The organism is Pseudoalteromonas ruthenica, from assembly GCF_008808095.1.
GTDB lineage: Bacteria > Pseudomonadota > Gammaproteobacteria > Enterobacterales > Alteromonadaceae > Pseudoalteromonas > Pseudoalteromonas ruthenica.
In genome coordinates, this window is record NZ_CP023396.1 from 2,956,376 (window position 1) to 3,071,718 (window position 115,343).

At 46.9% G+C, this 115,343-nt stretch carries 113 protein-coding genes and 1 tRNA gene (2 of these 114 running past the window's edge); 29 read left to right on the forward strand and 85 right to left on the reverse strand.

The window, feature by feature from the left end; all coding sequences use genetic code 11:
- The 5 genes from PRUTH_RS13910 to PRUTH_RS13930 form a co-directional block, all read right to left on the reverse strand.
- On the reverse strand, window positions 1–1,051 hold the 5' portion of the coding sequence (locus PRUTH_RS13910; RefSeq protein WP_022945503.1) for a cysteine desulfurase-like protein. It extends 191 nt beyond the left edge of the window; only the first 1,051 of its 1,242 coding nucleotides appear in the window; it begins with the start codon at window positions 1,049–1,051; its stop codon lies beyond the left edge, outside the window.
- Between the two features lie 9 nt (window positions 1,052–1,060).
- A complete protein-coding gene (locus PRUTH_RS13915; protein WP_022945502.1) occupies window positions 1,061–1,693 on the reverse strand; it encodes a 2OG-Fe dioxygenase family protein in 633 nt (210 codons plus the stop codon).
- 229 nt (window positions 1,694–1,922) lie between these two features.
- Window positions 1,923–4,520 (reverse strand): bifunctional aconitate hydratase 2/2-methylisocitrate dehydratase, encoded by a 2,598-nt coding sequence (acnB, locus tag PRUTH_RS13920; protein ID WP_022945501.1) that lies wholly within the window; start codon window positions 4,518–4,520, stop codon window positions 1,923–1,925.
- A gap of 257 nt (window positions 4,521–4,777) precedes the next feature.
- Window positions 4,778–5,839: an OmpA family protein gene (locus PRUTH_RS13925; protein ID WP_045979110.1), complete on the reverse strand. Its 1,062-nt coding sequence runs from the start codon at window positions 5,837–5,839 to the stop codon at window positions 4,778–4,780.
- A gap of 371 nt (window positions 5,840–6,210) precedes the next feature.
- Window positions 6,211–7,362, reverse strand: a complete 1,152-nt coding sequence (locus PRUTH_RS13930; RefSeq protein ID WP_138548677.1) for a DUF5610 domain-containing protein — start codon at window positions 7,360–7,362, stop codon at window positions 6,211–6,213.
- A gap of 195 nt (window positions 7,363–7,557) precedes the next feature.
- Here PRUTH_RS13930 and trmA point away from each other — a divergent pair, with 195 nt between their 5' ends.
- Window positions 7,558–8,655 (forward strand): tRNA (uridine(54)-C5)-methyltransferase TrmA, encoded by a 1,098-nt coding sequence (trmA, locus tag PRUTH_RS13935; protein ID WP_151173532.1) that lies wholly within the window; start codon window positions 7,558–7,560, stop codon window positions 8,653–8,655.
- A 65-nt stretch (window positions 8,656–8,720) separates the two neighbouring features.
- Here trmA and PRUTH_RS13940 read toward each other — a convergent pair whose 3' ends face one another.
- Genes PRUTH_RS13940 through ccoG form a run of 4 tightly spaced genes read right to left on the reverse strand, consistent with a single transcriptional unit; the run spans window position 8,721 to window position 12,439 of the window.
- On the reverse strand, window positions 8,721–9,353 hold the full coding sequence (locus PRUTH_RS13940; RefSeq protein WP_022943751.1) for a thiol:disulfide interchange protein DsbA/DsbL: 633 nt from the start codon (window positions 9,351–9,353) through the stop codon (window positions 8,721–8,723).
- 12 nt (window positions 9,354–9,365) lie between these two features.
- Window positions 9,366–9,986: a thiol:disulfide interchange protein DsbA/DsbL gene (locus PRUTH_RS13945; RefSeq protein ID WP_026110942.1), complete on the reverse strand. Its 621-nt coding sequence runs from the start codon at window positions 9,984–9,986 to the stop codon at window positions 9,366–9,368.
- Window positions 9,987–10,026: 40 nt separating this feature from the next.
- Window positions 10,027–11,004, reverse strand: a complete 978-nt coding sequence (locus tag PRUTH_RS13950; protein ID WP_151173533.1) for a serine/threonine protein kinase — start codon at window positions 11,002–11,004, stop codon at window positions 10,027–10,029.
- 1 nt (window position 11,005) lies between these two features.
- On the reverse strand, window positions 11,006–12,439 hold the full coding sequence (gene ccoG, locus PRUTH_RS13955) for a cytochrome c oxidase accessory protein CcoG (protein ID WP_151173534.1): 1,434 nt from the start codon (window positions 12,437–12,439) through the stop codon (window positions 11,006–11,008).
- 187 nt (window positions 12,440–12,626) lie between these two features.
- On the opposite strand from ccoG, the gene PRUTH_RS13960 reads away from it, so the two are divergent.
- Window positions 12,627–12,968, forward strand: a complete 342-nt coding sequence (locus PRUTH_RS13960; RefSeq protein WP_022943747.1) for a hypothetical protein — start codon at window positions 12,627–12,629, stop codon at window positions 12,966–12,968.
- Between the two features lie 197 nt (window positions 12,969–13,165).
- Here PRUTH_RS13960 and PRUTH_RS13970 read toward each other — a convergent pair whose 3' ends face one another.
- The 13 genes from PRUTH_RS13970 to gspC are packed head-to-tail and all read right to left on the reverse strand — an operon-like array spanning window position 13,166 to window position 25,080.
- Entirely contained in the window at window positions 13,166–13,771 is a 606-nt protein-coding gene (locus PRUTH_RS13970) for a UPF0149 family protein (RefSeq protein WP_151173535.1), read from the reverse strand.
- Complete coding sequence (locus PRUTH_RS13975; protein ID WP_151173536.1) at window positions 13,771–14,535, reverse strand: type II secretion system protein N; 765 nt, start codon at window positions 14,533–14,535, stop codon at window positions 13,771–13,773. The genes PRUTH_RS13970 and PRUTH_RS13975 overlap by 1 nt, the downstream gene beginning before the upstream one ends.
- A 2-nt stretch (window positions 14,536–14,537) precedes the next feature.
- The gene (locus PRUTH_RS13980) at window positions 14,538–15,005 is read right to left on the reverse strand and encodes a type II secretion system protein M (protein WP_045979103.1); all 468 of its coding nucleotides are present in this window, start codon (window positions 15,003–15,005) and stop codon (window positions 14,538–14,540) included.
- Window positions 15,002–16,210 carry a type II secretion system protein GspL gene (gene gspL / locus PRUTH_RS13985; protein WP_045979102.1) on the reverse strand — a complete coding sequence of 403 codons (1,209 nt, stop codon included), beginning with the start codon at window positions 16,208–16,210 and terminating at the stop codon, window positions 15,002–15,004. Before gspL ends, PRUTH_RS13980 begins: the two co-directional genes overlap by 4 nt.
- Entirely contained in the window at window positions 16,207–17,205 is a 999-nt protein-coding gene (gspK, locus tag PRUTH_RS13990; RefSeq protein ID WP_022943741.1) for a type II secretion system minor pseudopilin GspK, read from the reverse strand. Before gspK ends, gspL begins: the two co-directional genes overlap by 4 nt.
- Window positions 17,192–17,848 carry a type II secretion system minor pseudopilin GspJ gene (gene gspJ, locus PRUTH_RS13995; protein ID WP_138508107.1) on the reverse strand — a complete coding sequence of 219 codons (657 nt, stop codon included), beginning with the start codon at window positions 17,846–17,848 and terminating at the stop codon, window positions 17,192–17,194. The genes gspK and gspJ overlap by 14 nt, the downstream gene beginning before the upstream one ends.
- Window positions 17,835–18,239: a type II secretion system minor pseudopilin GspI gene (gene gspI / locus PRUTH_RS14000; RefSeq protein WP_022943739.1), complete on the reverse strand. Its 405-nt coding sequence runs from the start codon at window positions 18,237–18,239 to the stop codon at window positions 17,835–17,837. The genes gspJ and gspI overlap by 14 nt, the downstream gene beginning before the upstream one ends.
- Window positions 18,236–18,814: a type II secretion system minor pseudopilin GspH gene (gene gspH, locus PRUTH_RS14005; protein ID WP_151173537.1), complete on the reverse strand. Its 579-nt coding sequence runs from the start codon at window positions 18,812–18,814 to the stop codon at window positions 18,236–18,238. Before gspH ends, gspI begins: the two co-directional genes overlap by 4 nt.
- A 5-nt stretch (window positions 18,815–18,819) precedes the next feature.
- Window positions 18,820–19,242, reverse strand: a complete 423-nt coding sequence (gene gspG, locus PRUTH_RS14010; protein WP_026110940.1) for a type II secretion system major pseudopilin GspG — start codon at window positions 19,240–19,242, stop codon at window positions 18,820–18,822.
- A 41-nt stretch (window positions 19,243–19,283) separates the two neighbouring features.
- Window positions 19,284–20,516 (reverse strand): type II secretion system inner membrane protein GspF, encoded by a 1,233-nt coding sequence (gspF, locus tag PRUTH_RS14015; protein WP_151173538.1) that lies wholly within the window; start codon window positions 20,514–20,516, stop codon window positions 19,284–19,286.
- Window positions 20,516–22,012 (reverse strand): type II secretion system ATPase GspE, encoded by a 1,497-nt coding sequence (gene gspE / locus PRUTH_RS14020; RefSeq protein ID WP_231658024.1) that lies wholly within the window; start codon window positions 22,010–22,012, stop codon window positions 20,516–20,518. The genes gspF and gspE overlap by 1 nt, the downstream gene beginning before the upstream one ends.
- A gap of 52 nt (window positions 22,013–22,064) precedes the next feature.
- Window positions 22,065–24,131, reverse strand: a complete 2,067-nt coding sequence (gene gspD, locus PRUTH_RS14025; protein WP_151173539.1) for a type II secretion system secretin GspD — start codon at window positions 24,129–24,131, stop codon at window positions 22,065–22,067.
- 22 nt (window positions 24,132–24,153) lie between these two features.
- The gene (gene gspC / locus PRUTH_RS14030) at window positions 24,154–25,080 is read right to left on the reverse strand and encodes a type II secretion system protein GspC (protein ID WP_151173540.1); all 927 of its coding nucleotides are present in this window, start codon (window positions 25,078–25,080) and stop codon (window positions 24,154–24,156) included.
- A 212-nt stretch (window positions 25,081–25,292) separates the two neighbouring features.
- Here gspC and hslR point away from each other — a divergent pair, with 212 nt between their 5' ends.
- The 3 genes from hslR (at window position 25,293) to PRUTH_RS14045 (ending at window position 28,353) form a co-directional block, all read left to right on the forward strand.
- Window positions 25,293–25,697: a ribosome-associated heat shock protein Hsp15 gene (gene hslR / locus PRUTH_RS14035; RefSeq protein ID WP_022943732.1), complete on the forward strand. Its 405-nt coding sequence runs from the start codon at window positions 25,293–25,295 to the stop codon at window positions 25,695–25,697.
- A gap of 8 nt (window positions 25,698–25,705) precedes the next feature.
- Entirely contained in the window at window positions 25,706–26,551 is an 846-nt protein-coding gene (gene hslO / locus PRUTH_RS14040; RefSeq protein ID WP_045979096.1) for an Hsp33 family molecular chaperone HslO, read from the forward strand.
- A gap of 263 nt (window positions 26,552–26,814) precedes the next feature.
- Window positions 26,815–28,353, forward strand: a complete 1,539-nt coding sequence (locus PRUTH_RS14045; protein WP_151173541.1) for a phosphoenolpyruvate carboxykinase — start codon at window positions 26,815–26,817, stop codon at window positions 28,351–28,353.
- 53 nt (window positions 28,354–28,406) lie between these two features.
- Here PRUTH_RS14045 and envZ read toward each other — a convergent pair whose 3' ends face one another.
- The 3 genes from envZ to greB form a co-directional block, all read right to left on the reverse strand.
- Window positions 28,407–29,714, reverse strand: coding sequence for a two-component system sensor histidine kinase EnvZ (gene envZ / locus PRUTH_RS14050; RefSeq protein WP_022943729.1), 1,308 nt, complete (start codon window positions 29,712–29,714; stop codon window positions 28,407–28,409).
- On the reverse strand, window positions 29,715–30,434 hold the full coding sequence (ompR, locus tag PRUTH_RS14055; protein WP_022943728.1) for an osmolarity response regulator transcription factor OmpR: 720 nt from the start codon (window positions 30,432–30,434) through the stop codon (window positions 29,715–29,717). It abuts the gene before it with no gap.
- Between the two features lie 98 nt (window positions 30,435–30,532).
- A complete protein-coding gene (gene greB / locus PRUTH_RS14060) occupies window positions 30,533–31,015 on the reverse strand; it encodes a transcription elongation factor GreB (RefSeq protein ID WP_022943727.1) in 483 nt (160 codons plus the stop codon).
- Window positions 31,016–31,090: 75 nt separating this feature from the next.
- On the opposite strand from greB, the gene PRUTH_RS14065 reads away from it, so the two are divergent.
- The 3 genes from PRUTH_RS14065 to PRUTH_RS14075 all read left to right on the forward strand — a co-directional run bounded on the left by PRUTH_RS14065 (window position 31,091) and on the right by PRUTH_RS14075 (window position 34,476).
- Window positions 31,091–31,405, forward strand: a complete 315-nt coding sequence (locus PRUTH_RS14065; RefSeq protein ID WP_151173542.1) for a hypothetical protein — start codon at window positions 31,091–31,093, stop codon at window positions 31,403–31,405.
- Between the two features lie 34 nt (window positions 31,406–31,439).
- Complete coding sequence (locus PRUTH_RS14070; protein WP_045979094.1) at window positions 31,440–32,018, forward strand: CBS domain-containing protein; 579 nt, start codon at window positions 31,440–31,442, stop codon at window positions 32,016–32,018.
- Window positions 32,019–32,151: 133 nt separating this feature from the next.
- On the forward strand, window positions 32,152–34,476 hold the full coding sequence (locus PRUTH_RS14075; RefSeq protein WP_151173543.1) for a Tex family protein: 2,325 nt from the start codon (window positions 32,152–32,154) through the stop codon (window positions 34,474–34,476).
- 161 nt (window positions 34,477–34,637) lie between these two features.
- Here PRUTH_RS14075 and PRUTH_RS14080 read toward each other — a convergent pair whose 3' ends face one another.
- The 3 genes from PRUTH_RS14080 to bioH form a co-directional block, all read right to left on the reverse strand.
- Window positions 34,638–35,441 carry a putative metalloprotease CJM1_0395 family protein gene (locus tag PRUTH_RS14080; protein WP_151173544.1) on the reverse strand — a complete coding sequence of 268 codons (804 nt, stop codon included), beginning with the start codon at window positions 35,439–35,441 and terminating at the stop codon, window positions 34,638–34,640.
- A gap of 2 nt (window positions 35,442–35,443) precedes the next feature.
- Window positions 35,444–35,752 (reverse strand): hypothetical protein, encoded by a 309-nt coding sequence (locus PRUTH_RS14085; protein ID WP_151173545.1) that lies wholly within the window; start codon window positions 35,750–35,752, stop codon window positions 35,444–35,446.
- Window positions 35,753–35,848: 96 nt separating this feature from the next.
- Window positions 35,849–36,583, reverse strand: a complete 735-nt coding sequence (gene bioH, locus PRUTH_RS14090; RefSeq protein ID WP_138587354.1) for a pimeloyl-ACP methyl ester esterase BioH — start codon at window positions 36,581–36,583, stop codon at window positions 35,849–35,851.
- Between the two features lie 95 nt (window positions 36,584–36,678).
- Here bioH and PRUTH_RS14095 point away from each other — a divergent pair, with 95 nt between their 5' ends.
- Window positions 36,679–37,356, forward strand: coding sequence for a ComF family protein (locus PRUTH_RS14095; RefSeq protein ID WP_151173546.1), 678 nt, complete (start codon window positions 36,679–36,681; stop codon window positions 37,354–37,356).
- A 29-nt stretch (window positions 37,357–37,385) separates the two neighbouring features.
- On the opposite strand, the gene PRUTH_RS14100 is transcribed toward PRUTH_RS14095, so the two are convergent.
- Complete coding sequence (locus PRUTH_RS14100) at window positions 37,386–39,935, reverse strand: M14 metallopeptidase family protein (protein WP_151173547.1); 2,550 nt, start codon at window positions 39,933–39,935, stop codon at window positions 37,386–37,388.
- Between the two features lie 150 nt (window positions 39,936–40,085).
- On the opposite strand from PRUTH_RS14100, the gene nfuA reads away from it, so the two are divergent.
- On the forward strand, window positions 40,086–40,661 hold the full coding sequence (gene nfuA / locus PRUTH_RS14105; RefSeq protein ID WP_022943718.1) for a Fe-S biogenesis protein NfuA: 576 nt from the start codon (window positions 40,086–40,088) through the stop codon (window positions 40,659–40,661).
- On the forward strand, window positions 40,639–40,935 hold the full coding sequence (locus PRUTH_RS19325; protein ID WP_045979089.1) for a hypothetical protein: 297 nt from the start codon (window positions 40,639–40,641) through the stop codon (window positions 40,933–40,935). Before nfuA ends, PRUTH_RS19325 begins: the two co-directional genes overlap by 23 nt.
- Here PRUTH_RS19325 and dinF read toward each other — a convergent pair.
- Window positions 40,880–42,151: an MATE family efflux transporter DinF gene (gene dinF / locus PRUTH_RS14115; protein ID WP_257220956.1), complete on the reverse strand. Its 1,272-nt coding sequence runs from the start codon at window positions 42,149–42,151 to the stop codon at window positions 40,880–40,882. The genes PRUTH_RS19325 and dinF overlap by 56 nt on opposite strands.
- A 39-nt stretch (window positions 42,152–42,190) precedes the next feature.
- Here dinF and PRUTH_RS14120 point away from each other — a divergent pair, with 39 nt between their 5' ends.
- On the forward strand, window positions 42,191–43,234 hold the full coding sequence (locus tag PRUTH_RS14120) for a polysaccharide deacetylase family protein (RefSeq protein WP_151173549.1): 1,044 nt from the start codon (window positions 42,191–42,193) through the stop codon (window positions 43,232–43,234).
- Here PRUTH_RS14120 and PRUTH_RS14125 read toward each other — a convergent pair.
- The 13 genes from PRUTH_RS14125 to PRUTH_RS14185 all read right to left on the reverse strand — a co-directional run bounded on the left by PRUTH_RS14125 (window position 43,212) and on the right by PRUTH_RS14185 (window position 55,577).
- Window positions 43,212–44,243, reverse strand: coding sequence for a protein-glutamate methylesterase/protein-glutamine glutaminase (locus PRUTH_RS14125; protein WP_045979087.1), 1,032 nt, complete (start codon window positions 44,241–44,243; stop codon window positions 43,212–43,214). The two genes, PRUTH_RS14120 and PRUTH_RS14125, sit on opposite strands and share 23 nt — an antisense overlap.
- 8 nt (window positions 44,244–44,251) lie before the next feature.
- A complete protein-coding gene (cheD, locus tag PRUTH_RS14130) occupies window positions 44,252–44,869 on the reverse strand; it encodes a chemoreceptor glutamine deamidase CheD (RefSeq protein ID WP_022943714.1) in 618 nt (205 codons plus the stop codon).
- Entirely contained in the window at window positions 44,866–45,687 is an 822-nt protein-coding gene (locus PRUTH_RS14135; RefSeq protein WP_151173550.1) for a CheR family methyltransferase, read from the reverse strand. Before PRUTH_RS14135 ends, cheD begins: the two co-directional genes overlap by 4 nt.
- Window positions 45,688–45,746: 59 nt before the next feature.
- The gene (locus PRUTH_RS14140) at window positions 45,747–48,455 is read right to left on the reverse strand and encodes a methyl-accepting chemotaxis protein (RefSeq protein ID WP_151173551.1); all 2,709 of its coding nucleotides are present in this window, start codon (window positions 48,453–48,455) and stop codon (window positions 45,747–45,749) included.
- Between the two features lie 31 nt (window positions 48,456–48,486).
- A complete protein-coding gene (locus PRUTH_RS14145; RefSeq protein ID WP_022943711.1) occupies window positions 48,487–48,969 on the reverse strand; it encodes a chemotaxis protein CheW in 483 nt (160 codons plus the stop codon).
- Entirely contained in the window at window positions 48,966–51,062 is a 2,097-nt protein-coding gene (locus tag PRUTH_RS14150) for a chemotaxis protein CheA (RefSeq protein WP_151173552.1), read from the reverse strand. Before PRUTH_RS14150 ends, PRUTH_RS14145 begins: the two co-directional genes overlap by 4 nt.
- Before the next feature lie 12 nt (window positions 51,063–51,074).
- Window positions 51,075–51,437, reverse strand: a complete 363-nt coding sequence (locus PRUTH_RS14155) for a response regulator (RefSeq protein WP_026110938.1) — start codon at window positions 51,435–51,437, stop codon at window positions 51,075–51,077.
- Window positions 51,438–51,450: 13 nt separating this feature from the next.
- Window positions 51,451–51,720 carry an STAS domain-containing protein gene (locus PRUTH_RS14160; protein WP_022943708.1) on the reverse strand — a complete coding sequence of 90 codons (270 nt, stop codon included), beginning with the start codon at window positions 51,718–51,720 and terminating at the stop codon, window positions 51,451–51,453.
- Window positions 51,721–51,879: 159 nt separating this feature from the next.
- Window positions 51,880–52,485, reverse strand: a complete 606-nt coding sequence (locus PRUTH_RS14165; RefSeq protein WP_045979083.1) for an SCO family protein — start codon at window positions 52,483–52,485, stop codon at window positions 51,880–51,882.
- Entirely contained in the window at window positions 52,475–53,383 is a 909-nt protein-coding gene (gene cyoE / locus PRUTH_RS14170) for a heme o synthase (protein ID WP_053909944.1), read from the reverse strand. The genes PRUTH_RS14165 and cyoE overlap by 11 nt, the downstream gene beginning before the upstream one ends.
- 14 nt (window positions 53,384–53,397) lie before the next feature.
- Window positions 53,398–54,387 (reverse strand): COX15/CtaA family protein, encoded by a 990-nt coding sequence (locus PRUTH_RS14175; protein WP_022943705.1) that lies wholly within the window; start codon window positions 54,385–54,387, stop codon window positions 53,398–53,400.
- Window positions 54,388–54,397: 10 nt separating this feature from the next.
- Window positions 54,398–54,901 carry a redox-active disulfide-containing membrane protein gene (locus PRUTH_RS14180; protein ID WP_151173553.1) on the reverse strand — a complete coding sequence of 168 codons (504 nt, stop codon included), beginning with the start codon at window positions 54,899–54,901 and terminating at the stop codon, window positions 54,398–54,400.
- Window positions 54,888–55,577, reverse strand: a complete 690-nt coding sequence (locus tag PRUTH_RS14185) for an SURF1 family protein (protein ID WP_162197071.1) — start codon at window positions 55,575–55,577, stop codon at window positions 54,888–54,890. The genes PRUTH_RS14180 and PRUTH_RS14185 overlap by 14 nt, the downstream gene beginning before the upstream one ends.
- A 74-nt stretch (window positions 55,578–55,651) precedes the next feature.
- Here PRUTH_RS14185 and PRUTH_RS14190 point away from each other — a divergent pair, with 74 nt between their 5' ends.
- The gene (locus tag PRUTH_RS14190) at window positions 55,652–55,954 is read left to right on the forward strand and encodes a DUF2909 domain-containing protein (protein ID WP_081604362.1); all 303 of its coding nucleotides are present in this window, start codon (window positions 55,652–55,654) and stop codon (window positions 55,952–55,954) included.
- On the opposite strand, the gene PRUTH_RS14195 is transcribed toward PRUTH_RS14190, so the two are convergent.
- The 5 genes from PRUTH_RS14195 to lexA form a co-directional block, all read right to left on the reverse strand.
- Entirely contained in the window at window positions 55,854–56,729 is an 876-nt protein-coding gene (locus PRUTH_RS14195; protein ID WP_045979080.1) for a cytochrome c oxidase subunit 3, read from the reverse strand. The two genes, PRUTH_RS14190 and PRUTH_RS14195, sit on opposite strands and share 101 nt — an antisense overlap.
- A gap of 19 nt (window positions 56,730–56,748) precedes the next feature.
- Entirely contained in the window at window positions 56,749–57,291 is a 543-nt protein-coding gene (locus tag PRUTH_RS14200; protein ID WP_022943701.1) for a cytochrome c oxidase assembly protein, read from the reverse strand.
- Complete coding sequence (gene ctaD, locus PRUTH_RS14205; RefSeq protein ID WP_022943700.1) at window positions 57,291–58,865, reverse strand: cytochrome c oxidase subunit I; 1,575 nt, start codon at window positions 58,863–58,865, stop codon at window positions 57,291–57,293. The genes PRUTH_RS14200 and ctaD overlap by 1 nt, the downstream gene beginning before the upstream one ends.
- Window positions 58,862–59,995, reverse strand: a complete 1,134-nt coding sequence (gene coxB / locus PRUTH_RS14210; RefSeq protein WP_022943699.1) for a cytochrome c oxidase subunit II — start codon at window positions 59,993–59,995, stop codon at window positions 58,862–58,864. Before coxB ends, ctaD begins: the two co-directional genes overlap by 4 nt.
- A gap of 318 nt (window positions 59,996–60,313) precedes the next feature.
- Window positions 60,314–60,931 carry a transcriptional repressor LexA gene (lexA, locus tag PRUTH_RS14215; RefSeq protein WP_022943698.1) on the reverse strand — a complete coding sequence of 206 codons (618 nt, stop codon included), beginning with the start codon at window positions 60,929–60,931 and terminating at the stop codon, window positions 60,314–60,316.
- 219 nt (window positions 60,932–61,150) lie between these two features.
- Here lexA and PRUTH_RS14220 point away from each other — a divergent pair, with 219 nt between their 5' ends.
- Both PRUTH_RS14220 and PRUTH_RS14225 read left to right on the forward strand, forming a co-directional pair.
- Window positions 61,151–61,900, forward strand: coding sequence for an HNH endonuclease family protein (locus PRUTH_RS14220; protein ID WP_151173554.1), 750 nt, complete (start codon window positions 61,151–61,153; stop codon window positions 61,898–61,900).
- A gap of 65 nt (window positions 61,901–61,965) precedes the next feature.
- Window positions 61,966–62,331: a SpoIIAA family protein gene (locus PRUTH_RS14225; RefSeq protein WP_045979078.1), complete on the forward strand. Its 366-nt coding sequence runs from the start codon at window positions 61,966–61,968 to the stop codon at window positions 62,329–62,331.
- On the opposite strand, the gene PRUTH_RS14230 is transcribed toward PRUTH_RS14225, so the two are convergent.
- Window positions 62,332–62,862, reverse strand: coding sequence for a DUF924 family protein (locus PRUTH_RS14230; protein WP_022943696.1), 531 nt, complete (start codon window positions 62,860–62,862; stop codon window positions 62,332–62,334).
- Window positions 62,863–62,960: 98 nt separating this feature from the next.
- Here PRUTH_RS14230 and grxB point away from each other — a divergent pair, with 98 nt between their 5' ends.
- The 3 genes from grxB (at window position 62,961) to PRUTH_RS14245 (ending at window position 64,796) form a co-directional block, all read left to right on the forward strand.
- Window positions 62,961–63,596 (forward strand): glutaredoxin 2, encoded by a 636-nt coding sequence (grxB, locus tag PRUTH_RS14235; RefSeq protein WP_053909956.1) that lies wholly within the window; start codon window positions 62,961–62,963, stop codon window positions 63,594–63,596.
- A gap of 9 nt (window positions 63,597–63,605) precedes the next feature.
- Window positions 63,606–64,064, forward strand: coding sequence for a PaaI family thioesterase (locus tag PRUTH_RS14240; RefSeq protein WP_151173555.1), 459 nt, complete (start codon window positions 63,606–63,608; stop codon window positions 64,062–64,064).
- Window positions 64,065–64,394: 330 nt separating this feature from the next.
- Complete coding sequence (locus PRUTH_RS14245; protein ID WP_151173556.1) at window positions 64,395–64,796, forward strand: lysozyme inhibitor LprI family protein; 402 nt, start codon at window positions 64,395–64,397, stop codon at window positions 64,794–64,796.
- Window positions 64,797–65,513: 717 nt separating this feature from the next.
- Here PRUTH_RS14245 and PRUTH_RS14250 read toward each other — a convergent pair.
- The gene (locus tag PRUTH_RS14250) at window positions 65,514–66,602 is read right to left on the reverse strand and encodes a TolB-like translocation protein (protein WP_151173557.1); all 1,089 of its coding nucleotides are present in this window, start codon (window positions 66,600–66,602) and stop codon (window positions 65,514–65,516) included.
- 578 nt (window positions 66,603–67,180) lie between these two features.
- On the opposite strand from PRUTH_RS14250, the gene lepB reads away from it, so the two are divergent.
- The gene (gene lepB, locus PRUTH_RS14255; RefSeq protein ID WP_170268960.1) at window positions 67,181–68,032 is read left to right on the forward strand and encodes a signal peptidase I; all 852 of its coding nucleotides are present in this window, start codon (window positions 67,181–67,183) and stop codon (window positions 68,030–68,032) included.
- A 567-nt stretch (window positions 68,033–68,599) separates the two neighbouring features.
- Here the strand turns inward: lepB and tuf are convergent.
- From tuf to deoC, 15 genes are all read right to left on the reverse strand, one after another.
- Entirely contained in the window at window positions 68,600–69,784 is a 1,185-nt protein-coding gene (gene tuf / locus PRUTH_RS14260; RefSeq protein WP_022946954.1) for an elongation factor Tu, read from the reverse strand.
- Window positions 69,785–69,841: 57 nt separating this feature from the next.
- A complete protein-coding gene (fusA, locus tag PRUTH_RS14265) occupies window positions 69,842–71,959 on the reverse strand; it encodes an elongation factor G (RefSeq protein ID WP_022944283.1) in 2,118 nt (705 codons plus the stop codon).
- Window positions 71,960–71,986: 27 nt separating this feature from the next.
- Window positions 71,987–72,457, reverse strand: a complete 471-nt coding sequence (gene rpsG / locus PRUTH_RS14270) for a 30S ribosomal protein S7 (protein WP_022944284.1) — start codon at window positions 72,455–72,457, stop codon at window positions 71,987–71,989.
- 98 nt (window positions 72,458–72,555) lie between these two features.
- A complete protein-coding gene (gene rpsL, locus PRUTH_RS14275; protein WP_022944285.1) occupies window positions 72,556–72,930 on the reverse strand; it encodes a 30S ribosomal protein S12 in 375 nt (124 codons plus the stop codon).
- Between the two features lie 191 nt (window positions 72,931–73,121).
- Window positions 73,122–77,300 (reverse strand): DNA-directed RNA polymerase subunit beta', encoded by a 4,179-nt coding sequence (gene rpoC / locus PRUTH_RS14280; protein WP_151173559.1) that lies wholly within the window; start codon window positions 77,298–77,300, stop codon window positions 73,122–73,124.
- A gap of 88 nt (window positions 77,301–77,388) precedes the next feature.
- Window positions 77,389–81,414 carry a DNA-directed RNA polymerase subunit beta gene (gene rpoB / locus PRUTH_RS14285; RefSeq protein ID WP_151173560.1) on the reverse strand — a complete coding sequence of 1,342 codons (4,026 nt, stop codon included), beginning with the start codon at window positions 81,412–81,414 and terminating at the stop codon, window positions 77,389–77,391.
- A gap of 274 nt (window positions 81,415–81,688) precedes the next feature.
- Window positions 81,689–82,051 carry a 50S ribosomal protein L7/L12 gene (gene rplL / locus PRUTH_RS14290; protein ID WP_022944288.1) on the reverse strand — a complete coding sequence of 121 codons (363 nt, stop codon included), beginning with the start codon at window positions 82,049–82,051 and terminating at the stop codon, window positions 81,689–81,691.
- Window positions 82,052–82,132: 81 nt separating this feature from the next.
- Complete coding sequence (gene rplJ / locus PRUTH_RS14295; protein ID WP_022944289.1) at window positions 82,133–82,627, reverse strand: 50S ribosomal protein L10; 495 nt, start codon at window positions 82,625–82,627, stop codon at window positions 82,133–82,135.
- A gap of 284 nt (window positions 82,628–82,911) precedes the next feature.
- A complete protein-coding gene (gene rplA, locus PRUTH_RS14300) occupies window positions 82,912–83,616 on the reverse strand; it encodes a 50S ribosomal protein L1 (RefSeq protein ID WP_022944290.1) in 705 nt (234 codons plus the stop codon).
- Between the two features lie 4 nt (window positions 83,617–83,620).
- Window positions 83,621–84,049, reverse strand: a complete 429-nt coding sequence (gene rplK / locus PRUTH_RS14305; RefSeq protein WP_022944291.1) for a 50S ribosomal protein L11 — start codon at window positions 84,047–84,049, stop codon at window positions 83,621–83,623.
- 179 nt (window positions 84,050–84,228) lie between these two features.
- Entirely contained in the window at window positions 84,229–84,786 is a 558-nt protein-coding gene (nusG, locus tag PRUTH_RS14310) for a transcription termination/antitermination protein NusG (RefSeq protein ID WP_022944292.1), read from the reverse strand.
- Between the two features lie 4 nt (window positions 84,787–84,790).
- A complete protein-coding gene (gene secE, locus PRUTH_RS14315; RefSeq protein ID WP_022944293.1) occupies window positions 84,791–85,168 on the reverse strand; it encodes a preprotein translocase subunit SecE in 378 nt (125 codons plus the stop codon).
- A gap of 122 nt (window positions 85,169–85,290) precedes the next feature.
- A tRNA-Trp gene (locus PRUTH_RS14320) sits at window positions 85,291–85,367 on the reverse strand.
- Window positions 85,368–85,459: 92 nt separating this feature from the next.
- Window positions 85,460–85,969, reverse strand: a complete 510-nt coding sequence (locus PRUTH_RS14325) for a hypothetical protein (RefSeq protein WP_022944294.1) — start codon at window positions 85,967–85,969, stop codon at window positions 85,460–85,462.
- Window positions 85,966–86,697 carry a deoxyribose-phosphate aldolase gene (gene deoC / locus PRUTH_RS14330; RefSeq protein WP_218939683.1) on the reverse strand — a complete coding sequence of 244 codons (732 nt, stop codon included), beginning with the start codon at window positions 86,695–86,697 and terminating at the stop codon, window positions 85,966–85,968. Before deoC ends, PRUTH_RS14325 begins: the two co-directional genes overlap by 4 nt.
- Window positions 86,698–86,952: 255 nt before the next feature.
- Here deoC and cysG point away from each other — a divergent pair, with 255 nt between their 5' ends.
- The 6 genes from cysG to cysQ are packed head-to-tail and all read left to right on the forward strand — an operon-like array spanning window position 86,953 to window position 93,849.
- Window positions 86,953–88,374, forward strand: a complete 1,422-nt coding sequence (gene cysG, locus PRUTH_RS14335) for a siroheme synthase CysG (RefSeq protein ID WP_045979802.1) — start codon at window positions 86,953–86,955, stop codon at window positions 88,372–88,374.
- A gap of 46 nt (window positions 88,375–88,420) precedes the next feature.
- The gene (cysD, locus tag PRUTH_RS14340) at window positions 88,421–89,320 is read left to right on the forward strand and encodes a sulfate adenylyltransferase subunit CysD (protein WP_045979801.1); all 900 of its coding nucleotides are present in this window, start codon (window positions 88,421–88,423) and stop codon (window positions 89,318–89,320) included.
- Complete coding sequence (cysN, locus tag PRUTH_RS14345; protein ID WP_151173562.1) at window positions 89,320–90,741, forward strand: sulfate adenylyltransferase subunit CysN; 1,422 nt, start codon at window positions 89,320–89,322, stop codon at window positions 90,739–90,741. Before cysD ends, cysN begins: the two co-directional genes overlap by 1 nt.
- A gap of 3 nt (window positions 90,742–90,744) precedes the next feature.
- Window positions 90,745–92,463, forward strand: a complete 1,719-nt coding sequence (locus PRUTH_RS14350; protein WP_151173563.1) for an SLC13 family permease — start codon at window positions 90,745–90,747, stop codon at window positions 92,461–92,463.
- A gap of 15 nt (window positions 92,464–92,478) precedes the next feature.
- On the forward strand, window positions 92,479–93,075 hold the full coding sequence (gene cysC, locus PRUTH_RS14355; protein WP_151173564.1) for an adenylyl-sulfate kinase: 597 nt from the start codon (window positions 92,479–92,481) through the stop codon (window positions 93,073–93,075).
- Between the two features lie 3 nt (window positions 93,076–93,078).
- Entirely contained in the window at window positions 93,079–93,849 is a 771-nt protein-coding gene (cysQ, locus tag PRUTH_RS14360) for a 3'(2'),5'-bisphosphate nucleotidase CysQ (RefSeq protein ID WP_151173565.1), read from the forward strand.
- Between the two features lie 8 nt (window positions 93,850–93,857).
- Here the strand turns inward: cysQ and PRUTH_RS14365 are convergent, their stop codons facing one another.
- Both PRUTH_RS14365 and PRUTH_RS14370 read right to left on the reverse strand, forming a co-directional pair.
- Window positions 93,858–94,505 (reverse strand): hypothetical protein, encoded by a 648-nt coding sequence (locus PRUTH_RS14365; protein WP_022944302.1) that lies wholly within the window; start codon window positions 94,503–94,505, stop codon window positions 93,858–93,860.
- 96 nt (window positions 94,506–94,601) lie between these two features.
- On the reverse strand, window positions 94,602–94,904 hold the full coding sequence (locus PRUTH_RS14370; protein ID WP_022944303.1) for a hypothetical protein: 303 nt from the start codon (window positions 94,902–94,904) through the stop codon (window positions 94,602–94,604).
- Between the two features lie 243 nt (window positions 94,905–95,147).
- Between PRUTH_RS14370 and PRUTH_RS14375 the strand changes: the two genes are divergently transcribed.
- Complete coding sequence (locus tag PRUTH_RS14375) at window positions 95,148–95,498, forward strand: RNA-binding S4 domain-containing protein (RefSeq protein WP_151173761.1); 351 nt, start codon at window positions 95,148–95,150, stop codon at window positions 95,496–95,498.
- A gap of 142 nt (window positions 95,499–95,640) precedes the next feature.
- Window positions 95,641–98,382, forward strand: a complete 2,742-nt coding sequence (gene acnA / locus PRUTH_RS14380; RefSeq protein WP_138548892.1) for an aconitate hydratase AcnA — start codon at window positions 95,641–95,643, stop codon at window positions 98,380–98,382.
- A gap of 62 nt (window positions 98,383–98,444) precedes the next feature.
- On the opposite strand, the gene PRUTH_RS14385 is transcribed toward acnA, so the two are convergent.
- The 18 genes from PRUTH_RS14385 to rpsJ all read right to left on the reverse strand — a co-directional run bounded on the left by PRUTH_RS14385 (window position 98,445) and on the right by rpsJ (window position 110,007).
- Complete coding sequence (locus tag PRUTH_RS14385; protein WP_138548891.1) at window positions 98,445–99,806, reverse strand: TrkH family potassium uptake protein; 1,362 nt, start codon at window positions 99,804–99,806, stop codon at window positions 98,445–98,447.
- Entirely contained in the window at window positions 99,803–100,462 is a 660-nt protein-coding gene (locus PRUTH_RS14390; protein WP_138548890.1) for a potassium channel family protein, read from the reverse strand. The genes PRUTH_RS14385 and PRUTH_RS14390 overlap by 4 nt, the downstream gene beginning before the upstream one ends.
- Before the next feature lie 42 nt (window positions 100,463–100,504).
- Complete coding sequence (locus tag PRUTH_RS14395; protein ID WP_138548889.1) at window positions 100,505–101,200, reverse strand: response regulator; 696 nt, start codon at window positions 101,198–101,200, stop codon at window positions 100,505–100,507.
- A 2-nt stretch (window positions 101,201–101,202) separates the two neighbouring features.
- Window positions 101,203–102,222: a sensor histidine kinase gene (locus tag PRUTH_RS14400; protein WP_151173566.1), complete on the reverse strand. Its 1,020-nt coding sequence runs from the start codon at window positions 102,220–102,222 to the stop codon at window positions 101,203–101,205.
- 167 nt (window positions 102,223–102,389) lie between these two features.
- Window positions 102,390–103,259, reverse strand: coding sequence for an arylamine N-acetyltransferase family protein (locus tag PRUTH_RS14405; protein ID WP_151173567.1), 870 nt, complete (start codon window positions 103,257–103,259; stop codon window positions 102,390–102,392).
- 69 nt (window positions 103,260–103,328) lie between these two features.
- Window positions 103,329–104,210 carry a hypothetical protein gene (locus PRUTH_RS14410; protein WP_151173568.1) on the reverse strand — a complete coding sequence of 294 codons (882 nt, stop codon included), beginning with the start codon at window positions 104,208–104,210 and terminating at the stop codon, window positions 103,329–103,331.
- 101 nt (window positions 104,211–104,311) lie between these two features.
- Window positions 104,312–104,905, reverse strand: coding sequence for a glycosyltransferase family 29 protein (locus PRUTH_RS14415; protein WP_151173569.1), 594 nt, complete (start codon window positions 104,903–104,905; stop codon window positions 104,312–104,314).
- Window positions 104,906–105,042: 137 nt separating this feature from the next.
- Window positions 105,043–105,300 (reverse strand): 30S ribosomal protein S17, encoded by a 258-nt coding sequence (gene rpsQ / locus PRUTH_RS14420; protein WP_151173570.1) that lies wholly within the window; start codon window positions 105,298–105,300, stop codon window positions 105,043–105,045.
- Window positions 105,300–105,491, reverse strand: a complete 192-nt coding sequence (rpmC, locus tag PRUTH_RS14425; protein ID WP_022944310.1) for a 50S ribosomal protein L29 — start codon at window positions 105,489–105,491, stop codon at window positions 105,300–105,302. Before rpmC ends, rpsQ begins: the two co-directional genes overlap by 1 nt.
- On the reverse strand, window positions 105,491–105,904 hold the full coding sequence (gene rplP / locus PRUTH_RS14430; protein WP_022944311.1) for a 50S ribosomal protein L16: 414 nt from the start codon (window positions 105,902–105,904) through the stop codon (window positions 105,491–105,493). The genes rpmC and rplP overlap by 1 nt, the downstream gene beginning before the upstream one ends.
- Before the next feature lie 12 nt (window positions 105,905–105,916).
- Window positions 105,917–106,618, reverse strand: a complete 702-nt coding sequence (rpsC, locus tag PRUTH_RS14435; protein WP_022944312.1) for a 30S ribosomal protein S3 — start codon at window positions 106,616–106,618, stop codon at window positions 105,917–105,919.
- 12 nt (window positions 106,619–106,630) lie between these two features.
- On the reverse strand, window positions 106,631–106,963 hold the full coding sequence (rplV, locus tag PRUTH_RS14440; protein WP_022944313.1) for a 50S ribosomal protein L22: 333 nt from the start codon (window positions 106,961–106,963) through the stop codon (window positions 106,631–106,633).
- A 10-nt stretch (window positions 106,964–106,973) separates the two neighbouring features.
- The gene (rpsS, locus tag PRUTH_RS14445) at window positions 106,974–107,252 is read right to left on the reverse strand and encodes a 30S ribosomal protein S19 (protein WP_010367084.1); all 279 of its coding nucleotides are present in this window, start codon (window positions 107,250–107,252) and stop codon (window positions 106,974–106,976) included.
- A 16-nt stretch (window positions 107,253–107,268) separates the two neighbouring features.
- Window positions 107,269–108,093 (reverse strand): 50S ribosomal protein L2, encoded by an 825-nt coding sequence (gene rplB, locus PRUTH_RS14450; protein ID WP_022944314.1) that lies wholly within the window; start codon window positions 108,091–108,093, stop codon window positions 107,269–107,271.
- 17 nt (window positions 108,094–108,110) lie between these two features.
- Entirely contained in the window at window positions 108,111–108,413 is a 303-nt protein-coding gene (gene rplW / locus PRUTH_RS14455; RefSeq protein ID WP_022944315.1) for a 50S ribosomal protein L23, read from the reverse strand.
- Entirely contained in the window at window positions 108,410–109,015 is a 606-nt protein-coding gene (rplD, locus tag PRUTH_RS14460) for a 50S ribosomal protein L4 (protein ID WP_022944316.1), read from the reverse strand. Before rplD ends, rplW begins: the two co-directional genes overlap by 4 nt.
- 17 nt (window positions 109,016–109,032) lie before the next feature.
- A complete protein-coding gene (gene rplC, locus PRUTH_RS14465) occupies window positions 109,033–109,668 on the reverse strand; it encodes a 50S ribosomal protein L3 (RefSeq protein WP_022944317.1) in 636 nt (211 codons plus the stop codon).
- A gap of 27 nt (window positions 109,669–109,695) precedes the next feature.
- Complete coding sequence (rpsJ, locus tag PRUTH_RS14470; protein ID WP_010376390.1) at window positions 109,696–110,007, reverse strand: 30S ribosomal protein S10; 312 nt, start codon at window positions 110,005–110,007, stop codon at window positions 109,696–109,698.
- A 633-nt stretch (window positions 110,008–110,640) separates the two neighbouring features.
- Here rpsJ and plsB point away from each other — a divergent pair.
- Together plsB and PRUTH_RS14480 are read left to right on the forward strand one after the other, a co-directional pair.
- Complete coding sequence (gene plsB / locus PRUTH_RS14475; protein ID WP_022944319.1) at window positions 110,641–113,079, forward strand: glycerol-3-phosphate 1-O-acyltransferase PlsB; 2,439 nt, start codon at window positions 110,641–110,643, stop codon at window positions 113,077–113,079.
- Between the two features lie 895 nt (window positions 113,080–113,974).
- A protein-coding gene (locus PRUTH_RS14480) for a S41 family peptidase (RefSeq protein WP_151173571.1) crosses the window boundary here: on the forward strand, window positions 113,975–115,343 show its 5' portion. Its footprint extends 41 nt past the window's final position; 1,369 of the gene's 1,410 nt are visible here — the first part of the coding sequence; the start codon lies at window positions 113,975–113,977; its stop codon lies beyond the right edge, outside the window.

Below are 115,343 nucleotides of genomic sequence, written 5' to 3' on the forward strand. Positions count from 1 at the left end.
GGCGCGGTTCGAAGCCGGCAATGGTCAGTGCAAAGGTGGGTGTACGCTGTTGCACTCGTTCAACATCGCTAATGCCATACAGAGTGATCTGTGGAAACTCCGCCAAACGCGTTAAGAAGTGGCGACTGAGCGCCATTTCATGCTCTTTACTATTGGCAAAGGCGACTTGCAAACGCTGACGACGTGGCGTGCTGGCATCAAGCCCACTTAAACTGGCGATATATTCTATTGCGGCGGTGACACCGGCCAACCCCTCGAAGCTTTGTGTGCCCGTTTCCCAACGTCCCGGAACCACATCTTTCGCCGGCGCGACCTTGTAAGGAGTAAAGTGCTCTAAATGAGCGCGCTTACCGTAAACGATGCCCACGTGCGGACCAAAGAACTTATAAGCTGAGCAAGCAAGGAAGTCACAGTCTAAGGCTTGTACATCGATAAGCTCATGTGGTGCGTAGTGCACGGCATCCACATAGACTAACGCACCGTGCTGGTGAGCAAGCTCAATAATGCGCTTAATATCATTGATAGAGCCTGTGGTATTGGAAGCATAGGTCACTGCCACCAGCTTAGTATTGTCATTAAGAAGCTGCTCGAAATGAGCCATATCCAAGGTGCAATCCTGCTCGTTGACGCGTAGCGCATGCACTCGCGCCCCCTTGTCTTCAGCAGCCTGAACCCATGATGATACATTTGAATAATGGTCAGCATTGGTGACAATGATCTCATCGCTCGCTTGCCAGTCTCTAGCCAAAGCGCGGCTGAAACTGAATGTCAGGCTGGTCATGTTAGCGCCAAAGACAATTTGCTCAGGGCTTGGGCTATTAAGTAAATCAGCCACTGCTTGACGCGCTGCGCTCATCACCGCCACGGTTTTGTCACTGGAGAAAAACGCGCCGCCCAAATTAGCATTGTAGTGGCCAAGGTAGCTGCTCATCGCGTCTAAAACAGACTGCGGAACCTGCGCTCCACCTGGACCATCAAAAAAGATCGGAGATTGACCATCCACCTGCTGCATTAGCGCCGGAAACTGCTGGCGTAATTCGGTTAAGTTCATGGCTGTCCCTTAAGCTGTCAGCACGAAGCAGTCCAAGTAACCTGGCTTGCTATCATCAATTTTATTCATCGGCGTGGCGTTGTGCCAAACTTGGCGATCGTCAATCAGCGCAAACATGCCGTCTTTGATCTCCATTTTAAAGCACGGTTTCGCTTCTTTATGCTCATACACCAGCAGCTCTCCGCCTTCTAGGTTTTCGTGCGATACGCCACATACACAGACATGGTCAAAGCCGTCTTGATGCACGCCTTCAGGTGCCGGCGGCGTGTCACTTTCAATTGCCAACATGCGGAACTGATGAATTTCAATATCACGGTCATCACTGATGCCGGTCATGGTGCGAAACTCTTCCACAATGCGCTTCATGCCTGCACTGGCCAACAGCGACTGTTCTAGATTCTCGTAGGTACGCTCAATATTGCCTTGGAAGTTATTGATGGAGTCATCCTGAACAAAGGCTTTAGTCGGCTGTAGCGTAAGCTCGCCTTGCTGCATTTTAACCACTGAGTAGCGACGCTTACGAAATGCACCATCGGCATACGGGTTGTCGGGAAGATTATCAAACGAAGGCTTTACTGCGTCGATATGAGCTTGGTCGATAAAACGAAGCTGGAGAAGGTTCTGATTATTTAACGTTGTCATAAAGATCCTGCCTTTTATGCAAATTTGCGGGGATCTTAAGCTATTTTCGGTGGTGGTTTGATTTTATTTACCCAGTTAGTTTATGTGTTTTTGCATCAAAAATGCACACATAAAAATATAACAGTTAAATAATCTAACATTTTTATAAAGTGAAAAAATAAACACCTAATCAACTTTGTTTTGAGCATAAAAAAGCCCACTTGCGTGGGCTTTTTTATTTAACGCTGCATTACACCGCTTGCTGGATGATGACCTCATCCGCTTTTTTGGTGTACTGAGGCATTTTATGGAAGTTCAAGTAGCGATACGTATCAGCCGCCGTCGCATTGATCTTCTCGGCATACTCTTGGTATTCCTGAGGCGTAGGTAGCTTACCCAAAATCGCCGCTACCGCTGCAAGCTCAGCAGAAGCCAAGAATACATTAGCACCAGTACCTAAACGGTTCGGGAAGTTACGCGTTGAGGTAGACACCACAGTCGCTTTATCAGCAACACGTGCTTGGTTACCCATACACAATGAACACCCTGGTGTTTCAATACGAGCGCCGACACGGCCAAAGATACCGTAGTAACCTTCGTCTGTTAGCTGGTCACGGTCCATTTTCGTTGGTGGCGCAACCCAAAGTTGAGTTGGCAAACGACCGCCGTAGTTATCAAGAAGCTTACCAGCGGCACGGAAGTGACCGATGTTAGTCATACATGAGCCGATGAATACTTCGTCGATTTTCTCACCGGTTACGTCAGAGAGTAAACGCGCATCATCTGGATCGTTTGGCGCACACAGGATTGGCTCTTTGATCTCTGCAAGATCAATTTCAATCACGTGCTTATAGTCTGCATCTTTGTCCGCTTCCATTAGCTCTGGGTTGGCAAGCCACTCTTCCATCGCTTTAATACGACGCTCGATAGTACGTACATCGCCGTAACCTTCAGAGATCATCCACTTCAACATGACAATGTTTGACTCTAGGTATTCAGCGATTGATTCACGGCTAAGCTTCACGGTACAACCAGCGGCACTGCGCTCCGCTGATGCATCAGAGAGCTCGAATGCTTGCTCAACAGTAAGGTGCTCAACACCTTCAATTTCAAGAATGCGGCCAGAGAATTCGTTGATCTTACCTTTCTTCTCAACGGTAAGCAGACCCTCTTTGATGCCGTAATAAGGAATAGCATGGACGAGGTCACGTAGCGTGATACCTGGCTGCATTTCACCTTTAAAGCGCACCAATACAGACTCAGGCATATCCAGTGGCATAACCCCAGTCGCCGCTGCAAACGCAACCGCACCAGAACCCGCTGGGAATGAAATACCCAGAGGGAAACGGGTGTGTGAGTCACCACCCGTACCGACTGTATCTGGAAGTAGCATACGGTTTAGCCAAGAGTGAATAACACCATCGCCTGGGCGCAGTGATACACCGCCACGGTTCATGATGAAATCAGGCAGCGTGTGGTGCGTTTTCACATCGATTGGTTTCGGGTAGGCTGAAGTGTGGCAGAAAGACTGCATGGTTAAATCAGCAGAGAAACCAAGGCAAGCTAAGTCTTTAAGCTCATCACGCGTCATAGGACCGGTGGTGTCTTGTGAACCCACGGTAGTCATCTTCGGCTCGCAGTATTGGCCTGGGCGAACACCTGGCATGTTACAAGCGCGACCAACCATCTTCTGCGCTAGGGTAAAGCCCTTACCTGAGTCGGTGATGATCTTCGGCTTACGGAAAATATCTTCCGGTTCCATACCCAATGAGGCACGCGCTTTATCGGTAAGGCCACGACCAACAATCAGTGGAATACGACCGCCAGCACGCACTTCGTCAAGAATCACGTCTGATTTAAGTTCAAAAGTGCTGATCACGTCATCGGTGCCGTGACGCTTCACTACACCTTCATATGGGTAAATATCGATTTGATCGCCCATATTCATGTCATCAACATTTAACTCGATTGGTAGCGCGCCCGAATCTTCCATGGTGTTGAAGAAAATAGGGGCAATTTTACCGCCAAGACAAACACCACCAACACGCTTATTCGGTACGTGAGGAATGTCTTCACCCATAAACCAAAGTACTGAGTTAGTCGCTGATTTACGTGAAGAACCAGTACCTACAACATCACCTACATAGGCAAGTGGTAAGCCTTTTGTTTTTAGCTCTTCTAGCTGTGAAATAGGACCTACTTCACCGTTTTTATCAGGGTTAATGCCATCACGCTCATTTTTCAGCATTGCCAAAGCATGCAATGGAATATCAGGACGTGACCACGCATCAGGAGCTGGAGAAAGGTCATCGGTGTTAGTCTCACCGGTTACCTTGAACACGGTAACAGAGATTTTCTCTGGTACTGCTGGCTTTTTCTCAAACCACTCAGCATTTGCCCATGACTCGATAACTTGCTGCGCGTACTTATTACCTGCTTTAGCTTTTTCTTCCACGTCATAAAACGCGTCGAACATAAGTAAAGTGTGTGACAAGCCCTTTACGGCAATCGGTGCTAAAGCGTCGTCATCAAGAAGGTCTACCATTGGCGCAATATTGTAACCGCCAAGCATAGTACCTAGTAGCTCTGCTGCTTTTTCTTTATCAATAAGTGGCGTTTGCGTTTCGCCTTTAGCAACTGCAGCAAGGAAACCTGCTTTTACGTAAGCCGCGTCATCCACACCAGGTGGTACACGGTTTACAAGTAAGTCTAAAATGAATTCTTCTTCACCGGCTGGTGGGTTCTTAATAAGTTCGATTAAGTCAGCTGTTTGCTGAGCATCTAGTGGTGCAGGCACAATACCTTGGGCTGCACGCTCTTCAACATGTTTACGATATTCTTGAAGCACAATTTTGCCCTCTTGGTGACGTGAAAACAGCGCGTATCGCCAAAGCGCTTACGTGCTATTTATAAAATTTTGACACGAATACAATTATAAAGGCTTTAAAGATAGAAGAAAATTGCTGCCATTGCCCAGTAAGGAAATAGTCACTATAAATTTGATGAATATCAATTAAGAGAAGATATAAAGTGGTGAATGTTGAGTAATAATTATTTGCAACAAAAAAGCCCAGCATCGCGCTGGGCTTTTTCATCAGATGATACTTAGTTGCGATTTACTTTTACGCGTTCAGTTACAGAGATATGTGCTTCAACGCGACGGTTTTGCGCATGTGCTTGTGCAGTATTTGCATCGTTTAACAAGCGCTCCTCACCGAAGCCCACCGTATTGATGCGCGACTCGGCAATGCCGTCGTCGATAAGCTGGTTCGCTACGTGATCGGCACGCTTTTTAGAGAGCGTTTTGTTGTAAGCGGCATCACCCACTGCAGAGGCGTGACCTTCCAATAGCACTGTGGTTTTTGGATACTCTTTCATAAAGTCAGCCACTTCTTGAATATCATCAAAGTAACGCTGGTTTACGTCTGAGTTATCATGCGGGAAGCGCACTAACAAGCTCACTTTATCGCCTTTTTCCATGTAACGAGTACAGCCGTTCTCATCCACCGCATCGGTCATAGGTGTATTTGCGCAATTATCTCGCGCATCAATAACACCATCTTTATCGCTGTCTTTCGGCTCTTCTTTCACTACTGGAGCAACAACAGGCTCTGGCGCCGGCTCTACTTTTTTCGGCTGCGGCTTATCACCAAAGTGATAGCTAAGACCAAGTTTAAGGCCGAAATCTGAGTGGTTTTGGTTCAAGCCTTCGTAGTAATTTGCTTCACCATAGGCAGCCCAGTTATAAGTTAGGTGATGGCGAAAACCCACACCTAAATTTGCCGCATTGAAGTCGTTATAAACATCAAACTTCTTAGCACCCAACACACCATAAACGGTATCGTTAAAGTGGTATAGTACGTCCGCACCATAACGCTCGCCGGTTTTGTGATTGTCGGTATTTTCAATATCAAGCTCGAGTGCAGCGAACTCTAAGCGTGCAGTCCAATATTCGTTAAAGCGATAACCCACTTCAACACCTGAGCCAAAAGATTCGCCAATTTCAGTGCCTACAGGCGCACCATCGATGCGGTCCCAATCGGCCCAGAAATAATCCCCAAAAACACCAATATGGAGGCCTTCTTGCGGGTTTGTTTGTTCGTCAGCCATAACGCCTTGAGTTGCGAAAGCCAGTACAATAGCTGCAGAGAGTGATTTGATTTTCATTGTATCCATCCCATGTTAACGATTATCGAGCACGCGCTTAGCATTTGAGCGCCACACACCAGATTGAAAAAGCGGTTAATACTGCTTCATAAATCTGAGCTCGTTCGATTGTTATTGACTTTATTAGCTGGCATTTCTTGCTCTTATCGTAGCCACATGAATCAATGTGGTTTACGTCGTGGTCCAAGCCAACAGTTCATTTCCACACCCAAAGTGTAGACCGCAGTGAAGCAAAAACAAAAGCTTAGCCCCACTTTGTACTTTAAATTTAAACACAGGTTTGCTGAATAGCTGCTGAGCATCATATTAAAGTACTATGAACTGAATGTAACCAAGGCATTAAAAAAGCACCAAATGGTGCTTTTTGTTTATTACTCGCTGTCATCGCTGGGGGTCGATGGTGAGTCTTTTAACAGCTGCTCCAGCTGCGAGAACATCGCTTTGCTGTAATCAATAAACTCCTGCACTTTCTCTTGCTCTTTATCTTGATTGAGCCAAAGCATCAACCCCGATAACTCATTTTGCAGCCCTAAGTCACCCGCTTGCTTGTATGCCTCTTTCAGCGACTCATTGAAAGGTTGCAGCTCTTTGGCAACTTCCTTACCTGGAGCCGTGCGCTCATACTCTCTTATTGCAGCGCGAGTTTTAGTTTGTGTCAGATCCATAGAGAAGGCGACTAGCTCTGGGTTATCTAGCTGCAACTCACTGGCTTTATTGAACGCCTCATCATATTGGCCGCTAAAGAAGTCTTCACTTACGCCTTGCAGTTGTGCCATGAAATCATTTACAGCTTGCTGCTCATCTTCATTTAATTCGCCATTAACCGATAACGTGAAGTTTAATTCCTGCTTCTCAAACTGTTCAGATGCATAGCCAGCCCCTTGCTTTTCGCCGGGGGCAAATAAACTGGCTGCCGCACCAGCTTGGTAGTTTTGCGCTAAACTAACGACCACTTCATCGCCTTCAGCGGTAGTAAAACGATACTCGGCATTATTTTGTAGCTGCATATACTGAGCTTGGCTTACCGCTACGCCATTACCAATACTTTGCTCACCAAAAAGCGATTGCTCAAACTCATTGAGCCCTTCCTCAATACCTTTTTGTGACTGCTCAATGCCGGTTTTAATTTCGTCGTTGAGTAGCCCAGCATCTTCAAGCTCACCGTAGGCATCATCAATACCTGTTTGCACGCCTTCGCGCGCTTGCGCCAGCATTTCTTGTAACTTGTCGTCATTGGCGCCATCGGCTTTCGCTTTTTTCACCGCACCAGTGACAAACTGCAGCACATTTTTCACTACCTCTTCGAAGTCAAATAACGGCTTGCTTTGCTGTTTTGGTTGTTCGAGACCTAACGCTTGCGCCAATTTGTCATTCAATACCTTGGCACCCACTTGGCCATAACCCGATGAGTAACTATCAAACCTCGGAGAGTTAATCGCGGGCTGTGCCGGCGCATCGCCTTTATTTTTTAAACCAGAACGGTTGCTTTGGTTAAAGATATGATTTAAATCGCTAATTTTCATGAGCTAAGGCCCTCCTCTGCAGTGGTTGCCAAGCCTTGGCAGCACACATTCATGAGTCAATTAATATACTACTACCGCTGTTATCGGCAGCACGCACAGAAACTGTAGAAATTTTGTGCACTTTATAATGGCCGATACTGGACAAACCGTGGCAACTGCCTACAATAGCGGCGCACTTAATAACGAGAGGTTTGCATGCCAGTAATTGATATCGATACCAGCACCTATGACGCGCAGCTAACAGAAAAACAACAACGAATCACGACACAGTTTTCGCGCTTTGGTGTGCAACAGCTTGAAGTGTTTGCTTCGCCGCCGAAGCATTACCGTCAACGTGCTGAGTTTAGAGTATGGCATGATCAGGACGAGCTCTACCACATTATGTTTGACCCTGTGAGCAAAGAGAAGATCCGCGTTGATCACTTTGACCCGGGTGCGCCGTTAATCAATGACCTTATGAGCGCGCTTATCAACGAGCTCAAAGATGATGAGTTGATGCGCCGTAAACTGTTTCAAATCGATTACCTCACGACGCTGAGCGGTGAGGCGTTGGTGAGCCTGCTTTACCACAAGCCACTCAACGAGCAATGGCTAGCTGGTGCCAAGGAATTACAAGCAAGATTACAACAACGCTTTAATGTTGAACTCATTGGCCGTGCTCGCAAACAAAAAGAAGTGTTAGGAAATGACTATGTTATCGAGCGCTTGCAGGTAAATGGCCAGCAGTACGTTTATCAGCAAGTAGAAAACAGCTTTACCCAACCCAATGCCAAGGTGAACGAGCTAATGCTGGGCTGGGCTCAAGATGTGTGCGCCCCTTTGAATAATGATTTGCTCGAGCTTTATTGCGGTAATGGTAACTTCTCAGTCGCCTTAGCAGGATCTTTCAATCGTGTATTGGCCACAGAAATTTCGAAGTCATCGGTTAAATCGGCACAATACAATATCGCTGCTAATAAGGTGACTAACCTCGATATTATTCGTATGAGTAGCGAGGAGTTTACCCAAGCTATGCGTCAAGAACGTAGCTTTAGCCGCTTAAAAGACATCGACTTACAAGAGTATAACTGCCAGACCATCTTGGTTGATCCGCCGCGTGCAGGTATGGATGAGTTAACCTGTAAGTTGGTGAGTGAGTATGACAATATTGTCTACATCTCCTGTAACCCAGACACATTAGAGCGCGACTTAGATAGGCTAGCAAGTACTCATAAGGTAACGCGATTCGCGATTTTTGATCAGTTCCCTTACACCCATCATATTGAATCCGGTGTATTTCTCACTCGCAAGTAGCTGACATTATTTGCAGAATAAAAAAACCGCATCATTAAATGCGGTTTTTTTGTGTCTTTCTTAACTTATTTTTTCGCAAGAAAGTTAATCAGTGCGGCAATATCTTCGGGGTCGGTAACACCTGACTCACGACCTAGTAGTAGGCGATATTTACCATTAACAATAAAGGTAGGAACACCGCGTAGGGCCCCTTTTTCTTTAAAGTATTCTTGATCGCGCTGCATCTTCGAGGCTTTGGTGCGAATAGCAAAGCCTTTGAATAGCTTGTCAAACTTGTCGCCATCTACGCCGTTGGCAACAAAAATATCTTTCACATCAGCGACTTCGTTAAACTTAGCGCGCTTAGTGTGGATATGACTGAACATGGCTGCAATCAACTTGTCTTTTTGCGGCAGCACTTCAGCAGTCGCGAGTGCTTGTGACAGCATATCTTGATTCTCGGTGCTGCGGCCGCCCATGAAGTTAACGTGGCTTTTCTTAAAATCAACATCTTTGCTGAGCTTAGGTTTTACATCCATAAGCAAGCCTTCATAGGCGTTACATGCGGGGCAATAGAAAGAGAAAAACTCTTTCACTTCCGGCTTACGACTAGCTCTGTCCGAAACCACTTCATAGTGCGTGCCTTCTTCAAACTGTGCCGCAATCGCACTGATGGGCAGCGCCAATGCCATCATGGCTAAAGCAATGAACTTCTTCATCGAGTACTCCGATTATTTTTCTAATAAATAGTTTACGAGCTCGTTTAGCTCTTGTTGCGATGCCACTTTATGCACATGCACTTTGTACTTATCGTTAACGATGAGTGTTGGCACACCGGTCAAAGCACCTAGCTTTGAGTAAGTTGTTTGGTCATCCACGGCTTCTTTCTCGCCATTTACAACAGGCTCGCTCGCAGCAAGCATAGCGAAACGTTGGGCATCAATGCCTTGCTCTGCGAGCAATGCTTCCACAGACTCTTGCGTTTGTAATGGCTCGCGTTGACGGTGAATGCTATCGAAAATCGCCTGCGCTACTTCGGCATCTTTACCTTCTTCTTTGGCAACGAGGTAAGCCCGAGTTAGGCGGTTTTGCGCATCTTTATCAATACGTAAGAAGTTTACATGGCTCTTAACTAAAGGCACGCCTTCAGGCAGTGACTCTTCAAGCGCCCCAACAATGGGCTCAAGCTTGAAGCAATGAGGGCAGTAGAAAGAGAAAAATTCGGTTACTTTATCAGCTTCAGACGCTTCAGCTTCAAGTACTTGATAGTGCTCGCCCGCTTTAAAGTCAGCTGCCCAAGCGGCAACAGGTAGGCAAAGTAGTAGTAGTGAATATTTTAAAGTTTTTATCATAGTCATCTCAATGTATACATTAAACATCAAAAGCAGGTGCTTAAGGTAAAAGTTTTAATGGTGGCTCATCTAACGCCGCCAACTGCTCTTTTAAAGCCAGAGTTTGCTGTTCCCAGTATTTGTCTTCAGCAAACCAAGAAAAGTTCCGTTCAAACGCCGGATCTGACCAACGTTTTGCTATCCAGCCCATATAATGCACCATGCGCATGGCTCGCAATGGCTCAATCAATCGCAACTGAGAATGGTCGAAGTCGGCAAACTCTTCATATGCCAGAACCAAGGTATCAAGCTGCAATAACTGATTTTGCCTGTCACCACTGAGCATCATCCATAAATCTTGAATCGCAGGGACTTGTCGGCTGTCATCAAGGTCAACGAATGTCAGGGTGTTGTCCGCAGACCATAGAATGTTGCCAGCGTGACAGTCACCATGCAAGCGAATACTCTGCGAACAATCATAAAGTTGTACCGTTTTATCAATAACCTGTTGCAGTACAGTATAAAATGGCAGCGACATGGCTTTGCTCACCAAGTTACTTTGCTGCAAATGAACCTTAGCTTGATGCAAATACTCGTCGCACCCAAGCGTTGGTCGCTGCTCAAAAGCAGACGCTTTAGCTGTTTGATGCATCCGCCCGATTAAACGCCCGAGTTGCTCCAACTGATCCAGATTGTCCATTTCAAACTGCCGCCCCCCCACACTTGGGAACAGAGTAAAACGATAACCTTGATGCTTAAACAGGGTTTTGCCGTTGATTGTCAAAGGTGCCACTACTGGCACCTCAGCATCCATTAATTCTTGGGTGAAGCGGTGCTCTTCCAAAATTTGTGCATCGCTCCAACGCTCTGGGCGATAGAACTTTACAACATAGCGGCGCTTGTCCTCCGCCAAAAATTGATACACCCGATTCTCATAGCTGTTGAGTGCTAATAACCCCGACTCGGCATACAACTCAACCGAATCAAGAGCATCTAAAATGGTGTCAGGTGTCAAAGATGCAAAACTAAACTCGCTCACATTAGCGCCCTTTAAAGAAGTTGCTGGATTGCTTAAGCTGAGTGTCAGGGCTATCCACTGGGTAAAGCACAAACTCAAATTCGGTCATTGGCTTACGTAAGTCATAAGGGTCAATGATCACCGACAACGGTACATTATGGGAGCGCCCAGGCTGCACGGTGAACTCCTGCTCACCAATTACTTGATAATGCTCCAGCCCCTGCACTTCGACTCTAAAACGCTGTTCCTGCTGGGCTTTATTAAGAATTTTTAAGGTATAGGTATTCTCTACCAAGCCTTCCATATTGACTCGATACAGCTGATTACGATCGCGGATAATGTCTAAGTCCATCGGCACGCGCATCATAATATTGGCCGCCAGCGCACCAATAAGAATAAATAGAATGACTGAATAGCCAATCAGCTTGCCACGAACGGGTTTAGTTTTCTCTGCCGACGCTTCAAGATTGCGCTCGGTGGTGTAGGAGATGAGCCCGCGTGGATAATTCATTTTATCCATCACGCCATCGCAGGCATCAATACAGGCGCCACAGTTTATACACTCATACTGTAGGCCGTTACGAATATCGATGCCGGTCGGGCACACTTGCACACACAAGTTACAGTCGATGCAATCGCCCAAACCCAGTTCCTTTGGATCTTGTTTGCGCCCACGTGGACCACGTTTCTCACCGCGCTTAGCATCGTAACTGACTGTGAAGGTATCTTTATCAAACATGGCTGATTGGAAACGTGAGTAAGGACAAATATGCAAACACATGATTTCGCGCATCCACCCAGCATTACCGTAGGTGCATAGCGTAAAGACAGCAATACTTAATACCGCATAACCACCGGCTGAAAAGGTAAAAAAGTCGGGCAACAACTCACGAATAGGAGTGAAGTAGCCAACGAAGGTAATAGCGGTATAGAGAGAGAAAAGCAGCCAGCTACCATGCTTGGCTGTTTTACGCCAAAACTTATCAAAGTCCATGGGGCGCTGATCCAACTTTTTACGCTGGTTTGCAGTGCCCTCTATCTTCTCTTCGAACCAAATAAAAATAAACGTCCACACGGTTTGCGGGCAGGTATAACCACACCATACTCGGCCGTAAAAGGTAGTCACCAAAAACAGCGCAAAGGCAGCAATCATAAAAATAAACGCGAGAATGGTGAGGTCTTGCGGTAAAAACGTCAGTCCAAAAATGGTGAAGTGCTGGTTCATTAAATCGAATAACACTGCTTGCTGGCCATTGTAATTAATCCAAGGAAGTAACATAAAGGCCAACATTCCTACCAGACCAATACGTTGACGTAACAATTGATGGAGGCCTGTTACAGCGCGAACGTAAATGCGGTTACGGGGATTAAATCGATCGCTTTGCGCCGCACTGGGCTTTTCGATCTTCACGTCAGTAGGGATATTTTTTACCTTGATCCGCTGCTCTTTATCCATTGTCTTTCCTCAACGCCACGTTTTTAGGAAGGGGACAGTTAGTTTAACTGCTTAGAGTGCAAGTATATCAATTTAGCGACAAAAATGATGCCTTTGCAGGCATATATGATGGCTTTTGCTTGCTTTTAAAACACAGAGTTTACTAAACTAAGGCTGCGCTCGCAGTTACCTAGATCAAGGTTTAGTTATGAAGAAGTTATTGGTTATTATTTTTTTGGTGTTGGCTTTTTTCACCATAGACCACCCGATAGTAAAAGGCCCCCGCGACAAGCTGTTTAATCAGACCATGTCCGATTTGAGCGCGGCCAGTAAAGTGAATAAAGAAGTCAAAGCCAAACGAGCCCTAGAGCAAATTCGCCAACAGGTACGCTTGACAGACAAACAGGATCAACACCTAGCCTCTGCTTTGAATACCGTCAATGGCATGTACGCATGGGAGCGTAAATACTGTTTAAATCGCGAGCTTAATGAATATCTGTTTGGTGATGCTTTGCGCCAAAGCTGCTCGGTCATCGCCAGCACCCACTAAGTTATGGATTTCTCATCACTGACCAAAAAGCAAACCCAGTCGTTTGTGCAGCAAAAAAAATTGCTACAACGACTGTCTAAAGGTCAAGAGGTGCGCTGCGAGCACTGCCATGGAAAAGTTACCCTAGCTCTGGGTGAGCCGGGCTATGCGAGCGCACGGTGCGAAAAGGGCTGTACCGACGTGCTATTACAGCTATCCTAGCCGTCCCATTCTTGCTCATCATCAAATAAGCCACTTTGCACCGCAACAAGCTCAATCAGCTCAGCAAAGCCGAGGCTAAAGTCGGCCATCATATCGAACAAGACTTCGGCAAACTGTTGCTCGCTCTGCCCACTTTGTGCCGCTTGTGCGCAAAATGCTTGTTGCTCACTGAACAAACTCAGTACGGTCACCGCTTGTAGCAACATCTCGCGACTGTCATCATCCACCGCCTGCGCCGTTAGCAACGGCTCAATATAATAGCTAACACCAATCGCAAACCCTTGGCTCCACAGAAGTATAGGTGCATCATTGGCAAAGTTATGCTGCCAAGGCTGACGCAATTGCACAACCTTACGCAGGTTGAACCCCTCACTATAAACTTGATCGCTCACCTGTTGCTGCGCATTCATTAACGCAAATAATACGCTCTCATCGCTCTTCGCGGCTTGCTCGCCCAACACATCGACTAACCATTGCTCTGGCTCGATAGGCTGAGGGGCGCACACAAGGGCAAACAAGTAGCCTTGCAGCTGTACAAAGTCCATTGCGTGGTCATGTTCATCCAAGTATTTTTGCAGTTGTTGCTGCACATTGTCGGTCATTAGAAGTTGATCCTATAACGCCCATCACTGGTTTGGTTGCCAAGGAACTGTACAGCATCATGCACATCCTTAGGTAGACTCGCATCCGGCTTTACAAAACCACTTGCTGTAAGTTGACTACGCTCGTTAAGGCCCGCATCAACTTGCAGCCCAAGGCGATTCTCTTTATCAACTTTCACGCTAATACCGCCGTTTTTACAGGCTAACTGTCCTTCTAATTCACCAATACTGAACCAGCCATTACGCCCTTTCACGGTGATATCTGGTGAGCTAATTTCGCCAGCGAGAACTTGGCAGTGCGGCTGACCCAATTGATATTGGGCAATATCAACAAAAATCCGCCCCTGCGCTTGGGTGGGAATAGGCAGTTGTACTTGTGCCAATGCCTGCTCTATACGAATACGGGCATTAGCGTCAGTAACCGTTAAATCCTTCTCAATCAGCCCATAATTAATCACCCCACCCGCAGAGAGCTCTTCAGGGTTACGTTTATTCCCTAAGGTGACATCCACTTGCGCTTTACCTGTTAGTAATGCCCAGGCATTCACTTGCCACTGCGCTTTGCTCAGGTATTGACCTTGATAGCGCACACCATTTATTTGTCCTTGCCAGATGGTACCGCTTGCTGGCCCTAGCTGTAATCCTGGCGGCAATTGCTTAGCCGCCAAATTAAGCGCGATAGAGGCGGGAAATAAAGCCACAGCAAAGATGATAAAAGATAGTAAAAATAAGCTTCCCAGAGCGAATGCTTTCTTCACAGACATAGTTACTCCAATACAATGCGGCTAACGCGCACATGCCCAGGCTTTTGGTCTTGCGACAGTTCAATATTGGCGATGCTAACGCCGTGATTGTTCACCAACTCGTCAAGCCAAGCTAACAACTGGTTGAACGGCACACTATCAATGTTTACCCGTAAGCCATCACCGCTTGGCTGCATACGGCTGATCGCAATTTGATATCGGCCCCGGGTGCGGTTGACGATTTGCGTCACATTTTTGCCACCGGTGTTGGCAACGGCGCCTTTTGCTTTGAGCTTGACCACACTTTGCTGCACAAATTGCAGCAGCTCTTGTTGTTTTAACTGGTCTTGCTTGGCGTCTTCAATGGCATTATTCAACGGCCGATACACCACCATGACAAAGAAGAACACCACAAATACCGCACCAGCAATTAAGAGTAAGCGCTGCTCTTGCGGCTTTAAGGACTGCCAATAATTAGTGAGTGCGCTCATTGTGCTCCCCTTATTCTTAACTCGCCGATGACACTTTCACCATCGTTATTGAGTGAGCCTTGCTCAACATCTAAACCGCGCTGCTCGAGTTTGGCTTTTACCTGCCCAAAACTTTGGAAATCTTGTCCTCGAGCCCCTACGCGCAGTTCATTGCGACGTTGGTCAAAGCGTAATGTTTGCGGCACAAACTGTTTGCTTTGTTGCACCACATCGGCAAAATCTTGTAGTAATAATAAAAATTGGGCGCTCGGCCCTTGGCCACTTTCTTTCAAAGCACCGTTAATCTGGCTCCGTAATAAATGAGGACGCACTTTAGTGCCTGGGAAAGCACGTTCATAAGTGCTGATCACCTGAGCCTTGGTTGCTTCAGCTTGGCTGCTATAGTGATAAAGCTGCGCGCCTTTAACCCCAAGCATAAAGACCAAGGTCACCGCTGCCGCCACCATCGCCGGGCGCCAAGTTTTTAACCAGCCATAGCTTTGCTTTTTATAAGCAAATTCGCCTTGGCGAAGATCGATTGGCGACGAGGCGGTGGCGAACATCGCCAAAGGTAACTCAAACTTCTCTTCATGTACTTCGGTGGCTATCTGCTCACTGTGATAACCAGGCAACGGGCTATACAAGTCTAAGGTTTGTACGCCAACGGCACTTAAAAAGGCTTCGGCCCACTGTGGCTCTAGCTGTGCACCATGCCACGCTCCATAGCGCACCAAAAAGCTATGCTCATTGACAGCCATCGCTGTAGCTCGCTGTGGCTGAGGCTCCGGTAATAACAGAGCATCACTGTGAATATGCTCGACAAGCAATTGCGCATCGCTCAATACTGATAGCCAATTTTGCAACCATTGACGGTTCACCAAAGCAACCTGAATGAAGTGCTGCTCGCCATCACTGTGCGCCTGGCCGTGAGCGATAAACAAGCTGTCGACATCAACGGCAACCTGCTCCTCAATCATATAAGGAAGCGCTTGCTCTAGCTTGCGGCTCCACTTAGTCGGCAATTGCACGCGGTGACATTGCACCTGAGCGCTGGGTAACACTAAGGTGCACTCACGGTTATGTGCTTTCGTTGCTAACTGCTCTAATTCATTGGCATCATGTAGTTGACCACTGCCAATAATTTCATTTTCACTGCGGTTATAGACCAGCCAATGTATGGGCTGATCGGGGCGCTCGCCCACGTGGATCAGTAAGGACTCTCTCACTGCACGCCTCCAAATTTTCGCGCCAAAATAGTTACGTTGTTTTTATCTGCTTGTAGTAATGACGTCATAGTAAACTCGAAATCAACGAAGGTAGCGGTGGTTTGTAATTGAAAGTACTCACTTTTCAACACAAAACGCTCATCATCTGCCTTCACATCCTGTCCGCCTTGCTTTTTTACTTCTGTGGTGAACTCATTGAGCTCATCGAATCCTTCGTCGGGACGAGCGGCAATCACCGCCTGCGCACCTGACTCACTGAGACCATTGACCATTGCTGCCAACAACAGCGCCTGATCTTCAGTAATGGTATTGACGTTAATAGAAAACAGCTCGTCATCAGGAATAACACACACATAGGGCGCTATTTTCTGCATGACTAAGGGGTTAAAGCCCTTCACTAAACGCAGCTCTGAAATATCGGCGAAGAAGTTATTGGCGGTTAAGTAAGGCACATCACGTGACAAATACTCATCTTCTTCCGCGCCTGAACGCATGGTAATACTGTCTTCATCAAGCCAATCAAAGACACTGTCAGCCATGGCCTCTTCCGACTCTTGCGCAGGCAACTCCTCAACTTCTTTGAGCAAGGCTAGCAGCGCCTTGTGCGCAGGATTTGATTTAACAAAGCCGCCTTCAGCAGCACTGGGCTCAGCGCGCAAGGCATTTAAGTTTAAGCACGTTTGTAAGTCCCTTATCGCACCACTAATGGTGCCGTTTTCCACCGGATAAGGGGTGTCAGCGGCGAGTGCCCAAGGTTGTTGTAAATGCATTTTATCGGGCTCTTTTTCAATACTTTCCCGCAACACTTTTTGTGCCAGCGCTTCCGCTGCATAGGCATACCATTTCGCCTGGCGGAAATCGTCTAAATTCGTAGACTTTTGCACTTGCACCATTAAATTGATGCTCATTTGCGCCGCTATAGTCGTCGCCAAGGCGACAATAAACAACACGATAACCAGCGCTGCACCACGAGCTGACTGTTTACTTTTCGCCACTTTTTGCCTCCTTGCCTTGCCCTGCAAGTAAAAACAAACGTTTAATTGGCTCCCGGTCTTTTAGCGTCAGCTCAATAGATACCGCTTTGGGTAATCCCTCTTGTTGCCACTGTGGCTGCCATGGCTGCTCTCCTTTACTGTCATAAAATTCAAAAGTGAGCTCTTGCACCCCCTCCAACAGCACTTGCACACGTGGCTCTGTACTATCTAACTGATCGACATAGAGTCGATATAGCCGCTCTAGCCGCTCCTCTTGTACCCGATATGCCACAGCTTGCAATTCACTGCGCGGTAATAGGTAGCCGGGGTTTGTCCAGCCGCTGCGTACAAAGCCGATACCATCAAACTCGCTATCGAATAAATAGCGTTCGTGCATCAGGAACTGCTCTTGCGTATCACCCGCCTCGTTGCGCACTTTGCGTTTAGTGATCTGGCTAAAGTCTTGCTCTAACATACGAAATACGTTTTGTAGCCGTGAGAGCTCATCCAAGGTTTGCTCTGACGCTTCCTTGGTGCGTGTGGTTACATCCAAAATCTGATGGGTTGCGCCGATAATAAACACCATCACAGCCAACGCGACCAACACCTCGACTAAGGTAAAACCGCCTTCGCTCGCATTGTGACAGCCATTAGCGCCGGCCATTGCTTTTGGCCTCTTTATCGATATAGGTGGACAGGGTGTAAGCAAACTGCTCGTATTGCTCATCGGTGTACACCTCGATATCCACTTTTACAAAGCTACTGTCCGCCGTGCGCGTGACTTTTTGCTGCCAATACCAGGTTTGTCCAGCCAACTCGACTTTGCCTTTATGGTTATTTTTAGCAGCCCACTTGTCACCTTGAGCACGAATTTCAACTAACTGGTTTTCTGCCACCCAAGACGCATAGGTTTGCTCTTCGATGGTACTTAAGTGATTAATATGCTCGCCGCTGATTTGCATCGCCGCGATGCCAGCCATGGCGCATATACTTAAGGCCACCATAACTTCCAACAACGTAAAGCCCTGATACCGCCAACCTCTGCCTCGATTCATGGCCACTGCTCTCTATCAAGTGCCACGGGAGCCATAAACTCACCGGTTATGGTGTATGGCATAAGCTCTTCTTCACGGCTATCCACGGCCAACGCCAGCTCAAACGGGCTGACCTCTCCAGAGGAAAGGATCATCACTTGCGGGATTTTCATTTTTTCCAGCTCAAGGAAGTCCTCTTCATCGACCCCTAAAAGCTGCTGCCAGTCGACGGCATTGAGCAGGCTATCTTGCGCCCATGGCAAATCTTCTTGATTCAGGGTCAACTCAAAAGGCGGTTCGAATTGCTTGCCTTTCAGTACCCCTTCGGCATCTTCCAATGGCCGCCATTCCTGCTCAGCATAGGTTAAAAACTCATAGCCATTATCAGCAATATACAACCCTAATTGACGCTGATTTAAAATGGCGTACTCAGAGGCATAATTAATACTGGTCTGCAGCGCGAGGGCGTGTTGCTCGAGCTCATCCTCATGTGAGTCATCGATGCTGTATACCACGAGGTTAGCGGTAAAAGCGATGATCGCTAAAACCACTAAAATCTCGATTAAACTAAAGCCACGATGACGAGCAACTGCCATACAAATTAACGCTCTTCTTCGTCCCAGTTACCGATGTCGTCTTCAGTACCTGCTTCACCGTCCGGACCCATTGAAAATACGTCAATCTTACCGACTTCTCCTGGGTAAATAAGCTGATACGGATTACCCCATGGATCTTCTGGTAAGTTCTCTATGAAACCACCATCAGGAAAACGTTTTGGCACCGGTTCAATACTTGTTTTGGTCACCAAAGCTTCAAGACCTTGCTCCGTGGTTGGGTAGGTTTTATTTTTTAATTTATACAGGCTCAATGCATCTTCAAGCTGTTGAATATCTAGCTTTGCTTTGTCTAATGCGGCCTCTTCCTGTTGCCCCATAATGTTGGGTGCCACAATTGACATGATCATGCCAATAATGACCAGAACTACCATCACTTCTAATAATGAAAAACCAGATTGCTTTCTCACTGTCATTACCTCTAATTGCTTAAATCCATCTGCGCCTTAGCTTATAAGCCAATGGCCTTGTTCATCGCCATAATCGGTTGCAATATGGCCATTACGATAAATAACACGATAATAGCCATGGTTGCTATCATCGCGGGTTCCAAAAGTTTAAGTGACACATTGACCATGGTCTCAAACTCACGATCTTGGTTATCGGCGGCGCGCTCTAACATTTGCTCTAACTCGCCTGACTTCTCACCACTGGCTATCATATGTAGCATCATGGGCGGGAAAAGCTTAGTTTGCTCAAGCGCCGCTCGAAGGCTAGCCCCTTCACTAACTCGAGTAGCCGCCTCGGCAACGGCCGCTTTAATCTTCTCGTTAGCAAGCACATGACCTGAAATTTTCATCCCCTCAAGCAGCGGCACAGCACTGGAAGAAAGAATGCTTAGGGTACGAGCAAAACGCGCAGTATTTAAACCCCGACTCACTTTGCCGATACCGGGTAAGGTCAGCAGCTTGCTGTCATACCAAAAGCGAATATTGGGCTTTTTCAGCGCTTGCTTAATACCGACTGTGAGCAACACAAATACTGCGATGCACACAAACCAATAGTTTTGCACGAAGTGGCTGGCAGCCATCACCCACTCGGTGGTCCAAGGTAATACTTGCTTTGACTTTTCAAAGGTTTTCAATATCTTGGGCACCACAGTTCCAAGAAGAATAGAAACAATGGCCACGGCAAAAATCACCAAAATGATAGGGTATACCATGGCCTGGGTAATCTGTGAGCGCATGTGTTGGCGTTGCTCGGTGTAATCAGCTAAGCGGTTTAAAACCTGGTCTAGATGCCCTGATTTTTCGCCTGCTGAGACCATCGCCCGATACAGATTATCAAACACGTGAGGAAACTCCGCGAGGCCATCGGCTAGGGTGTACCCCTCAACCACTTTCGAGCGTACCGCCATCAACATTTTCTTCAAGCGCGGCTTCTCGCATTGCTCGGCCACGGCCATGACCGCAGCTTCAACTGGCAAAGCGGATTGAATAAGGGTGGCAAGCTGACGGGTAATAAGGGCAAGATCTGACGTCGATATTTTCGCTTTAAATACGTTGCCTAATAAGCCTTTATTGGCAGCATTGGCCTTTTCTTGAGAAGCAGCTAATTCCACGGCAACAGGCATCAGTCCTTTGTCACGCAATTGCTGACGTATTTGCTTTGCCGTATCGGCCTCTAAAAGGCCTTTTTTTTCTTTGCCTCGCCCATCTAACGCGCGATATTCAAATGCTGCCACTATTGCTCCTCACGGGTAACCCGTAACACTTCTTCCAAAGTCGTTTTCCCAGCAAGAACTCTAGAGCAGCCATCTTGGCGAATACTTGGGCTGTGCTGACGCACATATTTCTCAACCATTTGCTCACCATGGCCGTTATGAATCAGCTCACGAATATGGTCGTCCACCACTAATAACTCATGAATACCGGTACGCCCTTTATAACCGTTATAGTTACATTCTTCACAGCCTTGGGCGCGATAGATAGTGGGTGGGTTTTCAGCGGGCACACCCAATAGCTGGCATTCACTTTCATCAGCTTCATGGGCCTGCTTGCAATTATTACACAAGGTGCGCACTAAACGTTGAGACAAGACTCCTAACAGCGACGAGGACAGTAAGAAAGGTTCTACCCCCATATCTTCCATACGGGTGATCGCCCCGGCTGCGGTGTTGGTGTGCAAAGTTGACAGTACTAAGTGACCGGTCAGTGACGCCTGAACACCAATTTGCGCGGTTTCTAAATCACGAATTTCACCTACCATCACCACATCTGGATCTTGACGCAAAATAGCTCGCAGACCACGCGCAAACGTCATATCCACTTTCGGATTGACCTGAGTTTGGCCGATACCGGGGATCTCGTACTCAACAGGGTCTTCAACGGTGAGGATATTGCGATCTCGGCTATTAATAGCCGTCATTCCCGCATACAGGGTGGTACTTTTACCCGAACCTGTTGGGCCGGTTACGAGAATAATGCCATGGGGTTTACGAATGAGCTCCGCAAACAGTTCTTGGTTGCGTCGCGTCATTCCCAGGTCTTGTAAATCAAGGCGGGCATTGTTTTTATCAAGTAGACGCAGCACCACCCGCTCACCAAAGCTTGATGGCATCGTTGACACCCGCACGTCAACCGCGCGCCCAGCAATGCGTAGGCTGATACGACCATCTTGAGGAACACGCTTTTCAGCAATATCCAGTTTAGCCATAACTTTAATACGCGATACGAGCAGCGAAGCTAGCTTGCGATTAGGCTTGAGCACCTCTTTGAGCACGCCATCGACGCGAAAACGAATCACAAGCTCTTGCTCGAAGGTTTCGATATGGATATCCGATGCACCCTCTTTGATAGCCTCGCCCAACATGGCGTTAATCAGCTTGATAATCGGCGCATCATCGTCAGCAGCGAGCAAGTCTTCGGTTTGCGGCAGCTCCTCGGCGAGAGAGAATAAATCGGCCTCATTGCCGATATCTTCCATTAGCTGCTGGGTTTCCGAACTATCGCGTTGATAGGCCGCCTCAAGGACGAGTTCGAATTTGTCTTCCGGCAACCGTTCTACGCTAAACCCTCGGCCTGCGAAGCGGCGCACCTCCAACATAACCTGAGGCTCTAAATCATGGCTATGGTAAAGCAGTAACGTCTCATCATGCTCTACCAATAGCACTTGAAAGCGGCGTGCAAAGGCAAATGGCAGTCGCAGTGGCGCTGTGGCAACGGTTTCTGATACCTCCATCAGCGCTTCGTCAGTGACGGGCACCTCGGCGCTGCTTTGGGCGGCGATTTGCTCAGTCATTGTCTCGCTCAGCCTTATTTTGCTCTTTCAGATACTCTTCATAGGTAGGTGGCAATACAAGCGCGTCATTCCACTCAGGGAGTAATGGCACTTGCTCGGTTGGCATCAAGTCGATACCGTCATCGCTTTGTTTGAGCTGCTCACCACGGATAAATTTATATTTACTGTGGCTCAAACGGTTCATGCTCTCAATATCGCGTAAAATTGTGGGGCGAATAAAGACGATAAGATTGCGTTTACGCTTTGACGTACTGGTGGATTTAAATAAGTGGCCGAGCACAGGAATATCACCAAGTAACGGTACTTTAGAGACACTTTCTTGGACATCTTCATCGATAAGACCGCCGAGCACAACCATACCACCATCGTCGGCTAGCACTGTGGTGGTAATGGCACGTTTGTTAATGGAAATATCCACCGCCGTTGAACCCGCGACATTCGATACTTCTTGTTCAATGGTTAGCTGCACTGCCGAGCCATCGTTTATTTGCGGTGTTACTTTAAGCTTCACACCCACTTCCTGACGATCAACAGTCTGGAATGGATTTTCATTGTTACTGCCGGTCGACGAGCCGGTAATAATGGGTACTTCTTGACCGACAATCATCGACGCTTCTTCATTATCCATCGTAGTAATCGAAGGGGTCGCCAAAATATTCGAATTCGTGTCATTAGAAACGGCTTGGACTATCGCGCCCCAGTCATTCTTAACGATACCCATAGCTAAGCCATTGATTCCACCTAGTAAACTAGCGAGAGGACCAAGGTCGCCTTCTTCGGTACGGCTAATCGGAGTTACCACACCACTTTCTGAGCCAACAACATTGTCGGTAATGGTTTTATCACGAGCTTGCTCTGCTGCCACTGCCAGTGAGCCAACGGGCACCGTGGTGCCGTTGTTAAACTGCAACATGCCACCTTGTTCGGAGATCCACTGCAAACCAAAGTTAACACCATCGCCTTCAGAAACCTCAACAATAATGGCTTCTACCAAGACTTGCGCACGGCGAATATCTAATCGCTCAATCACTTTTTCAAGTGAACGCATCATGTCGGGCTGGGCTGTAATCACCAATGAGTTCGACGCTTCGTGCGCTTCAATGCTGATGTCATCACTGCCGCGACGTGTGGCGCGCGCAGCATTACCATTGCCTTGCTGCTCTTCTTTTAAAGACTTACTAACCCCCTGTAATACCTTAACCAGCTCATCTGATTTAGCGTAATTAAGGTAGAATACTTTGGTATTTCCGGTTGTCTCTAGCTCGTTATCTAAGCGCTTGACTAATTCAATGGCGCGCGTGCGGGCCTGCCCTTCACCACTGACAATCACACTGTTGGTACGCTCATCTGCAACGACCCGAGGGATCAAAAAGTCGGGGACGCTGCCTTTGCCATTGTCTTTAAAAATATTATCGACAACAGACACCACATCAGAGGCCGTGGCGTGTTTCAGACGCACAATATCAACACGTTTATCACCGGCTTGGTCAACCAAGCGAATAATTTCCACTAGACGGTTTACCGACTCGGCATGACCGGTCAGCATCATGACGTTAGAAGGGTTAAAGTTGGTAACATGGCCGCCATCTTTTTGGTCACTAAACTGACGGATCAGTGGACCCAACTCTTGGACGGTTACATTTTTCACTCGCACAACCCGAGTTACCAGCATATCACCGCCCATGCCGTCATCTTCACCGATGACTGGCACATTAGACTTTTTCGCGTCTGAGCTTTTCTCTACTTTAATGATACCACTTGGCATTTCGACAGCAGCATAGCCGTGTACTTCGAGAACGTTGAGGAAGAATTGATAGTACAGCTGTTCATCCATGAGCTCGTAGCTACGCACATTAATTTTGCCACGTACATTGGGGTCAATGATCACCGTCTTGTTAAGGTTTTTACCAACGATATTGATAAACTCGTTGATATCTGTGCCCTTAAAGTTTGCCGCATATTCGACTGCGTATAGATTTAAACTTACCCCAGCGGCGAAAAGTAGCGCGCCATACTTGGCAAGCCCTTTTATTATTTTTGTGCGAAATTTCGCGCCCATTGTTCTTACTCCAAACGTGTGATTATTGCAGGCTAAATTGCACATCGAACAGTTGCCCGTTGCGGTTCACGGTAATAGATGCGTCGGTGCTATTGCGCAGCTCTTGCAATGCTGCCATGGCTTGTTTCATATCGGTTAGCTGATAACCATTTATAGCAATGGCGATGTCATTATTTTCAAGGCCCATTTGTTTAAATAGGGCCGGATCTTTTCCAGGGCTTAATTTATACCCTTGTAGACGACCTTGGTTACGTGCCGGAGTGATACGTAGATACTCCGATAACTTTCCAGGGTCGGCAAGAATTTGTTTGCGTGTTTGCTGTAGAGCTTGCTTGGCCTCGGCACTGGCTGTGGCATTGATGGTTTTCGCCTTACCGGCACTCGCTTTGGGAGCACTATCAGCTTGTGGCCGACTTGCTGGCACAGGCATAGATACGGTTTTAGTGAAGCTCAAGCCGTCAAGCATCAGTGTTTCAAAGCGCCCACCGACATCCAAAATAGCTCGGTCAGGAAGTACTTTTGCCAGTTTAGCGCGTGTTCCTTTGATGACATCATCAATACCGTAGGTCTCTTGGCGCCCTTGGGATTCAATAATGGCGAGCCCGGCGGTTTTGTCGTTGGTAGCTGCTACCACGCCGGTTAGGTTTATGCTTAGACGTGTTTCAGGGGCGTCGCTGATAACTTCCTGTTTAGGTTCAGCTTGCTCGACAGCGGCGGCATCACCGAACAAATTAACTGAACGAATGGCGGCAATATTTGCTCGCTCTGCACCTTTGTTTGCTTGGCTCACAGGTGGCATCACCGTGCTTGCTTGCGGTTGTGGCCATACCAGCCAAAGCAACCCAGCGGCTAGATAACCACAATACAACACCGCAACCAGCACGATAGTGGCCACGATTTTTTTCTGTGGGAGCTGCTTAAGCCATTGTTGTAGTTGGGCTGAATCCAAAACTCTATACTATTATTATTGTAGTCGTTAACGTCACATAGTACATCTATCACTGAGTGACAACAAGCACACCATGTAGCATTAATGTAAAAACATGTAGCCTAGTATAACCTCCGCGCAAGACAGCAATATGACAGCGTTCTGTGCTTTTTTTGGTCGTTGTGTTGTGCTAAATTTCGCCCTTAACTTAAAGAAAATAGTACCGAGGTAAAGTGAGCAAGTCAGCAGCGAACGAACACAGCGAATCTGTGCGCTTAGACAAATGGTTATGGGCCGTGCGCCTCTACAAAACTCGCGCCATAGCACGAGAAATGGTGCAAGGGGGCAAGGTCCACTATAACGGTCAACGTTGCAAGCCTAGTCGTCAGGTCGAAGTGGGAGCGAGTATTCGCCTTGCTCAAGGCTTCGATGAAAAACATATTAAAGTGCTTAAACTACTTGAAAAGCGTGTGGGTGCCCCCATTGCTCTGACCTGCTACGAAGAAACCGAGCAAAGTAAGTTAAAACGCGAAGAAAATGCCATTGCGCGTAAAAACAATGCCTTCTTTGCGCCACACCCTAATCAGAAACCGGACAAAAAGCAGCGCCGTGAACTGATTAAGATGAAAGCCAAATAGAGAAACTCATGCAAAACGATTTATTACACCGTTATATTTTTGAGCAACACGATGTTCGTGGTGAGCTCGTTCAAGTAAGCGATGCTTTCGCGCAAGTGATCAAAGACCGCGACTACCCTGACGCCGTAAAAAAGCTCTTGGGCGAGCTATTCGTAACCACTTCGTTGTTGACTGCGACACTCAAGTTTCAAGGCCATATTAATGTGCAAATCCAAGGTGATGGACCAGTAAAGTTTGCAGCCATCAACGGCGATCATGAGCAAAACCTACGCGGTGTCGCTCGCATGCAAGGTGAAGTAAAAGGAGATGGGTTACTGGCGCTGATGGGTAAAGGTCATATGATTATTACTATCACCCCAGTCAAAGGCGAACGCTATCAAGGGATTGTGCCGCTAGAGCATGACAGCTTAGCTAAATGCGTGGAACAATATTTTGCCCAATCTGAGCAACTAAAAACACGGATGTGGTTCGCCACGGATATAAGCCCTGGTCAAGAACGTGCAGCAGGCCTTTTCCTGCAAGTGCTTCCCGTCAACCAAGACAAAGCGACTGCTGATTTTAGTCATTTAGAGACGCTCAGCGATACAGTAACCGAAGACGAGTTATTAAATTTAGATGCACACACCGTATTGACTCGCTTGTACCATGAAGACAACCCTAAACTGTTCGAGCCACAGCCAGTGCAGTTTAAATGTACCTGTAGTCGCGAGAAAACCATTGATGCACTCGTTAATGTCGGCAAAGATGAATTACTTGCCGACGTACAGGCGAATGGCGAAATTGTTATTAACTGCCATTATTGCCTCAGTGAATACCGCTTTAACGAAGAGCAAATTAAAGCAATCTTCAATTAATTAAGCATTCATTCATATAAAAAGCTCGAGTACGAAAAACTCGAGCTTTTTTGTTTAAAATAATGACACCGGTATCATGAAATTTTGCTTTTTTATGACACCGGTATCACTGAAATTATTCATGTTTTTTCATATAAAACCGCCATTTTTAGGGCTTTCACCGCTCGTATACAAGCAAACCTTCTGTTACTATAAAATCCATAAAGCACTCTCACACAGCTTTAGATTAACCCGTTCAACCTCTCACAATTTTAGGTAAAAAAATGACTTCAAGCGCTACTCGTTTTGTTGATCTTACAACCGCAGAACTGATCGAGCAGGCAGTTCGTCGCGGCGAAGGTACTCTAGCCGCTAACGGTGCATTTGTTGCTAAAACAGGCCGTCGCACTGGTCGCTCTCCTCAAGATCGCTTTATCGTAAAAGAAGCAAGCACTGAAAATGATATTCAGTGGGGCAATGTTAACCGCCCATTCGATGCCGATAAATTTAATGCGTTGTGGGAACGTGTGGAAAACCACGTTGCTGAAAACGATCACTTTGTCTCTCACTTAGAAGTAGGCGCCGATCCAGAGCATTATTTACCTATTGTTGTTACTACAGAAACTGCATGGCACCACGTGTTCGCGAAAAATATGTTCATTGAGCCAAAGCAGTTCAATGCTGCGAATTTACCGCAATGGCAGATTTTGAATGTACCTTCATTCGTATGCGACCCAGAGCGCGATGGCACTAATAGTGATGGCACTGTGATCATTAACTTTGCCGAGCGAAAAGTGTTACTTGCTGGTATGCACTATGCTGGTGAAATGAAGAAGTCGATGTTCTCAGTACAGAACTTCTTACTGCCAGGGAAAGGTGTTTTACCTATGCACTGCTCTGCAAACGTGGGTGAGAATGGCGATACTGCCTTGTTCTTTGGCCTTTCAGGCACGGGTAAAACCACCCTGTCTGCCGACCCTAGTCGTTTCTTGATTGGCGATGATGAGCACGGTTGGGCTCCTGGTAGCGTCTTCAATATTGAAGGCGGTTGTTACGCCAAATGTATCGACTTATCGCAAAAGAACGAACCGGTTATTTGGGATGCTATTCGCTTTGGTACTATTTTAGAGAACGTGGTACTAGACGACACCCGTAAGCCTGATTACAGCGATGCTAGCTTGACGCAAAATACCCGTGCCGCCTACCCACTAGAGCACATTGCCAAGCGCAAAGAAGAAAATCGCGCCGGCGAACCAAAAGCCGTGGTGTTTTTAACTTGTGATGTGAGCGGTGTATTACCACCAGTATCAGTATTAAGTGAAGAAGCTGCAGCATACCACTTCTTAAGTGGCTACACCGCTAAAGTAGGCTCAACAGAAATTGGCTCAACGTCTGATATTGAATCTACTTTCTCAACCTGTTTCGGCGCGCCATTCTTCCCTCGCCCAGCGGGTGTTTATGCGGAACTATTAATGAAGCGCGTGCGTGAGTTCGGCGCTAAAGTATACTTGGTTAACACTGGTTGGACAGGCGGTCCTTACGGTATTGGTAAGCGTTTTGATATCCCAACCACGCGTGCTGTAGTTGATGCGATTGTGTCAGGCAACTTAGCCGATGTAGAGACCCAACATATCGATGTATTAAACCTAGACGTGCCGGTGGCGGTACCTGGTGTCGACACTGAGGTACTGAACCCTATCAACACCTGGGCTGATAAAGACAAATACAACGAATACGCGAAGAAACTCGCAGACGATTTTAATCAGAACTTCGCTAAATACGATGTTTCTGATGCGATTAAACAAGCCGGCCCGCAAAGCTAAGGGCTGCTGTTTATACTTAGCCATTGCGCTGAGAATTCAATCCCACGCCAGCATTACGCTGGCGTTTTTATTGGTAAGTATATAGTTGCACACAAGCCGCCCTGTTCACGGTTCTTGAGCTCAACCTTGCCATTGTGCATAGTAACGATGCGCTTAATAATCGCCAGCCCTAAACCGCTGCCTTCACTGCCTCGTGCCTGATCACCTTGGGTAAAAGGCGCGAACACCTTCTCCAGCTCAGATTCAGGGATGCCAGGCCCTTTGTCTAACACACTGACACAGACGTATTTCTTGCGCGCACAAAAGTGAGTATTTACCTCTATGCTGTCATCAGAATAGCGCAAGGCATTCTCTATCATATTGGTGAGTACACGCTTGATTGCCACACAACTTATCGGCACATTGGGAAGGCTGGGGTTCAAAGTGAGTGTGATATCTCGGCCATGCTGTTGCTCAGCATGGACCACCTCTTCAACCAAAGCGTTGAGATCTTCAGGTTGGTTATCCCCTTTGTCATGGTGGCGTAGATATTCAATGAACTGATCAATGATTGCGTTCATATCTTCTATATCGTGAATAATGCCTTCGCGCAGATAGTCCTCATCATCAGACATCATTTCAGTGGCTAGGCGAATACGGGTCAACGGCGTTCGCAAGTCATGTGATACCCCAGCCATTAACAAGCGCCGATCTTGCTCTAGCGCAGCAATGCTACGCGACATCTGATTGAAGGCTCGCGTTACCTCAACCATTTCAGTCGAGCCTTGCTCATCAACAACGGTGCTAAAGTCGCCTTTACTCACCTTCATCGCCGCTTCTTGGAGTGCTTTGAGTGGGCGGTTTAAGTGCCGCGCAAATAACCACCCTCCCAACACACTGAGAAAGCCTATACTGGTTAGGTAAAAGGTTAAAAACTCAATATTGGCTTCGGTGAAGCCAGATAGTGGCACCCGCACCCAGTATCCTGGAGCCTGAGGCGGTTCTATCCAATACACCAATGGATTAGTTTGGCTAATACGCACACGGGCCGAGCCATTAAGCTGTTCCGACATAATGTTGGAGAGCATTGAATATTCACGAGCTTGCCCTAGCCCGTTAATGTAAGCCTCGCGCTGGGTGAGTAACTCGATTCCTGTTTCTTCTAAGAAGCGTTTCGACACTTCATCACTGACTTCGACGCCATCATCGACACCAATGAATACCGTTTTCACCTGCTTTGCGAGCATGATATTCACTTGCTCGATGGTCGGCTTGACCACATAGAAGCTCACCGCAACATAGGACACCACTTGGTTTATAAGTAGCAAAGCACCAACTAAAAATACCGTTTGCCCAAATGCGCTTTTGGGAAATAAGCTCATTTACTTGTTGCCGTCGGGCACAAATACATAGCCCAGTCCCCATACTGTTTGAATATAACGAGGGTTCGCGGCATCGGCTTCAATCATCCGTCTTAGACGTGATACTTGCACATCGATACTGCGCTCCAAAGCGCTATAATCACGGCCCCTAGCCAAGTTCATAAGCTTATCGCGGCTCAGTGGTTCACGTGGGTGTGAAACGAGGGCTTTCAGCACCGCGAACTCACCACTGGTCAGTGAAATAACCTCATCCCCTTGAGTCATTTCTCGCGTTGCCAGATTTAGCGCAAAATCACCGAACTTAACTAAGTTTTCTTCTGATGAAGGCGCACCCGGCACTTCTTTAGCGCGACGACGCAAAATGGCCTTCACTCGAGCCAATAGTTCGCGTGGGTTAAACGGTTTAGGAATGTAATCGTCAGCACCTAACTCGAGGCCAATAATGCGGTCAACCTCGTCACCCTTAGCGGTCAACATCACGATAGGGATTTCATTTTCTTTTTGTCGCAAACGACGACAAATTGAAAGGCCATCTTCGCCGGGCAACATTAAGTCTAAAACCATCAAATGAAAGTTTTCTCGTTCTAATAGCTTATCCATTTGTTCGGCATTGGCGGCGCTGCGTACGATAAATCCTTGCTCAACTAGATAGCGCTCCAAAAGGCTGCGTAAGCGCATGTCATCATCGACAACGAGGATTTTTGTTGTTTCCTGTCCCATTATTTTTCTTTTCGTTGTTTTTCCTCCATTAACTATATTCGAAATAGCGGGCAGGGGAAATGTACAACACCAATTAGATTGTTACATTTGTTGTCGGCCTAACTATCGTCACTGCGATAGTGAATGTCATTGATGTACCAAAGTTTGCGCCCTGTAGGGGTAGATACCCAGGCCTCATCATCAACCTGCTTTTTTAACAACGCTCGCGCCATTGGTGCATCAATTGAGATGACAGTTTTGCTATCATAAATTTCATCTGGACCGACAATTTGAAAGCGTAACACTTCGCCTTGTTCATCTTCCACTTCGACATAGGCGCCAAAAAATACTTTTCCTTCTTGCTGAGGGCTGTAATCAACAACTTGAAGGTCTTCTAAGCGCTTACGCAAATAACGCACGCGCCTGTCTATTTCCCTCAGACGCTTTTTATTATACTGATAATCGGCATTTTCCGAGCGATCACCTAAGCTCGCCGCCCAAGCGACTTTCTTCGTTACTTCTGGGCGCTCGGTGCGCCATAAGTGGTCTAACTCTCGTTGCAACTGCTGGTATCCACGGCGTGTAATTAATTTCGTTTTCATTGCTTTTTGTTCAGTTTTAATTCACAGTCTGCATTACATAGTTAAATGTAGCGGTATTTTTAGGCGAGTATAGTGATGCACAAATACAGTGTAAAACACATAATATTATTGGTACTCAGCCTACTTGTGCTTAACAGCTGGGGAGTTGCCAATGCTCACACGCAATTTTGTAGCGTTACTGATCAGCCGAGTGTCGCCCTCGAGTTAGAAGCTACCTCAAGCCCAGCTCAAGATAAAGACAGCGAGAAAGATTTTGACTTTACCGCTGCTTCACTTTCAGCAAATACATACCAATCCTTAGCACTTAGAGCGGCTCACACCGAGCTAGGTAAGGGTGCACTATGTAACTTACGCCCACAACAACGAGCGCCTCCCATTTTCTTTAAATAAGCTGTTTTTTATTAACAATTATTTGGAGAAGATCATGACTGATTTTAAAACCTTACGTACTCATTATGTAACAAGTGCGAGCCAATTTACTGCTCCCCAAGTTGTACCAGAGGCGTTAAACACCAACAGTAATGCCATGACATTACTGCAAGATTTTACAGCCCAAGCGCCTGTTCGCATTTTGGCTAACACCCCTTTGAACGCTGCACGAAAACTTGCCAGCGCTACTCCCACAAACGCATTGTTAGTGGTCGATGAACAGAATAACGTGCTAGGCGTTACTTCTAGCGTCGAATTACAGAGCGCGCGAGTCACGACCCAAGCCGCACAAATGGGCATCAACCCTAGTGAGCTACTGGTTCATGACATGATGCGTTCGCTGCATACCCTGCCCTGTATCAGTATGCTTGCTGCACGTAATACCACCTTGGGTAATGTACTCAGCACTATGGAACACCGTGGCAGTTTCTATTTATTAGTGACTGACAAAGAGCAAGTAACTGGAGTTTTCTGCGCCCGTGCTATTGCCAGAAAGTTAGGTATCGCATTAGATATCACTCCTGTCGCACAATCTTTTCAAGAGGTTGTAGCCAGCGTCGAGCATCCGCATTAACAAAGTTTTGTAAAGTGAAACACCTCGCCAGGGACGGCGAAATTTGCCCTTCTGTTCACTGTTGGCTGTGATATTATCCAATGCAATTATGATTAATGTGCCCGTATTAGGGCGACAAGTGTAAAGGTTTTCAATGGGCAATCTCACAACTTTGCTTGCGCAAGAGTTGCAAGCGCAAGAGCAACAGGTGATCGCAGCAACCAAGTTGCTTGATGAAGGGGCAACAGTACCGTTTATCGCGCGTTACCGAAAAGAAGTTACTGGTGGATTAGACGATACTCAATTACGCACCCTAGAGCAGCGATTAGGTTACCTGCGTGAGCTCGAAGAGCGCCGTCAATTCATTACTAAAACCATTGCAGAGCAAGATAAGCTCACTAGCGAACTGCAAGCCGACATCGCCGCAGCAACGACTAAAACAGAGCTTGAAGACCTCTACCTTCCCTACAAGCCCAAGCGCCGCACAAAAGGGCAAATTGCTATCGAAGCGGGTCTGGCGCCCTTGGCCGATGCCTTATTCGAGAACCCTGATCTTGACCCACAAAGCCAAGCTTCAGAATATGTCGATGCCGATAAAGGAGTCGCAGATAATAAGGCAGCATTAGATGGTGCCCGCGCTATTCTGATGGAGCGCTTTGCCGAAGATGCCAAGCTGCTTGCCAAGTTGCGTGCACATATTAAGCAACATGGTCATATTGAAAGTAAGGTTATTGCTGGCCAAGAGCAGTCAGGAACTAAATACCAAGATTACTTTGAACACAGTGAAGGCGTGGCGAGTGTTCCCTCTCATCGCGCTTTAGCCATGCTTCGTGCGCGCAACGAGGGCGTACTGGCACTGAGTATTAACCCAGACGCCGAGAGCGCTGATGGCCATGCTTTATGTGTGTCGATGATAGCCGAGCACTTCAATTTGCCGCTGGAAGGCAAAGCAGCCAGTACCTGGCTCGCCCAAGTGGCGCAGTGGACATGGAAAGTGAAGCTATCACTGCATCTAGAGAATGAGTTTTTAGCGGCGATGCGTGAGCTTGCAGAAACCGGTGCCATAGATGTGTTTGCCAAGAACCTAAAAGATTTATTAATGGCTGCGCCAGCAGGCGCGAAAGTCACTTTAGGCCTTGATCCTGGCTTGCGTACCGGGTGTAAAATGGCCATTGTCGATAGCACCGGCAAAGTCTTAGCAACCGCCACCATCTTCCCACATGCTCCACAAAATCAATGGGATAAATCGCTACGCACGATTGAGCAACTGTGTCGTCAACATAAAGTCGAGTTAATTGCCATTGGTAATGGTACCGCCAGCCGCGAGAGCGATAAACTCATCGCCGAACTTATCAAGGCACAACCGGAGCTCAAACTGAATAAAGTGATGGTCAGTGAAGCGGGCGCTTCAGTGTATTCTGCGCCTGAGTTTGCAGCTCAAGAGTTTCCGGATTTAGATGTCTCATTACGTGGCGCGGTTTCTATTGCCCGCCGCTTGCAAGACCCGTTAGCAGAGCTGGTAAAAATTGAACCAAAATCCATCGGTGTTGGCCAATACCAACACGATGTATCACAAAGTCAGCTTGGGCAAACCCTGACTTCAGTTGTAGAAGACTGTGTAAATGCCGTGGGTGTTGACGTAAATACCGCATCTGCGCCCCTATTAACTAGAGTTTCCGGACTGAATAAAACCTTGGCGCAGAACATCGTTCAATACCGTGATCAGCATGGTGCCTTTGCGAGTCGCTCTGAGCTGAAAAAAGTAGAGCGCCTAGGTCCTAAAGCCTTCGAACAAAGTGCCGGATTCTTGCGTATTGTCGGTGGTAAAGATGCTCTGGACGCTTCAGCTGTGCACCCAGAAGCCTACCCAGTCGTAAAGGCCATTTGCGCAAAAACGGGTAAGCCCATTGATGCCCTGATAGCCAATGCAGAAGCATTGAAGGACGTCAATCCACAAGAATATATCGATGATAAGTTTGGCCTGCCTACGGTCACCGATATTATTGCAGAACTACACAAACCGGGCCGCGACCCACGCCCTGAGTTTAAGACTGCGGCCTTTAAAGCCGGTGTTGATACCATAGCCGATTTAAAGCCGGGCATGGTGCTTGAGGGAGTCGTTTCCAATGTCGCCAACTTTGGCGCCTTTGTTGATGTTGGCGTTCATCAAGATGGTTTAGTTCATATTTCTGCGTTAACCGACAAGTTTATTAGCGATCCACGCGAAGTGGTCAAAGCCGGTGATATTGTTAAAGTAAAAGTCATGGAAGTGGATGTGTCGCGTAAGCGCATCAGCTTCACCATGCGCTTAAACGATGAGCTACCGGCTGCTGGTGCGGCGAAAGCGGAGCGCAAACAAACGAGAAAGCCTCAAGGCGCTACAAACAAAGGTAAAGGCGCACCGCGCAAGCCTAAAGAAGCGAATAACGCCGCTATGGGCAATGCTTTCGCTGAGGCCTTTGCCAAACTTAAGAAGTAAGCTTTTTTAAGATAGAAAACGCAGCAACCGCTGCGTTTTTTTGGCCCTCACTAACGCATCAGCAGTCGCTATGATGGTGCCGTTGCTTTTAAATAAACCATTTCAGGCAGAAATAGGAAATGTGTTTAGTATAGGGGTGACGAGTAAAGGGAAAAGTAGCGCTAAACCTGCGCCATAAAAGCCGATTGCTTGCGCTCTTGCGGCGCACTGACTTGCTGATAAAAATCGGCAATACGCAGGGCTCTTGATTCAACCTCTTGGTCACGCTCAAAACGACGAGTAGGCTCATTGGTTGCGAATGCTGGCGGTGTTGGCGTTTCCTCCTCTTCAGAGGTGTTGAGCTGTTGCCCAGCCAACTCAGCCTGAGCCCGGGCCAGCTTTTGCGTTGCTTCATTCGCTATGGCTCGATCAGCACCGGAGGGCTCTGCTGGCGCCAACGCCGCTGAGCGTACCTGCTGCATCTTCTCGATGGTTGCTTGTGGGTCGCCCGGTACTTCACCCACATCTATTTGTACTTCTCCACCCACCGCGTAATTTTTGCCATCTGGACCACGTTGATAGTCGTAGCTCGGTGAGCCGGCATATTGACCCCCTACCGATGCATGGGCTTGCTCGTGGGTTCGAACTTCACGGTCACGTTCTGCAAGCTCTTGGATTTGTTGCTGTTCCTGCTCGCGCTGCTGTTGCTGCTGCTCGCTAGATTGCTCCTCAGACCCCTCACTATCGCGCTCGTTAATCGTTTTCTGCTGGGCAACTGTTTCTTTTTCGCTGCTTTGCGCGTCTTTACTCTGACCGGGGTTACGTGCCTTGTCTGCGTCTGATGCAGCTTTATTATCGGTTGCACTCTGTGCTGGCTGCTTAGGCTCGGGGATCACTTCGCGCAGCTGGTTGTCACGCCTTACACTCTCGGTGTAAACGTTTGCGGTATTAAAATTAATAGTTGGCGTTGGCGTGACTATGTTCATGTCTATGCACGAATATCGATAATTGTTCCTAACACTTCATCGGCAGTACGAATTGACTCAGTGTTAGCTCTAGCGTTGAATTCAGCTACTTTAAGATTCACCAGCTCCTCATCCACGCGCGGAGCCTGTGACACCGGAGCCGTTACCGCTTCATCAGCATTGGCACCTTGAAGTTGACGACCCTGTTGAGTTTGCTGTTGGTCTTGGCGCTCAATAGTGGCGCGATTAATGTTAGCGGTCGCTTGCTCAACATCTTGTTGAGCGCGATTAAAGCCTTCTACACCAGCATTAAAAATAGCTCCTACAGGCATAACTTTCCCACCTACATTACAATTACACTTATAGTTATTATTGCGCAAAAAGTAGACGAAATAAAGGTGTTTCGGCTATGTCTCGCTGGTTTTAGGTCAAAGCATTGATTTTAAAGTAGCTAAAAATTCATCTTTATGAGATATGAACGGCGCATGAGAGGCCTTATCAAGCACGGCGATATCTAAATCGCTACGCAACGCCTGCATTTGTGCAATAGCTTTGTAGGGAACCAAGGCATCCAAACGACCAAAAATAGCACCCACTGGTTGCTTAATATGGGCAAACTCGTGGCGTAAGTCATGGTGTTGTAAAATATCCAGGCCTTGGCGCAATGCCTCAGCCTGAGGCGGTGGTGCTTGCTTAAGTAACGCTTTTAATTGCTTTGTATCGGCACGGGCGGTATCACTACCCATTGCTTGAATAGCCAAAAAGCGTTCGATGGTTTTTGCGCTGTTGTTCAGCAGTTGCGAGCTAAAATCTTCTAGAACCTGTGCTTTTATACCCGGCCAGTCGGCTTGTTGGGCAAAAAATGGAGTGGATGCCACAAGGATAACTTTGCTGACCTTATGCGGGTAAAAATAGGCAAGGTAAAGCGCTACCAACCCACCTAAAGACCACCCCACGATAACGCTGTTGTCCTGCAGTTGATCTGCAAGCACCGCACTCATAGTCGGTAAATCATAAGTGTGTAACTGCTGACTCTCACCATATCCTGGCAAGTCCAACGCACGTACGTCGCCATCAAATAAAAAGTTGAGTTCTGGGCGAATAAGCTCCCATACCTTATTATTCATTCCCCAACCGTGCAGTAACACCAATTGTTTTTGCATTTTCTAACGACCACACCCACTATTAAAACGGATTGCCTGGGCTAAGAGCCCAAGCACGCAATGTAGCAATAATAACGGGATTTAAAGGTTATGCAATGGATGCTCTATCACACCTGCGCAGTTGGCTATTTCCGCAGTACTGCAAGCTTTGTTCACAGTCTCTGCCGATGGGAGCACAGTTATGTCAACACTGTTGCGCGGCATTTAGCACCTTCTCTGAGCCCGACTTATTAGTTCGTGCCGATATTCAACGACTGTTTCCATTGCGCTATGTTGATCACTTAGTGGCTTTGCAGTGGTATCGGCCACCCGTGAGTACTTGGCTAAAGCAATACAAGTACGCCCATCAGCTGCACTACCAGGTCGCCGTGTCACAGCTTTTACAGCAGCATTTATATACTCTTAGCCATGCTGATAATTGGCAATGGCCTGATAGTATCGTGCCTATCCCTTTAGCTCATCCCCGGCTTGTTTGGCGCGGCTTCAATCAATGTGTGCTGCTTTGGCAGCAGGCGGTGCCACAAGGTTTATTTGTCGCCAATGCTCTTGCCAGACCATTGAGCACAAAGCAACAAGCTAAGCTGGGAGCGCGTTCGCGACGCAAAAACTTAGCCAACGCCTTTACCGTTAGAATGCGTGTTCAGGATATGCACATTGCCATCGTTGATGATGTCATGACCACAGGCGCTACCGTAGACAGTGCTGCTCGTAAGTTAAAAGAGGCTGGGGCAAAAGAGGTATCGGCCTGGGTTGTGTGCCTAACCGCAAAGTAAAAAGAGCCGGCTAAAGCCAGCTCTTTGGATTATTCACCGCGAGCGTGAATATGCTCACCGAAGAATAAGGCATTACTAAAGATACGGCTAGTGCCATACCAGAAACCTCGGAAAACCGGATTGTCTGTCATCGCGACCACCGTACCTTGCCCATATGAGTGCGCAACAATGGCTCCTGCATTAGCGACTTGCGTTACGTTGTTATCATGGGTAAACCCAGCTAATAATGGCTTCTCGGTGTATTTCGCTACGTTAACAAATGGAGCACTGGATTGCTCAAGCAAAAAGGTGCTGTTTTTGAATACTGGCAGCTGCTTACGAGTCAACGAGTAGCTCAGCGGGTGCGTTAAATCGACTTCCGTATTAAAAATAGCCCCGGCGATACGCTGCTTACCGGCAAGCATATCTTGGTCACCATATTTGAGACCTTCGGTTGCGAATACTGCGGCCATATCTTTACGCGATACATAACTGGCTTTTAGTATTTGTTGGTCAACCAAGAACTTAGCTCCACCTTTTTGGCCCCAGATAACACCACCGCGTTTAACCCATTTTTGTAGTGCCACTTTTTGCGCTTTACTCATTGCCGAGTAGCGACCATTGGCGAGCACGATGTGGGTGTAATTATCTAGACTCACACCACTTAGGTTGTCCAACTCAATAATGCTTGGCGTGATACCCACATGGCGATCTAAGTAATACCACAGCTCGCCCACCTCGTACTGGCTGGTTTGCTTACCGCCCACCAGCAACACTTTTGGTAAGTGCACAGGAGCAAGCTGCCGCGAACCTAAATCAACGCCTTTACTGGTTAATCCTGAATCCAAGGCAACGATAGGTATAGCAAAGCGTTGTTGCGCCTCATTTAAAATTTCTAGCCAATGTTCGTGTTGTTGTATGCCTGCTGGAATAACAATAGATCCCGCCGCAAACTGTTTTGTCGCGTTACCACTTTTTGCACTCAGTGGTGCTAAGGCAACGCGAGCGTTGACTCCCTCACGAAGCAAGTAGCTTAATAATTTAGGTGCATCATAGTCGAACCACTCAAAGGCATACGCGTAGTGTCTTGTTAGTTCTTGCGCTGATGGCTGCGCACCCTGTTGCCATGGCTGCTCTGCAAGCTCCAGCCCCCAAGTACTGCTTAATGGCGCAAACTCAAGGTTAAAGGCATGGGCAAGTGTCCAAGCAGATACGTCATAAAAGGTATTGTCATTAAAACTTTGCTGCTCAGAGAAAATTGACTTAATCAGTCGGTATTGGCGTTGCGCCAGTGGCACAAAGTAGCTATTAGGCGCAGCAAAAGTGCGCTTATCAACAGTGGTTTGTTCTTCGAGTGCATAAGCCTTAATTTGATGCTGCGCGAGTAACTCTAAGAAATAATCTAAACGGGTAGCATCCTTAGGTGCGCTCACCACATAACCTTTCAACTTGTCTTTATCTGCGAGCTTACCTACTTGTTGGTAAAAGTCCTGCTGATAATCAAGTAGCTGCTGACGGTTTTCAAGCACCGCATCAAAAGTAGAGAAGCTAGTGAGAAGCTGGTTCTTTATGGTGAAAGCAAAGTCCATTTGACCATTAACAGTATCTTGAACATGGCCTCGGCTACTCGCCTGCTCAAAGAGAATACCGATGCTGCCATTCACATCTGGGTAAGTGGAACCTTTACCAACATAAAAATCATCAAATGCTTCTTCGGTAAAATATAAGCGCTCTTCACTATCAAGGATGCGAGCATGATGTTTCGCGATGGCTTTGGTTAGATCAACATTACCATTGGGTGTTAGCGGGTTTTTCCGTGATGGTATACCTGGCTGAAAGAAATAAGTGCTGCTTGGCCCCATCTCATGAAAGTCGGTCAGCACATTGGGCTGCCACTTATGGAACTGAGCAATACGTGCCCGAGACTCAGGGTGTTGCAGTAGTAACCAGTCGCGATTTAAGTCAAACCAATAATGGTTAGTGCGACTACTCGGCCAGTTTTCATCGTGTTCGCGTGTTTGAGGGTCGGCACTGGGTGTCATGGCTCGGTTTGAGTTTGCCCAGTTTGCAAAACGTGCCAAGCCATCTGGGTTCAGCGACGGGTCCAACAGCACCACAGTGTCATTGAGTAACTTCTCAACACGCTGATCTTGTGCTGCGGCCAAGTAATACGCTACTAATAATGCCGCATTACTGCCTGAAGATTCATTACCATGAACACTATAACCCATGTAAACCACAGCAGGGTCATCGTTCGTGCCCGGCTCACCCTCTAAGCGCGCTAAGTGTTGTGCGCGAACTTGCTCGATATCGGCTAAGCGTTGTGGTGCAGCAAACGTTAACATCAGCAATGGTCGCCGCTCATGGGTGTATCCAATGGTTTCAATATTGACACGTTCGCTGGCATCGGCCAAAGCACGCATATAGTAAACCAGTTGATCGTGGCGTACATGCCACTCACCGACTTCATACCCAAGCACCGACTGTGGTGTAGGGACATTAGGGTCGAACTGAATATCATTGTTAAAGTAGTAATCGAGTGGCTTAGCACTCAGTGAAGATGCAAATAAAAGCACCACTAGAAAAAGTATTCGACGCATGGAATTTATTGCTGTTAGAGGACCATAGTCCTCACGCTACCACCCGATTAAAATTAAGCCAACTTTTTACGGTCAACACTGGCGACAACGCGATGAGCAGAGTATGATACGCAGTAACCGAGTAAAATAGTCAAGTATAGCGTTGTTACTATGATCACAATTTCAGAATCTGCTCAAAGCCACTTTGCCAAATTGCTTAGTGAGCAAGCCGAAGGCACCAACATCCGTGTATTTGTTGTCAATCCTGGCACATCACAAGCTGAGTGCGGGGTGTCTTACTGCCCTGCCGATGCCGTTGAGGAAGGTGACATTCGTCTGAACTTCAATGGCTTCGATGCTGTTGTCGACAGTGAGAGTGCACCCTTTTTGGAAGATGCCGAAATCGACTTTGTTACCGACCAAATGGGCACACAACTCACTCTCAAAGCACCTAATGCTAAAGCACGTAAGTTGTCTGACGATGCCTCATTAGAGGAGCGTGTAGAGCACATGTTGCAAACTGATGTGAACCCACAGCTTGCGAATCACGGCGGTCAAGTACAGCTAGTAGAAATTACCGCTGATGGCATTGCCATTTTACAATTCGGCGGCGGCTGTAATGGTTGTTCAATGATTGATGTGACCCTCAAAGAGGGTATCGAGAAGGAAATGGTCGCTAAATTTAGCGAAATCTCTGGCGTGCGTGATATCACCGAGCATAGCCGTGGCGAACACTCATACTACTAAGTTTAAACGCCTAGTATATAGCTTGGGCAGCGAGCCCAAGCTAAGCCTCAGGCGATTTTTTATCGGTTTAGGCTTATTTGCCATCGCCATGGGCCTCATTGCGGCAGGCTACTTTTATGTACCACTGTTACAAGTCCCTGGCCTTATTCTACTCGCCGTAGCCCTATTTTTTGCCTTTTGGGGCTACCTGGGAATTTTTGCTAATCGCTTTTCGCAGGTTATATCAGCAACTGATGTGACTTGGCCAGACGATGATAACGCAGCGCCAAAGTAATCCCGCGCAAGCCCATAAAGGCCGTCATCGCCGCCCACAGCGCGTGATTACCTAAACCTTGAGTCAGGGCAAAAACACCAAAGAAGCCCACAGCTGCTGAGAAGATCATGGTATTGCGCATATCCTTGGCCCGCATTAGCCCCACAAAAACACCATCGAATAGAAAACAGCCCATAGCGATAAGTGGCATGGCGATAAGCCAAGGTAAATAAGTAATCGCCATGGCGTTAACTGCGGGCACATCGGTCAGCAGACGAATAATTTGCGCACCACCGAGTAGGAAGATAAGTGCATATAGCAACGCAAAAACTAAGCTCCATTGCATACTGATACGCACCCACATACGCACACGTTGCTCATCTTTGGCTCCTTTAGCCTGCCCCACTTTGGCCTCCGCTGCATAAGCAATACCATCCATAGCAAAACTGATTAGCAATAAGAAATTCATTAACACCGCGTTCGCCGCCAACACCACATCACCAAGACGCGCCCCGTAAAAAGTCATAAAGCTAAAGCACAGCTGCAGCATCAGCGAACGAAAGAAAATATCGCCATTGAGACGCAGCAAGGCGCCTAACTGCAGTAGTTTAGGGGATAAATACCAGTGCCATTGTAATTGATGGCGTTTAAATAAACGGCTCACTAACCACAGTGCAAACACGAGAGCGCAGTAATCAGCCATCACGGATGCTAAGGCCGCACCTTTGACTCCCATTTCGAGGCCCAATACGAAGTAAAGATCGAGTGCTATATTGACCACATTGGTTAATAACACCAGCAGGAAAGGGCCACGACCATACTGTACACCGAGCATCCAACCCAACAACACCAAGTTACTCAGTGCTGCGGGGGCACTGTAAATACGAATATAAAAGTAATGATTGGCTTGCTCAATTGTTTGCGCCGAGGCATCGGAGAGTTGTGCCATTAACCAGGCTAAAGGATGCTGGCAAACAATGAGTAGTAGCGCCACCAGCAGCGCTAACATGATACTTTTCTGTAGCGAGGCCACAAGCTGGCGCTTGTTCTGTTCGCCATAAGCCGTAGCAATAAGCCCGGTGGTACTCATGCGCAAAAAGCCCGCCAGCCAAAACAACATGGAAATAACCGTTGCACCTAGGGCTATACCTGCTAAATAATGGGCACTCCCGAGGTGACCTATGACCGCCGTATCAACCAAGCCTAGTAATGGCACGGTGATATTCGATAGAATCATAGGCCCAGCAAGCATCAATAAGCTTTTATGGTGGGTATTATGTTTAAAAAAGTGTCCCATGTAGTAATTTTCTCTTTCTTTGCACTGGCGTGCGCATCGGCTCAAGCTGCCGTTATTCTACAGTATCATCACGTAAGTAAAACCTTGCCTAAGGTCACCAGTGTTGATGCCAGTACATTTCGTGCTCATATGCAGTACCTTAAAAAAAATGATTTTGAAGTCATTGCGTTAGACACTCTGATTGAAGGACTCAAACAGGGCGAAAGCTATAATGATAAAACCGTGGCCATTACCTTTGATGATGGTTACGACAACAACATTGAGCAAGCAGCGCCTATTCTTAACGAGTTCGGCTACCCCTATACCATATTTGTTAACCCCAAACTTATTGATGAGCAGCGCAGCTATGTCATGACCTGGGAGCAGCTCAAGACACTCAGTCAGCAAGGTGCCCTTATCGCTAATCATAGCGCTCAGCATGACTATCTGCACCACCGCTTAGATGGCGAGAGTGACGCCCAATGGCAAGAACGTATCCGCGCGGATTTACAGTATTCAGAAAAACGTATAGAGGAAGAGTTGGGTTACAGCTTAAAGTATTTAGCCTACCCTTATGGCGAATTTGACCGAGCCTTACAAAAACTGGTGCAAGACATGGGTTATGTTGGCATAGGACAACATTCAGGGGCCGTAGGTCCAGACAACGACTTTACGCGTTTACCACGTTTTCCCGCATCTGGTTTTTATGCAGACTTGGATACCCTGTCTACTAAACTGGCATCCCTGCCGTTTCATATCGATACCTTAACCTATGACGATACGGTCACGACAAAACGCCAACCTGAACTGACGATCTCGTTCAAAGAAAAAGGCTTTCATCAAAATCAATTCGCTTGCTATGTGTCTGGTCAAGGTCGGGCCGAACTCAACTGGCTCTCTGCTAAGCAGGTTAAAATCACCGCTAAACAAGAGTTGGGAGACGGGCGTGCCCGTTACAACTGCACTGCGCCTTCACAACAAGCGAGCGGGCGCTACTTTTGGTTTTCACAACCTTGGGTGATCACTTCTTCGCCTGCTCAATAAGCCATTGCGGAGATTTAGCTAAACTTAAGGTTACCTGTGCGGCCCCAAGGTCAATGGCGGCCTTGGGCATGCCCCAAACCACTGAACTTGCCTGATCCTGGGCCGCTGTTACTGCTCCTGCCTGTTTTAACTGTAACAGCCCCTTGGCACCATCAGCCCCCATGCCCGTTAGCAATAGTGCACAGGTGTGCTTAGCTAGTTGTTGCTCAACAATGGACGAAAACATCACATCCACCGCTGGACGATGACGATTAACCGGTTCGCTTGATGACAACCGACACACCAGCTTACCGCCTTTACGCTGCACCATCAGGTGCTCGCCACCTGGCGCGATATAGATATTGCCTGCCTTAATGACTTGCTCATCACTTGCCTCGTGCACCTGCATCGCACAAACATTATTCATGCGTATGGCAAAAGACTGGCTGAATACCGGTGGTATGTGTTGGGTGATAACCACCGCAGGGAAGTTTTCAGGTAGGCGCGTAATCACTTCTTTAATAGCTTCGGTACCACCGGTAGATGCACCTATGGCTACGAGGTGGTTGAGTTTAAACTGTTGGTCTTTTTGAACGGTTACCGGCGCAAGTGTTTTGCTGGAGTGACGACGAATGTTGGCCTTAGCCGCAGTGCGCACTTTTTGCTGTACTGAACCTGCATAAGCTTGCATTTGGGCGCGAACATTATTGGTGGGCTTAGCAACAAAGTCTACAGCTCCCAACTCCAACGCTTCGAGTGTAATAGGTGCGCCCTGCTGGGTCAGTGTCGAAATCATCACCACCGGCATTGGTCGCAAGCGCATGAGGTTTTTTAAAAAGCTGATGCCATCCATTTTTGGCATTTCAATATCGAGAGTGAGCACATCAGGGTTGAGCTGTTTTATCATCTCCCTTGCCTGGTAGGGATCGCTGGCACAGCCCACCACCTCCATATCATGGGCGTCAGTAATAATTTCCTTTAATAGTGACTGGATTAGCGCTGAGTCATCGATAATTAATACACGGATCATGGTCACTCCTAAAACAGCTCAATATCGGTATTGCTGTCTGTCTGCTCAAGATCGCGCAGGTATTTCAGTTCTCGTTTCTGAATAGTGTCGTTGTGCATTGTGCGCAGCTTTTTCACCTTCACTGCACCTGATTCTGGGTGAAAGAGCACTTTTCTCGGCCAAGGGCCACCTACATCATGTGCAACCAAGTTGAGCCCTTCCTCCTTTAGATATGCATTGGCAAAGCGGATATTGCCCATACCGACATCGGTCATAGAGCGAATAATCTTACCGCCACCAAATAGTTTCACTTGTAGGTTCTTGCGCAATCCACCATTTTTAACAATTTCATTAATCAAAAATTCCATTGCCCAGTTCCCATAGCGGCAGTCGGTGCTATCGGGATCTATTTGCTCCAGCTGCAAAGAGCTGGGTAACATAAAATGATTCATACCACCGATTCCCATTACCGGGTCGTAGATACACGCGGCAATACATGATCCCAGTACCGTTGACACCAACTCATCTTGCTTGGTGACATAAAACTCACCGGGCAACACCTTAGCCATCACTTTATTACGGCCTGAGTCCCAAAACCGTTTTATTTGCTCAAACCCGCGTAAGGTTGGCTTGAATGCTGGGTTCATGAACCTACCTTAGAATACATAGTACGACCTAGGTTATTGAACTGAGTTTGCTCTTTACCCATGGTTTCGGAGTGGCCTAAAAATAAGTGTCCTCCGGGTTTGAGCCGCTGTGCAAATAAATTGTAGAGGTGCTCTTTGGTCACTTTGTCGAAGTAAATCACTACATTTCGGCAAAAAATAACGTCGAATTGGCCCTTCATAGGCCAAGGCTCAAGTAAGTTTAAGCGCTTAAAGGTTATGTACTTCTGTAGCGCCTGCTTCACTTTCATTTGTTCGCCACTGCGGCTTTTTAAAAACCATGTTTTCAACAGTGGCTCCGGGATCCCTGTGACCTGTCGCTGGTTGTACACTCCCTGTTGTGCGCTGTGCAACACATTGGAGTCTAAATCGGTCGCGAGAATCTTGATATCCCAGCCAACACGCGGACAAACTTTGGCAACCGACATCGCAATGGAGTATGGTTCCTCGCCTGTGGAACACCCTGCCGACCAGATACGAATTTTATGATCGCGAGTATTTTCTTTTAACGCTCGCGGAAGCAGCTCCTTTTCTAGGTAATCGAAGTGGTGCTTCTCACGGTAAAATGAGGTTAGATTGGTGGTCAATGCGTTAATAAAGTGGCTCAGCTCCTGCTCGGGATGCTGCTCCAAAAACACTAGGTATTGCTTGAATTTGGTAAACCCGTATTGGCGCAACCGTTTTGCCAGCCGCGAATACACCATTTCTCGTTTATGCGGTCCGAGCACGATGCCGCACGCTTGATAAACTTGCCCAGCAATACTTTTAAAGTCTTTATCTGTAAAAATAAACTCCGACATTGCTGGGCCTCCTCGCCAATACGTACTTTAGTTGGGCACATCATGTAGCCACTACGCTATTAAAATTCTTCCCACTCGTCTCCATCATCAACAAAGTTATTCCCTGAGGGGGCAGGTGATTTATTTGCTTGCGTTTTAGCTCCGTTCAACCGTTTCACTGCACTACTTGGGCTCGTACTCATATCCGGAAGAGCTGCTTGCATATTGATGGAGAAAAAACTCAGTAGCTGGCGCATACTATTGGCCTGCTCCGCCATCGATTCGCTAGCAGCAGAGGCTTGTTCAACCAAGGCTGCATTTTGTTGAGTCATCTCATCCATTTGCGCCACGGCTTTATTTACTTGTTCAATACCTGAACTTTGCTCAATTGAGGCTTCTGAAATATCAGAGATCATTTGCGTTACTTTTTGCACCGACTCAACAATGTCTTGCAACGTTGCACCTGATTCATTCACTAATACGGTGCCATCCTCAACCTTGCCGACACTGTCACGGATAAGCTCCTTAATTTCTTTGGCCGCACCCGCTGAGCGTTGTGCTAAGTTACGCACTTCACCGGCAACCACCGCAAAGCCGCGACCTTGCTCACCAGCTCGGGCCGCTTCCACGGCGGCATTAAGTGCAAGCAGGTTGGTTTGAAAAGCAATCTCATCAATAACACCAATAATATCGGCAATTTTCTTACTCGCTTCGTTAATCTCTGCCATGCCTGAGACAGCACGATTAACCACGTCGCCACCTTGCTTGGCCTTGTCGCATGTTTTCTCTGCAAGCTCACTGGCAACCTTGGCATTATCGGCATTTTGCTTCACCGTGCTGGTCATCTCTTCCATACTCGATGCCGTTTCTTCCAACGATGAAGCTTGTTCCTCGGTACGCTGGCTTAAGTCGGTGTTACCTTGCGAGATTTCCTCTGCTCCCGTTGCCACCAAGTTGGCTGAGCTGGTGATCTTCTCAATCATCTCGGTGAGCTTATCAGCGGTACTGTTGGCATCACGCTTGAGCTTTTCGAAGGCTCCCTGGAAGTCACTATCAATACGCTTAGTTAAATCACCATGAGCTAATGAATCCAGCATAGTGGCCGTTTCATCCACTGCTTCATCCACCACCTCTACCAGTTGGTTAAGGCCTTTAGATAAACGCAGGAAGAAGTCATCTTTGCCATCTAAACTCACGCGAGCATTCAGCTCCCCTCTGCGAGCAGCGCCTACTAAGTCATTGATTTCTTTCTCAATAGAGACCTCTGCAGTGCGATCGTCCCACTCGACTACGGTCCCCGCACGCTCACCTTCCTCGGTTAATATTGGATTGGCAACTAATCCGAAGGTCCGCCCACCGACGACAATCTCTGTACTGTAGGTGGTAGAGAGTTTCTCTAACATTGAGCGTTGATGCGCTGGGTTTTTATGAAATACATCAATGTTTTGACCAACCAAGTTGTTACTGTCGAAGTTGGGTAAGTCTTTGCGTAAGTCTCGCTCAGCATTGCGCATCATGTTGACCACCGCCTCGTTCAAATACACGATATTATGGTCATTGTCGGCAATCATGGTATTGGTCGAGACATTATCTAAGGCACGGCGTACACGTAGGTTCTCTCGTGCTGCCTGTTTTTGTTTCTCCTCTCGAGCAAGCTCTTCGGTCATATCCTGCCATTCAACAATGGTCCCTAGACGCTTGCCATCTTCGTCAACCCAAGGCGTTGCTATTAGGTTGAAAGTCAGCCCGGCAAGTTTAAGGTTAGTGTTGTAGGGTTCATCAAGTTTTGCCAGCATTGCCCGCTGGTGCGACGGTTTAGCATGGAAGTCATCCACGCACGTTCCTATCAAGTCATCCACTTTAAAGTTAGGCAATGCTGATTGAATTTGTTTCTCGCGATTGCGCAGCATGGCTTTGACTTGTTCGTTAACAAACACAATATTAAGGTCGTTGTCAGCCATCATGACATTGGCTTGGCAAACCTTTAATGCACTTGCTAGGCGCGCTGACTCCCGTGCTTGTCGTTCTTGTTGGCGCTGCTCGGTGATATCAATGGCATATTTCACTACCTTTACAGGGTCACCATTCATATCAAAAATAGGGTTGTAGGATGCTTGGATCCATATTTCTGCGCCATTCTTACCGATACGTTTGTATTGTCCTGAATTATACTCACCTTGGCTTAAGCGCTGCCAAAAAACGGTATACTCAGGGCTCGCCGCCTCCTCAGGGGTGACAAACATGCGGTGATGCTGGCCTTTAATTTCTTCCAAGCGGTAGCCCAAGGTTGATAAGAAGTTATCATTGGCAGTGATAATGGTGCCATCTAACTCAAACTCTATCACCGCCTGCGCCCGTGATATCGCTTTTGCTCGTCCTTCTAGCTCGGCTCGCTTGAGCTTAGATTCAGTAATATCGGTGGCAAACTTGACCACCTTAACGACCTCACCCTGCTGATTCATGACGGGGTTATACGATGCTTGGATCCAGATATCTTCTCCAGATTTGTCTACACGCCGAAACTCATCGCTAATATATTCGCCGGCGCTTAAACGCTGCCAAAAACGTTTATATTCGGGGCTTGAAGCCTCCTTGGCGTCGACAAATAATCGGTGATGTTGGCCTTGGATTTCTTCAAGGTTATAACCCATCACGCGCAGGAAGTTATCATTAGCGGTTAAGATATTCCCCGATGGGGTGAATTCGATCACTGCTTGAGACCTGTTTAATGCCTTTAATAGCATTGTGTCTTCATTTGAAGTGTTTGATTCCTTAGTAAACCAGCCCATGCTTTTCCACCCTGTTAGTACTTGTTCGCCATTAACAATCGAGTATTTTTGGCAAATCCAGAAGAATGACCATGGTTTCCCCTACATTAACGAGTCGCTCCACTAATTCGTTGTCGCTTGAATCGTTAAATTCCGGGATCCCTTTCGCATCCTGTTGATTAATTGCGTAAACATCGGACACAGCGTCAACCACCAAGCCCATTACCTTAGTTTTCTCTCTTACTTGCTCTTTAACCACGATGACGACCGTCAGTGGTCCGTAAGGCTGTGGCTCAATCCCAAAGCGCAAACGCAAGTCAATGATCGGTACGATAGTTCCCCTGAGGTTAATGACCCCTTTGATATAATCTGGGGCATTAGGAATCGCAGTTATTTCCTCCCAACCACGTATTTCTTGTACACTCAGGATATCCATGCCGTACTCTTCGTCAGCCATCATGAATGTCAGGTATTGCTGAATGTGACCCTGATTATTCTGCAAGATAATATGTTCGTTAATGCCTTCTACTTTCATACCTGCTCCTCATGCAGGGCTGCAGCATCAATGAGTGCCTCTTGTGCACCTGGCTTTTTCAAACCGGCCATTTTGGTTAACCCGGCAATATCAACGATCAGCGATACCCGCCCATCTCCGAGAATAGTTGCACCGGAAACACCATCAACCTTCTGATAGTTCGCCTCTAAACTTTTTATTACCACTTGCTGTTGCGCTAGTAAGTCATCCACCAGCAGACCCACTTTTTGGTTATCACACTCGACCACGACCAGAAGAGCTTTATCAAGTTCGGTAATGGCATCATGATGATTGAACAGTTGGTATAACCGTAAAATGGGAATGTATTCATCACGCAGCCGCAGTACCTCCAAGCTTTTGCCGACCCGGCTGACCTTATTCGTATCAATTTGTAATGACTCAACGATGGTAATGAGCGGCACAATATAGGTATGTTCGGCAATGCGGACCAGTTGACCATCTAAAATAGCGAGCGTTAGTGGCAAACGGATGGTAAAAGTTGACCCCGTTCCGGGTGTCGACACCACTTCGATAGAACCGCTTAAGGAGCTAATGTTCTGGCGCACCACATCCATCCCGACGCCGCGCCCGGAGATGTCACTCACTTCGTCGGCTGTGGAGAACCCTGGTTCGAAAATGAGCTCGTTAATGTCGTCGTCACTGAGCTCTTCATTGCCATCGATTAGGCCATTAGCGATGGCTTTTTCTCTGATTTTTTCGGTATTTAGGCCTCGGCCATCGTCCATTATTTCAATCACAATATTGCCGCCTTGGTGAAAGGCGTTGAGTGTCACCGTGCCAATTTCAGGTTTACCACTTTGTTTACGCTGTTCTGGCGTCTCTAGGCCGTGATCTAACGAATTGCGCACTAAATGCACCATGGGATCAGAGATCTTCTCCATCACTGTTTTATCAAGCTCGGTACCCTCGCCAAGAATTTTTAACTCCACCTGCTTACCGAGTTTTTGCGATATATCTCGCACTAAACGTGGGAATCGGCTGAATACAAAGCTAATTGGCAGCATGCGAATACGCATGACATTTTCTTGTAAATCGCGGGTATTATGCGCTAACTGTGCAAGCCCTTCCTGCAGCGCAGCCAGGGTATTTTCGGTCACTTCCTGCTCACCCAGTTGGCTGAGCATGGATTGCGTAATAACCAGTTCACCCACCATATTGATTAACGAGTCAATTTTATCTATGCCAACACGGATGGAAGTCGACTCATTAGATTTAGCTTTATTTGCTTTGCCTTTACTTGCCGGTGCTTGAGTCGCTTGGGCCACCGGTTCGTTTTCACTTGATTGCTGTGCAGCATCATCGTGCTCCAGTGGTTCAGTCGGCGCGGATGATTCCTGCTCTGAGAACAAACCTCCGCACAGACTAATATCGATATCAGCATCATCTTCTACCCACTCAAACACTTCCTTAATTTGCTCTTGTGTTGCTTCAGTTTGCAAAAATACTTTCCAAGACATGAAGCATTCATCACCCTGTAGATTCTGAATTTCAGGGATGGCGGATAAATCAGCTTCAACTTCAATGGATCCGAGATCCCCCAAGTCACTGAGCATAAACAGGGGTTCATTGCCTGTTTTGAATAAATGATGGTGCGGTTTAAATAAAATTTGATAGGTGTTAGTTTCTGCTTGCTGCGACGGTGAAGCGCTCGCTTCGTTTTCGTTGGCCGCCACTTCCCCTTCACTTAGACCGAGAATTTCCTCAAATTGTTGCTGTAGCTCCTTGGCAGTGTGTAATTCTGGCTCTTGTTCGCTTTGCAGTGCCTGCAACATCTCTCGCAAGCAGTCGACCGAACGCAATAGCAGGTTTACGTGCTGTGCTTCAAGTTGACGCTGACCTTGGCGTATTTGGTCCAGCAAGGTTTCTAAAACGTGGGTAAAATCGGACACTGAAGTGAACCCAAAAGTACCACTGCCGCCTTTGATTGAGTGGGCTGCGCGGAAGATGGTATTGAGCGTTTCGCTATCGGCTTCGCCTGGAGTAAGATTTAACAGCTCACTCTCCATGGCATCAAGGCCCTCGAAACTCTCCTCAAAGAAAACTTCGAAAAATTGGCTGAGATCGATACTCATAGCCGCGCAGCCTTAGCGAATTACTTTTTTCATTACTGCAAGTAGTTGGTCTGGATTAAAGGGTTTAACTATCCAGCCGGTGGCCCCCGCAGCCTTGCCCTCAGACTTTTTATCTAGCCCGGATTCGGTAGTAAGCATAAGCAAAGGGGTAAATTTGTAATCACCTAAGGTTCTTAGCTCTCGAATCAAGGTGATGCCATCCATAACCGGCATATTGACGTCTGAAATCACGGCGTCGAACTTATCCTTTTTGGCGATCGCTAACGCTTCACTGCCATCTTTCGCTTCAGTGACTTCATAACCTGCCTTTTTCAAGGTAAAGCTCACCATTTGACGCATTGAAGCTGAGTCATCCACGGCTAGAATCTTCGTCATACCCACCCCTAATTTAGTTTCCATTTAGCGCTAAATAATTGGCTACACCCAAGCTTTGACAAGCGTTTATGAGCGCTTCACTCGAGCCTTCCCATGTAATGCTGTGATCGCCAAGTTGTAATGCTTTTTGTAACGCACACAAAAGCTGAATACAGGCAGTATCGGCGCGAGTTACATCGCTCATATCCAAACAAAGATCACTGCCCTGCTGGAGCTGCTTCAGTAGCTCTGCCTGTAAATTTTCAACTTGTGAAATGGTTAATTCGTTAGGCAACCTAAACATAAATTATGCTTGAGCATTTAACATTTCTCATATCAAAAGCTTAGACCTAGTTAGTTAGATTGCCAGCGAATTTTGTAAAAAAATCTTTAAATAAATAGAGAGTTAGGTGAATTGGCTGCCTATGTATAGACAACCGAAGGGGGACACGCTGATACTTGCTCAGCCACCGTAGTAGCTGAGTATAGATTTAAGGTCCTTGATCATGGTGTCTGTATTAATGGTTGGTACACTGCCAGCTTTAAATTCAGGTTTGAAGATAGCCCGTATTTTCCCATGCGGATCGACCAGTGCCACTGAGGCACTGTGGTCCACTAAATAGTCTCCTGTTTGCTCTTCAGTCACTGCATAAATTAGCCCTAAATTCTGGACAAAGGGGTAAAGCGCCTTGTGCGGTCCCGACACGGCCTGATAATTAGGATTAAAGTAATTAATATACTGTAGACGCTTTTGTGCAGTATCGCGATTAGGATCTACTGATATAAACCAAACGTTTATATCTTCTATGGCAAGCTTTTTTTCTACCTGCCGGAGCTTTGCCAAGGTCATGGGACACACATCAGGGCAACTGGTGTAACCTAAAAACAGCAAATCCCACTGCGATTTTAAGTCATCAACGCCGACATCGTTGCCGTGTTGATTTTTCAGCTTAAATGGCTTCACGACTTTGGCTGGCTCATACACCAGCGCATCAACCTCTAATGTCGGCTTTGAACACCCTTGTAGCAGAACAGAAAATAGCGCGGCCGCGCCTAATTTACGCCACATAAAACATCCACTTATCTATGAACAATGCGACAAAGAGTACCATTAAATGCACAATTGAAAACTTAAAAACGGCCATTGCACTGCGATGGTCCTGTTCGCGCTTTAAACGCCAAGCGTAGGCAATAAACACACCATTAAGAATAACTGCTGATAACAAGTAAAATAGCCCTGACATACCAATTAAATAGGGCAAGATGCACACTAAGGCGAGAATCACGGTATACGCCAATACACATGTTTTACAAAAATCGATACCGTGCGTCACAGGTAGCATAGGCACATTCGCTCGACGATAATCTGCCTCTCTAGCAATAGCTAAAGCCCAAAAATGCGGAGGGGTCCAAGTAAAAATGATCATCACCAAGAGCCATGGTGCTGCAGCAAGTTGACCCGTTTCACTAACCCAACCAAGCAAAGGAGGCATCGCCCCTGCAAGCCCCCCGATAACAATATTTTGAGGCGTTGCCCGCTTTAGAAATAATGTATATACAACTGCGTAACCCACCAGTGCCATCAGCGTCAAAATGGCACACAGCCAGTTAGCAGCGCTAACCAAAGCAGCAAACCCAAGCCCACCAATCAGTGCTGCAAACATAAAGCCATTGCGCTCACTCACTCTGCCACGGGCCACCGGGCGATGGCGAGTGCGAGCCATTTTCATATCAATTTCTCGGTCCACAATATGGTTAATCACCGCTGCGGCTGCTGATAATAAGCCAATACCCAGTAAGCTCACAGCTTGTAATAGCCAACTGCGCCCCATGTCGGGAGCTAAAGCTACGCCAACCCAAGCGGTTAATACCAACATCAGCACAACCTTCGCTTTGCACATGGCTAAATAATCACGCCATGTGGTGTCTTTACTATCTCCGTACTGCCAATAAATCGCTTTGCTCATAGCCTGCTCCCTTATTAACTTTTTGATTTTTGTAGATAACACAACCGCACTAAGGTCAGTAATAGCAATAGCGCCATCAAGTTATGGGCAAGTGCCACATTTAACGGAATACTCATCTGTACTAACGCGATACCTAAACTTATTTGCGCCACTAAGGCCGCCACAACCCAGCCACACGCCTGTTTAATCATCTGTGATTGCGCACTGCGAAATACCTGCCACATGGCACTGAGCAACACCACGGCGGTAATGAGTGCGCCAAAGCGATGCAATAGATGAATAGACATACGCGATTCGAACGACAACACCCCAAACTCATAATTACTGTGCTCGGTAGGTAGCTGGAAAACACTACTGAGTGAGAACGCCTCACTGCCCGCACACATCGGGAAACCAATACAATGTGTGGCTGCATAATTTGCCGCGAGCCATCCCCCTAAGGCAATCTGTATCACCACCACAACTAACGCGGACAGGCTCCAACCTAGACTTGCTCTCGCTCCGGGGTCGCCACCAAATACGGGCTGAGAATGGGTTCGTAGGTAAAGTAACCACAGTAAGCTAGCAATGGAAAAGCCACCAAGAAGATGCCCCATCACCACCAAAGGTTGTAAATTCATGGTCACCGTCCACATGCCCAGTAAGGCTTGGAAAATAACCAGTAACAACAACACCATTGGTAGACGCAACGGGACATGGGGCAACTTTGCATGGCGTAATGCATACACTGCTAAAGCTAGGATCAATAAGCCTAGGCCGCCGGCAAAATAGCGATGCACCATCTCTTTGAGGGCTTTACCTTGATCTACCTGCGCACCAGGAAAGTGCTGCTGCACTTTTTGTATTTCATGGGCTTGATCGGGTACGGTGAGAAAGCCATAACAACCGGGCCAATCCGGGCACCCAAGCCCTGCATCACTTAAACGTGTATAAGCGCCCAAGCCCACCACCAACACTGCGAGAATGGCAGTGCATAACACCAGAGTTTTATAATTTTTTGTCATACTGGCCTCGTTAGCTGCTGCGAGAATAGTTAAGTAGTTTTTTAATGTCTTTTAGTAATCCTTTATGGATAAGTCGATTTTGCTGCTCCTGCTCAACGTAGTCATATTCCAATACCACCAAACCATGGCGATCTATCAAGTACAGATGACCTGCTTTTAATGCACTGGGCACTGAATCCACATGCAACACCTCGGGTACCTCGGCGCTGCGTGGCCTCTCCCCTAGTACTGCCATGCGCACCTTACTTTGGTTTTTCCCGAGCGCTACATAGAGCGACTGCATGTCTTGCCACTGAGCTTGGCAAGGGCCACAATCAGCTTGATTCACTAGCGCGATAGTCCAGGGCGACACGGGGTATTGGCCCCACTGTTCAAGTTCCACCTGCTCACTCATTAAAGTGCCGTTATTACTGGTACTTGCTGGTAGCCAGCCACTTTTAAGAACGGCAATAGCCGCAACAACGGGAATAATGAAACAAGCAATAAAAATCACTAATGGTTTACGATTTGTCATACCCTCTCCTTGCACGCCAAAAGGCGGTAAGCGCAATCAATAACGCCGCTAAGGCGATGAGAAACCACTGCCATGCATAGGCTATATGCTTTTCTGCAGGCATGGTCACAGGCTGGTAATGTGGCTCGGTAGCAACTAACGGCGAAGGCGTTTGCGCATACGCCATAAAATTATAAACGGGGACTCTCGCTTGATTCGCGATTTGTGTTATGTCGATTTGCTGTACACGCTTAGGCCAACCCATTGATGGTGAGCTTTGCGCCAAGGTAATTGACCCTAACGGGCCTTCTTTAATGAGCACATCATCAAGCGTTATCTGTGTCGGTAGCTGCAACTGAGGCAGTTGCTCACGTGTTGTTGGCGCAACAATGAAGCCAAGGTTGACCAGTAGCCACCGACTAGCTCCTTGAGGCATAACCAGCACCAATACGTCGTAGCCAACCCGGCCTTGATAAACCTGGTTATCAAGCAACCAGTAGTGCTGTAGCACACGACCAGACACTGCGGTTTGCATACCTGTGGCATCAACATCTGAATTGATCAGGCGCTGAGCTTGGGTAAAAGGAATGCGCCCTTTACTGGCCCATTGCTGCAATAGCTGCTCGCGCTCTTGCTTTTGCTCGGCACGATCTAACTGCCAGAAACCCAAGCCTACACAAGTACTTACTACTAACACGACAATGCTACTCCACAAAAATGCGCTAAGCTTATGAGTATTCACTCGCACACCAATTAGAGGAAAACTGCACTGTGCTTATAAAAATTATTATTGTTGCGCTGCTACTTTTTGTCATATACACCTTATTCCGTGCCATGTTGGCTATGCTGAAGTCTGACTCCAAGGTGCCGATGTCGCACTACTTAGGCAAACGTGTTGCCTTGTGCGCCATCGTCCTGATTATTATTCTGCTCGCACAGCAAGCTGGCTTGCTGCGCTTTAACCCTTCTCCTATCACAACACATACACAAATACGAATAGACACAACCACACCACATCAACAAAGTGCCAATACCAAGCCGCAGCCTGAAATGCGAAGTGCTTTTCACTGCTAAAGTGCCCTTTGATTACGCGAATGAGTACCACGGTAAGCATGATCGCCCCTAAGGTGACATGCATACCGTGGAAGCCTGTGAGCAAGAAGAAAGTATTGCCATAAATACCCGAGTCTAACTTAAGGCCTAGATCCTGATATGCGTGAATGTATTCTTCACCTTGAAGAAACAGAAATACCGCGCCGAGTATCACCGTCAGGGCAAGAAATACCGTAAGCTGTTTACGGTTGTCTTTCTCAATTGCAGTATGCGCAAACTGTAAAGTCACCGAAGAAACTAGCAAAATAATGGTATTAATTAGCGGCAAACCTTGCCATCCCATAGCCTGAGTTGTATCACCGCCTGGTGTTAACTCTAGCGGCCATGAGGCGCTAAATTCAGGCCATAACACCTCGTTGGTCATCAAGTTATTACCCTCACCACCAAGCCAAGGTACAGCCAACATACGGGCATAAAATAGTGCCCCAAAAAAAGCGCCAAAGAACATGACTTCTGAGAAAATGAACCAGCTCATCCCTTGTTTAAAAGAACGATCCATTTGCGCCGAATACAAGCCACTTTGTGATTCATTAATCACATTGCGAAACCATCCCACCAGCATGTACACCAGCACTGCAATACCAGCAATAAGCCAATAGGTACCAGAGCCACCGCCTTGCTCTAACTGCATAACGCTAAGACCCGCGCCCACAGCGATAAAAAACAACGCAACAGCCCCCACTATCGGCCAGGGGCTTTGCTCCGGAACATAATATTTTTCGTATTGATTACTCATTTCGTTAACCTCGCTCGGTTTATCGCGCTTGCGCTGCGAGTAAGTCTTGTCGCTTAGCGCTGATATCAAAGAGGGTGTAAGACAGCGTTAATTCCTCATACTCCTGCGGCAACGCAGGGTCGACATAAAAGCGCAATTGGTATTCAAGCCGTTCATTGGCTTGTAGCGGCTGCTGGTCAAAGCAAAAACACGCCAATTTGTGTAAATACTTGGCTGCGAGCCCTGGAGAAACAGATGGAATAGCCTGCATGACTCGCGGCTCACCACTGGTATTCGCTGCGGCGAATGTCACCACTGTCATCGCCCCGGGTTTCACCACCACTTCTTGCTTTTGCGCTAACACTTCAAAGGGGGCACCACTTTGCGCATGGGTTGTAAAGCTCACCGTCACTTCGCGAGAGTCATCCACATGCTCGCTTTGCTGCGCCTGTTCGAGTGAGGGCTTACCATTAAGCCCTGTTACTTCGCAGAACACGTCGTAAAGCGGCACCAAGGCAAAGGCGAACGCAAACATGCCGATGACGCTGATGACTAGTTTCTTTAATAACGGTGCGTGGTTCATTACTGTACCTTAGGTGGCGTTTCAAAGGTGTGGTAGGGTGCCGGAGATGCTACCTCCCACTCCAAGCCTTCTGCGCCATCCCACACTTTCGCTGGTGCTTGCTCTCCAGCCTTGATGCACTTGAACACCACGGCAACAAACAGCAGTTGAGAGAGTCCAAAGGCGAAACCACCAATACTGATAATGGCGTTAAAATCAGCAAACTGCAGCGCATAGTCTGGAATACGTCGTGGCATACCCGCCAAACCTACAAAATGCATGGGGAAGAACAGCACATTAACGCTGACTAACGACAGCCAGAAATGCCATTTCGCTAACGTGGTGCTATACATGTGCCCAGTCCATTTTGGCAGCCAGTAATAAGCAGCGGCCATAATCGAGAACACCGCCCCTGTCACTAAAACATAATGGAAGTGCGCCACCACGAAGTAGGTGTCATGGTACTGGAAATCCACTGGGGTAATTGCCAACATCAACCCTGAGAAGCCCCCGAGGGTAAACAACACAATAAAGGCGATAGCAAACATCATTGGTATTTCAAAACTGATGGCACCGCGCCACATAGTGGCTACCCAGTTAAATACTTTTACTCCCGTTGGCACCGATATCAACATGGTCGAGTACATAAAGAACAATTCCCCGGCCAGTGGCATACCGGTGGTAAACATATGATGGGCCCACACCACAAAAGACAGCAAGGCGATGGAGGCCGTGGCATATACCATGGACGAATAGCCGAACAGTTTTTTGCGTGAAAAGGTAGGAACTATGGTGGAGATAATGCCAAACGCTGGCAAAATCATAATGTACACTTCCGGGTGACCAAAGAACCAAAAGATATGCTGGAACATCACAGGGTCGCCACCACCGGCGGCATTGAAGAAATCAGTGCCAAAATACTTATCAGTGAGCACCATGGTCACCGCACCCGCCAACACCGGCATCACTGCAATTAATAAAAACGCAGTGATCAACCAGGTCCACACAAATAGCGGTAATTTCATCCACTTCATCCCTGGAGCACGCATATTAACGATGGTCACAATGACATTAATGGCCCCCATGATGGAGCTTATCCCCATAATGTGAATGGCAAATACAAACAGGGCAGTATTGTCGTTGCTGTAGGTAGTCGATAAGGGCGCATAGAAGGTCCACCCAAAGGCTGGACCGCCGCCTTCCATAAACAGCGACAGCAATAGGATGGCAAAAGCGAATGGCAGAATCCAAAAGCTCCAGTTATTCATTCGCGGCAAAGCCATATCTGGCGCGCCAATCATCATGGGGATCATCCAGTTAGCTAAGCCCGTAAAGGCAGGCATCACGGCGCCGAAGACCATAATCAAACCATGTACTGTGGTCATTTGGTTGAAAAAATGAGGATCAACCAGCTGAAGTCCTGGTTGGAATAGCTCGGCTCGGATCACCATTGCCATGGCGCCACCGGTTAAAAACATCAACAACGAAAATAATAAGTACAAGGTGCCGATGTCTTTGTGGTTAGTAGTAAAAAGCCAGCGTTTAATTCCGGTTGCAGGCCCGTGATGTTCATGTGTTGCAGCTGCTGTACTCATTGTTCCTCCCCATCAATATAGGCCTGAATCACGCTTGGTTGAACGATGTCACCGGTTTCATTACCGAAGGCATTGCGTTGGTAAGTAACCACCGCAGCCAACTCTTTAAGCGTAAGTTGACCGACAAATGCCTGCATCGCAGTCCCTGGCTTACCGTGCACCACAATATCGATATGGTCGTTAATATCGCCGGTGGCTATTGGACTGCCTTTAATGGCGGGGAAGACTCCAGGTAAACCGAGCCCCGTAGGCTGATGACAAGCTGCACAGCGCGTGATGTACACTTGCTCGCCCGATGCCATTAGCTCATCTTCAGAGAGGATTTGTTCTAGCAGCTCAGCATCGGCCTGCGCCTGAGCTTGCTTCGCTTGTTTCTGCTCTGCCAGCCAAGCGTCAAACTCTTCAGGGGGTTTTGCTTCTACGACCACCGGCATAAAGCCGTGGTCTTTACCGCATAACTCGGCGCACTGGCCGCGATACGTACCCGGTTCGTTTACGCGTGTCCAAGCTTCGTTGATAAACCCAGGGTTAGCGTCTTTCTTTACTGCAAAATCGGGCACCCACCAAGAGTGAATGACGTCATCTGAGGTCATTAAGAAACGTACTTTTTGATTAGTGGGAATGACCAAGGGTTTATCTACTTCGAGGAGGTAATTGTCGCCCTTATTTTGCGCATTTTTGATTTGCTCTTGAGGCGTTGACAGCAGTGAGTAGAAGCCCACATCGTGGCCCATATACTCGTAGTGCCATTTCCATTGTGAACCAGTCACCTTAATGGTGATATCGGCCTTTGTTGTATCCTCCATAGCAATCAGGGTTTTGGTGGCCGGAACAGCCATGGCTATGAGAATAACAAATGGAATCGCTGTCCAAAGTATTTCTACTTTGGTGCTTTCATGAAAGGTAGCGGGGGTGACCCCTTTTGACTTGCGGTGTTTGAGCAGCGCCCAAAACATCACCGCGAAAACAACCACACCAATCACACAGCATATAATAAATATGGTCATGTGTAGTTGGTAAACATTTTCGCTAATGTCAGTTACCCCTTGGCGCAAGTTGTACTTGCTATTCGCGGACACCAATTGAGGGAATAACAGACATAGCAACATGAGGGAGCTCAGCTTCTTCATGTGTACCATCTCCTTATTGTTGCGCAATGCAAGGAAGAGGCGGTTACAGCTTAATACCCAATCTTCGTTATTATTATGCTTTTACCAGTCGACAACTTTGACCCTAAATAAACTGTTGAAAAACCGACCAGCAAAGCCTGTAATATAACCAATTAGTCAAAGATTGAGCTAATAGCAAGTTAATACACTACTTTTGTTTACGTTTTATTAATAAATTAACAGGAATATTCAAGCTGTTAGAAAGCACTGTGGCTAAGGAGGGAACATGGGGAAAGCCCCTAATAACAGACCTATTAGAGGCAAAATAAGTAAATTTAATTACATCCAGTCGGCGTTTCGGATCACACCTACAGCTAAGCCTTCAATATTAAAGGATTCGTTCTCTAAATCGACTTCAATGGGTGTGAATTCTTCATTCTCTGCATGCAGCAGAACCTTACGCCCAGCTTTTTCTAAACGCTTCACGGTGACATCTTCATCAACCCGCGCGACCACCACTTGGCCGTTTTCAGCCACCTGAGTGCGATGTACCGCTAATAAGTCGCCATCCATAATGCCGATGTCTTTCATACTCATGCCATTTACGCGCAGCAAATAATCTGCAGCAGGCTTGAACAGTAGTGGGTCTATCTGGCAGTGACTCTCTATATGCTGTTGTGCAAGAATGGGCTCGCCCGCAGCAACACGGCCAATTAAAGGCAGGCCCAATTGTTCGGGTTCTTCTTCCTCGACCAATTGAATACCTCGACTCGCGCCAGGCTTCATTTTGATTACGCCTTTCTTAGCCAACGCCTTAAGATGTTCTTCTGCGGCGTTAGCACTGCGAAACCCCAGTGTTTGTGCAATTTCTGCACGCGTCGGCGGCATGCCGGTATCTTTAATAAAGACTTTAATCAGCTCAAGAATTTGCGATTGGCGTTTAGTTAATGGGCGCATACAACTGGGTTTCCATACAGTACATTTAACTGTGAGTATATACAGTTAAATGAAAATCGCAAATAAAATCAGGGAATTTGCTGACCATTGCAACCTTAATTAATGCAACTTCGCTTTTGTTCATATGCAACCTCATCTCATACTCATAAAGTGATAGGTGACGAATGCGCGACAATGCTTTAAAGTAGCGCTGTTTTAGTCATGTTATTAAGCAGTTAGATGACTCGCCAAGGTGTATTTTCAGCGTTCCTTATACTTATTTCGGCACTGACGATAGGTGCGTGCAAAGCCGATACGGTCAAGATGTCGCGCAGCGGCCTTTGTCACCCTGAAGATTCGGCTCATTATCAACGCACTCAATCTTTTACCCCCTATGCGAACTTAGAAAGCTGTCTAGCAGACGGTGGACGTTTACCAAAGAACCACACTAAACAAACATCAGGAAATAGTTATCATCGGGATAACTGGCCACATTGGTTAGACACCGATCACGACTGCCAAGACGCCCGTGCTGAAGTGCTGATTGCCCAATCACACAGTGATGTAAGCTACACCACTCAAGCGCGCTGCACCGTCACCAGCGGCCAGTGGCATGACCCTTATTCGGGACAGATACTACGCAATGACGATGATTTAGATATAGACCATATTGTTCCGCTTAAATTTGCCTATGAACACGGTGCTGCCACCTGGAGTCGTTCGCAAAAGGCACAATTTGCCAACGATATGGAGAATTTGCTTGCTGTTGATAATGGCCTAAATCGTAGCAAAGGCGCAAAAGGCCCTTGGCAATGGTTGCCGCCGCATCAAGATTACCGCTGTCAGTACATTCAGCGCTTTAATTACATCATGAGCAAATATGACCTTCGCTACTCGCAAAACGAAAAAGACCAAGTTCAGAGTTTGCTGCAAAGCTGCGTAGGTGAAACTTTAAACCTCAGCGCACTACCTACAACCTTGCACCAATAACCAACCGCTTGTAAGTAAATATTCTATATTGATAGAGCATCCAATGAACTCGTTGGCGAGGATATATGCTCAATATCACTATAAACGAAACACACAATACCGCTCTACTCGAACCACAAGGCCAGCTGACAGCAGAAGACTTTGCAGCAGCCGTGCGTATTATCGACCCTTATATTGAACAGCATGCAAAGCTACATGCTCTCATTATTGCTACTGAACACTTTCCGGGGTGGGACTCATTTGCCGCGTTACTCTCTCATCTGCAATTTGTGCGCGACCATCATCAAAAGGTGAATAAAGTAGCCATTGCCACCAATTCATTGCTTGGTGACTTTGCCCAGCACCTTGGCGCACACTTTATTCATGCAGAGGTTAAATCCTTTCGTTATGAACAACGTGAACAAGCGAAGCTCTGGGCACAAAGCCCTTAACTAAAAGCGGCTACCAGGCTGATTCAAAAACGCCTGCTCAGCGTCGCTCGATTGCCGACCGAGAATATCATTACGATGTGGATAACGCCCAAAACGGTCAATGATTTCTTTGTGAGCCAGTTCATATTTATAATTACTTAAGGGCCGAAAAAGCTGCTCGGCCACCACATGAATCGCCTGGCTCTCACTGTGCATATAGGGCATGTATAAGAAACTACGCTCGGTATCATCAAGCTCTAAAGCAAACTTTTTCTCCACCGCATTCTGCGCCAAACATAAAGCCAGTGCATCGGTTGCAAACGCTTGGGCCGTATCGCGGAACATATTACGAGGAAACTGATCCAGCACTATAATTTCACATAACGCGCCTCGAGCAGATTTTCGCCAAGAATAAAGCTCGCCTTGGCGCGCTGCCTCGTAAGTAGGTAAAAATTGCTTTTTTACTGTGGCGTCAAAGTCGGCGCTTTTTTTAAACCAATCCTGTGGACTGCTGTGAGTAAACCAAAATTCGTAAACGGATTCATATTGCATGATGATCTAATGGCGAAAGTTTGCTTTCGTCCGGCAACTATTGTTTAGTTACAGCTAAGGCCAAAAGGTAGTAATTCGCAAGCTCTGAGGTATTTTTTATGAAGCTGTTTATATTTGAACATTGCCCCTATTGTATAAAGTCATTACTGGTTGCACGCGCCTTGGGGCTAGAGGTGGACGTGCGCTTCCTACTCAACGATGACGAGGCCACGCCCAACCAGTTAGTAGGTAAAAAAATAGTGCCTATTTTGGTCAAAGATGATGATACCGCGATGGCCGAAAGCTTAGATATTGCCGAGTATTTCTGTACTCTTGCCAACAAGGAGCTGTCACAGGGAGAGCACTTTAATCAAGCCCAACAGTGGGTTGAAAAGCATCTTGAAACCTTTTTACGGCTGACCTTTGTGCGTTGGCCGCAACTGGCCCTGCCGGAATACGCTATTGATACCGCTATCAGCTATTTTCGCGAGAAGAAAGAGCAGCGCCTGGGCGAATCTTTCGATAGCGTGTTAGCCAATAGCGACGCTGACATCGCCACAATGGAGCACGCATTGAGTGAATTAACATGGCTGCAAACCCCAGAACATATTACTTGGGCCGATGTGGCGTTGTTTCCTTTTCTGCGCAACCTCACTGTGGTCAAAGACTTAACCTTTCCAGAGCATGTACTCAACTATGTCGATACATTAGCCACTGAACACCGAATTAAAACCTTTACCCGCGTTGCTGTTTAAGGAGTACAGATGAGTATTTGGGCCCAAGAGATTGATTTAGCCTTATGTAAAAAGCTCGATTTAGGTGTAGGAGAAAAAGGCACCTTAATGACCAAGCTCGGCATTGAGATCACAGAGATAGGCGACGATTACCTGGTCGCCTGCCTCCCTGTGAGCAATGAATTATATAACCCCATGGGCATTGTTCACGGCGGCGTTTACGTGGCATTAGCCGAAACCGTGGCCAGCTACGCCGCCAATTTTGTGGTCGATACCAGCAAGTACTACTGCGTCGGCCAGGAGATCAACGCCAACCACCTTAAAGCCTCACGCACCGGCACACTCAAAGCCGTGACCAAGCCCGTGCATCTAGGCGGCCGCTCTTCCGTGTGGGAGATAAAAATTTACAACAGCGCTGGCGATTTGTGCTGTATCTCAAGGATGACGGCTGCGGTGGTTGAGAAGCGTTCAAAAGGCACAGGGCTTTAAAGCGGGATGATCACCTGTAGGTCAGACTTCAGTCTAACAATAAATAGGTAAGGCTTTAGCCCTGCGAAAGGTGTTTTGAATTGAGCTTTTTCGGAACGTTTCTCAGGATCGGAGAGCAACGTTTAGAGCCTCTAATTAGAGACGCCTTTGTAAACTTCTTATACCAAGACTTTACTATGATCCCTCGATGAAAGCAGGGATGAATAACGATTTTAATGAGCTCATCGACTGTATTCGCAACTCCACTACTTTAAGGCTCTATGAACCGGGTAGAAATCGTGTGAAGTATTTAGAACAGCGTAAACCTAAAGCCACCGGAGGTGTGAACTAATGAAAGCATTATACTTGGCTATCATGGCACTGATTACATTTAGTTGTGCCGCTAATTCCAGTAATACAAAGCTCCCTTGCGAAGATGCCACCAACAGTCTTGAACTCGAGCAATGCATAGCGCAGAAAAAAGACGAGTCCGAACACCGCCTAACAAACAAGTTAAGGCTTTTACGGGAGCAAATTCAGGTGGCTTATGCTGCAGAGGCTGAATTAGGTAACACATTAATCGACCAAGTAGAAAAAACTCAATTGGCATGGAGCGATTTTAAGGCTCAAAGTTGTCAACTTGAGGCATTCGAGATTGAGCAAGGCACAAGTGCGTATGAGACCGCTATAAATAATTGTGAGTTGCGTATGAACCAAACTAGGATAAAGACTCTTTCCCAGATACTGAATTAGCCCTTTGGAGTAGCAAGGCTGAAGCCTTGCCTACAGAGTAAACTCTCCCTGCAGGTTGGGCTTTAGCCTAACCACATGTGACAAACACATTTGTGTTCTCAGCCCAGAAATCTGGAATGTATTTGTCGGTCGCAATCACAAGGCTGAGGGCCTTGCCTACAGAGTGACCTCTCCCTGTAGGTTGGGCTTTAGCCTAACCGTTATGTGACAAACACATTTGTGTTCTCAGCCCAGAAATCTGGAATGTATTTGTCGGTCGCAATCACAAGGCTGAGGGCCTTGCCAATAGAGTAACCTCTCCCTGTAGGTTGGGCTTTAGCCTAACCATATGTGACAAACACATTTGTGTTCTCAGCCCAGAAATCTGGAATGTATTTGTCGGTCGCAATCACAAGGCTGAGGGCCTTGCCTACAGAGTGACCTCCCCTGTAGGTTGGGCTTTAGCCTAACCATATGTGACGAACACATTTGTGTTCTCAGCCCAGAAGTCTGGAATGTATTTGTCGGTCGCAATCGCAAGACTGAAGGCCTTGCCAATAGATTAACCTCCCCCGTAGGTTGGGCTTTAGCCTAACCGTTATGTGAAAAACACGTTTGAACGCTAAAGCCCAAATTTTGATGAATATGACCACCTTTGTCGATTACAAGGCCAAAGCTTTGCCTACAAGGTACGCAATACACTCATCTCAATTATGATACGAGTGAGATACAACCTAGTTAAAAGCTGTATATTCGCAGAGTATTATCGTCATAACTAAAGTATGCCAGCTCCCGCTTTGTTGGGTGAAGGCTGAGACGACCAGATCCAAAAGTAAGCTCACTCAGCTTAACAAACTGTCTATCGCGATCCTGCTGATAGAGTGCAGTGTCGAACTCCTCTCCCTTGCGCTCGGTTAACACAGCATATTTACCATCACTAGAAAAGTTATGCCGACTGAGAGTGTCAATGACTTCATCAGCGTTGCTTCGATATACTTTCTGCGCAGTGGCGCTATTTCCTTCCCATACAAGCCTGTAGAGCGTTTTGCCGCTAAGTAGCCAAACATTGTTCCATTTGCCTAAGCTGATATCATTCCCAAATTCCAGTTGTTGCTTTAATAGCGTATTGGTTTTGTAATTCCAAAAGCGCACTGTATCGCCTACGATGTATGCAATGATAGATTCTGCTTCATTCAGAATAATATGTGTCCGCACTTTCCCTCTAACTTCGATGTCATTGATCGTTTGGGCATCAGCTAACTTCCACACTCTAAGCAAAGTTTTATCACTTAACCATGTTGATACTTCACGTTGCATCGATAGCACTTCATATTCCATATTGAAGTCATCGCTGGGGTGAACTCCCGATACATTAAGCATTCTAGCTGCTGCATCCAAGGAGTTAATGCTCAACAATTCATAATTACCTGAAAGTACGTAGCGGCCTGAGCGACTGACATCGAGATCATAACCTAAAGCAGGCTCAGCCTGACTAATAGATAACAACTCTCCATTACCCAACAATTTGTACAGTTGCAAGCCCGCAAAAAAATACAAGGCTTCATCAGTGTAAGCCATTCTTTGCTCATCTATTGCTGGCGTTAAAGCGAGTGTCTTTACACTTCCATCAGAAGCGACAACAAAGGCCTCTCTTCGCACAAAAGAGGACAACAGCAAAGCCCCTCCGTTCGGGCTGTACCCTAAATAAGACACCTTTGCATCCAAAGTTTTAGGCATCGCAATTTCATGCTTAATTGTAAGCTGACCTGCCGAGAGACCAAATGAGAAAAAGCATAAAATAAGAGCTAGGAATAAGGGGTTCATCATGCAGCTACAAGCCCGTAGTAATAGATCATAAAGTCTGAAAAGGTAAGTGATCGTTGAGGGGTAACCGAATGTAATGGCAGCTTTCCTTTCGACATACCCCATGTCGCAACATGTAACTCGATCGCCTTGTTCTCATACTGCGCTAATTCATCAAAGGAAAAACAAAAAGTTAGCATAACCAAGCTATTAACGCATTAGCAGGAGTTGCAGAAGTAATGAGCTTATAGCATCCGTATTTGCACCTCTATTCCTAGTATATGATCATGCTAAATATGGCTGGGCTAAAGACTGACCTACAACTAAGTTACCATTTTTTTATAAGCATCAATGTATCAGCCTAACCTCTCTGCATCGACATGGATACACGGAAAATAAGGTTTAAGGTATTCTGTAAATAGCGAATAGAAACACCGCGCTTCAACCTAACTGAAAAAACACCATACCTTTGGCCTTTAATGGGAATTGTTGTAGAGTCATAACTCCCACCATGGAGAACAAGATATACAAGGATAAGTATGACAACTGAAAAACAGCTATGGAAACCAAATACTTGGGTTTCAGTCATTTTAGGTGTTTTTATGCAACCTTTCGCGTTCCTTTATGTTAATAGAGGACGGTTATTTTTCGCATATTTGGACCTTTTTGCACTGGTCGCTCTATTAGGCCCCAAGCTGACACCTTTTTTACCTAGCTACATCGATCTCGCATTTTTATTACTTATATTGATGTTCATCCACACTCTTTGGCTCGCAAAAAACTATGACAGCAACCAACCCCGTAGTTGGTATGCTAACTGGTGGATATCGCTGTTAGGTTTCATCCTATTTCTGGTACTTATATTGTTTACGCGAATCAATGCCTTTGAATTGTTTGCTGCACCATCCTCTTCGATGAGCCCTACGTTAACGCCTAATAGCGTAGTGGTGGTAAATAAGCTCGGTTATGAAAATCATCGCTTAGCGGGCATTCAACTAAAAAAAGAATCCCCTTCCAAAAGGCCTCTGCGAGGTGGTCTTATTGTCTTTCAGTTCCCAGAGCAGCTCAGTATCAACTACATAAGTCGCGTTGTTGGCCTACCCGGGGATACAATAGCGCTGAAGGGCAAGCAAGTATTCATTCAACCCGCGTGCGATACGCTTGATGCTCAATGTGCACCTATGCGAGCTCTGCCTCAAATTGAGCAAGGCGCAATAAGCGAGCCGCCGTATCAGGGTTATTCAGAGTCGATAGAGGAACACACTTATAATATCTGGCTAAACAAACATGCTTCCCCACGAACTGAGCGATATTATCAAGGAAAATCAAAGTGGAAAGTGCCGGATAATCACTACTTTGTGCTCGGAGATAACCGTGATAATAGCTTAGATAGCCGCTATTGGGGCTTCGTTCCGGTAGACAACATCATAGGTGAGGTAGCATTGAGCTGGTAGACGCTCTCATTGCGACGCAATGATATCAAGAGGAGTGAGTGAGTATAGATTCACAGATACAGTTGAATTTCACTACACTGTGAATAATTGGTTGTGACTAGGCACTGCCTCTTGAATATGACCACCCTCGGCGGTTGCAAGGCTAAAGCCTTGCCTACAACATCACCATTTGGGTTCAGTTTTATCCTACCACATCAGCCCCTATAGGTTGGGCTTTAGCCTAACCATGTGTGAGAAACATATAAAAACACAGTTGTGGCTAGGTACTGGCCTCTGGGATATGACCGTCTTTGGCGGTTGCAAGGCTGAAGCCTTGCCTACAACATCAGGCCCTGTGGGTTGGGCTTTAGCCTAACCATGTGTGAGAAACATATAAAAAACACGGTTGTGGCTAGGTACTGGCCTCTGGAATGTGACCGCCTTTGGCAGTTGCAAGGCTAAAGCCTTGCCTACGATCTTGGTCCCTGTGGGTTGGGCTTTAGCCTAACCTACAACAACACCCGAATTTCAGGCATAAAAAAAGGTCGCCTAAGCGACCTCTTTTTTAGCGTTTAGCTATATCATTGATTACTCAACGATAGAAGCTACAACACCAGCACCAACTGTACGGCCACCTTCACGGATTGCGAAGCGTAGACCTTCATCCATCGCGATTGGGCAGATTAGCTCTACTACCATCTTGATGTTGTCACCTGGCATTACCATTTCTACGCCTTCTGGTAGCTGGATGTCACCAGTTACGTCAGTTGTACGGAAGTAGAACTGTGGACGGTAGCCTTTGAAGAATGGCGTGTGACGACCACCTTCATCTTTAGACAGTACGTATACTTCTGCTTCGAACTTCGTGTGCGGAGTGATTGTGCCTGGAGCTGCTAGTACTTGACCACGCTCTACTTCGTCACGCTTAGTACCACGTAGTAGGGCACCAATGTTCTCACCTGCACGGCCTTCGTCTAGAAGCTTACGGAACATCTCAACACCTGTACACGTTGTCTTCGTAGTTTCTTTGATACCTACGATTTCAACTTCGTCGTTCACGTTGATGATACCCGCTTCTACACGACCAGTTACTACTGTACCACGACCCTGGATTGAGAATACGTCTTCGATAGGCATGATGAATGGCTTATCGATGTCACGCTCTGGCTCTGGGATGTAAGAATCTAGTGCTTCTGCAAGCTCTACAATCTTGTCTTCCCACTCTTTCTCGCCTTCTAGCGCTTTAAGAGCTGAACCTTGGATTAGTGGTAGGTCGTCACCTGGGAAGTCGTACTCTGAAAGTAGTTCACGTACTTCCATTTCTACTAGCTCTAGTAGCTCTTCGTCATCAACCATGTCACATTTGTTCATGAATACGATGATGTAAGGTACGCCAACCTGACGAGATAGTAGGATGTGCTCACGTGTTTGTGGCATAGGACCGTCAGTAGCCGCAACTACTAGGATCGCGCCGTCCATCTGTGCAGCACCTGTGATCATGTTTTTAACGTAGTCAGCGTGTCCTGGACAGTCAACGTGTGCATAGTGACGTGTCGGAGTGTCGTACTCTACGTGTGAAGTTGCGATTGTGATACCACGCTCACGCTCTTCTGGAGCGTTATCGATTTGTGCGAAATCACGTGCTACACCACCGTATACTTTTGCTAGTACGTTAGTGATCGCTGCAGTTAGAGTTGTTTTACCGTGGTCAACGTGGCCGATTGTACCTACGTTTACGTGCGGTTTCGAACGTTCAAACTTTTCTTTTGCCATTTTCAAAATTCCTATAAAGAAATTAAAGTCCGACCCGAAGATCGGACCGAACTCAAATTACTTAACAGCGCGAGCTGCAATAATTCCATCAGCTACATTTTTAGCCGCTTCTGCGTACTTGAGGAATTCCATCGAGTACGAGGCACGACCTTGTGTAGCTGATCGTAAGTCAGTTGCATAACCGAACATTTCTGAAAGTGGTACTTCGGCGTTCACTTGTTTTAAGCCGCCTGGTGCCTCTTCCATTCCTTCGATCATACCGCGACGACGGTTTAGGTCGCCTACAACATCACCCATGTTTGCTTCAGGAGTGATCACTTCTACCTTCATGATAGGCTCTAACAACACGGGGTTCGCTTCAAGCGCGCCGTTACGCATTGCCATTGCACCTGCGATCTTAAAGGCCATTTCGTTGGAGTCGACATCGTGGAACGAGCCATCGAATAACGTCGCTTTAACGCCCAGAAGCGGATAACCAGCAAGAACACCTTGCTCCATCTGCTCGTGGAGACCTTTTTCTACCGCTGGAATATATTCCTTCGGTACAGTACCACCAACGATTTCGTTAACGAACTCGAATGTTGGTGCTTCTTCATCGCTAATATCAAGCGGTTCAAGTTTGACCCAAACATGACCATATTGGCCACGACCACCCGATTGACGAACAAACTTACCCTCAACCTTAACGGCTGAACGAATCGCCTCACGGTAGGCAACCTGAGGTTTACCAACGTTACATTCAACTTTGAATTCACGCTTCATACGGTCGACGATAATATCGAGGTGTAATTCACCCATACCAGAGATAATAGTCTGGCCAGATTCTTCGTCTGTTTGTACGCGGAAAGAAGGATCTTCTGCCGCTAGTTTACCTAGCGCGATACCCATCTTTTCTTGGTCTGCCTTGGTTTTTGGCTCTACCGCAACAGAGATCACCGGCTCTGGGAATTCCATACGCTCTAGCGTAATGATTGCATTCCCGTCACACAGGGTATCACCTGTTGTTACGTCTTTGAGACCAATCGCAGCGGCGATATCGCCGGCACGAACTTCTTTGATCTCTTCACGTGAGTTTGAGTGCATCTGGACGATACGACCGAAGCGCTCACGCTTTGATTTAACTGGGTTATATACCGTGTCACCCTGGGCAACTGTGCCTGAGTACACACGGAAGAAGGTTAGCGTGCCTACAAACGGGTCGGTAGCAATTTTAAAGGCCAATGCTGAGAAAGGCGCTTTGTCATCTGCTGGACGCGTGTCTTCAGTCTCGCCATCATCAAGAACACCTTGAATCGGTTTAACTTCGGTAGGTGAAGGCATATATTCAATCACGGCATCAAGCATCGCTTGCACGCCTTTGTTCTTGAACGCACTGCCGCAACTCATCAGCACAATTTCGTTGCTTAGAGTGCGAGCACGAAGGCCTTGCTTGATCTCAGCTTCGCTGAGCTCACCTTCTTCTAAATATTTGTCCATTAGCTCTTCATTGGCCTCAGCCGCCGCTTCCACAAGAAGTGAGCGGTATTCTTCGGCTTGGTCTTGAAGCTCTGCCGGGATCTCCTCAAATGTAAATGACATCCCCTGGTCCGCTTCGTTCCAGTTGATGGCTTTCATCTTGATAAGATCAATTACACCTTTAAAGTCTTCTTCAGCACCAATAGGCAGCTGAATCGGAACAGGAGTTGCACCCAGACGGGTTTTCACCTGATCTACAACCGACAAAAAGTCGGCGCCAATACGGTCCATTTTATTTACGAAGATCATACGTGGAACTTCGTATTTATTGGCCTGACGCCAGACTGTTTCTGTCTGTGGCTGTACACCTGATGAAGCACAAAGCACGACAACAGCACCATCAAGTACACGCAGTGAACGCTCAACTTCAATGGTGAAGTCTACGTGCCCTGGGGTATCGATGATATTGATGCGATGGTCGTCAAATTGCGCGTCCATCCCTTTCCAGAAACAAGTGGTCGCAGCAGACGTGATAGTAATACCACGCTCCTGCTCTTGCTCCATCCAGTCCATAGTTGCAGCACCATCGTGTACCTCACCAATTTTGTGAGATAGGCCCGTGTAAAAAAGTACACGTTCCGTCGTGGTGGTTTTACCTGCATCTACGTGAGCACAAATACCGATATTGCGGTAGCGCTCAATTGGAGTTGTACGTGCCATATAATCCTCTTAAAGGTTAAGGACAGATTACCAACGGTAATGAGCGAATGCTTTGTTCGCTTCAGCCATACGGTGAACGTCTTCACGTTTCTTAACCGCAGTGCCTTTGTTATCAGCTGCGTCGATCATCTCTTGAGCCAGACGAAGGCCCATAGATTTTTCACCACGCTTACGTGCAGCTTCAACCAACCAACGCATACCTAGTGCGTTGCGGCGAACTGGACGAACTTCAACTGGTACTTGGTACGTTGAACCACCTACACGGCGAGATTTAACCTCTACCTGTGGGCGAACGTTTTCAAGTGCAGACTCAAAGATTTCTAGGTGCGGTTTGCCTGATTTCTCAGCAGCCACGTCTAGCGCACCATAAACGATGTTTTCAGCAGTAGACTTTTTGCCGTCAAGCATTACTACGTTGACGAACTTTGCAAGTAATTCTGATCCGAACTTAGGATCTGGAAGAATTTTACGTTGACCTATTACGCGTCTTCTAGGCATTTTATCTCTCCGATTTCTTCAGGTCTGTTTTTTGAACAGATTCCCAAAACTAATATTTAATTAAAACTTAAGTGCTTGGCCTTACTAACGGAGAACCATTAGCCCTTAGGACGTTTTGCACCGTACTTAGAACGACCTTGTTTACGGTCATTTACGCCGGCACAGTCAAGTGCACCGCGAACAGTGTGGAAACGTACACCAGGTAAGTCTTTAACACGACCACCACGGATAAGAATTACACTGTGCTCTTGAAGGTTGTGGCCTTCACCACCGATGTAAGATGTTACTTCGAAACCGTTTGTTAAACGTACACGGGCTACTTTACGTAGAGCCGAGTTTGGTTTCTTAGGAGTAGTGGTATATACACGAGTACATACACCACGCTTTTGTGGACATGCCTTAAGCGCGGCTGAGTTACTAGTTGTAACCTTGCTGCGACGTGGCTTGCGCACTAGCTGGTTAATAGTTGCCATCAAATAGCTCCTGATGAAAAATTAAAGTTACTACTGAAATTAAAAATTCCGCCCAATTTACACACTGCGATAACACCAGCGAGTAAAAGGGTGGCGGAATTTTAATGAGCAAAGTTTAGCCTGTCAACCAAAACAACGCCGAGAGCGGTATTATACCGCCCTCAGCGTGACTTAATTATGAAATTAAGCGGTTATTCTTGGTCGCCAGACAAATCTGCATTAAGTGCATCAGTCAGTGCTTGGGTTGCTTCCTCGGCACTTACTGTTGGCTCAAGCAGTTCCTCTGCATTCTGTTTACGACGATTTTGGCGGTCTTGGTGATACGCAAAGCCAGTACCGGCTGGGATCAAGCGACCCACGATTACGTTTTCTTTCAGACCACGAAGTTCATCGCTCTTACCATTTACAGCGGCTTCAGTTAGGACACGTGTCGTCTCCTGGAACGAGGCTGCTGAAATGAATGATTCGGTTGCCAATGACGCTTTGGTAATACCCATTAGCTGAATTTCATACTTCGCTGGGATCTTACCTTCGGCTTCAAGTTCACGGTTTGCGATGCTTACGCGTGCGACTTCAACCTGTTCACCGGCTAGGAATTCAGTGTCGCCACCGTCAAGAATGATACATTTACGTAGCATCTGACGAATAACAGTTTCGATGTGCTTATCGTTAATCTTTACACCTTGCAGACGGTAAACGTCTTGCACTTCATTAACGATGTAGTTAGCAACATCGGTCACACCACGTAGACGAAGGATATCATGTGGAGACTCTGGACCATCGGCGATTACTTCACCTTTGCTCACTGTCTCACCTTCGAACACGTTAAGCTGACGCCACTTTGGAATCATCTCTTCGTATGCATCACCTTCCGCTGGGGTGATTACAAGACGCTTCTTACCTTTGGTTTCTTTACCAAAGCTTACCGTACCTGAGATCTCCGCTAGGATGGCTGGATCTTTCGGCTTACGCGCTTCGAATAGGTCAGCAACACGTGGTAGACCACCGGTAATATCACGAGTTTTCGAACCTTCCTGCGGGATACGTGCAAGCACATCACCTGGGTTCACCGTGGCACCATCGCTCACCTCAATGGTGGTGAATGATGGTAGGCGAATCTCTTGCAGGCCGCGCTCTTCATTCTCAATGATAAGCTTAGGCTCTTTCGCATTCACCTTAGCGAGGTCTTTAACAACCACACGCGTTAGACCAGTCAACTCGTCGGTCTGAGCTTCGGTATTAGAGTCATCGATATCGCTGAACGATACTTTTGACTCGTGCTCGATGATGATTGGGTGACTGTGCGGGTCCCTCATCGCTACGATGTCGTTGCCTTTCACTTCGGCACCATCTTGTACCGTTAACACTGCACCGTAAGGTACTTTATAACGCTCTTTCTCACGACCATGCTCATCAATGATGGTGATCTCGGTAGAACGTGAAGTGATAACGATCTTGCCTTCTGAATTCAACACATATTTCGCATTGTGAAGTTTCAGACGACCGTTGTTTTTAACTTGTACGCTGTTCTCTGCAGATGCCCGCGATGCTGCACCACCGATGTGGAAGGTACGCATGGTAAGCTGTGTACCTGGCTCACCGATTGACTGTGCTGCAATAACACCGACCGCTTCACCTGGGTTGATGATATGGCCACGAGCCAAGTCACGACCGTAACATTTAGCACATACACCAAAGTCATTGTCACAGGTGATAACAGAACGAACACGTACTTCATCCACTGAGTGCTCTTCAAGTAGGTCACACAGTTTTTCATCAAGCATGATGTTACGCTCAACCAACACTTCCTCAGTGCCTGGCTTAAGTACGTCTTCAGCAACTACACGCCCTAGTACACGCTCGCGTAGCGGCTCTACCACGTCACCACCTTCAATGAGTGGCTTCATAGTTAGACCATCTTCCGTGCCACAGTCGCTCTCATTGATTACCAAGTCTTGCGCTACGTCTACGAGACGACGCGTTAGGTAACCCGAGTTCGCTGTCTTCAATGCGGTATCGGCAAGACCTTTACGCGCACCGTGCGTTGAGATGAAGTACTGAAGTACGTTTAGACCTTCACGGAAGTTCGCGGTAATTGGCGTTTCGATGATTGAACCATCTGGACGAGCCATTAGACCACGCATACCCGCTAGCTGACGAATCTGAGCGGCACTACCCCGTGCGCCCGAGTCGGCCATCATAAACACTGAGTTGAATGAGTCTTGCTCTTCTTCGTTACCCTCAGCATTGATAACAGTGTCTTTCGATAAGTTCGCCATCATTTCGCGTGATAAGTTTTCGTTCACACGTGACCAAATATCGATAACTTTGTTGTACTTCTCACCCGCTGTTACAAGACCAGACTGGAACTGTTGGTTGATTTCGGCAACCTCAGCTTCCGCTGCATCGATGATCTCGGTTTTAACCGGCGGGATTTCCATGTCGTTGATGCCGATTGATACACCCGATTTCATCGCATAGTGGAAACCGGTGTACATCACTTGGTCAGCAAACACTACGGTGTCTTTCAAGCCTAGACGACGGTAACACTCATTAAGCATACCTGAGATTTGCTTCTTACCTAACGCACGGTTAACCAGTGAGAAAGGTAAGCCTTTAGGCATGATCAACGAGAAAATAGCACGACCAACAGTGGTATCGATAACGCCGGTCACTTCTTCAGTGCTGCCGTCTTCTTCGATTACCGTTTCTGTCATCCGTACTTTTACTCGGGCATGTAGCTCGGCAGTGCCAGTACGATAGGCTTTTTCAGCTTCTTTCGCGTCTTTAAATACCAGGCCTTCACCTTTGGCATTAATGCGGTCACGGGTCATGTAGTAAAGACCCAAAACAACGTCCTGTGAAGGTACGATGATTGGCTCACCGTTCGCAGGCGAAAGAATGTTGTTGGTTGACATCATCAACGCGCGCGCTTCTAGCTGCGCTTCTAGCGTTAATGGTACGTGAACCGCCATTTGGTCACCGTCGAAGTCAGCGTTATACGCCGCACACACCAATGGGTGCAGGTGAATCGCTTTACCTTCGATAAGTACCGGCTCAAACGCCTGGATACCTAAACGGTGAAGGGTTGGTGCACGGTTAAGTAGCACTGGGTGTTCACGAATAACTTCGTCTAGTACGTCCCAAACCTCTGGTACTTCGCGCTCAACCATCTTCTTCGCAGCTTTGATGGTTGTCGCCATACCACGGCGCTCAAGTTTGCCGTAGATGAAAGGCTTGAATAGCTCAAGAGCCATTTTCTTAGGCAGACCACACTGGTGTAGTTTCAGTGTAGGACCTACGGTAATTACAGAACGGCCTGAGTAGTCAACACGCTTACCAAGAAGGTTTTGGCGGAAACGACCTTGCTTACCTTTGATCATGTCTGCAAGCGACTTAAGTGGACGCTTGTTAGAACCGGTAATAGCACGACCACGACGACCGTTATCAAGGAGCGCATCGACCGCTTCTTGCAGCATACGCTTTTCGTTGCGTACGATGATGTCTGGCGCGGCTAAATCGAGAAGGCGCTTCAAACGGTTGTTACGGTTGATCACACGACGATAAAGGTCGTTTAGATCTGACGTCGCAAAACGACCGCCGTCTAGTGGTACAAGTGGACGTAGATCAGGCGGTAGCACTGGAAGAACGCTCATTACCATCCACTCAGGGTTGTTACCTGGCTGGTGGAATGATTCCATCAACTTCAAACGCTTGGTAATTTTCTTACGCTTAGTTTCAGAGTTGATAGTTGGTAGCTCTTCGCGCATTTCTGCAATCAGCTGACCTAGGTCGAGTTCTTTAAGAAGATCAAGTACCGCTTCTGCACCCATCTTCGCTTCAAATTCATCACCGTGCTCTTCAAGAGCATCAAGGTACTCTTCTTCACCTAAAAGCTGACCACGCTCAAGCGTCGTCATACCAGGTTCGGTTACCACGAATGATTCGAAGTACAGCACACGCTCGATGTCACGAAGCGTCATATCAAGCATTAGGCCGATACGCGATGGCAGTGATTTTAGGAACCAAATGTGTGCCACTGGGCTTGCCAGCTCAATGTGACCCATACGGTCACGACGCACTTTGGTTAGCGTTACTTCAACGCCACACTTTTCACAAATAACACCACGGTGCTTCAAGCGCTTGTATTTACCACACAAACACTCGTAATCTTTCACTGGGCCGAAAATACGGGCACAGAATAAGCCGTCACGCTCAGGCTTGAAAGTACGGTAGTTAATGGTCTCAGGTTTCTTTACTTCACCATATGACCATGAACGCACCATGTCCGGCGAAGCAAGACCAATGCGAATTGCATCGAATTCTTCGGTCTTATTTTGTTGCTTCAGAAACTTAAGTAAGTCTTTCACCTTAGCTCTCCTGTCGGAGGTTAATCTCGAGGGCGGCAAGCCGCCCATTTATTTGTTCGCAGGTTTGGGCGCCTTGCGCCCGACCGGCTTATTCTTCTTCCAGCTCGATGTTGATACCGAGTGAACGGATTTCTTTCAGCAATACGTTGAATGATTCTGGCATACCCGGTTCCATCTTGTGGTTACCGTCAACGATGTTCTTATACATCTTAGTACGACCATTCACATCATCCGACTTCACAGTCAACATCTCTTGCAGGGTATAAGCCGCGCCGTACGCTTCTAGTGCCCAGACTTCCATCTCACCGAAGCGCTGACCACCGAACTGTGCTTTACCACCTAGCGGCTGCTGCGTTACTAGGCTGTATGAGCCAGTAGAACGCGCGTGCATCTTGTCATCAACAAGGTGGTTCAGTTTCAGCATGTACATGTAACCAACCGTTACTTGACGCTCAAACTGATCGCCAGTACGACCATCATACAGCGTTACCTGACCGCTTGATGGGTAACCACCGAGCTCCAACATTTCCTTGATTTCGCTTTCGCGAGCACCGTCAAATGCAGGAGTAGCAATCGGTAGACCGCCTTTTAGATTCTCTGCTAGGCGACGAACTTCGTCATCAGAGAAGCTAGCGATGTCTACTTGCTGGCGACATTCACCCAGTTCGTAAGCTTTCTTGATGAATTCACGCAGTTCGTGAAGCTCACGCTGCTCTTTCATCATTTCTTCAATACGCTCACCGATACCGCGTGCCGCAAGACCCATGTGAGTCTCTAGGATCTGACCGATGTTCATACGCGATGGTACGCCCAGCGGGTTCAATACGATATCAACGGTACGGCCTTTCTCATCGTAAGGCATGTCTTCTACAGGTACGATAGTCGAGATAACACCTTTGTTACCGTGACGACCCGCCATCTTATCACCTGGCTGGATGCGACGTTTAACCGCTAGGTAAACCTTCACAATCTTCAACACGCCTGGCGCTAAGTCATCACCTTGAGTGATCTTGCGACGTTTCGTTTCAAACTTCTTATCGTACTCAGCTTTAAGCTCATCGTACTGCGCTGCTAGTTGCTCAAGTTCTGCTTGCTTGCCTTCATCAGCTAGGCTTTGTGTTAATAGCTTATCAGCAGCGAGACCTTCTAAGCTGGCTGCATCCATGCCTGCGCCGGTCAATAGACCACGAGCACGGCTTAACACACCTTCTTCAAGGATCTTGAACTCTTCGTTGAAGTCTTTCTTCGCTTCACGAAGCTGCATTTCTTCGATTTCAAGCGCACGTTTGTCTTTTTCTACACCGTCACGGGTGAAGACTTGTACGTCGATTACGGTACCTGATACTGAGTTTGGTACACGTAGCGAGCTGTCTTTAACGTCAGACGCTTTCTCACCAAAGATGGCACGCAGTAGCTTCTCTTCTGGCGTAAGCTGAGTTTCACCTTTAGGTGTTACTTTACCTACTAGAATGTCGCCGCCTTTCACTTCTGCACCGATGTAAACAACGCCAGACTCATCTAGCTTGCCCAGTGCAGACTCACCCACATTCGGGATGTCAGCAGTGATTTCTTCCGGCCCAAGCTTAGTATCACGAGCAATACACTGAAGCTCTTGGATGTGGATAGTCGTTAGACGATCTTCTTTTACAACGTTCTCTGAAAGGAGGATTGAATCCTCGAAGTTGTAACCATTCCAAGGCATGAATGCCACGCGTAAGTTTTGACCTAACGCCAAATCGCCAAGGTCTGTTGACGGACCATCAGCAAGTACGTCACCACGTACAATTGGCTCACCAACCATACAAGTTGGCTTTTGGTTAATACAGGTGTTCTGGTTAGAACGGGTGTACTTAGTTAGGTTGTAGATGTCGATACCCGCTTCGCCAGGTACACGCTCATCTTCATTTACGTTGATAACGATACGGCTCGCATCAGCGTAATCAACCACACCACCACGCTTAGCAACGATAGTTACACCTGAGTCTTTCGCAAGTGTAAGTTCGATACCTGTACCTACTAGTGGCTTATCAGCACGTAGTGTCGGTACAGCCTGACGTTGCATGTTCGATCCCATCAATGCACGGTTCGCATCATCGTGCTCTAGGAATGGGATAAGCGCAGCAGCGACTGAAATAACCTGTTGTGGCGAAACGTCCATATACTGGATGTCATCGCGCGGCATCAAGGTCGACTCACCTTTGTGACGGCAAGTAATCAGTTCTTCTACAAATCCGTTGTCATCGTTTAAGTCAGCATTTGCCTGAGCAATAACGAACTGACCTTCTTCGATAGCAGAAAGGTAATCAACCTCGTCGGTAACCGCACCATCAACCACTTTACGGTAAGGTGTTTCTAGGAAACCAAAGTCATTGGTACGTGCATACGTAGACAATGAGTTAATTAGACCGATGTTTGGACCTTCAGGCGTTTCGATTGGACATACGCGACCGTAGTGCGTTACGTGTACGTCACGTACTTCGAAGCCTGCACGCTCACGCGTAAGACCACCCGGACCTAATGCAGAAATACGACGCTTGTGCATAACTTCTGATAGCGGGTTGTTTTGGTCCATAAATTGAGAAAGCTGTGATGAACCGAAGAACTCTTTCACCGCTGCCGAAATTGGCTTGGCGTTGATAAGGTCTTGCGGCATGATGGCATCAAGGTCACCAAGGCTTAGACGCTCACGTACAGCACGCTCAACACGAACTAGACCGACACGGAATTGGTTTTCTGCCATTTCGCCTACAGAGCGGATACGACGGTTACCAAGGTGGTCGATGTCATCAACATCGCCTTTACCGTTACGGATATCGATAAGCACTTTCATCACGGCAACGATGTCTTCTTTAGACAAAGTACCTGGGCCTTCGTCGGTGTCATAACCAACGCGGCTGTTGAACTTCATACGACCTACGGTTGATAGGTCATAGCGCTCATCGGTAAAGAATAAGTTTTCAAATAGCGCTTCTGCAGCTTCTTTTGTCGGCGGCTCACCTGGGCGCATCATGCGGTAGATTTCTACCAAGGCCTCAAGGCGATTTGTAGTTGAGTCGATACGAACGGTATCTGACATGTAAGAGCCACTGTCTACTTCATTGATATATAAAGTAGCAATTTCGGTGTGACCTGCTTTAACAAGCTCAGCCATTAGCTCAAGCGATAGTTCATCGTTGGCATTGGCGATTACTTCACCTGTTGACTCATCAACATAGTTTTTCGCTAATACTCGACCGATGACGTACTCATGCGGTACTTCTAGCTGCTTGATGCCTTTTTTCTCGATGCTCTTGATGTGACGCGCAGTAATACGACGGCCTTGTTCTACCAAGACTTCACCATCTTCGCCTTTAATGTCAAAGGCTGCGGTTTCACCACGTAGACGCGCAGGCACAAGTTCCATAAGAACTTTACCGTCACTCACCTCAAAGGTAGTGGTTTCAAAGAAGATATTAAGAATTTCTTCTGTTGAGTAATCAAGCGCGCGCAAAATGATCGACGACGGCAACTTACGGCGACGGTCGATACGTACGTAGAGATTATCTTTAGCGTCGAATTCAAAGTCGAGCCATGAACCACGGTAAGGAATAACGCGAGCGTTATAAAGCACCTTACCAGAGGAGTGCGTTTTACCGCGGTCGTTATCAAAGAATACACCAGGTGAACGGTGTAGCTGAGAAACGATAACACGCTCAGTACCATTGATAACAAAGGTACCTGTGTCAGTCATGAGCGGAATTTCGCCCATGTAAACTTCTTGCTCTTTGATGTCTTTAACTGTGCCGGGTGCTTCTTTGTCCATAAGCACAAGACGAAGTTTTACGCGAAGTGGAGCAGAATAAGTCACACCGCGGATTTGACATTCTTTAACATCGAACACTGGCTCACCAATACGATAACTTACGTATTGAAGCTCAGAGTTGCCCGAATAGCTTTTAATCGGGAAAACGGAGCGGAAGGCAGCTTCCAAACCGAAATCGCCGTCAGCGTCCGGAGTTAAGAATTTTTTAAACGATTCTAACTGCATTTGCAGTAAGAAAGGTACGTCCAAAACCTGTGGACGTTTACCAAAATCCTTACGGATACGTTTCTTTTCAGAATAAGAGTAAGCCATGGGGTTCCTCAGCTTGCTGATCTTTGACCCTACCTGTTCTTGTAAGAACAGACATAACTGGCATCTATGCCAATATTTACAACATTTAGAATTGTTGTTCCTAAATGTCACTGCTATTGCCAATGAAGTTGCGTAACCAATTGAAAATAAAAGTGAAATTTAGGTTTAGAGCACCCTGGAGCAAATTTTCGCTCTATAGCGCAAAAGGGCCGGTGATTAAATAATCACCAGCCCTTGCCTGATTACTCAGGCAGCGAACCTAGCATACGCTAGATTACTTGATCTCAACTTCAGCACCAGCTTCTTCAAGATCTTTCTTAAGTGCTTCAGCTTCTTCCTTAGAAACACCTTCTTTGATAGGTGCAGGAGCTGATTCAACAAGTGCTTTAGCTTCTTTAAGGCCAAGACCTGTTGCGCCACGTACCGCTTTGATAGCAGCAACTTTGTTACCGCCAGCGCCAGCTAGGATTACGTCGAACTCAGTCTTCTCTTCAGCAGCTTCAGCAGGACCCGCAGCAACAACAGCAGCAGCTGCAGTTACGCCGAATTTTTCTTCCATTGCTTCTACTAGTTCAACAACTTCCATTACTGACATTTCAGCAATAGCGTCAAGGATTTGGTCTTTAGTTACAGACATTATAAATTTCCTAATATTCTCGAACCCGAGGGTTCATTAAATTCATTACACCGATAAAGAACAATAGCTTATAAATAAAAATTAAGCAGCTTGTTCTTGTTTCTGGTCGCGAACTGCAGCAAGAGTTTTTGCCAACTTGCCTGCAGAAGCTTCTTTCATAGCGCTCATTAGACGTGCAACTGCTTCGTCGTATGTAGGTAGCTTAGCTAGCATATCTACATCTACGATTTCACCGTCAAATACAGCCGTTTTAAGCTCAAATGCTTCGTTACTCTTTGCGAAATCTGTGAAGATACGCGCTGCAGCACCTGGGTGCTCAGAAGAGAAAGCGATTAGGCTAGGGCCTACTAGTGAATCGTTAAGACACTCGTAATCAGTCCCTTCGATAGCGCGTTTAGCTAGAGTGTTACGAACGACTTTCATCCATACACCTGCTTCACGAGCTTCTTTACGAAGTGAAGTGATAGCGTCAACAGTTACACCACGAGAATCTGCAACTACTGCAGATAGAGCACCTTTGGCAGCTTCGTTGACTTCAGCAACAATTGCTTTTTTGTCTTGAAGATTTAAAGCCATGGGTGTTACTCCTGGTTCAGTGAGATACCGAAATACCTCAGTTTTACTCTACTCCATCATCATGACGGAGCTGCTTGTTACGGCGAGAGCCAGAAGATTAGGAAAAATCTAGCTGGGATTCACACCGTCTACGTAGGAAATTAAGCAATACGTGACTGCACCTACGGTCTTGGACGGAAGCCAACAACGTTGGCTTCAACCCGAATTCGTTGATTGTTGAGTTCAATACTCAACAAAATGGCGCGAAATTATAGTATAAAAATCGCGCCACGTAAACTCCTAAATTACGCTACTTGCGTGCTTAGTGAGTTTTGGTCAACAGCAACACCTGCGCCCATAGTAGTCGAGATGCTTACTTTCTTGATGTAAGTACCTTTTGCTTGTGAAGGCTTAGCCTTCTTAAGCGCTACGATAAGAGACTCAAGGTTTTGTTGTAGCTGTTCAGCAGTGAAGTCAACTTTACCAATGGTAGAGTGAACGATACCGTTCTTGTCGTTGCGGTAACGAACCTGACCCGCTTTCGCGTTTTTAACTGCTTCAGCAACATTAGGTGTTACAGTACCAGTTTTAGGGTTAGGCATAAGACCACGTGGACCTAGGATTTGACCTAGTTGACCAACAACGCGCATTGCATCTGGAGAAGCAACAACAACGTCAAAGTCCATCTCGCCAGCTTTTACTTTGTCAGCAAGATCTTCCATACCTACGATATCCGCGCCAGCTTCTTTAGCTGCGTCTGCATTAGCACCTGAAGTGAATACAGCAACGCGAACGTCACGACCAGTACCATTTGGAAGTACAGTCGCACCACGTACGTTTTGGTCAGATTTACGTGCATCGATACCAAGGTTAACAGCAACGTCAACACTTTCAACGAACTTAGCAGTTGCTAGCTCTTTTAGAAGTGCAACAGCTTCGTTGATTTCGTAATCTTTAGTGACATCCACTTTTTCGCGGATAGTACGCATACGTTTAGTTAATTTTGCCATTATCTTAGTCCTCTACGTTCAAGCCCATTGCACGCGCAGAACCTGCGATAGTGCGTACCGCAGCGTCCATATCAGCCGCTGTAAGGTCAGGTTTCTTCATCTCAACGATCTCTTCAAGTTGAGCACGAGTAACTGTACCCACTTTTTCAGTGTTAGGACGGCCTGAACCAGACTTAATGCCTGCAGCTTTCTTAAGTAGGTAAGCAGCAGGTGGCGTTTTCATGTCAAACGTGAAAGAACGGTCATTGTAAACAGAGATGATTACAGGAACCGGAGCGCCTTTCTCTAGAGACTCTGTACGAGCGTTGAACGCTTTACAGAATTCCATGATGTTTACACCGTGTTGACCTAGAGCAGGACCTACTGGTGGACTAGGGTTAGCCATACCAGCAGCAACTTGTAGCTTGATTAAAGCTTCAACTTTTTTAGCCATGATTATACCTCGTTAGGTGGGTCTTAGCCTCGTGCGCGCGAGGACGCGTACTCAAACGGCTTCCCAATTAATAAAAAACCTATTTTGCAGCCAGCATTTTCAGCTGCTACAAAAAGGCCGCTGATTATAAGTTAGTCAGCGGCCTTTTTCAACATTAGTTTGCGTGTTTTACGAGCAACTTACTTGTCTTGTTCAACCTGACCAAATTCAAGTTCAACAGGGGTAGAACGACCGAAGATAAGTACTGATACTTTCAAGCGGCTTTTCTCGTAATCCACTTCTTCAACCACACCGTTGAAATCAGCAAATGGGCCATCAATAACACGAACCACTTCACCTGCTTCAAACAAGGTGGCTGGCTTCGGCGCTTCAGCATTTTCTTCGAGACGATTAAGAATGCGGTCGGCTTCGCGCTTGCTGATTGGTGCTGGACGATCAGAAGTACCACCAATGAAACCCATCACGCGAGGGGTGCTGTTCACTAGGTGCCAGCTCTCATCATTCATGTCCATTTCTACCAGTACGTAACCTGGGAAAAATTTACGTTCTGATTTGCGCTTTTGACCGGCGCGCATTTCCACTACTTCTTCAGTTGGCACCAACACCTCTCCAAAGCTATCTTCAAGGCCTTGGATTTTGATGTGCTCTTTGATGGTTTGCGCAACACGCTTCTCAAAACCTGAGAAAGCCTGGATTACATACCAACGTAATTTCTTTTCTTTGTTCTCATCCGTCATGGGATTAGATCTCCAATCCAGTTAAAAAGCCCACTAGGCGGAATAAAATTCCGTCCAATCCCCACAAGATAAGCGCCATAATCACTGTCGCGATCATCACGATAAATGTTGTGTGTGTGGTTTCTTGGCGTGTTGGCCAAACAACTTTGCGTACTTCGATGCGAGCTTCTTTCGCAAACGAGATGAAGGAGCGACCTTTGCCTGTCGTTGCCGCAATACCCAGGGCAACGGCGATTGCAGCAACCACGCCAATAGCTCGAATTAACGCAGACTCTTCACCATACATGGTGTTGCCTACTACTGCTGCTGCCAGCAACGCAATGGCGATAAGCCATTTTACCAAGTCCATCGGGCTTGACGAGTTTTCTACATTTGCACTCATAATCCTAATACCTTAAATACAGACACAACAACCCCGTCACACGACAGGGTAAATCTATCCAAATCTAACCTTAAAAACATGCTTTAAAACAGATTTTTAGACTTAGACTTGTCTGTGAAAAGTGGCAGGGGCGGAGAGATTCGAACTCCCAACCGTCGGTTTTGGAGACCGCTGTTCTACCAATTGGAACTACGCCCCTGCAAAGTGGATGCCCATTATACTGACCAGAGACGCTAAAACAAGAGCAAAACAAAGGCCACCGAAAATTAATTTAGTGGTCGTGGCTGTGATTTATTTAGCGCTATAAAGCTGTAGTGGCTCATGCGTGCCTTGCCAGTCGGTTAATAGCCAAATTTGTTCGAATGGATGACCAGGGGCAAGGACCAACTGCGGCTTTACTTCAAGAAAGTCTTGATGATGCCAAAGCGTGCTCGCATTACGAATTAGAAGCCATACGCGCTTGCTGTCATAACGTTTGGCGGCCTTGGCACTGAGTAGTTTAGAGAGTGCATAGCGCAGCTGCTCTGTATCTGGGTTTAGTGCCAACTGCGCCAATTGGCGTTGTATATCAAGGCTCAAAGGTCGACCAAGCACGGCCATCGCTTCATGCTCGTTGGCATACAAATGCGCAATCTCGATATCTAAGCGCTCACTTTCCATGTAGCAACTGACATCGGGCTTCGCTGGTTGATTGTGCCAAATATGGCGCATCGGAATATGATAATAGCGCTCATAGGCGCGCAGAAAGCGTCGCGCAGCATCATGCTCTAGCGCTATTTTTTCCGCTTCACTGTCACTCATAACACTTTGTACAACTCACCCAGTAATGATGATGCCCCGAAACGAAAGTTAAAAGGCGTCAACCATGCTCCACCCATAGTGTTTACCGCCATGTCCAGATATAACTGCGCTTGGCTTAGGTTTTTTACGCCACCAGAGACTTTAACACCCACTGCTCGTTCACTGTGCGCAACTTCGTCAAAAATCACCGCGACGGCCTCTGGCGTCGCGTTGATCGCCACTTTCCCGGTGCTGGTTTTAATAAAGTCGGCGCCGCCGGCTATGGCAATGCGACTGGCAATACGTACTTGCGACAAGCTCAATTCGCCACTTTCAATAATCACCTTTAGCTTCGCTTTATTGGCACAGAGTTCACGGCTTTGACGTACATATTCCAAAGCTTTTTGCTCGTCGCCCTGCTGCAACGCTCGATAAGGTAGCACCAAGTCAATTTCATTGGTGCCTAATTGCAGCGCTTCGCGCGTCTGCGCCAAAACAGAGGTCAAATCCTCGTCACCAGTTGGAAAGTTGGTCACTGTGGCCAACGGAATTTGTTGTAAGTTGCGATTATCGAGCTCGCGACGGGTTAGCTGCAACCATTGTGGGTAGACGCACAGCGCTGCAGGCAGTGCATAAGCGGTATTAATTTGCGCCACGAATTGACACATTGCATCCTCACTGTCGTGCTCTTGCAATCGGGTGTAATCTAAACAAGCGAGCGCTAACTGCGCATCGTGAACGTCACTCATGGTCATCTCCTGGTCCTGCGCTTAGTGATTATATCGCCGTTATCGCTTTCAATTTTATCACTTTAATCTACTTAAAATAGCGCCTTAATATTGATTTTCATTGCCTTAAGCCATTTCACAAGTCGGCATATAACTTTTAGATATATAAGCTTGGAACAAATTATTTTTTAACCGTTAATGCTGCCTATATCCTTGCATTCTCCAAGCTCAATAAAACATTGTCGCTTTCGGTGTTAACAAATTAGGTGGTGCGCGGTGCAATATTTACCCATTTTTACAAAACTTGATGACAAGCCGGTACTCGTGATCGGCGGCGGCGAGGTCGCACTGCGTAAGTCACAAGCTTTCCTCAAAGCACGCGCTAAAGTTACGGTTATTGCACCTGAGTTTTGCGCTGAACTTGAAGCCCTTGCAAAGCAGCAAAAATTAACGTTGCAACGAGCTTATTTTCAGCCAGAGCAAGTGCTTGGCTATATGTTGATTATTGCTGCTACTGATAACGATACCGTAAATACCCAAGTATTCGAAGCCGCTGAACAGCATAATATTTTCGTTAATGTTGTCGACGATCAACCTAAATGCCGGTTTATTTTCCCCTCTATCGTGGATAGAGATCCAATCACCATTGCTATTTCCAGTGCAGGAACTGCGCCGGTATTGGCTCGCCGACTACGGGAAAAGTTGGAAACGTTAATTCCTCAACATATAGGCGCATTGGCCAAATTAGTAGGTAGTTTCCGAAAACAAGTAAAGCAACGTTTTACAAGCTTTGATGATCGCCGTCAATTTTGGGAACGGGTGTTTGATTCCAATGTCGTAAGCACCGTGCAAAAAGGCAACATCGAACAAGCCAGTGACGAGCTCACGACTATGCTTGATGACAACCTACCACCTCAAGGCGAAGTGTATGTGGTTGGCGCAGGCCCTGGCGACCCTGAGTTATTGACCCTCAAAGCTCTGCAATTGATGCAGCAAGCCGATGTGGTGGTATATGACTACTTGGTATCAGATGAAATTATGGAACTTGTGCGGCGCGACGCTGAGCTCATATGCGTGGGCAAACGCGCTGGCGACCACAGTGTGCCACAAGAGCGCACTAATGAGCTGCTCGTTGAGTTGGCACAACAAGGTAAGAAGGTCTGCCGCATTAAGGGCGGTGACCCCTTTATTTATGGTCGTGGTGGTGAGGAAGTACAGGTGCTAGCCAGTCACGGTGTAAGCTATCAAATTGTACCAGGCATCACTGCAGCAGCAGGGTGCAGCGCCTATGCAGGTATCCCGCTGACACATCGCGACCATGCTCAGGCCATCCAATTTGTCACCGGGCACTGCAAAAAAGATGGTCAAGAACTGGATTGGCCCTCTTTGGCTAAACCCAATCAAACTTTGGCTATCTATATGGGTGTGATTAAGTCACCGCATATTCAAAGCCAGCTGCTGGCTCATGGGCGCAGTGCTACTACTCCTGTGGCGATAGTAGAAAATGGCACGCGCAAAGATCAGCGTGTAATCACCGGGCAGCTGGCGCAGCTCAGCGAACTAATTGAAACACATGCGATTCAATCCCCAGCGTTATTAATAATTGGCGAGGTCGCTTCGCTACATCAGCAACTTGCGTGGTTCGGTAAAACAACGCAAACTAGCAGTTTTGCTCAGCCTCTCACTGATGTGGCCTAACCCTTGGTATTAACAGGTTTATCTAGAAATTAGTAGGACGGAAGCTATGGCTTTAACCCATCTTCAGCAACTTGAGGCTGAAAGTATCAAAATCATCCGCGAGGTTGCGGCTGAGTTTGACAACCCGGTGATGCTTTACTCCATTGGTAAAGACTCATCGGTGTTACTCCATTTAGCACGTAAGGCGTTTTATCCAGCCAAGATCCCCTTCCCTTTGCTGCATGTAGACACCAACTGGAAGTTTCGGGAAATGATTGCCTTTCGCGATCGCATGGCCAAAGAATATGGCTTTGACTTGCTAGTGCATAAAAACCCTGAGGGCTTGGCAATGAATATCAGCCCCTTTGAGCACGGTTCGGCCAAGCACACTGACATAATGAAGACTCAAGGTTTGAAACAAGCTTTGAATCAATACGGGTTCGACGCCGCCTTCGGTGGCGCTCGCCGTGATGAAGAGAAATCGCGTGCCAAAGAGCGAGTTTATTCATTCCGTGACAAGCATCACAGATGGGACCCAAAAAACCAGCGTCCAGAACTATGGAGCACTTTCAATGGTGAAGTAAACCAAGGTGAAAGTATTCGTGTATTCCCACTTTCAAATTGGACTGAGCTGGATATTTGGCAATATATCTACCAAGAAAACATCGAGATTGTGCCACTGTACCTAGCAAAAGAGCGTCCGGTGGTCGAACGTGACGGCACCCTAATCATGGTGGACGATGAACGTATGCCTCTTAATGAAGGTGAACAGCCACAAATGAAGTCGGTCCGTTTCCGTACCTTAGGCTGCTACCCTCTGACTGGAGCAGTCGAGTCGACGGCTGACTCACTAACGGGGATCATCGAGGAGATGCTGCTATCAACCTCATCAGAGCGTGAGGGTCGGGTCATTGACCATGATTCAGCAGGGTCTATGGAGAAGAAAAAGCGTGAGGGGTATTTCTAATGTCAGCAACTGCTAATGAAGTCAAAGAGCTAGGCATCGAAGCCTATCTAGCACGTCAACAAGACAAAAGTTTATTGCGTTTATTAACCTGTGGCAGTGTCGATGACGGTAAATCAACCTTAATTGGTCGTTTGCTACATGATAGCCACCAAATCTATGAAGATCAGTTAGCCGCACTGCATAAAGACAATGAGAAAGTCGGGAATGCGGGTGAAGAGCTTGATTTAGCGCTGTTAGTCGATGGCTTGCAAGCTGAGCGTGAGCAAGGTATTACCATTGACGTGGCCTATCGTTACTTCTCTACCGCCAAGCGTAAGTTCATCATTGCCGACACTCCAGGGCATGAACAGTACACCCGCAACATGGTAACGGGTGCATCAACCAGCGATCTTGCTGTCATTCTGGTTGATGCTCGCTATGGCGTGCAAGTGCAAACCAAACGCCACAGCTTTATCTGTGACTCACTAGGCATTGAACAGTTCGTAGTCGCGATTAACAAAATGGATATTGTCGACTTTGATGAAACTGTTTATGAAAAAATTAAGGCGGACTATTTAAAATTTGCTGAGCAACTTAATGTTAAAGACATTAAGTTCGTACCAATGTCGGCGCTTAAAGGCGATAACGTGGTTACCCGCTCAGAGCATACTCCTTACTACACCGACAAACCGCTACTAGAGCTGTTAGAAGACTCGCCTGCAGCAGCGACCGATAACGGCTTTGAGCCACGGTTACCGGTGCAATATGTAGTACGTCCGAACCTTGACTTTAGGGGCTTCCAAGGAACCATTACGTCAGGACAATTTAAAGTTGGTGATGCCGTAAAAGTGTTGCCTTCAGGTAAAATATCCAGCGTCAAGGAGCTGGTCACTTTCAATGGTCACCTTGATCATGCTGAGGCAGGTCAAGCTATCACTATGACTTTGAACGATGAAATTGACGTAAGCCGTGGGGATGTCATTGTGCCTGCCCACTCAAGTGCGCAAGCAACCAACCAACTGCAAGCAAAATTGGTATGGATGCACGAGCAACCCTTAGAGCTGGGTAAAACCTATAATTTCAAGCTAGGTACTAAAAAAACCGCAGCGGTGGTGTCACGCATTGACCACACCATTGACGTCAACACGCTAGAAAAGGGTCAAGCTGAGAGCTTACAGCTCAACGAAATTGCCATCGTCACGTTGGAGTTGACCGAGCCGATGATGGCCGATATTTATCGTGATAACCGCGAAACCGGCGCCTTTATTCTTATTGATCGTCTCAGTAACCTGACCGTGGGAGCGGGAATGGTCGAGCAAGTGCTAGCGGCTCAAACGTCTCAGCATAACGCTCAGTACAGCGATTTTGAAATCGAGTTCAATGCCTTAGTACGTAAGCACTTCCCGCATTGGCAAGCCATCGATATTAGCAAGTTGAAATAAACGATGGATGTGGTCTTTTATGCAGCAATTATAGTCGCGTTGTTTGCCGGGTTGGTACTGACTCATGTACGCCCAGCAACACTCTTTTTCGCTGCATTATTAGGCTGCTATGTGTTGGGGTATATTGATACCCCAACATTACTTGGCAACTTTACTAATACTGGTTTAGTCACTCTGGTGTTGTTAATGTTGGTGTCTATCGCCTTGGAACGCACGTCGCTGTTACAGCACGTTGCTAAAGGTATCGTCAGCCCATCATTGCGAGCCAGTATTGTTAAAGTAAGCACCGTGACCGCTGCCGCCTCGGCTTTTTTGAATAACACCGCCGTAGTCGCTTCATTGGTGGGGCCCCTTACTCGCAATAAGTATCACGCACCTTCTAAGCTACTTATCCCGCTATCCTATGCTGCCATTTTAGGGGGGACGACCACGCTTATTGGTACCTCAACAAACCTCATTGTGAATAGCTTTACGCAGCAGTATGACGGCTTCAACCTCGCCATGTTTAGCTTTTTACCCATAGGTATCGCAGTGACCTTAAGTGGAATAGCCGTGCTGATTTTGTGTCGGCGACTACTGCCAAACTACCCAAGGGTAGAAGGTGAGCACAAAGAGTATCTCCTTGAAGCAAAGGTCAATGCAGACTCACCACTCATTGGTAAAACCATAGAAAAAAATGGCTTGCGAGATCTTGATGGCCTGTTTCTGGTTGAGATTGTCCGCGAGCGACGGTTGATAAGCCCCGTACGGCCAGAGAATAAAGTGCGGGCTGGCGATAAGCTTATTTTTACCGGTCATGTGCACAGCGTCGCCGCCTTACAGCGCATCCCGGGCTTAACTTTATTTGCCGACAGCAATGGACTATTGAGCTCGAACCTACAAGAAGTGATTGTCACACACACCTCAACGCTTGTGGGACGAACCTTAAAAGCAACGGGCTTTCGTGCGAAGTTCGACGCCGCTGTCGTGGCTATTCACCGCAATGGAGAGCGCCTCTCCGGTAAGCTTGGCGAAGTGACAATCCGCCCGGGCGATCGCTTTATGCTCGCAGTCGGTCATGATTTTCATAATCGCTCCAACCTGGATAAAAACTTTTACTTCGTCAGTGAACATGAGGTTGATAAAACCTATGGCCGTAAAAGTGAAGCCACTTTATTGGCAGGGTTTGCCGCTGTTATCGCCCTGGCGGCGACGGGGACGATTGCCTTGGTGCAAGGGCTATTACTGTTTATTGCCTTGCTGTTAGCCGCTAAGGTGCTTGATGGTCAAGAACTCAAAAGGCGCTTTCCTTTTGAGTTAGTCATTATTATTGCCTCAGCACTGGGCTTAGCTCACGCTTTCAGTGGCTCCGGAGCAGAGCAAGCCTTACAACAATGGTTGGCTGGCTACAGCGCACTCACACCGTTTGTCGCGCTTATAGTGGTGTATGTGATCACCGTGGTGATGACTGAGCTCATCACCAATAATGCCGCTGCGGCGCTGATGTTTCCATTGGCTTATGGCTTAGCCAGCTCCTTGGAGGTGAATTTGATGCCCTTTGCCATGGCTGTTGCTTATGGCGCTAGTGCCGCATTTATAAGCCCCTATAGTTATCAAACAAATATGATTGTAATGAATGCGGGGCAGTATCGCTTTGCCGATTTTGCCCGCATAGGCGTGATCATGTCTATCGCCTATGCGGTGGTAGTGCTCAGCCTCATTACTTATGTCTTTCCGTTTTAATATCGAGACCGAGAAATGGACGAAAACATTGTGTGGCACCACCATGGTGTCGATAAAGCCAAGCGCCAACAGCTTAACAAGCATAAAAGTTGCATTATTTGGTTTACTGGCTTTTCAGGCTCAGGAAAAAGCACCATCGCCGGAGCCCTAGAGTCAGCGCTTTATCATTTAGGTCATCATACTTACTTACTGGATGGTGATAATGTTCGCCATGGTTTGTGTGGTGATTTAGGATTTAGCGATGCTGATCGTAAGGAAAATATCCGCCGTGTCGGCGAAAGTGCCAAGCTCATGGTAGATGCGGGTTTGCTGGTACTGACCGCCTTTATTTCTCCCTTTCAAGCTGAGCGTGATATGGTTCGTAACCTAGTGCAAGAGCATGAGTTTATTGAGGTATACCTTGATACGCCATTGGCAACCTGCGAACAGCGCGATCCAAAAGGCTTATACAAAAAGGCCCGTGCTGGAGAAATTGCCCACTTCACAGGCATTGACTCCGATTATGAAATTCCGCAGCATCCAGAGCTCACACTAAATACCGCTGAGTTGGATGTACAAGCATGTGTCGCCCAGCTCATTGCCCATTTACGTACCCAAAATATCATAGGCTAGAGTATGAACCCTCCAGAGTTGCTAGAAAATATCCTCGACCTTGCTCGTGACGCAGGCCAAGCTGCGATGACAATCTATAACAAAGATTTCGCCGTGGAGTATAAGGATGATAAAAGCCCGGTCACTGATGCCGATTTAGCGGCTCACAAGGTGATCGTCGCAGGGCTTCAAGCACTGACTCCGGAGCTTCCCATTCTCAGTGAAGAAAACGCGGGTATTTCATGGCAGCAGCGCCAGCAGTGGCAACGTTACTGGCTCGTTGATCCTATCGACGGGACCAAAGAATTTATAAAGAAAAATGGTGAGTTTACAGTCAATATTGCACTGATTGACAAGGGTGAGCCGGTACTAGGTGTCGTTGATGCACCCGCTCTGGGAGTCAGCTATCTTGCCGCAAAAGAGATTGGCGCCTTTAAACAACAGGGCGAAGAGCGCATTGAACTTAAAGTGACGGCAAAGCAAAACCAAGGGTTAATAAGAGTGGTCGGCAGTCGCTCGCACCCATCTGAGGAGTTAGCGCAATACCTTACTCAGTTCGATAAGGTGGATATGGTCGCTAAAGGCAGTTCGCTCAAGCTATGCCTAGTCGCCGAAGGAGAAGCTGATATATATCCACGTTTAGGGCCAACATCGGAGTGGGATACCGGCGCCGGGCACGCTGTTGCCGCAATTGCTGGAGCCCGGGTCACAACGATTGAAGGTGAGCCACTGCGCTACAACCAAAAAGACAGCTACCTTAATCCGTACTTCATCGTTAGCGCATTAAACGACTAATATCGTCTTTAATTCATATTAATAGCAACAAAGGTGCACTTGAATGCACCTTGTGTGCCTGGCAACGCTTTAAGTACATGCGCCGGGCGCTCACCCCGATAGGTTATCCGCGTGGTACGCTCATAATGAAGGTGGGTATCAACGCCGCTATCGCTAGTTAACACCACACGGTCACCTTGGCGACGCCAAGTACCAGCGAGAGGTTTTGAGACAAAATCATCAAGCTGCCATCGACCCTCTGGCGTTAGCATTAACGTGCGATAAGGGGTGCAATCCTCGCTCTCCACATATAAAGGCAACCTTTGCTCTTTAGGTAACAATAAATAGACACCGATGTGCCCTTCATAATAAAACTGTTGCTGCTGAGCAAAACGCAGTTCGTCCACCTTGTAATAACCTGCGCTGCGCAGCGCATCCTTTACTAAGCCCAATAACTTGAAGTCAGCAAATGTTGGGCTCATGGTGATGCTTGCCTCATTGAACTCGCTCGGGGCAAGCACTCCTTGAGCAAAGTTAACCTTCAAGTTTTGATCAGCAAAATGCTGTGCTAGCTGCTGCTTTTGCTGCTTATCAAAACTTGGCGCGACTATATGAATGCGAGCACTTTGGCAGCCTGCCAAAACGAAAATACCGATAAATAGTAATAATTCCTTCATTACTCACCAATTGATTACACTTGTAATCAATTAATTTACAGCAATTAAAAAAGCAGCACAAGATGCTGCTCGTATATAAACTCATTATTGTAGTGGCTAAAGGTTTACTGTGTTTACACCGTGATTCGCCAACCACTTATTGATGCTGTCTTTGTGATAAGTCACTTCTTTGAACAGCTTATGGTGGCAATAAGTAAGCTCAGCTTCGCCACTGTGCCCTTGGTACAGAATGCGGTTATGATTGTCATTAAAACGAGATAACAAAGTGAAGAGCAACTCACGTTGTGGCGAATTAGCCTTAATAGCACGTGTTAACGATGTACGGACTTGCTCTGCACTGCAATGGTCTGCAAATTTACTACTTAAAAGCTCTTCGAATACAGCTTGTCTTGCGCCCATTTTCTTAGCTCCATTTGTTAAAGTTGGTGGGCCATTACACCTACCTGAAATATTTGGCTGGCACTTACCAGCAAATACTGCGCCAAAATCTCAAAGCGCTATTTTAATAGGCCTCAATGGCACTTTCATGAAGGTCACAGCAATTAGAGTGGTAAATTTTGCATGAGTTCAGTGCAAATTTTCTCATTGTGGTGCAGCCTATCGGGTATACTGTACGTAATAATGATTCGCTTTGGTTCAACTATGAATGACGACATGATTGAAGTGCAATTAGAGGAAGAGCCTATTGAGCTATGTAAGCTCTTAAAAGTGCTCGACTTAGCTGAAGGTGGTGGCCATGCTAAACTACTTATCGCCGACGGCTACGTAGGTGTTAACGGAGAGGTCTGCACACAAAAGCGCAAGAAAATGCGTGTAGGAGACACCTTATATTTCAATGGCGAGCTATTTGCGTTAAGCGCGGCAGAGAATATGGTGCAACGACAACCTAAGAACCATCCAGAAGCTAAAACTCACACTCCTGCAAAAAAACAAAAAGCTAAAAAGCCACAACGGGATGAGCGCACCGGACGCAAGCCTATTTCTTTTGGATAACCCTAAGACCCCTTGAAAACATCCTTTTCTACCCCACTTCTAATTTATGACTAAAATTTAGTCATAACCAAGGGCATTATTCATGTTGGATCGCATCTTGCGTTACCCATGAAGGAATAATGGAAAAATAAAAGGGGTCACAATGAACAACAGCTTCAAAACGCTTGAACAGCTTACTGTTAATGCTGAGCAATATCATATCCACTCTCTTCGTCCGCTCGGTAATGCTGCGAAACGTTTACCATTTTCGTTGAAAATTTTACTCGAAAACCTCCTGCGCCATGAAGATGGCGAAAACATTACCAAAGACGACATTCAAGCTCTGCTTGATTGGGACCCTAGTGCCAAGCCAAGTAAAGAAGTCGCGTTCACACCCGCTCGGGTGGTGATGCAAGACTTCACTGGTGTACCGGCTATCGTCGACTTAGCGGCCATGCGCGATGCCATGGAGCAATTAGGTGGCGACCCCAGCAAGATTAACCCGTTATCGCCGGCTGAATTAGTCATTGACCACTCGGTCCAAGTTGATAGCTATGGTAAAGACGGTGCCTTTGACCTGAATGCCAAACTTGAATACGAGCGCAATAAAGAACGCTATGAATTTTTACGTTGGGGACAAACTGCTTTTGATAACTTGAAAGTTGTGCCACCGGCAACCGGCATTGTTCACCAAGTTAACCTCGAATATTTAGCACGTGTGGTATTTACCAAAGAGGATAATGGCCAGCGCGTAGCGTACCCCGATAGCCTCGTGGGCACCGATTCACACACCACCATGATTAATGGCCTGGGTGTATTAGGTTGGGGTGTGGGCGGTATCGAAGCCGAAGCTGCGATGTTAGGCCAACCAATAAGTCTACTCATCCCACAAGTAATTGGCTTCAAACTCAAAGGCGCTCTGCCCGAGGGCACCACCGCAACCGATTTAGTACTCACAGTGACACAGATGCTCAGGGAGAAAGGCGTCGTAGGTAAATTTGTGGAGTTCTACGGTGACGGCCTAGCAGATTTGCCGCTCGCTGACCGCGCGACTATCGCTAATATGGCACCAGAATATGGCGCCACCTGCGGTATCTTCCCGATTGACCAAGAAACACTAGAGTACCTTAAGCTCACAAATCGCAGCGATGAGCAAATCGAACTCATTGAGTCTTACGCCAAACATCAAGGCATGTGGCGAGAGCCTGGTGACGAACCTATGTACACCGACACCTTGGAACTCGACTTAGGTGACGTTGTACCCAGCTTAGCAGGGCCAAAACGCCCACAAGACCGCATTCCGCTCAATGAGGCGGGTGACACCATCACCAAACACCTGCGCGGCTTTCAAGATGAACGCGCAGAGAAGAAAGCATTGGAAGTTGAAGACGAAGCTCGCATCGTTTCCGAAGGCGGCCAGCCGAAGCAGTCTAAAACTGAACCTGAGGTCACCGGTGTTGCCAAAGTAAACTACAAAGGTGAAGAATTCGAGTTAAACGATGGTGCCTGCGTCATCGCCGCGATCACTAGTTGTACTAATACCTCCAACCCCAGTGTCATTCTTGCTGCGGGCTTGGTAGCGAAAAAAGCCAAAGAGATGGGGCTAAACGTTAAGCCTTGGGTGAAGACGTCTTTAGCGCCAGGCTCTCAGGTGGTCACTGATTATCTGAAAAAGGCTGAATTAATGGACGACTTGGAAGCCCTTGGCTTTAACCTAGTAGGCTACGGGTGTACAACCTGCATCGGTAACTCTGGCCCGCTACCTGATGAAATTCAGGAAGCCGTTTCTCAGCACAAACTCGTGGTAAGCTCGATTCTTTCCGGTAACCGTAATTTCGAGGGTCGTATTCACCAGGATGTGAAGATGAACTTTTTGGCCTCGCCGCCCTTAGTCGTCGCTTATGCTATTGCCGGGCGCACCGATATAGATGTATACAACGAGCCCTTGACGCAAGATAGCAATGGCGAAGATGTCTATCTAAAAGATATTTGGCCATCGGTTAGCGAGGTGGCTGATTTGGTGAAATCGACTGTCACCAAAGAAATGTTTGCTAAGAGCTACGCCGACGTTTACAAGGGCGACGAACGCTGGCGCAATATTAAGGTGCCGGAGGCAAAGCGTTATGAGTGGAGCGACGACTCAACCTATATCCGTAAAGCGCCTTTCTTTGACAACATGAGTAAGGAAGCCCCAGGTATTCCAACGATTGAGGGCGCGCGCTGTCTTGCCAAGTTGGGCGATTCGGTAACGACCGACCATATCTCACCAGCAGGTGCCATCAAAGCCGATGCTCCCGCAGGCCAGTATTTACTTGAAAATGGCGTAGCTAAAGGCGACTTTAACTCCTACGGCTCACGTCGCGGTAACCACGAAGTAATGATGCGTGGCACCTTCGCTAATGTCCGTCTGCGCAATCAGCTTGCCCCCGGTACCGAGGGCGGTATTACTCGCACTCAACCCGAGGATGACATTGCCAGTATTTACGATGCCGCGATGCAGTACCAAGAGCAAGGCACGCCATTGGTCGTGCTTGCTGGCGCAGAGTACGGCACAGGTTCTTCGCGTGACTGGGCTGCAAAGGGCTCTTTATTGCTAGGCATAAAAGCCGTGATTGCAAAAAGCTACGAGCGTATACACCGTTCGAACCTAATCGGCATGGGCGTGCTACCCCTGCAATTTAAAGAAGGCGAAGGGCACGAAGAGCTGGGGCTTACCGGCAAAGAAACCTTCGATATTAATGGCCTATTCGATAAAGCCGATGAACTTGAGATTATAGCCACCGACGAGGATGGCAATAAAACCGAGTTTAAAGCCGATGTAAGAATAGACACGCCCAAAGAGTGGGATTACTACAAGCACGGTGGAATCTTGCAATACGTGCTGCGCAATATGACTGACGAATAAGTAGCGGCTTGGGTTACCCCTGCCGCAAAGGCAGGGGTTTAACTTACACAAGCGCTCTAACCTTACCCTACCTGCAGTGATGCTGGAGCATAACGTGCATATTTAACCTTGGGTTTTGCCAGCAGGTATAAAAAGGTCAATGGCCCGATACGACCTACAATCATTAACACAATGATAACTCCCTCACCAAATGCGGAGAGCTCACCAGTCAACCCTCGAGATAAACCCACAGTGCTGACAGCTGAAACTACCTCAAACACAATATCTAGTAGCGATTTTTGCTCTGAAACTGCCAGTGCAAACACCGCCACAAACACAGCTATAAAATAGATGAAGAACAAAGAAAACGCGCGATACACTAAGTCATTCGCTATTTCCCTGCGCACCAAGTTTACGTAGCTACGTTGGCGTAAAGATGCATACGTTGCCACTATCATGATCACTACGGTACCGATCTTCAAGCCGCTCGCCGTACTCATAGAACCGCCACCAATTAGCATTAACAACATCATTAACAGGGTTGTGGAGTCATTAAGCGCAGCCATGTCGAGCGTATTAAAGCCTGCTGTACGAGGAGTCACCGCTTGAAACCACGCAGCCTGAAGTTGCTCGCCCAATGGCATTGCCGCTAGCGTATTGCGCCATTCCAGTAGTAAAAACATGCACATTGCTATGACATTAATGACGCACGTTGCAACAATAACAACCTTGCTATTTAAGCTAAACTTTTGCCACTTTCGCACTTTAATAACATCAATCAGCACCAAGAACCCTAAGCCGCCGACGATGAATAGTCCGCTTATGACGCCATTTACGACCCAGTCATCACGATACCCCGTTAAGCTATCGCTCTGTAGCGCGAAGCCTGCGTTATTAAATGCTGATACGGTGTAGAAAATTGCATTGTGCAGCGCCCTCTCCCAGCCTAGACTTGACTGCCAGTGGCAAGTTAAAACAACAATTGCCATAGCCTCTATGGTCAGCGCAAAGATAATCACTGCCTTTGCTGTATCCACTAACGAGCCCAAATTTGTTTGTGCTAGACCCTCTCGCATGATCAAGCGTTTTTTAAGGTCAAGTTTAATGCCGATGCCCTTAAGAATAACCACAGCAAAAGTCATAAAGCCAAGCCCACCAAATTGGATTAAAGCGGCAATGACCCACTGCCCAAAATCGCTAAACTGGCTTCCAGTATCTACCACAATAAGTCCAGTCACTGTAACTGCGGACGTAGCGCTGAAAAGTGCTTCACTGAAACTAATTGGGTAGTTATTGGCCATGGGCAGAAGCAGTAAACACGTACCCACCGCTATCATGATACCAAAACCAATGATCAGCAAACTCGCAGGGCTCAGGCTAGTCATCTCGTTGTGTAGTACTTTTGGACGTGAATAAGGTCGATTGCTCGGTAACCAGTTTTTCATGAAGCTTTCAACTTAGGTGCTATTTTTTTCAACGCCTCTAGCGCGCCACTCAATACAAGGCAATCACCCAAATGCAATACTGCTTCATCATCAGGGTGAGCATGCACTTCCTCATTACGGTAGATCATAAGCGCACAAATAGCGCCATGGGTTTTGCGCAATAACTGACCTAAAGTAGTGCCATCACTGGTCGTATTTATCTCAATTTCAACCACATACTGGCTTGTACTTAACTGCATATATTGATTAACCATCGGATAGTTAAGGTTTTGCGCTACTCGCATTCCCATTTCTTCCTCTGGGTGAATAATGCGATCAACACCTAACTTAGCCAAAATTGTATGGTGTGCTTTTGAGCATGCCTTAACCCATATTTGCTTTGCTTTGAGGTTCTTCAAAGCCAGTACACACAAGATACTTGCTTCTAAATTTTCACCTATGGCGACGAGTACAGCGTCACTTTGCTGCACGCCGAGTTCCTTCAGTGCATGCTCATCTGTGGCATCCGCAATCGTTGCCAGATGAATATGATCAGCCGCTCTTCGCACCAAGCGATCACGAGTATCGACACCCAGCACGCTATTGCCTAAACGAACTAGCTCCAACGACGCGGCATAGCCAAACCGGCCTAAGCCAATTACAGTAAATTGATTCACGCGCTCACCTTTTTTCAATAAGTAAAATGAAGCTACTGCTAGCTATTGTGTTTGCTTGGGGTGGAGTAAAAAGCGATACCCCACTCCTGGATGGGTTTCTATGTAAGTAGGTGCACTCGCATCATCCGCCAACTTCTTTCTCAGCTGGCTGACAACAATACGCAAGTAATGACTATCATGCTCATGACTTGCTCCCCATATTTGTGCGAGTAGGTCTTGCTGATTCACTAATTTTTGCGCATGCTCTGCCAGCGTATACAAGACTGCGTACTCTTTGTTGGTTAATGGAATAAGCTGCTCACTCAAATACACTTTACGGCTTTGTACATCAATTTTCAGAGTGCCAAAGTCTAGTGTAAGGTTACGTGCCACTGGGCGAATATCACGCAGTAATACCTTAATACGAGCAAGCAGCTCTTTGACACTAAAGGGCTTAGTGAGATAGTCATTGGCACCGCCCTCTAGTAGCTTAATTTTTTCACGTTCTTGATCTCGAGCGCTCAGCACCAAGACAGGCAAGCGGCTGGCTTCCCTTATTTTTCTCAGCACAGTGAAACCATCAGCATCAGGCAGGCCTAAATCGAGTATCACCAAATCTGGCATGGCATTGTGTACCTGCTTCAGTGCAGCTTCTACCGAGCTTGCCTCTAAGCAATCAAAGTTCTCAGCTTTGAGTGCCAAGCGAATAAAACGTCGAATTTCTTGCTCATCATCCACTAATAAAATAGTACTTCTCATTGTTATACTCGCTTTGTAGGTAGCGTTATTTGCATCGTGCAGCCTGTGACAGAGGGCACAAGAGAAATGTCACCACCGTGGGCACGAATAATACTTTGCGCGACTGTCAGTCCTACTCCAGTGCCAGCATCACTCGACTCTTTCTCACGTAAAGATGTGAACGGTTTAAAGATTTCATCCCTGTAAGCCTTGGGGACGCCCGGCCCTTCATCGTGAATCTGAATGAGTATGTTCTCAGTACTGGCTGTTACACTCACATCGACGACCGCCGCATTGCCCTCATTGAAGCTTACTGCATTGTCGATCACGTTGTGAAAGGCTTGCTCTAAAAGAGGGGCTTGAGCATAGAGCTTAAGGTCGCTGAGCGAGTGCGAAATACGCACTTCATCCACATCAAAACGCGCACATACGCTCTCAATAATCGGCATCAGTGGTTGCTTGGAGCGTATTAATGACACGCCTTCATCTAGTTCAAAGCGCGTGGCTTGAAGTAGATTTTCTATATATCGATACAAACGTTCGCTTTGATCACGGGCGCTGGTAAGTAACTCTTGGTGCTCCTGAGGCTCAAGCTTATCTGTATAAGTTTGCAATGTTTCCAACGCGCCCATAACCGCTGCTAAGGGAGTACGCAAATCATGGGACACAGACATCAGCATACTGGTTCGCAATTCAGCAAGTGCTAAACGGTGTTTTTGCCGGCGCCAAAAACCTACCGCGTAACTGGTAAGTAATCCGATAATAAAGAACACGAGGACATTAATAATGTCCTCACCATTATTCATGTGCAGCGTATATTGAGGGGAGGTGAAGAAGAAGTTAAAGCTAAGTGCACACAAACATGCCGCCAATATTGATACCCATGTAGATGACAAGAAGGTGCAGACAACGACGGCCAGTTGCAGTAGCAACAATACGCCAGTTTTTGGTAAAAAGTAATGATCTAAAAGACCTGCTAACAGGTTAATCGTCAACACGATAAGCAAGGCTACGAAAGAAGTTCTACGCCACCAATGAATCATACAAAGCTCTAGGTGCAATCAACTTATAGCTTTTATAGTAAAGCTATTTTCGCTGGTGAGCTGTATATTTTGCGTAAAGTTTTTCTCCCTTCAATGTATGAAGCGCTAGAGAAATGTAGGACTTGTTAATTTTAAGCCTCTAAACCATTCGCCTCTGCAGATAGCTATTATAAATTTAGGTCTGATTTTAAGCATCTTCCAATGCTGGTTGCACTTTGGCTATTGGCGGATGCAAAGTTATTCACAAAGCGCTGAAAAAGCAGCTGCGAATCTGCCAAGCCAATATTGACCTGCAGTTGATTGCTCAGCAAACAGTGCAAATGATCAACACTGCGTATAGCCTGCTGGTGCTGTTGCCATTGTCCTTGTTGAAGCTCAAAGTGAGTAAAGCTGTCATTGCGCAACAACCACCGTTGCTCAGCGGTAATACGAGACACCACCAGGTTATTGACGAACGCCGCCTTATCATGCCGGTGGCTATAAAAGTGAGCGACTTCACAATCCTGTTCGTAAAATCTCGCCAAAGAAACCTGATATAAGCACACTTGCTCGGGAGCAACCTGCCATACTAAATATTCACCATCTCGCACCTCTACACGATACTGCCGCCCAAAGGCAGACTGTATAGCATTGTTATCGAGCTCTATTGCTACAGCCGGCGTCAATACGCCAAAGCCGACATCAACTAGAAAGGTTTTTTGCTGCCACCGTAATACGGTTAAGCGATGGGAACGGGGGTTGTCATTGCGACCATTAACCATGACCCTTGCAATCACTGGACGAACGTCATAACCCAAGAGCTGTAGCAATGTGTACATCAGCTTATTGTGCTCGAAGCAGTAGCCTCCTTGGCGCTTGATAACCACTCTTTCGGTTAAATCATCAGGCGCTAAACTCAGCGTTCGACCGAGTAGCGAATTGATACTGCTAAAGGCAAATTGCTGCAAATGAGAGCGGATCAACTGGTTAACTTGCGCGAATGAATTCTCGTAATTGCGAACACTTAGCGCCTGTAGATATTGGTTCATAGGGGTCATGCTTCAGTTCCTTTACTATCAGTGTGATAGCAAAACTGTAAAACCTGAACCTAGCTTAAGGTCAAGCGCTTAATACACTAATTCAGATAATTCTTGTGGCGTGAGCCAATATTTCGGATCCAGCGTGGGTGTACTATCGGGAAGGAGCGGATTATCCAAGCGAATAAACTCGCGATCAGAGAAGTTAAGCATACGCAACGCATTAACATGGTGTGGGTTATTCAGAATCATAGCTTTTAGCTCGCCGCTTTGCAGCATGGCCGCCAGACCATACTCTAAGCGCTGCGCTAATGAGGCATCTTCATGACGCACAAAAAAATAGCTTGCGGCGGGGTAATGAAGCACCCATTTGGAGTCTATACTCAGCGCATACGCCGCTAACCCTTCCCCCTCAGCGCCAATTTCAAGGACGCCCCGAGGAAAGTAATCAAACTTATCTTCGGCCAGTAATTTATACATACTTTGATGCCAACTTACGCCACGCACTTTAAAACCATTACTACTCATAATTTCCGTATCCGGCCAATCATGGCCTTGCAACGCAAGTAGTTGCTGTAGTTGTGCTTTGCTAGTTAATGTGGCAAAGCGATGGCGATCTCGCTGCTTAATAACAAAGACGCGATAGCCAATGAGCCCCATAGTAAGTGGTACACGAATAGGTCGGGCTTCAAGCTCACGGGCACGGGACGTCATCGACCACAATACGTCAATATCGGCGCGCGCCAATGCGCGAAATTGCCTTCCTTGCAACATAGGTGTATCTATTGCTTGCGTAGAAATTGCACCAAACTTGGCCTCTGACAAACTCAGTGCACGTTTGAGAACTTGGATATGAAAACTGTTATCACTGGTCGCATCGCCAAAAAAGGGCTCGATATATCGCACCGTCTTGGCGCTGGCGCTGCCACAGAGCAAAAATAGGATTAATAAAATAGGTACTGCACTTTTCATCTACACGACACAGCTGTGATTGATAAACTCAGTTTAGAAGTACCATGGCATAATGCCAAGTTAAGCGATATCTGAGGCTATGTCGTCTCGACGCTTTGTGTTCAGGTTAACCACTGTAACTTGCCAGTATCGACAAGTTCGGCAACATAACGCTGCTCTAAGTCCCAAGGGTGCCGCTTCCAACCCTGAAAACCAAACCCGGTGATAGTAACGCGGTGGCCTTGCTGTAAGAAGTGGTCAATCGCTAAGGTACCAGAGCTCGGACAAACTGGCTTATATTGCGGTTTACCATAAGTATGCAAACGCTTTAGTAACTGCTTGCGAGTCTCTTTACTAACACGCCAACCAGACTGGCTTTGGGCGAACTTAGCCAGCAGTGCCGCACCATGATCATACTTTCCTTGACGACGGATCAGTCGAAATAGTGATTGCATAACAGGCTGTGCAGGCGGGTCAGTGATCACCACATTTTGTAATCGCCCAGGGTCTACAGCGATAGGCTGTTGCAACAGTTTTGCAGCCTGACGTCCGCGTCCAGTTAACCATAAGTCAGTGCACTTGCTACCCAAATTTACGGGCATTCCGGCACAAAAGTTAAAACGTACTACGCGCTCAAAGGCATCGACCTGCGCAGCTAAATTGTCTTTGATTGGCGCATTGCCAAGGATTAATACGTCTTGTATTGAGGTGCTCATTGCGGCCCCTTTTTCGAGCTGGGCTAGAGAAAACTAGGTAAGTGACCCCATTATGACACCAAGGTTTAAGGTCGCCAACAACAAAAAGCCCCAGCATATGCCGGGGCTTTTCAGTCGTCTAATCAAACTTAATAAAATTAAGCTTTCTTAGGACGCTCAACAACGTCTACCAAAGTCCAAGACTTAGTCTTAGAGATAGGCGCACATTCACGAATAGTAACTGTATCGCCTGTTTGAGCAGTGTTGTTCTCGTCATGCACGTGCAACTTGGTTGTACGCTTCATGAATTTACCGTATACCGGGTGATTCACGTAACGTGCCACAGCAACAGTGAAAGACTTGTCCATCTTGTCGCTAATTACACGGCCTTGTAGAGTACGGATCTTCTCGCTCATTATGCACCTGCCTTCTGGTTGATAACCGTTTTAACACGCGCGATATCGCGACGTACTTTACGTAGCATATGAGATTGAGCTAGCTGACCAGTGCTTGCTTGCATGCGCAGGTTGAACTGCTCACGAAGAAGCTCGATAAGTTCAGCGTTAAGCTCTTCTACGCTTTTGTCTTTAAGTTCGCTAGCTTTCATTACATCACCGTCCGAGTTACAAAAGTGGTTTTGAAAGGTAATTTACGAGCAGCTAGGTTAAATGCTTCGCGAGCAAGCTCTTCTGAAACACCTTCCATCTCGTAAAGTACTTTACCAGGCTGAATTTCAGCAACCCAGTATTCAACAGAACCTTTACCTTTACCCATACGAACTTCAAGCGGCTTTTCAGTGATTGGCTTGTCTGGGAATACACGGATCCAGATTTTACCTTGACGCTTGATGTGACGTGTCATAGCTCGACGAGCTGCTTCGATTTGACGTGCAGTCATACGACCACGGCCAGTGGCTTTAAGACCGAAAGTACCGAAGCTTACTTTGTTACCGTTTTGTGCAAGACCACGGTTGCGGCCTTTGTGCACCTTACGGAATTTTGTACGTTTTGGCTGTAACATTACTCGCTACTCCTACTTAGCACTTTTCTTGGCTTTCTTCGGTCCGCGTTTAGCAGGCTTCTCTTGCTCAGCGTTTAGTGGAAGACCACCAATTACTTCGCCTTTGAAGATCCATACTTTAACACCGATGATGCCGTAAGTGGTTGAAGCTTCAGAAGTTGCGTAATCGATATCAGCACGTAGAGTGTGTAGAGGTACACGACCTTCACGGTACCACTCAGCACGTGCGATTTCTGCGCCGCCTAGACGACCGCTTACTTCAACTTTGATACCTTTTGCACCTAAGCGCATTGCATTTTGTACCGAACGCTTCATTGCGCGACGGAACATAACACGACGCTCTAGCTGTGAGGCAATGCCGTCAGCAACTAGTTGTGCATCAAGTTCTGGTTTACGTACTTCCGCAATATTGATTTGCGCAGGTACACCAGCGATTTTAGTTACAGCTTGACGTAGCTTTTCAACGTCTTCGCCTTTTTTACCGATAACAACACCAGGACGAGCTGTGTGAATTGTTACACGGATTGATTTAGCTGGACGCTCGATAACGATTTTAGCCACAGAAGCGTTCTTAAGTTCCTTAGTAAGGAAAGAACGTACTTTGTGATCGCCAAAAAGCTGTTCAGAGAAATCTTTTGTATTCGCGTACCAGGTAGAAACCCAAGGTTTAGAGATACCTAGGCGAATACCAGTAGGATGAACTTTTTGTCCCATTACTTATATCTCCTAGCTATCCGAAACCACAACAGTGATGTGGCTTGTACGCTTAAGGATGCGGTCTGCGCGTCCTTTAGCACGAGGCATAATGCGTTTCATTGTAGGACCTTCGTCTACAAATACTTTCGCTACTACAAGCTCATCAATGTCAGCACCTTCGTTGTGCTCCGCGTTCGCGATAGCAGACTCAAGTACTTTTTTAACTAACACAGCCGCTTTTTTAGGGCTGTACGCCAGGATTTCTAGCGCGCGATCGACCGGTAGTCCACGGATCTGATCAGCAACTAGACGTGCTTTTTGCGCCGAACCAGAGGCGAATTTGTGTTTAGCTAATGCTTCCATCTTCAACCCCTTAACGTTTCTTCGCTTTCTTATCAGCAGCATGGCCGCGATAAGTACGTGTAGGTGCAAACTCACCTAGTTTGTGACCGATCATTTCGTCTGTGACAAACACAGGAACGTGCTGACGACCATTATGGACAGCGATGGTCAATCCGATCATGTTAGGTATGATCATTGAACGACGGCTCCAAGTTTTAATTGGCTTCTTGTCACCGCTTTCCAACGCTTTCTCTACCTTCTTCAGCAAGTGCAGGTCAATAAAAGGACCTTTCTTGAGAGAACGTGGCATGGCTATTCCTCAACTATTATTTAGTACGACGACGTACGATGAACTTATCAGTACGCTTGTTCTTACGGGTCTTGTAACCTTTAGTAGGCGTGCCCCATGGAGATACAGGGTGACGACCACCAGAAGTACGACCTTCACCACCACCGTGTGGGTGATCTACCGGGTTCATGGCAACACCACGAACGGTCGGACGAACACCGCGCCAGCGGTTAGCACCAGCTTTACCTAGTGAACGTAGCATGTGCTCAGCATTACCTACTTCACCTAGTGTAGCGCGACAGTCTGACTCAACTTTACGAACTTCGCCTGAACGAAGACGTAGAGTCACGTATTGACCTTCACGTGCTAGGATTTGTACGTATGCACCTGCTGAACGTGCCATCTGGGCACCTTTACCAGGCTTAAGCTCTACGTTGTGTACAGTCGAACCAACCGGCATATTGCGCATAGGCAATGTATTACCAACCTTGATTGGTGCATCTACACCAGATTGGATTGAATCACCGGCCTTAAGACCTTTTGGAGCGATGATGTAACGACGCTCACCGTCTGCATAACAAACCAACGCGATGTTCGCGCTACGGTTTGGATCATACTCTAGACGCTCTACTTTAGCTGGGATGCCATCTTTAGTGCGTTTAAAGTCAATTACACGATAGTGATGCTTGTGACCACCACCGATATGACGAACCGTGATACGACCTTTGTTGTTACGACCACCAGATTTAGAGTTTTTCTCTAGAAGCGGAGCGTATGGCTTACCCTTATGTAGATCAGGGTTTACCACTTTAACGACGTGACGACGACCCGCAGAAGTTGGTTTACACTTTTGAAGTGCCATAATTCTAACTCCCCTTATTACTCGGCGCCGCCGACAAAGTCTAGCTCGCTACCTTCTTTAAGAGTAACGTAGGCTTTCTTCCAGTCGCTGCGGCGGCCGAAACGCATACCAGTACGCTTTGATTTACCCTTAACATTCAGTGTGCGAACACCAGTTACTTCTACTTCGAAAAGCTTCTCTACAGCTGCTTTAACTTCAGCTTTAGTTGCATCTTTTGCTACTTTGAAAACAATGGTGTTGTTTTCTTCAGCAGATACAGTGCTCTTCTCAGAGATGTGTGGAGCAAGGATTACTTTTAAAAGACGTTCTTCACGGATCATGCTAGCGCCTCCTCAAGTTGCTTAACAGCACCCTTAGTAATAAGAACCTTATCGAATGCGATTAGGCTTACAGGGTCAATGCCAGCTACATCACGGACGTCAACCTTATAAAGGTTACGTGCAGCAAGGAATAGATTTTCTTCTACTTCCTCAGTCACGATAAGCACGTCTTTAAGCTCAAGCTCTTTAAGCTTAGCTACAAGCTCTTTTGTCTTAGGAGCTTCAACAGCGAAGTTCTCAACGACAACTAAACGCTCTTGACGAACAAGCTCAGACAAGATGCTCTTAATCGCACCGCGATACATCTTACGGTTAACTTTTTGGCTGTGATCTTGCGGCTTAGCTGCAAAAGTCACACCACCGCTGCGCCAGATTGGGCTGCGGATTGTACCAGCACGAGCACGGCCAGTACCTTTTTGACGCCATGGCTTCTTACCGCCACCGCTTACTTCAGAACGTGTCTTCTGAGCTTTAGTACCTTGACGAGCACCTGCTGCATAAGCAACAACTACTTGGTGTACTAAGGCTTCGTTAAACTCACGTCCAAAAGTAGCTTCGGAAACTTCAAGAGCGCCTGACGCGTCTTTAATTGCTAATTCCATCACTAAATCTCCAGGACTTATGCTTTAACAGCAGGTTTAACGATAACGTCACCGCCGATAGCGCCAGGTACTGCACCTTTAACTAGAAGCAGATTACGCTCAGCGTCAACACGTACTAGCTCAAGGTTCTGAGTTGTGGATTGCACATTACCCATTTGACCAGCCATTTTCTTACCTTTAAACACCTTACCAGGTGATTGGTTTTGACCGATTGAACCAGGAGCACGGTGAGAAATTGAGTTACCGTGAGTCGCGTCTTGCATGGAGAAGTTCCAGCGCTTAACACCACCTTGGAAACCTTTACCTTTTGAAGTACCAGTAACGTCTACTTTTTTCACTTCGTTGAATACATCAACAGTGATTTCGCTACCTACTTCAAAGTCGCCTTCACCGCCATTAAGACGGAATTCCCACAGACCGCGACCCGCTTCAACACCAGCTTTAGCGAAGTGACCCGCTGCTGGTTTGTTTACACGGCTAGCTTTTTTCTCGCCTGCGGTTACTTGAAGCGCGTTATAACCGTCTGTTTCGTCAGATTTAATCTGCGTAACACGGTTAGGAGTCGCTTCGATAACTGTCACAGGGATAGATACGCCATCTTCAGTGAAGATGCGAGTCATACCCACTTTACGACCGACTAGACCTAATGCCATTTTCCTAAAACCTCTCTAATCTTCCGATTAACCCAGGCTGATTTGAACATCAACACCAGCAGCAAGGTCTAGGCGCATAAGTGCGTCTACAGTCTTGTCAGTTGGCTCTACGATGTCGATCAGACGTTTGTGGGTGCGGATCTCGTACTGATCACGCGCGTCTTTGTTAACGTGCGGAGAGATCAATACAGTGAAACGTTCTTTGCGTGTAGGAAGTGGGATTGGACCACGTACCTGAGCACCTGTGCGTTTCGCAGTTTCCACAATTTCCGCCGTTGATTGGTCAATCAAACGGTGGTCAAAAGCTTTTAGGCGAATGCGAATGCGTTGATTTGACATTCTAAAACCTCAATTAAAAGAGCATTTAAAAAGAGCATAAAAAAACCGCCGAAGCATCCCTAATATTTTAAGGAGTCGGTTGTTCTCTTATATCTACGTTGAGTTCCAAATCGGAACTCCTGTTTATTGCTTGAAATCCAAGCCTATATTTAACTTCCTTCTACCTAGGCGAGCCTATGGCAAAGAAAGTCTGCGTATTATAGAGAGATTGGTGATAAATGCAACAACTATTTGCATAATAAAAGAAGTACGTTAGACAAGAAGAAGTACGCCTACAGAGCAAGGGTGCTGCTGCTATGCAAACGCCCTCTTCATGTCCTTCGTAACGAGGTAATCAGTCCCAGGGATACGACTTATTACCTAGCCTGATGCTTGATGTAAGCGCCATTGTTCGTATTATCCGTTTTGGGAACTGACAACAAGCTTAAAGCCAGGTTATTTTATAACCAACGTATTAGTAACCCCTTATTAGAAAAGCTAACGTGAAGATTTCTAATATGAATAGCCTTCAGCTTCTTGCCCAAAAATGGTCAGTCCAGTGATAACTTGGTATCCTATCGCACTATTTTGTGTTTTCTTATCCATTGCCAATGGTGGCAAAGTGATAAAGTGCTTTAGTGAGTGACCCATTCCATGAAAGTGTTAAGCCGTGGTATAGATTTCTTAGCGCGCATCCTCAACGCCTTGAGCGTGAACTCCAAGGTGCTCCCCAAGGAGCCTGTGACAGAGTACGAGCTTGATGTGAACGTACCGACCTTTTATATTGGTCGACTCAATTCGCGCACCGATATCGCCGCCTTAGCCAAGGTATGTCGACGCCTAAACCTCCCGGATCCAACCAAAGAACAATTGTTGGCTTCAAAGTCGTTACCACGCTTTATTGGTATCCAAAACCCGCCGCCATTGTTCGGCTCAACGAGTAAACCCAGTGACGCCACCGAACAAGGCAAGCGTATTTTCGCCGCGTTAGAGCAAGCTCCAGAGCAGAAAATCCAAATAATACCGGTGACCATTTTATGGGGTCGTAATCCAGGAAAAGAAAAGCCTGGTTTAGGAACGTTAATTTCTCACTCGCTCACACCGAGCTGGTTTCGCAAAATATTTGTGGTGCTTTTTTCCGGGCGCGACAACTTTATTCGCTTTAGCCAACCGCTGGATTTAACCCAACTAGTGCATGAAAAAGGGGATAAAGACGAGCTACCTCACAAACTTATTCGCGTCGCTCGAGTGCACTTTCGCCGTCAAAAGTTAGCCGCCACCGGGCCTAAACTCCCCTCGAGAGAACAGCTTTTTAACTCACTGTTGGCCTCACCGACGATCAAAAAGGCCATTGCTGATGAAGCCAAAGCGAAGGGCTTAAGTCATGAAGAAGCACGACAAAACGCCTTACGTTTACTCGATGAAGTCGCAGCCAATTATTCTGACGCCATGGTTCGTGTTGCCGATAGAATCTTAACTTGGCTTTGGAACAAGCTGTATAACGGTATTGATGTACGTTACGCCGAACAAGTGCGTGAGCTCACCGACAAAGGCCACGAAGTCATTTATGTTCCCTGTCATCGCAGCCATATGGATTATCTACTGCTCACGTATGTAATTTATCACCAAGGCTTAGTGCCGCCGCATATTGCCGCCGGCATTAATCTGGATTTTTTCCCTGCAGGGCCGATATTCCGTCGCAGTGGTGCATTCTTTATTCGTCGCTCGTTTAGCGGTAATAAACTCTACTCAGCGGTATTCAAAGAGTACCTCAGTCAACTCTTTATTAAAGGCTACTCGGTGAAGTTTTATACCGAGGGTGGACGCAGCCGTACTGGCCGTTTACTTCCCCCAAAAACCGGAATGCTGGCAATGACATTGCAAGCCATGCTAAGGGGGATTGACCGCCCAATTTCTATTGTACCGGTGTACATTGGTTACGAGCACGTCATGGAAATTAACACCTACCTAAAAGAATTGGCGGGTAATAATAAAAAGAACGAATCGGTCTTTGGGGTGTTTAAAGCCATCAAGAACCTGAAGAACTATGGCCGTGGTAATGTGAATTTTGGCGCCCCCATTAACGTTAATCAATTCCTTAATGAGCAACAGCCTGATTGGCGCGACGCCATTCACCCTACCGATGTACAAAAACCAGCATGGCTAGGCTCTCAGGTAAGCAAGCTAGCCGATGAAATTATGGTCAATATTAATAGTGCTGCCGCCATAAACTCGGTCAACCTATTAGCTACCATTTTATTGACTAACGACCAGTTTGCGCTCAGTAAAGTGCAGCTAATTGAGCAAATGAACTTTTATCTGCGCATGCTCAGCGATGCGCCATTAAGCGAACAAATAACCTTGCCCGAACAAAACGCCGAGCAATTACTGGAACATGCACTGACACTCAACAAGTTTGATGTGCTTAAAGACCAATTCGGCGACATCATTGCCATAACCGAAAAAGAGCGCACCTTATTTAATTACTACCGTAACAATGTGCTGCACTTATTTGCTGTGCCTAGCGTTATTGCACAACAACTGTTTAACAACCATCGAATTACCCGCAGTGAATGCAAAGCCCAGGTTAAACGCCTATACCCGCTGTTCGCCAAAGAATGGTTCTTGCTGGAGCTAAAGGATGAGTATATCGACAATATTCTTAGTAGCTTTGTTGACCAAGGGCTGATCCGCGAACAGGGCGACCAGCTTGAAGTACTTAAAGACGGCGATAACCCTGCAACGCTTGAAATGCTGGGTAAAGTGGTACATCACACCTTGATGCGCTACGCCTTAGTCATTGGCTTACTCAGCGAAGACAAAAGCTTGAGTCCAGCAGAACTGGAAAAAGAAAGCACCGCCGTGGCGCAGCGTTTAGGCACTTTGCATGGCATTAAGAGCCCCGAGTTCTTTGACAAAAAAGTGCTTTCCAGCTTTATTGCCAACCTAAGCGAGCAACAATTAATCAGCAAACAAGATGACAATAAACTAATACACAGTGATGCTCTGCTTATTCTCAATGAGGATTTACATCAGCTGTTACCCGCACGGATTTGGCAATCGATTAGTGATACGGTGGCAGCAACACGCTAACGAAGAGTCAGGTGCAAGCCTGACCGACAGCCTCGCTTGAATTAGTTATCTGTGGGTCAGGTTTTTACCTGACAACTCAATCGATTTTATTTAGGTTTATCACATTAGCCAACCGTTGTAGGTCAGGCTTTAGCCTGACAACTCAGTGACACAGTTTAGATCTTGTCGGGCCGCCGACAACGGGTTAGAGGAAATGCGCGCCCATTCCCTCTAACAACTCCTAAGGCGCCCGTGATTCGCCAATGCTTACGAACTCAGGTTTTTGTTGAACGCTCCGCTTAGCTTTCAACACGGTTTAACTCGTCGTCCTAACTCGATAAACCTAACTTCGCATCCATGCTCAGTTGTTTTAAGCACACTGCACAACAAAAGCTGAGATCGAAAGCGCGAATCATAACGGGATTAGGTGATACCTGTAGGTCAGGCTTTGCCACCTAGGACGGCGGTACCAGAGTAAGGCAGGAGCAGTTATCTAGTAGCCTGCCCTGAGTTAGTTATCTGTGGGTCAGGTTTTAACCTGACAACTCAGTGAAATAGTTTAGATACTGTTGGCGACCTGACAATCTCGAGATTAACTTACACAGTTATCAGGCTAAAGCCTGACCTACAACTCGTCGCATCCTATATGGACGTGCCCTGCCCCATAAAGAATAACTGCAATCATAGACATCGTAGTATCAAAGGGTGCCAGCGTAGAGCTTCACCTATAATAATCTAAACCCCCACACAAAAATAACGCCCTAAAGCTGCTGATTGTACATATAGCACTTAATTCGCCGCGAGAGAGCCCTGCTACCAACGCAACTAGATATAAAAGATAGCTCTAGGTTTATTATTTCTTAGGGTATAGTACTGACATACCCCCCTACTTATATATTAAAGGACTTCGCCACCTATGAAAAAGTTAGCATTTTTTCTGTCATTTTTTCCATTGATATCTACCGCCAGTGACTATAGCTGTGAACAGGAATTTAATTGGCTAAAGAAAACTTTTGAGAACAACGATGCGGGCTTTCAGTATGCGCTATCTCAAAAAGGCGAAAAAAACTACCTCGAACATAATAAAGCATCTCTTAAGGCTATAAAAAATGCTGACGACATAAGTGACTGCCACCAAAGACTTCAACAATGGTTGTTATTTTTCCGTGAGGGTCATATAGGGCTCAGCCTCAATGTAAAAAAAGAGAATAACGCTTTTGTGCATAAGTTTAATAAAACAGAGTTCCAACAGCATTTAAATAATAAAACCAAAGAGGATATAGAAGGCATATGGCTCTTGCCGAGCTATACAGTTGGACTAAAAAAAGAAGGCAGTGATTATAATGGCTATGTGATTGAGTCGACAAATTCAAAGTGGCAACCAGGCCAACTGAAACTCATCCTCAATGAGGAAAATGATGGTACTTATAAAGCCACCTATTATATGGCTGACCATTCTATACGCCATGTAGACTCAGTAGGCTTTATAGATCAAAACCATCTTAGCTTGGGAAATAATTGGCTAACCTTATCAAGACAGAACCCCAAAGAAGAGAGCAAAGCTGAAGTTCTTCAATATGTTCAACTCATGGAGTCTAAAACACCATTGGTTCAACAATTAAGTAAGGAAACAGCCTTACTTAGAATTCCATCATTTTCATATACCGATAAAAAACATATTGATACCGTTATTCGAGACAACCTAGAAACCATTCTAAGTACTGAAAATCTTATCATAGATATACGCGGCAACGGCGGTGGTAGTGATATCAGTTATGAAGAAATATTGCCTATCATCTACACCAACCCTATACGCAATGTAGGAGTTGAGTTCTTATCAACACCGCTGAATAATTCAAGAATGCTAAAGTTCATCGACGATGAGAATTTCAGTGATGACGATAAAAAATGGGCCAAAGAGGGTTACAAAACGCTGCAACAACGCCTAGGCCAATTTGTTAATTTGGATGCACAATCAGTTAGCGTAAAGAAGTTAGAAAACGTTAACCCTTTACCAAAGAAGGTGGGTATTTTAATCGATGAGAGTAATGGCAGCACAGCAGAGCAGTTTTTACTTGCCGCAAAACAAAGCTATAAAGTGAAGCTATTAGGCGCTCCAACGCGTGGTGTTTTGGATATCTCTAATATGCACCAAGTCGATTCCCCAAGTAAGAATCTAACGCTGCACTACAGCCTTAGTAAAAGCCTGCGAGTTCCAGAAATGACAATTGATGGTAAAGGCATTCAACCTGATTTCTATCTTGATTCAAGTATTCCCGCTTACC

Coding starts and splice junctions, on each gene's coding strand:
- PRUTH_RS13915 (WP_022945502.1), bottom strand. CDS start 1,693: ATGACAACGTTAAATAATCAGAACCTTCTCCAGCTTCGTTTTATCGAC.
- PRUTH_RS13925 (WP_045979110.1), bottom strand. CDS start 5,839: ATGAAAATCAAATCACTCTCTGCAGCTATTGTACTGGCTTTCGCAACT.
- PRUTH_RS13930 (WP_138548677.1), bottom strand. CDS start 7,362: ATGAAAATTAGCGATTTAAATCATATCTTTAACCAAAGCAACCGTTCT.
- trmA (WP_151173532.1), top strand. CDS start 7,558: ATGCCAGTAATTGATATCGATACCAGCACCTATGACGCGCAGCTAACA.
- PRUTH_RS13940 (WP_022943751.1), bottom strand. CDS start 9,353: ATGAAGAAGTTCATTGCTTTAGCCATGATGGCATTGGCGCTGCCCATC.
- PRUTH_RS13945 (WP_026110942.1), bottom strand. CDS start 9,986: ATGATAAAAACTTTAAAATATTCACTACTACTACTTTGCCTACCTGTT.
- ccoG (WP_151173534.1), bottom strand. CDS start 12,439: ATGGATAAAGAGCAGCGGATCAAGGTAAAAAATATCCCTACTGACGTG.
- PRUTH_RS13960 (WP_022943747.1), top strand. CDS start 12,627: ATGAAGAAGTTATTGGTTATTATTTTTTTGGTGTTGGCTTTTTTCACC.
- PRUTH_RS13970 (WP_151173535.1), bottom strand. CDS start 13,771: ATGACCGACAATGTGCAGCAACAACTGCAAAAATACTTGGATGAACAT.
- PRUTH_RS13975 (WP_151173536.1), bottom strand. CDS start 14,535: ATGTCTGTGAAGAAAGCATTCGCTCTGGGAAGCTTATTTTTACTATCT.
- PRUTH_RS13980 (WP_045979103.1), bottom strand. CDS start 15,005: ATGAGCGCACTCACTAATTATTGGCAGTCCTTAAAGCCGCAAGAGCAG.
- gspJ (WP_138508107.1), bottom strand. CDS start 17,848: ATGGCCGGCGCTAATGGCTGTCACAATGCGAGCGAAGGCGGTTTTACC.
- gspI (WP_022943739.1), bottom strand. CDS start 18,239: ATGAATCGAGGCAGAGGTTGGCGGTATCAGGGCTTTACGTTGTTGGAA.
- gspH (WP_151173537.1), bottom strand. CDS start 18,814: ATGGCAGTTGCTCGTCATCGTGGCTTTAGTTTAATCGAGATTTTAGTG.
- gspE (WP_231658024.1), bottom strand. CDS start 22,012: ATGGAGGTATCAGAAACCGTTGCCACAGCGCCACTGCGACTGCCATTT.
- gspD (WP_151173539.1), bottom strand. CDS start 24,131: ATGGGCGCGAAATTTCGCACAAAAATAATAAAAGGGCTTGCCAAGTAT.
- hslO (WP_045979096.1), top strand. CDS start 25,706: ATGCAAAACGATTTATTACACCGTTATATTTTTGAGCAACACGATGTT.
- PRUTH_RS14045 (WP_151173541.1), top strand. CDS start 26,815: ATGACTTCAAGCGCTACTCGTTTTGTTGATCTTACAACCGCAGAACTG.
- envZ (WP_022943729.1), bottom strand. CDS start 29,714: ATGAGCTTATTTCCCAAAAGCGCATTTGGGCAAACGGTATTTTTAGTT.
- ompR (WP_022943728.1), bottom strand. CDS start 30,434: ATGGGACAGGAAACAACAAAAATCCTCGTTGTCGATGATGACATGCGC.
- greB (WP_022943727.1), bottom strand. CDS start 31,015: ATGAAAACGAAATTAATTACACGCCGTGGATACCAGCAGTTGCAACGA.
- PRUTH_RS14065 (WP_151173542.1), top strand. CDS start 31,091: ATGCACAAATACAGTGTAAAACACATAATATTATTGGTACTCAGCCTA.
- PRUTH_RS14070 (WP_045979094.1), top strand. CDS start 31,440: ATGACTGATTTTAAAACCTTACGTACTCATTATGTAACAAGTGCGAGC.
- PRUTH_RS14075 (WP_151173543.1), top strand. CDS start 32,152: ATGGGCAATCTCACAACTTTGCTTGCGCAAGAGTTGCAAGCGCAAGAG.
- PRUTH_RS14080 (WP_151173544.1), bottom strand. CDS start 35,441: ATGAACATAGTCACGCCAACGCCAACTATTAATTTTAATACCGCAAAC.
- PRUTH_RS14085 (WP_151173545.1), bottom strand. CDS start 35,752: ATGCCTGTAGGAGCTATTTTTAATGCTGGTGTAGAAGGCTTTAATCGC.
- bioH (WP_138587354.1), bottom strand. CDS start 36,583: ATGCAAAAACAATTGGTGTTACTGCACGGTTGGGGAATGAATAATAAG.
- PRUTH_RS14095 (WP_151173546.1), top strand. CDS start 36,679: ATGGATGCTCTATCACACCTGCGCAGTTGGCTATTTCCGCAGTACTGC.
- PRUTH_RS14100 (WP_151173547.1), bottom strand. CDS start 39,935: ATGCGTCGAATACTTTTTCTAGTGGTGCTTTTATTTGCATCTTCACTG.
- nfuA (WP_022943718.1), top strand. CDS start 40,086: ATGATCACAATTTCAGAATCTGCTCAAAGCCACTTTGCCAAATTGCTT.
- dinF (WP_257220956.1), bottom strand. CDS start 42,151: ATGATTCTATCGAATATCACCGTGCCATTACTAGGCTTGGTTGATACG.
- PRUTH_RS14120 (WP_151173549.1), top strand. CDS start 42,191: ATGTTTAAAAAAGTGTCCCATGTAGTAATTTTCTCTTTCTTTGCACTG.
- PRUTH_RS14125 (WP_045979087.1), bottom strand. CDS start 44,243: ATGATCCGTGTATTAATTATCGATGACTCAGCGCTAATCCAGTCACTA.
- cheD (WP_022943714.1), bottom strand. CDS start 44,869: ATGAACCCAGCATTCAAGCCAACCTTACGCGGGTTTGAGCAAATAAAA.
- PRUTH_RS14135 (WP_151173550.1), bottom strand. CDS start 45,687: ATGTCGGAGTTTATTTTTACAGATAAAGACTTTAAAAGTATTGCTGGG.
- PRUTH_RS14140 (WP_151173551.1), bottom strand. CDS start 48,455: ATGGGCTGGTTTACTAAGGAATCAAACACTTCAAATGAAGACACAATG.
- PRUTH_RS14145 (WP_022943711.1), bottom strand. CDS start 48,969: ATGAAAGTAGAAGGCATTAACGAACATATTATCTTGCAGAATAATCAG.
- PRUTH_RS14150 (WP_151173552.1), bottom strand. CDS start 51,062: ATGAGTATCGATCTCAGCCAATTTTTCGAAGTTTTCTTTGAGGAGAGT.
- PRUTH_RS14155 (WP_026110938.1), bottom strand. CDS start 51,437: ATGACGAAGATTCTAGCCGTGGATGACTCAGCTTCAATGCGTCAAATG.
- PRUTH_RS14160 (WP_022943708.1), bottom strand. CDS start 51,720: ATGTTTAGGTTGCCTAACGAATTAACCATTTCACAAGTTGAAAATTTA.
- PRUTH_RS14165 (WP_045979083.1), bottom strand. CDS start 52,485: ATGTGGCGTAAATTAGGCGCGGCCGCGCTATTTTCTGTTCTGCTACAA.
- cyoE (WP_053909944.1), bottom strand. CDS start 53,383: ATGAGCAAAGCGATTTATTGGCAGTACGGAGATAGTAAAGACACCACA.
- PRUTH_RS14175 (WP_022943705.1), bottom strand. CDS start 54,387: ATGACAAAAAATTATAAAACTCTGGTGTTATGCACTGCCATTCTCGCA.
- PRUTH_RS14180 (WP_151173553.1), bottom strand. CDS start 54,901: ATGACAAATCGTAAACCATTAGTGATTTTTATTGCTTGTTTCATTATT.
- PRUTH_RS14195 (WP_045979080.1), bottom strand. CDS start 56,729: ATGAGTAATCAATACGAAAAATATTATGTTCCGGAGCAAAGCCCCTGG.
- PRUTH_RS14200 (WP_022943701.1), bottom strand. CDS start 57,291: ATGAACCACGCACCGTTATTAAAGAAACTAGTCATCAGCGTCATCGGC.
- ctaD (WP_022943700.1), bottom strand. CDS start 58,865: ATGAGTACAGCAGCTGCAACACATGAACATCACGGGCCTGCAACCGGA.
- coxB (WP_022943699.1), bottom strand. CDS start 59,995: ATGAAGAAGCTGAGCTCCCTCATGTTGCTATGTCTGTTATTCCCTCAA.
- lexA (WP_022943698.1), bottom strand. CDS start 60,931: ATGCGCCCATTAACTAAACGCCAATCGCAAATTCTTGAGCTGATTAAA.
- PRUTH_RS14220 (WP_151173554.1), top strand. CDS start 61,151: ATGACTCGCCAAGGTGTATTTTCAGCGTTCCTTATACTTATTTCGGCA.
- PRUTH_RS14225 (WP_045979078.1), top strand. CDS start 61,966: ATGCTCAATATCACTATAAACGAAACACACAATACCGCTCTACTCGAA.
- PRUTH_RS14230 (WP_022943696.1), bottom strand. CDS start 62,862: ATGCAATATGAATCCGTTTACGAATTTTGGTTTACTCACAGCAGTCCA.
- grxB (WP_053909956.1), top strand. CDS start 62,961: ATGAAGCTGTTTATATTTGAACATTGCCCCTATTGTATAAAGTCATTA.
- PRUTH_RS14240 (WP_151173555.1), top strand. CDS start 63,606: ATGAGTATTTGGGCCCAAGAGATTGATTTAGCCTTATGTAAAAAGCTC.
- PRUTH_RS14245 (WP_151173556.1), top strand. CDS start 64,395: ATGAAAGCATTATACTTGGCTATCATGGCACTGATTACATTTAGTTGT.
- PRUTH_RS14250 (WP_151173557.1), bottom strand. CDS start 66,602: ATGATGAACCCCTTATTCCTAGCTCTTATTTTATGCTTTTTCTCATTT.
- lepB (WP_170268960.1), top strand. CDS start 67,181: ATGCAACCTTTCGCGTTCCTTTATGTTAATAGAGGACGGTTATTTTTC.
- tuf (WP_022946954.1), bottom strand. CDS start 69,784: ATGGCAAAAGAAAAGTTTGAACGTTCGAAACCGCACGTAAACGTAGGT.
- fusA (WP_022944283.1), bottom strand. CDS start 71,959: ATGGCACGTACAACTCCAATTGAGCGCTACCGCAATATCGGTATTTGT.
- rpsG (WP_022944284.1), bottom strand. CDS start 72,457: ATGCCTAGAAGACGCGTAATAGGTCAACGTAAAATTCTTCCAGATCCT.
- rpsL (WP_022944285.1), bottom strand. CDS start 72,930: ATGGCAACTATTAACCAGCTAGTGCGCAAGCCACGTCGCAGCAAGGTT.
- rpoB (WP_151173560.1), bottom strand. CDS start 81,414: ATGGCTTACTCTTATTCTGAAAAGAAACGTATCCGTAAGGATTTTGGT.
- rplL (WP_022944288.1), bottom strand. CDS start 82,051: ATGTCTGTAACTAAAGACCAAATCCTTGACGCTATTGCTGAAATGTCA.
- rplJ (WP_022944289.1), bottom strand. CDS start 82,627: ATGGCTTTAAATCTTCAAGACAAAAAAGCAATTGTTGCTGAAGTCAAC.
- rplA (WP_022944290.1), bottom strand. CDS start 83,616: ATGGCAAAATTAACTAAACGTATGCGTACTATCCGCGAAAAAGTGGAT.
- rplK (WP_022944291.1), bottom strand. CDS start 84,049: ATGGCTAAAAAAGTTGAAGCTTTAATCAAGCTACAAGTTGCTGCTGGT.
- nusG (WP_022944292.1), bottom strand. CDS start 84,786: ATGACGGATGAGAACAAAGAAAAGAAATTACGTTGGTATGTAATCCAG.
- secE (WP_022944293.1), bottom strand. CDS start 85,168: ATGAGTGCAAATGTAGAAAACTCGTCAAGCCCGATGGACTTGGTAAAA.
- PRUTH_RS14325 (WP_022944294.1), bottom strand. CDS start 85,969: ATGAGTGACAGTGAAGCGGAAAAAATAGCGCTAGAGCATGATGCTGCG.
- deoC (WP_218939683.1), bottom strand. CDS start 86,697: ATGAGTGACGTTCACGATGCGCAGTTAGCGCTCGCTTGTTTAGATTAC.
- cysD (WP_045979801.1), top strand. CDS start 88,421: ATGGCTTTAACCCATCTTCAGCAACTTGAGGCTGAAAGTATCAAAATC.
- cysN (WP_151173562.1), top strand. CDS start 89,320: ATGTCAGCAACTGCTAATGAAGTCAAAGAGCTAGGCATCGAAGCCTAT.
- PRUTH_RS14350 (WP_151173563.1), top strand. CDS start 90,745: ATGGATGTGGTCTTTTATGCAGCAATTATAGTCGCGTTGTTTGCCGGG.
- cysC (WP_151173564.1), top strand. CDS start 92,479: ATGGACGAAAACATTGTGTGGCACCACCATGGTGTCGATAAAGCCAAG.
- cysQ (WP_151173565.1), top strand. CDS start 93,079: ATGAACCCTCCAGAGTTGCTAGAAAATATCCTCGACCTTGCTCGTGAC.
- PRUTH_RS14365 (WP_022944302.1), bottom strand. CDS start 94,505: ATGAAGGAATTATTACTATTTATCGGTATTTTCGTTTTGGCAGGCTGC.
- PRUTH_RS14370 (WP_022944303.1), bottom strand. CDS start 94,904: ATGGGCGCAAGACAAGCTGTATTCGAAGAGCTTTTAAGTAGTAAATTT.
- PRUTH_RS14375 (WP_151173761.1), top strand. CDS start 95,148: ATGAATGACGACATGATTGAAGTGCAATTAGAGGAAGAGCCTATTGAG.
- acnA (WP_138548892.1), top strand. CDS start 95,641: ATGAACAACAGCTTCAAAACGCTTGAACAGCTTACTGTTAATGCTGAG.
- PRUTH_RS14385 (WP_138548891.1), bottom strand. CDS start 99,806: ATGAAAAACTGGTTACCGAGCAATCGACCTTATTCACGTCCAAAAGTA.
- PRUTH_RS14395 (WP_138548889.1), bottom strand. CDS start 101,200: ATGAGAAGTACTATTTTATTAGTGGATGATGAGCAAGAAATTCGACGT.
- PRUTH_RS14400 (WP_151173566.1), bottom strand. CDS start 102,222: ATGATTCATTGGTGGCGTAGAACTTCTTTCGTAGCCTTGCTTATCGTG.
- PRUTH_RS14405 (WP_151173567.1), bottom strand. CDS start 103,259: ATGACCCCTATGAACCAATATCTACAGGCGCTAAGTGTTCGCAATTAC.
- PRUTH_RS14410 (WP_151173568.1), bottom strand. CDS start 104,210: ATGAAAAGTGCAGTACCTATTTTATTAATCCTATTTTTGCTCTGTGGC.
- PRUTH_RS14415 (WP_151173569.1), bottom strand. CDS start 104,905: ATGAGCACCTCAATACAAGACGTATTAATCCTTGGCAATGCGCCAATC.
- rpsQ (WP_151173570.1), bottom strand. CDS start 105,300: ATGAGCGAGAAGATCCGTACTCTACAAGGCCGTGTAATTAGCGACAAG.
- rpmC (WP_022944310.1), bottom strand. CDS start 105,491: ATGAAAGCTAGCGAACTTAAAGACAAAAGCGTAGAAGAGCTTAACGCT.
- rplP (WP_022944311.1), bottom strand. CDS start 105,904: ATGTTACAGCCAAAACGTACAAAATTCCGTAAGGTGCACAAAGGCCGC.
- rpsC (WP_022944312.1), bottom strand. CDS start 106,618: ATGGGACAAAAAGTTCATCCTACTGGTATTCGCCTAGGTATCTCTAAA.
- rplV (WP_022944313.1), bottom strand. CDS start 106,963: ATGGAAGCATTAGCTAAACACAAATTCGCCTCTGGTTCGGCGCAAAAA.
- rpsS (WP_010367084.1), bottom strand. CDS start 107,252: ATGCCACGTTCTCTCAAGAAAGGTCCTTTTATTGACCTGCACTTGCTG.
- rplB (WP_022944314.1), bottom strand. CDS start 108,093: ATGGCACTTCAAAAGTGTAAACCAACTTCTGCGGGTCGTCGTCACGTC.
- rplW (WP_022944315.1), bottom strand. CDS start 108,413: ATGATCCGTGAAGAACGTCTTTTAAAAGTAATCCTTGCTCCACACATC.
- rplD (WP_022944316.1), bottom strand. CDS start 109,015: ATGGAATTAGCAATTAAAGACGCGTCAGGCGCTCTTGAAGTTTCCGAA.
- rplC (WP_022944317.1), bottom strand. CDS start 109,668: ATGGCATTAGGTCTAGTCGGTCGTAAAGTGGGTATGACTCGCATCTTC.
- rpsJ (WP_010376390.1), bottom strand. CDS start 110,007: ATGTCAAATCAACGCATTCGCATTCGCCTAAAAGCTTTTGACCACCGT.
- plsB (WP_022944319.1), top strand. CDS start 110,641: ATGAAAGTGTTAAGCCGTGGTATAGATTTCTTAGCGCGCATCCTCAAC.